The sequence below is a fragment of the Agrobacterium sp. CNPSo 3708 genome (assembly GCF_028674915.1).
Taxonomy (GTDB): domain Bacteria; phylum Pseudomonadota; class Alphaproteobacteria; order Rhizobiales; family Rhizobiaceae; genus Agrobacterium; species Agrobacterium cavarae.
The window spans coordinates 230069-345411 of record NZ_JAQZSF010000004.1; the positions used below are offsets into that span (position 1 = coordinate 230069).

General features: G+C 56.7%; 100 protein-coding genes, 1 tRNA gene and 1 pseudogene (2 of these 102 running past the window's edge). 51 read left to right on the forward strand and 51 right to left on the reverse strand.

The features are described from left to right. Positions 1-768: the 3' end of an ATP-dependent DNA helicase RecG gene (gene recG, locus PVA19_RS11070; RefSeq protein ID WP_274102449.1), read on the forward strand. It extends 1338 nt beyond the left edge of the window; the window shows 768 of its 2106 coding nt (coding positions 1339-2106); the start codon falls outside the window, past its left edge; the stop codon is at positions 766-768. Positions 769-775: 7 nt separating this feature from the next. Continuing rightward, positions 776-1042, forward strand: a complete 267-nt coding sequence (locus PVA19_RS11075; protein ID WP_113265740.1) for a hypothetical protein — start codon at positions 776-778, stop codon at positions 1040-1042. A gap of 105 nt (positions 1043-1147) precedes the next feature. On the opposite strand, the gene PVA19_RS11080 is transcribed toward PVA19_RS11075, so the two are convergent. From PVA19_RS11080 to coaD, 7 genes are all read right to left on the reverse strand, one after another. Continuing rightward, positions 1148-2635 carry an esterase-like activity of phytase family protein gene (locus tag PVA19_RS11080; RefSeq protein WP_274102450.1) on the reverse strand — a complete coding sequence of 496 codons (1488 nt, stop codon included), beginning with the start codon at positions 2633-2635 and terminating at the stop codon, positions 1148-1150. Positions 2636-2799: 164 nt separating this feature from the next. Then, the gene (locus PVA19_RS11085) at positions 2800-3954 is read right to left on the reverse strand and encodes an aminodeoxychorismate synthase component I (protein ID WP_274102451.1); all 1155 of its coding nucleotides are present in this window, start codon (positions 3952-3954) and stop codon (positions 2800-2802) included. A 21-nt stretch (positions 3955-3975) separates the two neighbouring features. Next, entirely contained in the window at positions 3976-5106 is a 1131-nt protein-coding gene (gene tgt / locus PVA19_RS11090; RefSeq protein WP_112358293.1) for a tRNA guanosine(34) transglycosylase Tgt, read from the reverse strand. Next, the gene (gene queA / locus PVA19_RS11095; protein WP_274102452.1) at positions 5106-6188 is read right to left on the reverse strand and encodes a tRNA preQ1(34) S-adenosylmethionine ribosyltransferase-isomerase QueA; all 1083 of its coding nucleotides are present in this window, start codon (positions 6186-6188) and stop codon (positions 5106-5108) included. Before queA ends, tgt begins: the two co-directional genes overlap by 1 nt. Positions 6189-6377: 189 nt before the next feature. Further along, a complete protein-coding gene (locus PVA19_RS11100) occupies positions 6378-6887 on the reverse strand; it encodes a peptidylprolyl isomerase (protein ID WP_062427414.1) in 510 nt (169 codons plus the stop codon). Positions 6888-6953: 66 nt separating this feature from the next. Then, the gene (locus PVA19_RS11105; protein ID WP_111850684.1) at positions 6954-7523 is read right to left on the reverse strand and encodes a peptidylprolyl isomerase; all 570 of its coding nucleotides are present in this window, start codon (positions 7521-7523) and stop codon (positions 6954-6956) included. A 28-nt stretch (positions 7524-7551) separates the two neighbouring features. Further along, on the reverse strand, positions 7552-8046 hold the full coding sequence (gene coaD / locus PVA19_RS11110; protein ID WP_062427416.1) for a pantetheine-phosphate adenylyltransferase: 495 nt from the start codon (positions 8044-8046) through the stop codon (positions 7552-7554). Positions 8047-8440: 394 nt separating this feature from the next. Between coaD and PVA19_RS11115 the strand changes: the two genes are divergently transcribed. The 7 genes from PVA19_RS11115 to PVA19_RS11145 all read left to right on the forward strand — a co-directional run bounded on the left by PVA19_RS11115 (position 8441) and on the right by PVA19_RS11145 (position 14734). Beyond that, positions 8441-8620, forward strand: coding sequence for a hypothetical protein (locus tag PVA19_RS11115; protein WP_062427417.1), 180 nt, complete (start codon positions 8441-8443; stop codon positions 8618-8620). 35 nt (positions 8621-8655) lie between these two features. Further along, on the forward strand, positions 8656-8793 hold the full coding sequence (locus tag PVA19_RS11120; RefSeq protein WP_153311501.1) for a hypothetical protein: 138 nt from the start codon (positions 8656-8658) through the stop codon (positions 8791-8793). Positions 8794-9214: 421 nt separating this feature from the next. Continuing rightward, positions 9215-11107, forward strand: coding sequence for a peptidylprolyl isomerase (locus tag PVA19_RS11125; protein WP_274102453.1), 1893 nt, complete (start codon positions 9215-9217; stop codon positions 11105-11107). 20 nt (positions 11108-11127) lie between these two features. Next, positions 11128-12141, forward strand: a complete 1014-nt coding sequence (trpD, locus tag PVA19_RS11130; protein WP_274102454.1) for an anthranilate phosphoribosyltransferase — start codon at positions 11128-11130, stop codon at positions 12139-12141. A gap of 7 nt (positions 12142-12148) precedes the next feature. After that, positions 12149-12964, forward strand: coding sequence for an indole-3-glycerol phosphate synthase TrpC (trpC, locus tag PVA19_RS11135; protein WP_274102455.1), 816 nt, complete (start codon positions 12149-12151; stop codon positions 12962-12964). After that, on the forward strand, positions 12961-13440 hold the full coding sequence (gene moaC / locus PVA19_RS11140) for a cyclic pyranopterin monophosphate synthase MoaC (RefSeq protein ID WP_274102456.1): 480 nt from the start codon (positions 12961-12963) through the stop codon (positions 13438-13440). The genes trpC and moaC overlap by 4 nt, the downstream gene beginning before the upstream one ends. 76 nt (positions 13441-13516) lie before the next feature. Beyond that, positions 13517-14734, forward strand: coding sequence for a molybdopterin molybdotransferase MoeA (locus tag PVA19_RS11145; protein ID WP_274102457.1), 1218 nt, complete (start codon positions 13517-13519; stop codon positions 14732-14734). 141 nt (positions 14735-14875) lie between these two features. Here PVA19_RS11145 and PVA19_RS11150 read toward each other — a convergent pair whose 3' ends face one another. Together PVA19_RS11150 and PVA19_RS11155 are read right to left on the reverse strand one after the other, a co-directional pair. Then, a complete protein-coding gene (locus PVA19_RS11150; RefSeq protein WP_274102600.1) occupies positions 14876-17389 on the reverse strand; it encodes a GcvT family protein in 2514 nt (837 codons plus the stop codon). A 165-nt stretch (positions 17390-17554) separates the two neighbouring features. Next, positions 17555-20134, reverse strand: a complete 2580-nt coding sequence (locus PVA19_RS11155) for a mechanosensitive ion channel family protein (protein WP_440598656.1) — start codon at positions 20132-20134, stop codon at positions 17555-17557. Positions 20135-20302: 168 nt separating this feature from the next. Between PVA19_RS11155 and PVA19_RS11160 the strand changes: the two genes are divergently transcribed. The 11 genes from PVA19_RS11160 to PVA19_RS11210 all read left to right on the forward strand — a co-directional run bounded on the left by PVA19_RS11160 (position 20303) and on the right by PVA19_RS11210 (position 30234). Beyond that, positions 20303-20554, forward strand: a complete 252-nt coding sequence (locus PVA19_RS11160; RefSeq protein WP_062427424.1) for a GlsB/YeaQ/YmgE family stress response membrane protein — start codon at positions 20303-20305, stop codon at positions 20552-20554. A 161-nt stretch (positions 20555-20715) separates the two neighbouring features. Beyond that, a tRNA-Lys gene (locus PVA19_RS11165) sits at positions 20716-20791 on the forward strand. Positions 20792-20877: 86 nt separating this feature from the next. Next, on the forward strand, positions 20878-22044 hold the full coding sequence (locus tag PVA19_RS11170) for a tyrosine-type recombinase/integrase (protein ID WP_274102458.1): 1167 nt from the start codon (positions 20878-20880) through the stop codon (positions 22042-22044). Between the two features lie 77 nt (positions 22045-22121). Beyond that, complete coding sequence (locus tag PVA19_RS11175) at positions 22122-22397, forward strand: type II toxin-antitoxin system ParD family antitoxin (RefSeq protein ID WP_274102459.1); 276 nt, start codon at positions 22122-22124, stop codon at positions 22395-22397. A gap of 2 nt (positions 22398-22399) precedes the next feature. Continuing rightward, positions 22400-22735 carry a type II toxin-antitoxin system RelE/ParE family toxin gene (locus tag PVA19_RS11180; protein WP_274102460.1) on the forward strand — a complete coding sequence of 112 codons (336 nt, stop codon included), beginning with the start codon at positions 22400-22402 and terminating at the stop codon, positions 22733-22735. Positions 22736-23022: 287 nt separating this feature from the next. After that, positions 23023-24084: a MobQ family relaxase gene (gene mobQ, locus PVA19_RS11185; RefSeq protein WP_274102461.1), complete on the forward strand. Its 1062-nt coding sequence runs from the start codon at positions 23023-23025 to the stop codon at positions 24082-24084. Between the two features lie 118 nt (positions 24085-24202). Beyond that, entirely contained in the window at positions 24203-25042 is an 840-nt protein-coding gene (locus PVA19_RS11190; protein WP_274102462.1) for a hypothetical protein, read from the forward strand. An 80-nt stretch (positions 25043-25122) separates the two neighbouring features. Then, a complete protein-coding gene (locus PVA19_RS11195; protein WP_274102463.1) occupies positions 25123-25395 on the forward strand; it encodes a hypothetical protein in 273 nt (90 codons plus the stop codon). 21 nt (positions 25396-25416) lie between these two features. After that, positions 25417-25872 (forward strand): hypothetical protein, encoded by a 456-nt coding sequence (locus PVA19_RS11200; RefSeq protein ID WP_274102464.1) that lies wholly within the window; start codon positions 25417-25419, stop codon positions 25870-25872. Positions 25873-26023: 151 nt separating this feature from the next. After that, complete coding sequence (locus PVA19_RS11205; protein WP_274102465.1) at positions 26024-28354, forward strand: AAA family ATPase; 2331 nt, start codon at positions 26024-26026, stop codon at positions 28352-28354. Next, positions 28351-30234 carry a UvrD-helicase domain-containing protein gene (locus PVA19_RS11210; protein WP_274102466.1) on the forward strand — a complete coding sequence of 628 codons (1884 nt, stop codon included), beginning with the start codon at positions 28351-28353 and terminating at the stop codon, positions 30232-30234. Before PVA19_RS11205 ends, PVA19_RS11210 begins: the two co-directional genes overlap by 4 nt. 69 nt (positions 30235-30303) lie before the next feature. On the opposite strand, the gene PVA19_RS11215 is transcribed toward PVA19_RS11210, so the two are convergent. The 6 genes from PVA19_RS11215 to PVA19_RS11240 form a co-directional block, all read right to left on the reverse strand. Beyond that, positions 30304-31218, reverse strand: a complete 915-nt coding sequence (locus tag PVA19_RS11215; protein ID WP_274102467.1) for a M48 family metalloprotease — start codon at positions 31216-31218, stop codon at positions 30304-30306. Then, the gene (locus tag PVA19_RS11220; RefSeq protein WP_274102468.1) at positions 31190-32908 is read right to left on the reverse strand and encodes a type IV secretory system conjugative DNA transfer family protein; all 1719 of its coding nucleotides are present in this window, start codon (positions 32906-32908) and stop codon (positions 31190-31192) included. Before PVA19_RS11220 ends, PVA19_RS11215 begins: the two co-directional genes overlap by 29 nt. Before the next feature lie 114 nt (positions 32909-33022). Then, positions 33023-33550 carry a peptide deformylase gene (gene def / locus PVA19_RS11225; protein ID WP_274102469.1) on the reverse strand — a complete coding sequence of 176 codons (528 nt, stop codon included), beginning with the start codon at positions 33548-33550 and terminating at the stop codon, positions 33023-33025. Positions 33551-33566: 16 nt separating this feature from the next. Beyond that, positions 33567-34826 (reverse strand): nucleotidyl transferase AbiEii/AbiGii toxin family protein, encoded by a 1260-nt coding sequence (locus tag PVA19_RS11230; protein ID WP_274102470.1) that lies wholly within the window; start codon positions 34824-34826, stop codon positions 33567-33569. Positions 34827-34990: 164 nt separating this feature from the next. Beyond that, on the reverse strand, positions 34991-35293 hold the full coding sequence (locus PVA19_RS11235) for a hypothetical protein (protein WP_274102471.1): 303 nt from the start codon (positions 35291-35293) through the stop codon (positions 34991-34993). Further along, the gene (locus tag PVA19_RS11240; protein ID WP_274102472.1) at positions 35290-36165 is read right to left on the reverse strand and encodes a phage integrase N-terminal domain-containing protein; all 876 of its coding nucleotides are present in this window, start codon (positions 36163-36165) and stop codon (positions 35290-35292) included. Before PVA19_RS11240 ends, PVA19_RS11235 begins: the two co-directional genes overlap by 4 nt. 1028 nt (positions 36166-37193) lie before the next feature. Here PVA19_RS11240 and PVA19_RS11245 point away from each other — a divergent pair. The 3 genes from PVA19_RS11245 to PVA19_RS11255 all read left to right on the forward strand — a co-directional run bounded on the left by PVA19_RS11245 (position 37194) and on the right by PVA19_RS11255 (position 39104). Next, a complete protein-coding gene (locus PVA19_RS11245) occupies positions 37194-37409 on the forward strand; it encodes a hypothetical protein (RefSeq protein WP_274102473.1) in 216 nt (71 codons plus the stop codon). A 333-nt stretch (positions 37410-37742) separates the two neighbouring features. Continuing rightward, on the forward strand, positions 37743-38453 hold the full coding sequence (locus PVA19_RS11250) for a hypothetical protein (RefSeq protein ID WP_274102474.1): 711 nt from the start codon (positions 37743-37745) through the stop codon (positions 38451-38453). Positions 38454-38564: 111 nt separating this feature from the next. Further along, entirely contained in the window at positions 38565-39104 is a 540-nt protein-coding gene (locus PVA19_RS11255; protein ID WP_274102475.1) for a hypothetical protein, read from the forward strand. A 322-nt stretch (positions 39105-39426) separates the two neighbouring features. On the opposite strand, the gene PVA19_RS11260 is transcribed toward PVA19_RS11255, so the two are convergent. After that, positions 39427-39993 carry a recombinase family protein gene (locus PVA19_RS11260; protein WP_274102476.1) on the reverse strand — a complete coding sequence of 189 codons (567 nt, stop codon included), beginning with the start codon at positions 39991-39993 and terminating at the stop codon, positions 39427-39429. 322 nt (positions 39994-40315) lie between these two features. Between PVA19_RS11260 and PVA19_RS11265 the strand changes: the two genes are divergently transcribed. From PVA19_RS11265 to PVA19_RS11275, 3 genes are read left to right on the forward strand one after another with little or no spacing between them, the layout of a single operon-like run. Further along, positions 40316-40708 carry a hypothetical protein gene (locus tag PVA19_RS11265; RefSeq protein ID WP_274102477.1) on the forward strand — a complete coding sequence of 131 codons (393 nt, stop codon included), beginning with the start codon at positions 40316-40318 and terminating at the stop codon, positions 40706-40708. Further along, positions 40708-40950, forward strand: coding sequence for a hypothetical protein (locus tag PVA19_RS11270; protein WP_274102478.1), 243 nt, complete (start codon positions 40708-40710; stop codon positions 40948-40950). Before PVA19_RS11265 ends, PVA19_RS11270 begins: the two co-directional genes overlap by 1 nt. Continuing rightward, a complete protein-coding gene (locus tag PVA19_RS11275) occupies positions 40947-41225 on the forward strand; it encodes a hypothetical protein (RefSeq protein WP_274102479.1) in 279 nt (92 codons plus the stop codon). The genes PVA19_RS11270 and PVA19_RS11275 overlap by 4 nt, the downstream gene beginning before the upstream one ends. A gap of 34 nt (positions 41226-41259) precedes the next feature. Here PVA19_RS11275 and PVA19_RS11280 read toward each other — a convergent pair whose 3' ends face one another. Together PVA19_RS11280 and PVA19_RS11285 are read right to left on the reverse strand one after the other, a co-directional pair. After that, positions 41260-41655 (reverse strand): hypothetical protein, encoded by a 396-nt coding sequence (locus PVA19_RS11280; RefSeq protein WP_274102480.1) that lies wholly within the window; start codon positions 41653-41655, stop codon positions 41260-41262. Positions 41656-41730: 75 nt separating this feature from the next. Further along, a complete protein-coding gene (locus PVA19_RS11285) occupies positions 41731-43101 on the reverse strand; it encodes a tyrosine-type recombinase/integrase (protein ID WP_274102481.1) in 1371 nt (456 codons plus the stop codon). Between the two features lie 315 nt (positions 43102-43416). On the opposite strand from PVA19_RS11285, the gene PVA19_RS11290 reads away from it, so the two are divergent. The 7 genes from PVA19_RS11290 (at position 43417) to PVA19_RS11320 (ending at position 57743) form a co-directional block, all read left to right on the forward strand. After that, positions 43417-44337 carry an ornithine cyclodeaminase family protein gene (locus PVA19_RS11290; RefSeq protein ID WP_274102482.1) on the forward strand — a complete coding sequence of 307 codons (921 nt, stop codon included), beginning with the start codon at positions 43417-43419 and terminating at the stop codon, positions 44335-44337. A 107-nt stretch (positions 44338-44444) separates the two neighbouring features. Next, positions 44445-44945, forward strand: a complete 501-nt coding sequence (locus tag PVA19_RS11295; protein WP_274102483.1) for a GNAT family N-acetyltransferase — start codon at positions 44445-44447, stop codon at positions 44943-44945. A gap of 500 nt (positions 44946-45445) precedes the next feature. Beyond that, the gene (locus PVA19_RS11300; protein ID WP_274102484.1) at positions 45446-52024 is read left to right on the forward strand and encodes a hypothetical protein; all 6579 of its coding nucleotides are present in this window, start codon (positions 45446-45448) and stop codon (positions 52022-52024) included. Positions 52025-52467: 443 nt separating this feature from the next. Next, positions 52468-53166 carry an NlpC/P60 family protein gene (locus tag PVA19_RS11305; protein ID WP_274102485.1) on the forward strand — a complete coding sequence of 233 codons (699 nt, stop codon included), beginning with the start codon at positions 52468-52470 and terminating at the stop codon, positions 53164-53166. Between the two features lie 2 nt (positions 53167-53168). Then, on the forward strand, positions 53169-54041 hold the full coding sequence (locus PVA19_RS11310; RefSeq protein ID WP_274102486.1) for a hypothetical protein: 873 nt from the start codon (positions 53169-53171) through the stop codon (positions 54039-54041). A 747-nt stretch (positions 54042-54788) separates the two neighbouring features. Beyond that, entirely contained in the window at positions 54789-55121 is a 333-nt protein-coding gene (locus PVA19_RS11315; protein ID WP_274102487.1) for a DUF3768 domain-containing protein, read from the forward strand. A gap of 672 nt (positions 55122-55793) precedes the next feature. Further along, the gene (locus tag PVA19_RS11320) at positions 55794-57743 is read left to right on the forward strand and encodes a ParB/RepB/Spo0J family partition protein (RefSeq protein ID WP_274102488.1); all 1950 of its coding nucleotides are present in this window, start codon (positions 55794-55796) and stop codon (positions 57741-57743) included. Between the two features lie 727 nt (positions 57744-58470). Here PVA19_RS11320 and PVA19_RS11325 read toward each other — a convergent pair. Both PVA19_RS11325 and PVA19_RS11330 read right to left on the reverse strand, forming a co-directional pair. After that, on the reverse strand, positions 58471-59274 hold the full coding sequence (locus tag PVA19_RS11325) for an FkbM family methyltransferase (RefSeq protein ID WP_274102490.1): 804 nt from the start codon (positions 59272-59274) through the stop codon (positions 58471-58473). A gap of 229 nt (positions 59275-59503) precedes the next feature. Further along, positions 59504-60019, reverse strand: coding sequence for a hypothetical protein (locus tag PVA19_RS11330; RefSeq protein WP_162741844.1), 516 nt, complete (start codon positions 60017-60019; stop codon positions 59504-59506). 66 nt (positions 60020-60085) lie between these two features. On the opposite strand from PVA19_RS11330, the gene PVA19_RS11335 reads away from it, so the two are divergent. Both PVA19_RS11335 and PVA19_RS11340 read left to right on the forward strand, forming a co-directional pair. Beyond that, the gene (locus PVA19_RS11335; RefSeq protein ID WP_062427426.1) at positions 60086-60298 is read left to right on the forward strand and encodes a hypothetical protein; all 213 of its coding nucleotides are present in this window, start codon (positions 60086-60088) and stop codon (positions 60296-60298) included. Positions 60299-60536: 238 nt separating this feature from the next. Beyond that, the gene (locus PVA19_RS11340; protein WP_062427428.1) at positions 60537-60719 is read left to right on the forward strand and encodes a hypothetical protein; all 183 of its coding nucleotides are present in this window, start codon (positions 60537-60539) and stop codon (positions 60717-60719) included. Positions 60720-60975: 256 nt separating this feature from the next. Here PVA19_RS11340 and PVA19_RS11345 read toward each other — a convergent pair whose 3' ends face one another. Then, complete coding sequence (locus PVA19_RS11345) at positions 60976-61230, reverse strand: hypothetical protein (RefSeq protein WP_274102491.1); 255 nt, start codon at positions 61228-61230, stop codon at positions 60976-60978. Between the two features lie 420 nt (positions 61231-61650). Here PVA19_RS11345 and PVA19_RS11350 point away from each other — a divergent pair. Both PVA19_RS11350 and PVA19_RS11355 read left to right on the forward strand, forming a co-directional pair. Then, a pseudogene (locus tag PVA19_RS11350) lies at positions 61651-62469 on the forward strand (NAD kinase); the annotation flags it as partial. Positions 62470-62483: 14 nt separating this feature from the next. Next, complete coding sequence (locus PVA19_RS11355) at positions 62484-62984, forward strand: hypothetical protein (protein WP_440598700.1); 501 nt, start codon at positions 62484-62486, stop codon at positions 62982-62984. A gap of 101 nt (positions 62985-63085) precedes the next feature. Here PVA19_RS11355 and PVA19_RS11360 read toward each other — a convergent pair whose 3' ends face one another. The 4 genes from PVA19_RS11360 to PVA19_RS11375 form a co-directional block, all read right to left on the reverse strand. Beyond that, complete coding sequence (locus PVA19_RS11360) at positions 63086-63550, reverse strand: isochorismatase family protein (RefSeq protein ID WP_113179720.1); 465 nt, start codon at positions 63548-63550, stop codon at positions 63086-63088. Between the two features lie 159 nt (positions 63551-63709). Further along, positions 63710-64841 (reverse strand): peptide chain release factor 2 gene (gene prfB, locus PVA19_RS11365; RefSeq protein WP_194286714.1). Its coding sequence is split into 2 segments (ribosomal slippage): positions 63710-64771 and positions 64773-64841, totalling 1131 coding nucleotides; the frame shifts between segments, so codons are not numbered across the junction. 98 nt (positions 64842-64939) lie between these two features. Next, a complete protein-coding gene (locus PVA19_RS11370; protein ID WP_062440904.1) occupies positions 64940-67375 on the reverse strand; it encodes a penicillin-binding protein 1A in 2436 nt (811 codons plus the stop codon). Between the two features lie 305 nt (positions 67376-67680). Next, complete coding sequence (locus tag PVA19_RS11375) at positions 67681-68946, reverse strand: N-acetylmuramoyl-L-alanine amidase (protein WP_274102493.1); 1266 nt, start codon at positions 68944-68946, stop codon at positions 67681-67683. 650 nt (positions 68947-69596) lie between these two features. On the opposite strand from PVA19_RS11375, the gene PVA19_RS11380 reads away from it, so the two are divergent. Continuing rightward, positions 69597-72527, forward strand: a complete 2931-nt coding sequence (locus tag PVA19_RS11380) for an Rne/Rng family ribonuclease (RefSeq protein ID WP_274102494.1) — start codon at positions 69597-69599, stop codon at positions 72525-72527. A gap of 190 nt (positions 72528-72717) precedes the next feature. Then, positions 72718-73629 carry an agmatinase gene (locus PVA19_RS11385; protein WP_274102495.1) on the forward strand — a complete coding sequence of 304 codons (912 nt, stop codon included), beginning with the start codon at positions 72718-72720 and terminating at the stop codon, positions 73627-73629. A 110-nt stretch (positions 73630-73739) separates the two neighbouring features. On the opposite strand, the gene PVA19_RS11390 is transcribed toward PVA19_RS11385, so the two are convergent. Continuing rightward, complete coding sequence (locus tag PVA19_RS11390; RefSeq protein ID WP_274102496.1) at positions 73740-74777, reverse strand: aldo/keto reductase; 1038 nt, start codon at positions 74775-74777, stop codon at positions 73740-73742. A gap of 98 nt (positions 74778-74875) precedes the next feature. On the opposite strand from PVA19_RS11390, the gene PVA19_RS11395 reads away from it, so the two are divergent. After that, a complete protein-coding gene (locus tag PVA19_RS11395; RefSeq protein ID WP_274102498.1) occupies positions 74876-75781 on the forward strand; it encodes a LysR family transcriptional regulator in 906 nt (301 codons plus the stop codon). Between the two features lie 54 nt (positions 75782-75835). Here the strand turns inward: PVA19_RS11395 and lpxB are convergent, their stop codons facing one another. From lpxB to PVA19_RS11465, 14 genes are all read right to left on the reverse strand, one after another. Next, entirely contained in the window at positions 75836-77020 is a 1185-nt protein-coding gene (lpxB, locus tag PVA19_RS11400) for a lipid-A-disaccharide synthase (protein WP_274102499.1), read from the reverse strand. Beyond that, positions 77017-77925: an LpxI family protein gene (locus tag PVA19_RS11405; protein ID WP_274102501.1), complete on the reverse strand. Its 909-nt coding sequence runs from the start codon at positions 77923-77925 to the stop codon at positions 77017-77019. Before PVA19_RS11405 ends, lpxB begins: the two co-directional genes overlap by 4 nt. Next, positions 77888-78700, reverse strand: coding sequence for an acyl-ACP--UDP-N-acetylglucosamine O-acyltransferase (lpxA, locus tag PVA19_RS11410; protein WP_274102502.1), 813 nt, complete (start codon positions 78698-78700; stop codon positions 77888-77890). Before lpxA ends, PVA19_RS11405 begins: the two co-directional genes overlap by 38 nt. Then, positions 78697-79164 (reverse strand): 3-hydroxyacyl-ACP dehydratase FabZ, encoded by a 468-nt coding sequence (gene fabZ, locus PVA19_RS11415; RefSeq protein ID WP_062427442.1) that lies wholly within the window; start codon positions 79162-79164, stop codon positions 78697-78699. Before fabZ ends, lpxA begins: the two co-directional genes overlap by 4 nt. Further along, positions 79157-80221, reverse strand: coding sequence for a UDP-3-O-(3-hydroxymyristoyl)glucosamine N-acyltransferase (lpxD, locus tag PVA19_RS11420; RefSeq protein WP_274102503.1), 1065 nt, complete (start codon positions 80219-80221; stop codon positions 79157-79159). Before lpxD ends, fabZ begins: the two co-directional genes overlap by 8 nt. A gap of 49 nt (positions 80222-80270) precedes the next feature. Next, positions 80271-82595, reverse strand: a complete 2325-nt coding sequence (gene bamA / locus PVA19_RS11425) for an outer membrane protein assembly factor BamA (protein ID WP_130979501.1) — start codon at positions 82593-82595, stop codon at positions 80271-80273. A gap of 199 nt (positions 82596-82794) precedes the next feature. Then, complete coding sequence (gene rseP, locus PVA19_RS11430) at positions 82795-83916, reverse strand: RIP metalloprotease RseP (RefSeq protein WP_162236286.1); 1122 nt, start codon at positions 83914-83916, stop codon at positions 82795-82797. A 61-nt stretch (positions 83917-83977) separates the two neighbouring features. After that, the gene (locus tag PVA19_RS11435) at positions 83978-84811 is read right to left on the reverse strand and encodes a phosphatidate cytidylyltransferase (protein WP_274102505.1); all 834 of its coding nucleotides are present in this window, start codon (positions 84809-84811) and stop codon (positions 83978-83980) included. After that, a complete protein-coding gene (locus tag PVA19_RS11440) occupies positions 84811-85554 on the reverse strand; it encodes an isoprenyl transferase (protein ID WP_062427447.1) in 744 nt (247 codons plus the stop codon). Before PVA19_RS11440 ends, PVA19_RS11435 begins: the two co-directional genes overlap by 1 nt. A 66-nt stretch (positions 85555-85620) precedes the next feature. Then, entirely contained in the window at positions 85621-86178 is a 558-nt protein-coding gene (gene frr, locus PVA19_RS11445) for a ribosome recycling factor (RefSeq protein WP_062427448.1), read from the reverse strand. 70 nt (positions 86179-86248) lie between these two features. Next, entirely contained in the window at positions 86249-86971 is a 723-nt protein-coding gene (gene pyrH, locus PVA19_RS11450; RefSeq protein WP_274102507.1) for a UMP kinase, read from the reverse strand. Positions 86972-87171: 200 nt separating this feature from the next. After that, the gene (gene tsf / locus PVA19_RS11455; protein ID WP_062440869.1) at positions 87172-88098 is read right to left on the reverse strand and encodes a translation elongation factor Ts; all 927 of its coding nucleotides are present in this window, start codon (positions 88096-88098) and stop codon (positions 87172-87174) included. 269 nt (positions 88099-88367) lie between these two features. Continuing rightward, positions 88368-89135: a 30S ribosomal protein S2 gene (rpsB, locus tag PVA19_RS11460; protein WP_062427450.1), complete on the reverse strand. Its 768-nt coding sequence runs from the start codon at positions 89133-89135 to the stop codon at positions 88368-88370. A gap of 190 nt (positions 89136-89325) precedes the next feature. Next, positions 89326-90165 carry a cell envelope integrity EipB family protein gene (locus tag PVA19_RS11465; RefSeq protein ID WP_274102508.1) on the reverse strand — a complete coding sequence of 280 codons (840 nt, stop codon included), beginning with the start codon at positions 90163-90165 and terminating at the stop codon, positions 89326-89328. 117 nt (positions 90166-90282) lie between these two features. Here PVA19_RS11465 and PVA19_RS11470 point away from each other — a divergent pair, with 117 nt between their 5' ends. From PVA19_RS11470 to PVA19_RS11485, 4 genes are read left to right on the forward strand one after another with little or no spacing between them, the layout of a single operon-like run. Beyond that, positions 90283-90753: a RidA family protein gene (locus tag PVA19_RS11470; protein WP_062440866.1), complete on the forward strand. Its 471-nt coding sequence runs from the start codon at positions 90283-90285 to the stop codon at positions 90751-90753. Continuing rightward, positions 90750-91493, forward strand: coding sequence for a glycerophosphodiester phosphodiesterase (locus PVA19_RS11475; RefSeq protein WP_274102509.1), 744 nt, complete (start codon positions 90750-90752; stop codon positions 91491-91493). Before PVA19_RS11470 ends, PVA19_RS11475 begins: the two co-directional genes overlap by 4 nt. Continuing rightward, a complete protein-coding gene (locus PVA19_RS11480) occupies positions 91490-92680 on the forward strand; it encodes a GNAT family N-acetyltransferase (RefSeq protein ID WP_274102510.1) in 1191 nt (396 codons plus the stop codon). The genes PVA19_RS11475 and PVA19_RS11480 overlap by 4 nt, the downstream gene beginning before the upstream one ends. Before the next feature lie 19 nt (positions 92681-92699). Next, on the forward strand, positions 92700-93119 hold the full coding sequence (locus PVA19_RS11485; RefSeq protein ID WP_062440858.1) for an HIT family protein: 420 nt from the start codon (positions 92700-92702) through the stop codon (positions 93117-93119). 136 nt (positions 93120-93255) lie between these two features. On the opposite strand, the gene eno is transcribed toward PVA19_RS11485, so the two are convergent. The 3 genes from eno to PVA19_RS11500 form a co-directional block, all read right to left on the reverse strand. Continuing rightward, positions 93256-94530 carry a phosphopyruvate hydratase gene (eno, locus tag PVA19_RS11490; protein WP_062427456.1) on the reverse strand — a complete coding sequence of 425 codons (1275 nt, stop codon included), beginning with the start codon at positions 94528-94530 and terminating at the stop codon, positions 93256-93258. Positions 94531-94747: 217 nt separating this feature from the next. Then, complete coding sequence (kdsA, locus tag PVA19_RS11495; protein WP_274102511.1) at positions 94748-95596, reverse strand: 3-deoxy-8-phosphooctulonate synthase; 849 nt, start codon at positions 95594-95596, stop codon at positions 94748-94750. 135 nt (positions 95597-95731) lie between these two features. Further along, positions 95732-96295, reverse strand: a complete 564-nt coding sequence (locus PVA19_RS11500) for a hypothetical protein (protein ID WP_162739608.1) — start codon at positions 96293-96295, stop codon at positions 95732-95734. A 356-nt stretch (positions 96296-96651) separates the two neighbouring features. On the opposite strand from PVA19_RS11500, the gene lexA reads away from it, so the two are divergent. After that, on the forward strand, positions 96652-97377 hold the full coding sequence (gene lexA / locus PVA19_RS11505) for a transcriptional repressor LexA (protein WP_062427550.1): 726 nt from the start codon (positions 96652-96654) through the stop codon (positions 97375-97377). Between the two features lie 339 nt (positions 97378-97716). Here the strand turns inward: lexA and PVA19_RS11510 are convergent, their stop codons facing one another. After that, the gene (locus tag PVA19_RS11510; RefSeq protein ID WP_062427460.1) at positions 97717-98115 is read right to left on the reverse strand and encodes a GFA family protein; all 399 of its coding nucleotides are present in this window, start codon (positions 98113-98115) and stop codon (positions 97717-97719) included. 255 nt (positions 98116-98370) lie between these two features. Here PVA19_RS11510 and PVA19_RS11515 point away from each other — a divergent pair, with 255 nt between their 5' ends. After that, entirely contained in the window at positions 98371-99060 is a 690-nt protein-coding gene (locus tag PVA19_RS11515) for a glutathione S-transferase family protein (protein ID WP_274102512.1), read from the forward strand. A 10-nt stretch (positions 99061-99070) separates the two neighbouring features. Here the strand turns inward: PVA19_RS11515 and PVA19_RS11520 are convergent, their stop codons facing one another. Continuing rightward, positions 99071-101497 carry a ComEC/Rec2 family competence protein gene (locus tag PVA19_RS11520; RefSeq protein ID WP_443111634.1) on the reverse strand — a complete coding sequence of 809 codons (2427 nt, stop codon included), beginning with the start codon at positions 101495-101497 and terminating at the stop codon, positions 99071-99073. A gap of 312 nt (positions 101498-101809) precedes the next feature. Here PVA19_RS11520 and gltA point away from each other — a divergent pair, with 312 nt between their 5' ends. Then, entirely contained in the window at positions 101810-103099 is a 1290-nt protein-coding gene (gltA, locus tag PVA19_RS11525; protein WP_062440847.1) for a citrate synthase, read from the forward strand. Positions 103100-103302: 203 nt separating this feature from the next. After that, positions 103303-103740 (forward strand): PACE efflux transporter, encoded by a 438-nt coding sequence (locus tag PVA19_RS11530; RefSeq protein WP_062440844.1) that lies wholly within the window; start codon positions 103303-103305, stop codon positions 103738-103740. A gap of 91 nt (positions 103741-103831) precedes the next feature. On the opposite strand, the gene PVA19_RS11535 is transcribed toward PVA19_RS11530, so the two are convergent. The 4 genes from PVA19_RS11535 to PVA19_RS11550 all read right to left on the reverse strand — a co-directional run bounded on the left by PVA19_RS11535 (position 103832) and on the right by PVA19_RS11550 (position 107853). Continuing rightward, entirely contained in the window at positions 103832-104395 is a 564-nt protein-coding gene (locus tag PVA19_RS11535) for an ABC-type transport auxiliary lipoprotein family protein (protein WP_112358474.1), read from the reverse strand. Positions 104396-104469: 74 nt separating this feature from the next. After that, positions 104470-105840 (reverse strand): MlaD family protein, encoded by a 1371-nt coding sequence (locus tag PVA19_RS11540; protein ID WP_062427463.1) that lies wholly within the window; start codon positions 105838-105840, stop codon positions 104470-104472. 2 nt (positions 105841-105842) lie between these two features. Then, the gene (locus tag PVA19_RS11545) at positions 105843-106682 is read right to left on the reverse strand and encodes an ABC transporter ATP-binding protein (RefSeq protein ID WP_236760330.1); all 840 of its coding nucleotides are present in this window, start codon (positions 106680-106682) and stop codon (positions 105843-105845) included. Between the two features lie 10 nt (positions 106683-106692). Further along, positions 106693-107853, reverse strand: a complete 1161-nt coding sequence (locus tag PVA19_RS11550) for an ABC transporter permease (RefSeq protein WP_274102514.1) — start codon at positions 107851-107853, stop codon at positions 106693-106695. 145 nt (positions 107854-107998) lie between these two features. Between PVA19_RS11550 and dgcA the strand changes: the two genes are divergently transcribed. Further along, positions 107999-108982: an N-acetyl-D-Glu racemase DgcA gene (gene dgcA / locus PVA19_RS11555; RefSeq protein ID WP_274102515.1), complete on the forward strand. Its 984-nt coding sequence runs from the start codon at positions 107999-108001 to the stop codon at positions 108980-108982. Positions 108983-108990: 8 nt separating this feature from the next. Here the strand turns inward: dgcA and PVA19_RS11560 are convergent, their stop codons facing one another. Further along, positions 108991-109821, reverse strand: coding sequence for a UDP-2,3-diacylglucosamine diphosphatase (locus PVA19_RS11560; protein ID WP_062427467.1), 831 nt, complete (start codon positions 109819-109821; stop codon positions 108991-108993). A gap of 233 nt (positions 109822-110054) precedes the next feature. On the opposite strand from PVA19_RS11560, the gene PVA19_RS11565 reads away from it, so the two are divergent. Continuing rightward, on the forward strand, positions 110055-112370 hold the full coding sequence (locus PVA19_RS11565) for an NADP-dependent malic enzyme (RefSeq protein ID WP_062427468.1): 2316 nt from the start codon (positions 110055-110057) through the stop codon (positions 112368-112370). A 257-nt stretch (positions 112371-112627) separates the two neighbouring features. Further along, complete coding sequence (locus PVA19_RS11570; protein ID WP_274102517.1) at positions 112628-113797, forward strand: DUF2865 domain-containing protein; 1170 nt, start codon at positions 112628-112630, stop codon at positions 113795-113797. A gap of 812 nt (positions 113798-114609) precedes the next feature. Here the strand turns inward: PVA19_RS11570 and murI are convergent. After that, positions 114610-115343: the 3' portion of a glutamate racemase gene (murI, locus tag PVA19_RS11575; RefSeq protein ID WP_274102518.1), read on the reverse strand. 88 nt of this gene lie beyond the right edge of the window; 734 of the gene's 822 nt are visible here — the last part of the coding sequence; its start codon lies beyond the right edge, outside the window — the gene reads right to left on this strand; the stop codon is at positions 114610-114612.

The window sequence follows — 115343 nt, forward strand, 5'->3', positions numbered from 1 at the left end:
TCCAAGCTGACTGAAAAGCCCGCAGGCCGAAAGCCGATCCAGACGGTGACCATTCCCAATGAGCGGATCGGGGACATCGTCGACCGGCTGCGCAGCGCTTTGGCAGAGGGCAAGAAGGCCTACTGGATTTGCCCTCTGGTCGAGGAATCGGAGGAATCGGATCTCATGTCGGCAGAGGAACGACATGCGGTGCTCTCGCAGTCCTTGCGCGCCAATATCGGCCTCATCCATGGGCGGATGAGCGGGCCTGAGAAAGATGCTGCGATGCTTGCCTTCAAAAGCGGCGAAACGCGCCTGCTTGTGGCAACCACTGTCGTCGAAGTGGGCGTGGATGTGCCGGATGCCACGATCATGGTCATCGAGCACGCCGAGCGTTTCGGCCTTGCCCAACTTCACCAGCTGCGCGGTCGTGTCGGACGTGGCGACGAGGCCTCCACCTGCATATTGCTGTACAAGGGTCCGCTCAGCGAGAACGGCAAGGCGCGGCTCTCTATCCTGCGCGATAGCGAGGACGGCTTCCTGATTGCCGAAGAGGATCTGAAGCTGCGCGGCGAAGGAGAACTCCTCGGCACCCGCCAATCCGGCACGCCGGGCTTTCGCATAGCGAGCCTCGAGGCGCATGCCGATTTGCTGGAGATCGCCCGCAAGGATGCAGCCTATATGATAGAAAAAGACGCCGAGCTTGTGAGCGAGCGCGGCAAGAACCTCAGAACCCTGCTTTATCTCCATCGCAGGGACGAAGCCATCCGCTTCCTCCACGCAGGCTGATACACTCATGACAATCACACCCAACCCGCCACCGGCCTTCCAGAAGGGCTTTGCCCTGTGTTCGCCTGAAAACATTCTTCAACCGAAGACCTTCGCCAAGAGCGAGAAGAAGGCGATCGCAAAAGGCTTTAAGAAGCCCGGCCGCAAGCAAGCCTGGGCAGACGCTCTGGAACAGGGCTGGAGCGTCAGGCTCGTCTATATGCGCCTCTTCGTGCCCGTGTTTCATTCCACCACGTCCGGCGCGCAGGAATTCGAAGAGATCGACGACGATTGATATGCGTAAAAGAGCCGCGCCGAATGTTTTCGGCGCGGCTCTTTTTATGCGTAGATTCAAAAAGGTAAAGCGTTCTTTGTGCGTCCAATTAGGACGCACGGCGCTTTAGCGCTTGGCAACGCCCGGCAGCGTCACGCGGAACACCTGGAACATGGTGTCCACATCCGCATCACCTTCCGCCTTGTAAGACTTCCCAACCTGGAAACCGTCTTGCGTCAGGAAGTCGTTGTCATTGGCGACGAAGAGGAAATAATCATCCGGTGCGGAAGCATCGAGGACGCTTGCAATCGACATGGCCTCCCACTTCTCCGACAGGTTGTTCTTGTCGTTCGCGGCGCCATTGTGCAGGCCGAAGCGGGCAAGGTCCTTGGCGTCGTTGAGATCGATGAAGTCATGCAGAGCGGCTGGCTTGATGGCGCTATCCAGTACACCCTTGGGCGCAACCGGCTTCACATCGTCGAATTCGCCACCGGCGATGTCCGTCGCGCCGGAGAGATCCACGAGTTCTATTCTGCGGTAGACCGATGTATCGCCCTTCATGCCCTGACCATTGTTGCTGTCACGCGCCAGCATCAGGAATGCCTTGTCCGACAAAGCCAGGATTTCGCTCTGTGCTGCGACAAGCTTCTTATCCTTGCCCTCGAACTTCGGCAGCGGCACGACATATTCATGCACGAGCTTCAGGTGATCGACATCGCTCGCATCATAGACAAGTGCGCGGGTGTGATCGCGGGTCGATGAGGAATCGCCGCCATCCTGACGGGTTGCCGATTGCAAAACGGCGATGAGGTATTTGCCATCCGGGGTCAGCGACATGCCTTCCAGACCCTGATTGTTCTGGCGCCCAGTTTCGGGGTCCTTCGGATCGGGCTTCTTACCGCCTTCGCCAACGTTGTTGGAAGAGAAGTTGATCTCACCCTTGCGCATCGGCAGCAGCGCCTTGGGCGGTTGCGTGGCCGAGATCATCTTACCGTCGGCAGAGAAGTGATAGATATACGGGCCGTACTCGTCGCTGATGAGGAACGAGCCGTCGGCCAGACGCACCACCGCCTCGGCATCGAGAGAGACTTTGCCTGTAGACGCGAAAGGCAGCACAGGTGTGGCGCCGCTCGCCGGACGGGTACCGGCCTCAGGATCGAGGCCCGTCATGTTCTTGCCCTGCTCATCGGTCAAAAGCAGCGTATCGGCAAGCGTTGCCTGAACACCCGTCTGCTGCTTGTCCGCAGCCACATCACCGCCCGTTGCGGGCATCAGCGTCACATCGATCTTGTTGATACGGGCATTGTAGTCCGTCGTTCCTTCGACATTGTAGCCACGGTCCGGCAGCAGCCAGAGGGAACCGCGATAGCCATCGCCTTCCTTCTTCCAGCTGGTGACATCGATCGCCATGCCCGAGCCGGAGCCAAAGGTTTCGCCGAACTTGTCGCGCTGGCTGGCGGGGATACGACCAACGGCGACCAAGCCCTTGCTCGCGTAGCTGACGCCGTTTGCAGCAGCGGTGGTTTCAGCCATCACGGCAGCAGGAAACATGAAAATCGATGCCGCCAAGGCGGCAGCAAGCCGGCGAGAGGCAGAAGAACGGAATGATGTCATGGAACGGTATCCTTGAGAAAACAAAGAAAGACGAAGTCTTCGACACAGCATGTAGCGCGGGCGCACCGTGTTCCGGTTCGTGAAGAAGCCTGCTCCCTGGTACCTGTCTCTAAGATCGATCCATGACACTTGCATGACGGCTGAGGTTTATGGCGTTAGCGAGCTTAGACGAGCTTTCGGTCGCCGGCCGCAAACTTTGCCTTGAGAAGGCATTCGTCATATTCGGACTGCGCGGTGGAATCGAAGACAATCCCGCCACCGACATTGAAGGTCGCGCGCCCATCGTCGAAAAGGGTGATGGTGCGGATCGCGACCGAAAACCGCATGTCACCCTTTGGTGAAATCATGCCGATCGCGCCGCAATAGACGTCGCGAGGCCCGACCTCCAGGTCATGCAATATCTCCATCGCCCGCATCTTCGGTGCTCCTGTTACCGAGCCGCAGGGAAAGAGTGCTGCAAAAATGTCGGCGATCGTCATGTCCGGCAGGAGCTTTGCGCGCACATGGCTGACCATCTGGTGCACGGTCGGATAGGTCTCGATTTCGAAGAGCTTTGGCACATCCAGAGTACCGACTTCTGTGATCCGCGAAATGTCGTTGCGCAGCAGATCGACGATCATGCGGTTTTCTGCGAGCGTCTTCTCGTCCTTGCCCATAGCGGAAATGATTGCTGCATCCTCATCAGCCGACGCTCCGCGCTTGACCGTACCCTTCATCGGATGGGTCTCGATCCAGCTGTCCGCATTGACGGAGAAGAAGAGTTCCGGCGAACGTGAAAGGATGACGGGTCCGTCCAGGTGAACCAGCGCACCGTATTTGACTGGCTGTCGCTCGATCAGAGACCAGAAGGCGAGAAGCGGATCTCCATGCCACCGACCAGTGACAGGCATGGTAAGGTTAGCCTGGTAACAATCTCCTTGGCGGAGATGCTGATGCAGTCGATTGAACTGTTTCTCGTAGTCAGCAAAGGTCCATGACGCCGTGAGATCGCTCAAAAAATCGTCAGGCGCCATAAGTTTCAATGGCTTGGATGCCGCACTTGTATCACCGGATGGTGACGAAAACACACCAAAGCACAATAGCGGGCAAGCCCGATCTTGCTCTGCGAGAGGCCTCAGCTTGGGCTCGAAAAGGTATCCTGCCTCATAGGACATATAGCCGGCTAAATATTTTCCGCTTGTTCTGGCGGCCTGCATTCTTTCAAGCGCGGGAAAGACGTCGCTGGCCTCATGCGCAACGATAATCTCCTCCGGCTCCGTAAACAGCGTCACGGTGCCGGTCGTATCGTCACGAAAAAGAACGTAAGGCGCATCTAGCATTCAGCTATCCGATGATGGTTGTCACACCGGATCGATATCGCCTTTCGCCCACATTTCAATGGTCTCCGCATAGAAATCCGGAAAGCGACCTTCTTCGATCGATTTGCGAATCCCCTGCATCAACTCCTGATAATAGGCGAGATTGTGCCAGGATAGAAGCATGCCGCCCAGCGCTTCGTTGGACCGAACCAGGTGGTGCAGATAGGCGCGCGAATAATCGCGCGATGCCGGGCAGTTGGACTGCTCGTCCAACGGACGCATGTCTTCCGCGTGACGGGCGTTGCGGATATTCACCCTGCCTCGGCGGGTAAAGGCAAGGCCATGACGACCGGAGCGGGTCGGCATCACGCAATCGAACATGTCGATGCCGCGTGCCACGGATTTCAAGATATCGTCCGGCGTGCCGACGCCCATCAGGTAGCGCGGCTTTTCGGTCGGCAGAACCGGCAGCGTCGTATCGAGCATGGCAAGCATCACATCCTGTGGCTCGCCCACCGCAAGACCACCCACGGCATAGCCCTTGAGATCAAGCTGCTTCAGCCCTTCGGCGGAACGAATACGCAGGTCCGGCTGGTCGCCACCTTGAACGATGCCAAACATCGCCTTACCCGGCTGCTCGCCAAAGGCGACCCGGCAGCGTTCCGCCCAGCGCAAAGACATTTCCATCGCGCGTTCGATTTCCTTGCGCTCGGCAGGAAGCGCCACGCATTCATCGAGCTGCATTTGGATATCCGAATCGAGCAACCCCTGAATCTCGATGGAGCGCTCCGGCGACATGTGATGAAGTGAGCCATCGACATGGCTCTTGAAGGTCACGCCCTTCTCATCCAGCTTGCGCAGGCCAGACAGCGACATCACCTGGAAGCCGCCACTGTCTGTCAGGATCGGATGCGGCCAGCGGATCAGCTCATGCAGGCCGCCGAGACGTGCCACGCGCTCCGCGCCGGGCCGCAGCATCAGGTGATAGGTGTTGCCGAGAATGATATCGGCGCCAAGCTCGCGGACCTGATCGAGATACATGGCCTTGACGGTGCCGACGGTGCCAACCGGCATGAAGGCGGGCGTGCGGATGACGCCGCGCGGCATCGCAACTTCGCCAAGACGCGCGCCGCCGCTGGTTGCTTTAAGGGTGAAGGTGAAATTCTCGTGCATCAGACTTTCCGGAACAGCAGGCTGGAATCGCCATAGGAATAGAAGCGGTAGCCGGTTTCGATGGCGTGAGCATAGGCAGCCCTCATCGTCTCCAGCCCGCAGAAAGCCGAAACCAGCATGAAGAGCGTGGATTTCGGCAGGTGAAAATTGGTCATCAGAATATCGACCGCTTTGAAGCGGTAGCCGGGCGTGATGAAGATACCGGTGGCGCCGGACCATGGACGTATCTGCCCGTCATCACCAGCCGCACTCTCGATCAGCCGCAGCGATGTGGTGCCGACACAGACGATGCGCCCGCCCCTTGCCTTCACCGCGTTCAGCTTCTGCGCGGTCTCATCCGAGACACAACCGATCTCCAGATGCATCTTGTGATCATTGGTATCATCTGCCTTGACCGGCAAGAACGTCCCCGCTCCGACATGCAGTGTGACGAAATGGCGCTCGACCCCAGCCTTATCCAGCGCGTCGAAGAGTGCCGGGGTGAAATGCAGACCCGCGGTCGGTGCGGCAACGGCGCCTTTTTCGCGGGCATAGATGGTCTGGTAATCCGTCTGGTCCTGCGCATCTTCGGCGCGTTTCGCGGCGATGTAGGGCGGCAGCGGGATATGGCCGACAGAAGCAATGGCCTCATCCAGCACCGGTCCGGAGACGTCGAAGAGCAGCGTGATTTCGCCCTCGTCGCCCTTTTCCTCGACCGTCGCTTCCAGGAAAGCGAGACCGCAGGCATTGTCGCGCTCATAACCGAAGCGGATGCGATCGCCTGCCTTGATGCGCTTGCCCGGCCGCGCAAAGGCCTTCCATCGGCTGGCACCGGCACGCATGTGAAGCGTTGCCGAAACCGGTGTCTCCTGCGCGCCATCGCGCAACCGCACACCTTCGAGTTGGGCAGGAATGACCCGCGTATCGTTGAAGACCAAGGCATCGCCGGGCTTCAGGAAGCTCGGAAGATCGAAAACCTGATGATCGGTCATACGATCCGTATTGGGATCCACGACAAGCAGGCGCGCGCTATCGCGCGGATTGGCTGGGCGCAGCGCAATATTCTCCTCGGGGAGATCAAAATCGAACAGGTCAACGCGCATGAAGGGCTCTTATCAAGTGTCTCGATCGGCTCGCATTGCCCTGCCAGATCGGCAGCGAAACGAGCAGAATATCAAAACCCGCCTCGCAGAGACTGCCGGCGGGTTATGGTTGGCAAAAAGGTAGCCGTGCTGCACTCGGCAAACGTCATCCCGCCCTGCCAGTCAGCAAGGCGGGAGACTTCACTTTGATCAGGCGGCAGATGCCAGACGGATCGACACGATCGAATCGGGGTCCTTGACGGGCTCGCCCTTCTTGATCTTGTCGATGGCGTCCATACCCTCGATAACCTGGCCCCAGACGGTGTACTGCTTGTTGAGCCAAGGAGAATCCGTAAAGCAGATGAAGAACTGCGAGTTGGCGGAATTCGGGCTCTGCGAGCGCGCCATGGAGCAGGTGCCGCGGACATGCGGAATGGCAGAGAATTCAGCCTTCAGGTCTGGCTTCTCGGAGCCGCCCATGCCGGCACGCGCCGGGTTGAAATCGGCAGAACTCTTCTTGCCGAACTTCACGTCACCGGTCTGCGCCATGAAGTCGGCGATCACGCGGTGAAAAACAACGCCGTCATAAGCCTGCTCGGACACCAGTTCCTTGATGCGAGCCACGTGGCCAGGAGCGACGTCCGGCAGAAGCTGGATGACAACCTTACCGGTCGTCGTTTCCATGATGAGGGTGTTTTCCGGATCCTTGATCTCGGCCATGTTATCTCTCCTTGCTAGGGTAGGTTTGAGGGGGCAGAACGCCCGTTTGACGTGATCTTCCTGACGTTACTTCTTCGTCACCGTCACCTTGACCATACGGTCAGGCTCGGAGACTTCACCGTTTCCGCCGGCGCCACGCTTGATCTTGTCGACGAATTCCATGCCCGAGACGACCTTGCCGACCACAGTGTACTGGCCGTTGAGGAAGGGTCCCTGATCGAACATGATGAAGAACTGCGAATTTGCGGAGTTGGGATTTTGCGAACGGGCCATGCCGACCGTGCCACGCTCGAAGGGAACCTTCGAAAATTCGGCTGGGATATCCGGCAGGTCGGAACCGCCGGTGCCTGCGCGGCGCGCATCGAAGCCCCTGTTCATGTTGCCATACTGCACGTCACCGGTCTGCGCCATGAAGCCATCGATAACGCGGTGGAAAGCAACGCCATCATAGGCGCCCTTCTTGGCAAGAGCCTCGATCTGCGCCACATGCTTCGGCGCGACGTCCGGCATAAGCTGGATGACGACCGGGCCGTCTTTCAGCTGGATGGTCAGAAGATCGGCAGCAGATGCGATCGTGCTTGCGGCAATCGCGCTGACGAACATGGCGCCTGCAAAGGCAAACTTCAGCAATTTCATTCGGACTGGCTCCACCTATGTGCCGAAACTAGCGTTTCAGCTTTGTGTTAAGGGCTTCAAGCACGGCTTTGGGCACGAAGGCCTCGACATTGCCGCCCATGGCTGCGATCTGACGGACCAATGTGGCGGTAATGGGCCGGGACGCGGTTCCCGCGGGTAAGAACACCGTCTGGATATCCGACGCCATTTGCCGGTTCATGCCTGCCATCTGCATTTCATAATCGAGATCGGTTCCGTCTCTCAGGCCTCGAACGAGAAGTGTCGCGCCGTGCTCTCTGGCCGCATCGACAACGAGATTGCTGAAGGAAACGACCTTCAGCCGGTCTTTCGCTGCAGGCAGCACATTGTTCAGGGATTGGCGGATCAGATCGGCCCGTTCATCAAAGCTGAACATCGGCACCTTGCCCGGATGAACGCCGATGGCGACGATCACGTCAGACGCAACATTCAATGACTGGATGAGAACATCCAGATGTCCGTTGGTCATCGGATCGAAAGATCCGGGATAAAAGGCAATCGTCATACCGCTCTCGATACTTCCGTCTTTGTGGGCCTTTTGTCACGTCAGCATCGCATCTGCAAGACTGATGCAGTCAAACGTCAGGTGAATAGCGGATGAATACAGCATTCAGCGCAGCTTCAAAGCGATGCTCTATAACGTCAAGCATCGATAGCGCACCGGGCCCGACGCCCAAGTGGAGATGGAAATGCTGGCATTCATGGTGATCCTCACAGTCGCCACGTCCTTTGTGGTCGAGCAGGTCTTTATGGATTGACGTGGACTGCCAATTTTCTGAACGCCAGATGAACGCGACATTCAAGGAAGCTTCAGAGGCGCAATGCTAATCGATTTTTAACAGTATTTCGGAACCCGACTCGATGTCAGGCGTTCAGTTCGCAGGCAAAGGAACAATCACATGTTTGCAAAAGAAAATCGGTCTACCTCAGCGAAGATCGGCGTCATCAGCACTGCCTGGACAATGCTTCTCATCGCGATGGTTGCAACAACGTTCAGCCTCTATGCGCAGAAGCCACAGCAGCAGGAAGCAAGCTTCCCTCAGCTGACATCTCGCTACCAGTACACGAACTACTATTGATCCATCGGGGAAACTCGAACAGACCGGAGTAAGAAATGATGATCACCGTTTTGACAGTCCTATCCGCTTTGATAAGCGTCATGTTCGTCGCATCGGTGGTCTCGGTTGTTTCCGAACTTCGGAAAGAGGACGAGGAGTTCAAGGAAGTGATGGAACGCAGCAAGGCGTTCTGATCGGCGACCAATCACTTGTAACTGTCATGGAAAGCCGTCTCATACGAGGCGGCTTTTTTTAATGTCTGCACGCAAGCGCACCGTGATCGAATCGGTAGTGACAGCGTGACTATCGGCGCCTGTCTGCAGCCCAAACCACGTGGCGATCTCAGATTCGCTCATACGCTTTGGGTCCTTGTTTTATCGCATGTCGCTATCACAAAACCACTGCACACTTTTGCTTGGACCAAGCTTTAACGGCGAAAGCGCCCCGTCCTAGTCAAGAGGCAGTCAGGCTGAAGCCTTTGGGTGGCATCGTTCAATTCGCACAATCAGTTGACTCGTCCGCACCAACAGAATTGCTTCCATTTACCAATAAAACGCTCTAAGGAACCCCGATAGACCCGGCATAACGGGCGCATAGTGTGAGGTTTGCATAACGATGCTCGATTCCCTGAGAAACGCTTCCAGAACCCTGGCGGCAAAGCTGCTCCTTCTTCTTCTTGTCGTTTCGTTCGGCATCTGGGGTGTGTCGGCATCACTCGTCTCGAGCAATTCTCACGCCGTGATGACCGTGGGCGATCAGACGGTGACGCCCAACCAGTTTCGCTTCGCCTATCAGCGTCAGATGGCGCTACTCAGCCAGCAATTCGGCACGCGCCTGACAACGGAACAGGCCAAGGCATTCGGCATTGACCGCCAGGTCTTGGGCGAGCTTGCAGCCCAGGCATCACTGAACCAATTGGCTGACGATATGAAACTCGGCCTCTCAGAGGATCGCCTGGTCAATCTCATTGCCGAAGATCCCGCTTTCAAATCGCCAGGAGGTCAGTTCGACCGCCAGGTGTTCAGAGAGCGCCTTCGCAGTGCTGGCTATACAGAGGACGATTACATCAAGGATCGCAGCAATCTTGCGGTTCGCAACCAGATCCTGGAGGCCATCCAGGATGGTTTCGCGCCGCCGCAGGTTCTGGTCGATGCCTTGAAGCAACATGAAAACGAGCAGCGCTCCATCGATTATATATTGCTCTCAAACGCCAATATCGATCCGATCAAGGCACCGGCCGAAGATGTGCTGGCCGCCTGGTTCGAAAGCCACAAGGCGCAATATCGCGCTCCGGAGTACCGCAAGTTTACCTATGTCAAGCTTGAGCCTTCCGATATCGCCAACCAGAGCGCCATCACCGATGCCCAGGTTGCCGAGTATTACGAGAAGAACAAGGACAAGTTCCGCACTGCCGGCCGTCGCACCGTCGAGCAACTGGTCTTCCCGAACAAGGAAATGGCCGAAGCCGCCGCAACGCAGATCCGCGCCGGCACGACTACCTACGATCAGGTCGTCAAGGACCAGGGCAAGCAGCCAGCCGACGTGCTTCTCGGTGAGTTCACCAAGGAAACCATGCCCGATCCATCCATCGCTGATGCCGTGTTTGCCGTTCAGAAAGACGGTGGCATTTCACCAGTGATCGATGGCGCCTTCGGCCCTGTCATCCTGCGCGTCACCGGCATCAAGGGCGACAGCATGAAGACCCTGGACGAGGCCAAGGAGGAGATTCGCACGGAACTCGCCACCGCCAATGCTGCGGAACAATTGAACAGCGTGCACGACCGCTATGAAGATCTGCGTGGCGGTGGCTCATCGCTTGCCGATGCAGCAACCCAGCTGAACCTGAAACCAGTGACGATCAACGCCGTCGATGCCAATGGTGAAGACGAGAAGGGCAACCCAGTCGAAGGCCTGCCGACCCCTGCTCTGTTGACGGAAGTTTTCAGGACGGAGCCCGGCACCGAAGCACCGGCCGTCAATATCGGTCGTGAAGGCTATGTCTGGTTCGACGTCGACCAGATCATTCCGCCACGCGACCGCACCTTGGACGAAGTTCGCGACCGCGTGGTAGCCGACTGGACAGCGGAGCAGCAGAGCAATGCTTTGACCGCCAAGGCAGAGGAGCTGAAGAACCGTCTTGAGAAGGGCGAAACCTTGCAGACGATTGCTGGCGAAATGGGACTCGCTGTCGAAACGAAATTGGGCCTGCGCCGCAACAGCAATGACGCTCTATTCGGTCGGCAGGCGGTTTCGGCAATCTTTGCCGGCGCCAACGGACTGGCCGGAACCGCGATCAACGAAGATGGCTCCGGCCGCATCTTGTTCAAGGTCACGGAAGTCAACACCAACGCTCCTGCCGATGCGTTGAACAACGCCGATCGCGAGATTGCCGCCATTGCGCAGTCGGCAAGCGAAGACATGGTCAACCAGATGCTCACACGTCTTCAGAATGACTATGGTGTCAGCATCAACCAGGCCCTCGCAGACCAGGCGATGACCGCATACTGATAAGCCGGGGGACGGGGAACATGGCCGAACTGAAGCCGCTGATTGCCAAGGTGGCGAATGGCGAAAGTCTGAACCGGGAGGAGGCCCGCCAGGCCTTCGACATTCTGATGTCCGGCGAGGCCACGCCGTCCCAGATCGGCGGTTTTCTCATAGCGTTGCGCGTGCGTGGCGAAACGGTCGATGAAATCGTCGGCGCCGTCTCTTCGATGCGCGCGCGCATGCTGCCCGTATCCGCTCCTGAGCATGCCGTGGATATCGTCGGAACAGGCGGCGATGGTCTTGGCACCTATAACATCTCGACTCTCGCCGCGATCATCGTTGCAGGCACAGGCCTTCCGGTGGCAAAGCATGGCAACAAGGCGCTCAGCTCGAAATCCGGTACCGCAGACGCCCTTTCAGCCCTCGGTGTGAAACTCGACATCGGTCCTGAGCTGATCAGCCGCTGCATCAATGAAGCCGGGCTTGGCTTCATGTTCGCGCAACTGCACCACTCCGCTATGCGCCATGTCGGTCCGACACGGGTAGAACTCGGTACTCGGACGATTTTCAACCTGCTTGGCCCTCTCTCGAACCCCGCAGGCGCGAAACGTCAGTTGCTCGGCGTCTTCTCACCGCGCTGGCTCCAGCCGATTGCCGAAGTACTGCGCGATCTCGGCTCGGAATCGATCTGGGTCGTCCACGGCGACGGCATGGATGAGATCACCACGACGGGTGTCACCCATGTCGCGGCGCTCGAAAATGGCAAGATCCGCACATTCGACCTGACGCCAAAGGATTTTGGAGTTTCTTCCGCGACCATTGACGACTTGAAGGGCGGAGACGGCATCTTCAATGCCAAGGCGCTTCGCGGTGTTCTCTCCGGTCATAAAAATGCCTATCGCGATGTTTCTCTTTGCAATGCGGCAGCAGCACTCGTCGTTGCCGGCAAAGCTGAAACGCTGAGCGAGGGCATGAAGATTGCCAGCGCCTCGCTGGATGAAGGCAAGGCTGCGGCAGCGCTCGACAGGCTGGTTGCAGTCTCCAACGAAGAGTAAGGCGAAGATGAGCGATATTCTCAGAAAGATCGAAGCCTATAAGCGTGAGGAAATCGCAGCCGCAAAGGCAAAGGTTTCACTTGCCGATCTGAAGGCCATGGCGGCAGATCAGACCGCCCCTCGCGGCTTCTATAACGCGCTGAAGCGCAAGCAATCCGAAGGAGTCTTTGGCCTGATCGCCGAGATCAAGAAGGCAAGCCCCTCCAAGGGTCTCATCCGTCCTGATTTCGATCCACCGGCGCTGGCGAAAGCCTATGAAGCCGGCGGTGCGGCCTGCCTGTCAGTCCTGACAGATACGCCGAGTTTCCAGGGCGCGCCTGAATTCCTGACCGCCGCCCGCAATGCCTGCGCCCTGCCCGCTCTGCGCAAGGATTTCATGTTTGAAACCTATCAGGTGCATGAAGCGCGCGCCTGGGGCGCAGACTGCATCCTGCTGATCATGGCATCCCTTTCCGACGACGAGGCAAAACGTCTTGAGGACGAAGCCTTTGCTCTCGGTATGGACGTGCTGGTCGAAGTGCATGACGAAGAGGAAACAGAGCGCGCGCTGAAGCTCGCCTCACCCATGCTCGGCGTAAACAACCGCAACCTGCGCACCTTCGAGGTCAGTCTCGAAAACAGTGAGCGCTTGGCAAAGCTCGTCCCATCCGACAGGCTACTGGTCGGCGAAAGCGGCATCTTCACCCATGAGGATTGCCTGCGGCTGAAGACATGCAACATCAGCACCTTCCTGGTGGGCGAAAGCCTGATGCGCAAAGACGATGTCACGGCTGCGACGCGCGCACTTCTCACAGGCCAGAGCGGCGTTCTAGCCGCGGAATGAGCACGCAGAAACTCACCCATATCGGTGCCTCCGGGGAAGCCCACATGGTCGATGTCGGCGACAAGCTCGACACGGTCAGGACCGCGATTGCCGAAGGCTTCGTGAGAATGAAGCCGGAAACGCTGACGTTGATCCGCGAGGGCAACGCCAAAAAGGGTGACGTGATCGGCACCGCACGTCTCGCCGGCATCATGGCGGCGAAGCAGACGTCCAACCTCATCCCGCTTTGCCACCCGCTGATGCTGACCAAAGTGTCGGTCGATATCTCCGAGGATGTCGCCCTGCCCGGCTTGAGAGTTCAGGCAACCGTAAAGCTTTCCGGCAAGACCGGCGTTGAGATGGAAGCGCTGACCGCCGTCTCGATTGCTTGCCTGACGATCTACGACATGGCGAAGGCCGCCGACAAGGGCATGGAAATCGGCTCGATAAGGCTCTTGGAAAAAAGCGGCGGCAAATCTGGCGACTACAGGGCGTGAGGCCGCAGGCGGCTTTCTCCATAATTGTCATGGATAAGCAGCACGGTCTTTATCCGAGCCACCGAAGAGGACACGCATGAAACCCCTTCTCCCCGTCGCAGAAGCCCTTCAACGCTTGCTGGATGCCGCACAGCCCGTTTCTACGGTCGAACGCATTGGTCTTGCCGCCGCTGCTGACAGGGTGCTCGCCTCCGACCTTAAGGCGCAGATCACACAGCCACCGTTCAACGCCTCGGCCATGGACGGCTACGCGCTACGCGCCGCTGACGCCACAGCAATCGGCTCCGAATTGACGGTGATCGGCACAGCCTCTGCCGGACATGCCTTCGAGGGCAAGATCGGAGCGCGTGAGACAGTCCGCATCTTCACCGGGGCGCCCGTGCCGGAAGGCGCAGATAGCGTGCTTATCCAGGAAGACGCAGAGGTTCTGGACGACAACCGCATCCGCACCGCCTTCAATGTCACTCAGTGGCGACACATTCGACACCTCGGGCAAGATTTCATGCGCGATGAAACCGTGCTCGATGCCGGTACACGCTTGAGTTTCGCCGATCTGACCGTCGCGGCCGCGATGAATCATGCCGAGCTTGCGGTCTATCGCAAGCCGCTGGTCGCGATCCTGGCCACCGGCGATGAACTCGTCCCACCCGGCGGAGAACCGCAGGTCGCGCAAATCATCGCGTCGAACACGTTCGGTGTCGCCGCCCTCGCGCGCCAGGCTGGCGCGGATATTCTGGATCTCGGTATCGTTCAGGATAACGATAGACTGATCCGTGCGGCAATCGGCAAGGCCATCGCTGCCAAAGCCGATGTTCTCGTGACACTTGGCGGGGCGTCGGTCGGCGATCACGACCTCGTCCAGGCGGCACTGAAGGCAGAGGGCATGGCGCTGGACTTCTGGCGCATTGCCATGCGACCCGGCAAGCCGTTGATGGTTGGGAATATCGGTCCGATGCAGGTGCTGGGCCTGCCTGGAAACCCGGTCGCGAGCCTTGTCTGCAGCCTGCTGTTCCTGGAACCCCTGATCCACAAGCTTGGCCACCAAGCGCCGCGTGCCCGCGAGATCACCGTCAGGACGGCCACAGCCCTCAAAGCCAATGATGTGCGCCAGGATTATCTCCGCGCCCGCTTTGTCGGTGAGGAAGATGGCAAGCCGATTGCGGAGGCCTTCACGAAGCAGGACTCGTCGATGATGAAGATCATGGCAAAATCCGACTGCCTCATCATCCGCCCTCCCCATGCGCCTGAACTGCCCGCTGGCGCAGAGTGCAAGGCCATCCGATTGAGAGACTGACCACCGGCTTGACCAGAAGCGTGAGCGCTCCGCGTCGTTCTCGATGAGTAGTCACCAATCGAGAAGTCCAGAAGTAGCCTAAACGTCAAGGGGCTCCGCACGAACAGAGCCCCTCGTTTTATTTTACATCGGCACCACGCCTTAGGCGCGCAGCACCGCATTGTCCGCATCAAACGGGCTTTCGCCGACGACTTCCGCATCATAGAGATCGCCAAGGATCTTGATTTTCAGCTTGGTGCCGATCGTCGCATAGTCAGGCGCAAGCATCGCAAGTGCTACGGACTTGCCGATACGCCAGCCGAAGCCGCCGCTCGTTGCGCGGCCAGCGACTTCACCTGCGTCGTTCAGAATAGCTTCCGAACCACGTGCGTCGACGGTGGTGTTACCGCTGACGATCAGCGTAGAGAAGATCCAGGGCAGACCCTTCTCCTTGCCAGCTACAACCGCATCGCGGCCGATGAACTGCTTCTCTGGTTTGATGAAGCGATCGAGACCCGACGAATAGGCGTTGTACTCGACGGAGAGTTCACGGCCCATGTTGCGGTAGGATTTCTCAAGAGACATGGACACCATGGCGCGAATGCCGAATGGCTTGATCCCGAATTCGGCACCGGCTTCCATCAGACGATCGAAGATGTAGTTCTGCATTTCGATCGGGTGATGCAGTTCCCATCCGAGTTCGCCGACGAAGTTGACGCGAAGTGCGTGCGCGGTCGCCACGCCGACCGAGATTTCCTTGGCGGTCAGCCATGGGAAGTCCTTGTTTTCGAGGCTGGTGCGCGTCAGCTTTTTCAGCACGTCACGCGACTTCGGACCGGCCAGAGCCAGAACGCCGTATTTCTGCGTGATCGGCTGGAGAGTGACGGAGCCATCCGTTGGCGCAAGGCGGCGAAGCGTGTCGTGATCGACAGATTCCAGGCCACCGGCAGACACCAGGTAGAACCGGCCCGGTGCCCATTCATAGACGGTGAACTCGGCCTTCACACCGCCATTCGGCGTCAGAAGATGCGTCAGCGCAATACGGCCACGCTTCTTTGGAATGGCATTGGCGAGGATGGATTCGAGCCAGGCGCGCGCACCAGGACCGGAGACTTCCATCTTGGCGAAAGCCGACATATCGAGAACGCCGACATTCTGGTTGACGTTCTTCACCTCGTTGCCGACATGCTCGAAATAGTTGGAGCGGCGGAACGACCACTTCTCGACAATACGGCCGTCTTCCAGCGCCGGCGCATGATTGTGGTTGGTGATGACGTCGGCACCAACGCCGAGTTCTTCTTCCTTCAGCGCATAGCCTTCCGGCGCATACCAGTTGGCACGCTCCCAGCCATAGACGGAGCCGAAGACACCGCCGAGCTTCTTCAGGCGGTCGTAAATCGGCGTCGTCTTCAGCGGACGAGCAGCGGAGCGCTCCTCATCCGGGTAGTGCATAGTGAAGACGTTGGCATAGGCTTCTTCGTTCTTGGCAATCAGATAGCCTTCGGTCGCGTAAGGGCCGAAGCGGCGCGGATCGACGCCGGTGAGGTCGAGCGTGGGCTCGCCGTCGACGATCCATTCCGCCAGCTGCCAGCCGGCACCGCCGGCCGCGGTGATGCCGAAGGAGTGACCTTCGTTCAGCCAGAAATTCTTGAGGCCTGGAGCCGGTCCAACGATCGGGTTGCCATCCGGCGTGTAGGCGATCGCGCCATTATAGACCTTCTTGATGCCGACTTCGCCGAAGGCCGGAACGCGCGCGATGGCGCTTTCGATATGCGGCATCAGACGGTCGAGCTCTTCCTGGAAGAGTTCATATTCGCTGTCGGCCGAAGGACCGTCGACATAACAGACAGGCGCACCGACCTCATAGGGCCCGAGGATCAGACCACCGGCCTCCTCGCGCATATACCATGCGCTGTCCGACTCACGCAGAACGCCCATTTCAGGCAGGCCCTGCTTGCGGCGCTCCAGAATGTCCGGATGCGGCTCGGTCACGATATACTGGTGCTCGACAGGAATGACCGGAATATTAATGCCGACCATTTCGCCCGTCTTGCGCGCAAACGAGCCCGTACAGGAGATGACGTGTTCGGCGATGATTTCGCCCTTGTCGGTCATCACCTTCCAGTGACCGTCTTCCGTCTGCTCGATCGCGGTGACGGTGGTGTTTCTGTAGATTGTCGCACCCTTGTCGCGCGCACCCTTTGCCAGTGCCTGGGTCAGGTCCGCCGGCTGGATATAGCCATCGTCCGGATGCTGGATTGCGCCGAGCAGACCGTCGGTCTCGCAGAGCGGCCAGACTTCCTTTACCTCTTCCGGCGTCAGAAGCTTGACGTTGACACCGATGGTTTCAGCAATGCCGGTATAATACATGTATTCGTCCCAGCGATCCTTCGTGCGGGCGAGACGAATATTGGAAACCTTGGAGAAGCCGACATTCATGCCGGTCTCCTGCTGCAGCTCTTCGTAGAACTTGACCGAGTATTTGTGGATCTGACCAACCGAATAGCTCATGTTGAACAGCGGAAGCAGGCCAGCGGCATGCCACGTGGAGCCGGATGTCAGCTCCTTGCGCTCGATCAGAACAGAATCGGTCCAGCCCTTCTTGGCGAGATGGTAGAGCGTCGAAACGCCGACAACGCCACCACCGATAACCACTGCCCGCGCATTTGTCTTCATAGTCATAGTTCCCCTTGAGGCATGTCATCCGCATGAACGCGGCTTTTTCCGAACCTATGGCGCAGACTATGCAATGTCGCATCGTCGCCCAAACGCCTGATTACGACATGCAAAAGGCTCGCCGCGACGGCAAGCCTTTTGACGATTTTCATGTAACGCGAATGCTCATTTTCGCTGCTTCGCGGCTGGTGCTTTCGGCTCCTCCGCCTTTACCTCTGAGAGTTTTTCTTCCTCGCCTTGCGGCTTGGAAACCTCGGACTTCGCCGCCTCTTGCTTTGGCGCAGCCGCGGCGCCGGTATGGGAGACGACGGCCTTGTCGCCCTCCTCCGAAAGAAGTGCCGCGAGGATTTGCGGGTTTGTCTCGCCTTCCATGTGAATGTTCAGATTGCGCTGCGGCATCGGGATGCTGATGCCTTCTTCACGGAAACGCTTCAGAATCTCCATCCGCAGATTGTTCTTGACGGTCAGCCCATGGGAGAGATCGGCAAGGTGGAAGCGGAGTTCGAAGTCGAGCGAGAAATCACCGAAGCGCAGGAATTCCACGTGCGGCTCGGGGTTTCTCAACACCGGCGTCTGCTTCTTCACCAGTTCCAGCAGGATATCCATGACCTTCTGCGGATCGGTTTCATAGGCAACCGACACCGGAATTTCGGCACGCTGGATGCGGTTTCGGTGCGTCCAGTTACCGACGGACGAGTTGATGAATTCCGAATTCGGCACGATGATTGATTGCCCCCGGAAGGTCTCGATCTCGGTCGCGCGCACCGACAGCCGCTTGACGGTGCCCTCGACTGCGCCAGTCACCACCCAGTCACCCACCTTGAACGGGCGCTCGACCAGCAGGATCAGACCGGACACAAAGTTCGAGACGATGTTCTGCAGGCCAAAACCGATACCAACCGAGAGGGCTGAAGCCACGAGTGCCAGGCTGGAAAGATCAAGACCGGCCGAGGAGATGCCGAAGATCGCCGCAACGACGATGCCGAGATAGCCGATACCAGTGCCGACCGAGTTTCGAACGCCGGCATCCACCTGACCGCGCGCCATGACGTTGCGATCGAGCCATTTCTGAAACCAGCGCGTCACCGCGTAACCGACGATGAAGACCAGAATGCCGCTAAAGATGCTGATGAGCGAAATCGACGTATTGCCGACCTTGAAACCCGTCAGCAGGCTATATGCCCAATTCTCGATGTCGCCGGGCTGAAAGCCCCAGGAGAAGAGAACCAGCGGTATGCCGAAGGCAAGCGCGATGGCGTAGATGCCGAGACCAGCGGCGAGGCCGGCCTGGTCGAGCGCCACCGGTCCAAGCCCAAAGCGCCGTCCGAGATAACGACCGGCCAGCGTTTCGCCGAAAGCGCCCTGACGCGAGATCGCTTTGCCGGACAGAATACCGATATAGACGGTGGCCACCACAGCGCCTGTTGCAATGACCTGTGTCGCGAGGAAGCGCGCAAGCCCCACATAGCCTGTCAGGCAAGCACCGATGAGCAACAGGCCACCCACACGCAGCAGAATGGCAAGCCAGCGCGGCATGCGCTTGTGGCCGCTCTCGGCGTCCTCGCCCTCGCCTATGACCGGCTTGAGGAACGAAAGGGCAAGTAAGATGACCCCGATGATGATCGAGGCCACGAAGCTCTTTGCCACGGTCAAGATCAGAGGGGAATTCAGCGTCTCGCTGATGGTGCTGAACAGGTAATCCAGACCATTGACGATCGCCATGATCAACATGGCGGACGAGATGGTATGCGCGCCGCTATTGGAGACATGCAGGAGGCGCCATTCCGGCTGCGTCGGCGCAAAGATCGCATAGGTCAGGCGCGAGACGAAATACACAAACGCGATGACCGACATCGCGACATAGACGATCGGCGCAATATCCGGCCGCAAGACGCCGAAATTATCCAGAAAGAAGCCCGAGGTGACCATGAACAGGAAGACCGACATGGATTGCACGGTCGTTGACCAGAAGGCGACGGACAAGCGACGCAGATAGGATGGCTCACCTGAAAAGGCCCGCCGCTCCATGCGGTGTCCGAGAAGGCGGTACCCGCCGACCAGGAACAGAAGAGCTGCCAGAACCGAAAGCGAGACGGCACCGAACATGGAAAGCCGTTTGTAATTCCAGACGAAGACCGACCAGCCAGTCAGCGAGCTGCTGAGCGTCGAGACCTCGTCGATGAACTCCCGGCCCGCTTCGGCCAGCACGGGCAGAGAAATCTCCGTGCGCTTGAACAGCGTGGCGGCAAACAGCGCGCGGCGAATGGAGGTGATGTTGTTCGACAGGGATGTGGCGCGCCCGGCAACAGCCTCGGCATCGCCCAGCACAGCGTTAATCTGCGACTTCTCCGAGTTCAGCCTGTTGCGCTCGTCGGTCACAACGCTGGCTTCCGGCGGCGCGCCCTCCTTGGGCGGCTCGCCGAGGGAGGTGATGCGACCGTTGATCTCATCCAGCCGCGCACGCAGAGTGGAGACGACGCTGTTGACGGAGGTCGACAGATCATCCGCCTTACCCTTGAGATCGACGAGCCGGGTATCGTCTCTGCCTCCATCCTCCAATTGACGGGTGATATCGGAAAGTGTGGCCTTGTACTTATCGAGTTCCTTCGTCGACCGCTCCACGACCGGCATGGTTGCAGCAGCCGGTGCCTGGGCAGGGTCTTGCTGCGCAAAAGCGAAGGAGGACAGCAGCATGCAGATCAGCGGAAGCAGAAGCAGAGAACGCAGCCATTTGTTCTCACTCATAGAAAACGTCATCAAACCTACCCTTTTGCTTCTGCCGAATCTTCTGGCCTTCATAATCGCCGTATAAGGCAATTCAACAGCAGCATCATACTCAAGCCGTGGAACTTCTTTTCGTCTCAACCATTAAAGTGCGCACAAGCAAATAGTGTCCATAGATGGAGGGTAATCATGGAATCAGCAGGTATCGGTTGGCTCGCAGCAATCATTATCGGTGGCATCGCCGGTTGGCTCGCAGAGCAGTTCATGAAGAGCAATATGGGTGTTTTGATGAACATCATTCTCGGGATCGTCGGCGCAGTGATCGCCAACGCCATCCTGTCGGTGTTCGGAATCGTTTTGGGCGGCTGGATTGGATACTTGATCGCTGGCTTCATCGGCGCCTGCATCCTGATCGCCGTGGCGCGAGCAATAAGACGCTAGGTCGCCAAAAAAATCTCTGATGAAAGAAGCCCGGATTTCCGGGCTTTTTTCTGAAAATGATATGCCACTCAAAAGAAAAATCGGAATATTTCATCATTGGCGCTAGACAAGGGAAATGAACCCCTTTATACGCCCCCTCACACCGCCACACGGTGCCGGTCGGGTGATTAGCTCAGTTGGTAGAGCAGCTGACTCTTAATCAGCGGGTCGTAGGTTCGAGCCCTACATCACCCACCAATCTTTCCAAGCACTTAGCATTGAATTTAGCCGCAAAGCGGCTAGAATCACTCTCACACATGTCTCGCACAGTCTGAGAGGATGAAATGACCTCACATTCCGTTCTGGGTGACAAGGTTCGCGTCTACCGCCGCGCCAATAGTTCCCTTTGGCAATGCTCCACTTATCTCGACGGCAAGGAATGGCGCGTCAGCTCCAAGACCGACAGTCTGGCGCTGGCGAAAGAATTTGCCGAGGACTGGTATCTGGAGCTGCGCGGCAAAAGCCGCATCGGCCAATTAAAAATGGAACGAACGTTTGCGGACGCCGCCAAACAGTTCCTGAAGGAATACGTCGCCCTCACCAACGGTGAGCGAAATCCCAAATACGTCAAAGACCACGAATCGCGGCTGGATAACCACCTCCTGCCCTATTTCGGCAAGATGGGCCTCAGCGCGGTCACGGCGGGCAAGGTGCAGGAGTTCCGCGTCACGCGCCTCCAACCCCATCCTGAGACCGGCAAGGTGCCTTCACGCAGCACCCTGCACCACGAGACCGTAACCCTGCGGCAGGTCATGAAAACCGCCCTGCGTCACGGCTGGATCAGCCACCTTCCTGATTTCTCGGCACCGTACAAGGCGTCCAGCAAGGTCACGCACCGGGGCTGGTTCTCTCCCGAGGAATACAAGAAGCTCTACACGTACACCCGAGAGCGTGCCAAAGCCGCAAAGGGCTTGCCGTGGGAGTATCCACTGGAGCAGATGCATGACTATATCCTCTTCATGGCCAACACCGGCCTCCGGCCCGACGAGGCCAATCGCCTGCAATACCGTGATGTGACCATAGAAAAGGACGACGAGAGCGACGAGCGCATTCTGCTGATCGAGGTGCGGGGCAAGCGCGGCTTTGGCTACTGCAAGAGCACCACGGGTGCCGTGTACCCGTTTGAGCGGCTGGTGAAGCGCAATAGCCCCAAGCCAACCGATCTCGTCTTCCCCCAGGATCACAAGAAGCAGTTCAACCGTGTCCTCAGCGACTGCGACCTGAAACTTGATCGTGAGGGCAACCGGCGTTCCGCCTACAGCCTGCGCCACACCTATATCTGCCTGCGGCTGCTGGAAGGCGCGGATATTTACCAGATTGCCAAGAACTGCCGGACGAGCGTTGAAATGATCGAGAAGCATTATGCGGTGCATCTTAAAAACACGCTGGATGCCAAGGCTATCAACGTGAGACGGGTAAAGAAGACGCTTCAACCTGCCGCACAGGATTAGCCAAATCAAAATCCTTTTGGTGTCAGGTAGGATTTTATGCTACCATCTATAAGAAGGAACAATGAAAGGGTCGAGCCATGCAATCCGCCGAGAAAATTAGTATCACGATGACGCCGGAGATGCTGCGCATGATCCGCGAAACCGTGGATGCCGGCGAATATGCCTCCACCAGCGAAGTGGTGCGTGACGCCATGCGGGTATGGCAGCGGGAGCGGCAGGAACATGCCGAACGGCTCAACGCCATTCGCGCACGCATTCGCCGCTCATTCGAAGACCCACGCCCAAGCTTGAGTGCCGACGAGGCAGAAGCTGAACTGCGCCGCTTCATGAATGAGCAGGTCAACGCAGTCTGACAATGCGCCGCCTTACCGTTACATTCAGACCCGAAGCCATTAACGACCTCAAACAGATTAATACCGACATTGCCATTCTGAGCCAGAGCCGTGAGGTCGCCAATAAGTTTACCGAACGAATGATGACTCGCTGCCGCAAGATCGGGGATGCCCCGAACGGGGGGCGTGCCCGTGACGACCTGTATCCTGGCTTACGGACAGTGCCATTCGAACGGTCTGCCATCATCGCCTACCTCGTGACCGAGGTGGTGGAGATCACAAATATCTTTCACAGCCGCGAAGACTATGAAGCTCTTTATCTGGGGGAGAGACCGCAATACGGGGAGAATGACCAGTAAGCGGCTCGACCAGCATTTTCTTCCCACCCGAATATAGTGCCACCAGTAAGGAACGGGATTAGCCCCTGCCACAGAGTTGGTGTCATCGTCTGAGAAACAGCCATCTTGAACATTCCGGGCTGCCGTGCATCAATGCGTAACAGCGCACCTACGCATCACCAATGTGTACGCATTGAAGAGGTGGTGATGCTTTGCTCGCTTTTCTAACCAGCCGCACGGCGTCTGGAGAAAACCGGCAAGTGCGTCAGGGGACACCCCTGAACCCCGTCCGTGCCGGAGCAAGGTGAATGGCTATCTATCACCTGAATGTCAAAAACATCAGCCGGGGCGACGGGCGCTCCGTTGTCGCCGCCGCTGCGTATCGGGCGGGTGAAGTTCTGCCGAACGACGCCGAGGAGAAGCTGTCGGATTTCGGTGGGCGACGGGACGTGATCGCAAACGGCATCCGTTTGCCGGTTGGCGCGCCAGAGTGGATGGCCGACCGCACCACATTGTGGAATGCGGTCGAATTGGCCGAACGGCGGCACGATGCCAGACTGGCCAAGGAAATCGAATTCGCCTTGCCCCGTGAACTGCCACACTCCACGTGGCTCACTGTGGCCCATGCTATGGCCGATGCATACACGGCGCAGGGGTTTGTTGCCGACTTTGCCATCCACGACGACGGCACCCAGCATAACCCCCATGTCCATATCCTATTGACTACCCGTGTGGTGACGTCCGAGGGGTTTGGCCCGAAGATCCGCAGCGCCGACGGACGCCAGTTCATCACCGACGCCCGTGCGACCTGGGAGCGGGTCGCGAACGCCGCCTTGAAAGCGGCGGGCGTGTCTGCCGTGATCGACAGCCGCAGCTACGCCAAGCGCAAGCTTGACCACACGCCGGGCCAGCATCGCGGCCCGGACAAACAGGAACGGCGCGCCAAGAGGCAGCGCCAGCGAGAGAGGGAACGCATGACATCCGAACATGATGACCGTGACCTACCGGTGCCCGATCCTGATGGCTCACCCATTCACCCCCGTGAGCTTGCAGCGGCCGAAGGGCGGATGCTAAGCGACCTTGAACGGGAGGAACCTCCCGTCTTTCAAGAGCCGAACGGCGATCCTACTGCTGCACAGCAGGTCATTGAGCGGCAGAACAGCCGCACTCTGACGGACGACGATGCCGCCGCCTACCGGCTTGCACCTGACGATACGCTGGACTGGCTTAATTCTCCCATTAGTTCCCAGGATGAGACCGTCTTGGAGCGCTGGGAAAACCATCTCGACTGGCTGGACGCGAGCGACCAAAGGCCTTCCGCACCTGCCGGAGATGGCTCCTGGCAGGAGCCGGACCGTAAGCACCGGTAGAGTGGGCCACACCTGAAGAAAGGCTTCAGGACGTCATTTCTTGCCACGTTCTAGCAAGAGACAATAGCCATACGTGCATACTCGGGAATGATAATCTCTTTCGACAAGGAGCATAACCATGGGTGTAGATGCGCAAGAACGCCGCCTGCATGAAGCGGATTTGGCTGCCGCACGTGCGCGCGAAGAAAAAAGCAGGGCGGCGCGCAACAACGCCCTGCATAAGGGCTACATGCGTCCTGACCTCGCCGGGCCGCGTATCGACAGATTCTATAAGAACAGGGGTGCTGACGAACTCCGAAACCGGTTCTACGAAGACACCGGACCGAGCGTGTTCGGCGTCAAACGCGGGAACCCGCTGACCCGCGAAGGCCGCGCCCAACGTGCCGAGGCCAACGAAGCCCGGCGCGACCTCCCCGACCTGTGGGACGCACATGCGCAGGACCGCAAGAACCTCGAAGCTGCCGAGCGTGCTTATGCAACGCGATATGGCCCCCAGCCCAACCCGACCCGGAATGACAGAGACGAGTATTTGGTGGTTGCCCCTGACATGCGCGACCAGTCAAAGGCGTCCTGCTCCGACTATGACGCACTCCGCTTCCTCCACGAGGAAACGGATCATCTGGAGGAAGTTCTTGGCAGCTTGGACAAGGACAGTGCATCCGCCATCGCGCGTCACAAGGACGGCACTCGCCTCAAGGACAATATCATTGAGTACCTTGAGGAGATTGCCGCCCGCAAACAGGAGTATGGGTTCAAGTTGGGCGAGTTGACCGCGCGTATTGAACAACTGGAAGAACGCGTCAACGAACGCGAGCGCCAAGAGATGGAAAATGACCGTAACCGGCAGACCCTTGCGGTTCTGGAGGACCACCTCGACTGGTTTGACATCGAGGTGCGGCCCCTGACCTCGCCTTCCGAAGAGGACCCTTCACACGAACAGGTACGTTCGCCCTGGTAGCACTTGCATAAGGGCAGAACCCGTCCCATCATGCTGACATGACAACGGTTTACACAGGATCAGTATTGGGCGTCCGCGTGATGTCCGATGAGCAACGGGAGAAAGCCCGCGCAGAATTGGCGTGGCTTGAAAACGACCTTATCCGGCGGCGCAAGCGCCTTGCCTATTGGACACGGCGCAAGCATCAGGCGGAAACCCTGCCCAATATCCTCGAGGATTTACGGGAAGGCGCGTTTTATTTCCATATGCGGGCGCAGGAGCTTGTCAACTCCGGCGAGCGGCTGCGTGCCTATCTCGTGATTGAACTGCAAGAACAACCCGACCACCAGCCTGCTTATCACTACGCCCACTAACGTCCGCCTGCGGAGGCATCCATGGACATGAAGGCCGAACTGGACCAGCTTCGCGAACATGCCATAACGCTCGAAGAGACCATTCGGGACATGGACTATCAGATTGAACGGGCCATGCATTCCGCCGCATCGCAGACACAGGATGTCGGGCGAGCCCTGTCGATGCTCAGCGAACGGCACAATGCCCAGTTGGGGCTTATGTTCGATCTCGGCAAAGTAACTGCACGGATTGAAGATCTGGAGAACCGTCTGCGTGAGCAGGACGAGCGTCCCCGTGAACAGATTGTCGCGGAGGGTTGGAACGACCGCGTGTCACCGGACGAAGACCGGCTGGACTGGCTGCACGCCCCACTCCCCGATAGCGGCGCGGATCATATTGAGCGGCATCCCCACCACGAAGCCGAACAACGCATGCTGGATGAGGTGCAGCGTGAAGGGCCGGAGCCCGAGGATTATCTGGATTGGTTAAAGCGGTAACTATGGTCCCGAGCTTATCTATCTGTCCGAAACAAAAACCGATCAGGGGTCTGCACTTCCGTGGTCGAGATATGCTTTAGTATAATCTAAATCCACTTGTAGTTGATCATGAAGCAAAACGGATTTATGTTTTCCTTCGGCGGGAGGAATCATGATCATTAGTCAGATTGAAGTCGGAAATTTCCGCAAACTGCATGCAGCTAGAATAGACTTATCGCAGGAAAAAACTGTGTTTGTCGGAGCAAACAACAGCGGCAAGACCTCGGCGATGACTGCATTACGACGTTTTCTTGTAGAGCCTCGAGAATTTTCCGTTACCGACTTTACACTATCAAACTGGTCAAGAATAAACGCCTTTGGTGATGCCTGGGAAAAAGGTGACGACCATCCCGCTCCCGCTCTGATTGTGGCGGAGGCGGAAGCAGCTAGTGAAATACAAGAGTTAAACGACGACGAACCGATTCCAAATTTCTTTGATTTTCTCCCTCATATTGATGTTTGGCTCGATGTCGCAGACGGTGAAATGCATTATGTCCGACCGCTTATCCCCACGTTGGATTGGGAAAGTGGGTTGCTAGGGGTGCGTCTGAGATTTGAACCGGATGATCTCCAAATTATCCGCAACGAGTACTGTGTTCTACGAAAAAGGAATAGCGAAACCATCGCTCAAGCTTCTTTTGGCGGGGAGCAGGTTGAGGTGGCTTTATGGCCGGAAACTCTAATGGATTTCCTCGAACGAAGAATCGGAAGATTCTTTCGAATAAAACCATATCTTCTGGACCCTAATAAACTAGTCGATCCAATAGAAGGAGTTGCACATCCGCAGGCTTTAAGCGCGGGGGCCGAGCATCTTGAAAAAAACCCGCTCGAAGGTCTCATTCGGGTAAACGAAATTAACGCTCAGCGTGGCCTTGGCCAGCAAGTTGCAAATCGTGTGGCAAACGGAGACGGCGCTGAAACATCGGAAACACGCGGAGGAAAGAAGCTATCAACACAACTTCGCAGCTATTACGATAAACATCTTGATCCCACCGACACGCCCGAACTTGATGATTTGAAAGCTCTCCAAGCTCTGAGTGGTGCCCGAAGGGCGTTTGATGACAGACTAACAGTATGTTTTGCCAACGCTTTGAAAGAGCTAGAGTTCCTTGGTTATCCGGGAGTGACGGACCCGAAGTTGAGGATAGCTACAAACATCCGCCTTCAAGACGGGCTTAATCACGCTTCAGCTGTTCAGTATCACATCCCATCCACAACAGTAGGTGCACCAGGAACACTGCCGGAAGATTCGAATGGGTTGGGTTACCAAAACCTCGTCTCTATGGTGTTCGCGTTGATGAGCTTTCGTGACGGCTGGATGAAGGTCGGAAAAGCTGGACTTGATCCGACAAGTGCCCACCGGTTTCCTCCGCCTCTCCATCTTGTGCTTATCGAGGAGCCAGAAGCCCATTTGCACGCTCAGGTTCAGCAGGTTTTCATGAAACATGCCTTCAAGGTCTTGAGGAACCATGATCAACTCATGGACTCCAAGCACCTGAGAACGCAATTAGTGGTCAGCACCCATTCAAGCCATATCGCTCACTCCAGCGATTTTGAATCACTTCGCTATTTCAGAAGATTGCCTGCATCTCGCTCACAAGAAGTACCGACAGCTTGTGTGATCAATCTCAAGAATATGTTTGGTCCGGACGACAAGACCGGGCGATTTGTGAAACGCTACCTCAAAGCCACACATTGCGATCTGTTTTTTGCCGACGGGGCGGTGTTAATTGAGGGATCGGCGGAACGCATCTTGGTCCCGCATTTCGTGGAAACGAGGAGAGAGTTCGAGTACCTTCGGCACTGCTATATCTCGTGGCTCGAGATTGGCGGTAGCCATGCCCATCGTCTAAGATCCCTTATCGAACATTTGGGTCTAATCACCCTCATCATCACTGATCTCGACGCCAAAGACCCCTCCACCGGAAAGGCCGTTGCGCCTCGGCTTGGAGACAGCCAGGAAGCCCGAAATGAGACGCTGCGAAACTGGATCCCCGCAATAACCGGTGTCGATGATCTGGTAGGCCTTTCCGAAGACGAGAAGGTAAAGACATATGCAAGTGGGTTCTCGGTTAGGTCGGCGTATCAGACACCAGTAACGGCCTCATTCAATGGAACAGAGGTAGAGGCTCTCTCCTACACTTTTGAAGACGCACTTTTCTTTAAAAACATTCCCTTCTTCAGATCTTACAACGGCACCGGATTGGGCGCGCGTTACAAAAAATCTTTGACTGAGGCACCCACTTTCGATGACTTGGTGTCGAGAATTCGGACCGATATCGCTAAGTCTGAGAAGGCTGAGTTCGCGCTGAATATATTATATGATGACGAAAAAAATGAGTTGCTTGTGCCTGATTACATCGCAAGCGGTCTCACTTGGTTGACAGATAAATTGCGAGTGACAGAGGAAAGTCTGGCCCCAAAAAGCAAGCAGGTTGCATGACTGACGTTGCTACCAAACACGACGACATAGACGAGCATGTCGAAGATGAGATCAAGGCCTGCCTTTCATTGACTGAACCACGCAGCTTTTTCCTATTCGCTGGCGCGGGCTCCGGCAAAACCAGGTCTCTCGTCAATGCACTTAAGCACATCCGTCTCAGGCATGGTAAGGAATTGACGCTTCGAAACAAACGCGTAGCCATCATTACCTACACCAAAAAAGCCCGTGATGAGATCATTGGCCGAACCGAGTATGACCCACTGTTTGAGGTGTCTACGATACATGCTTTCGCATGGTCCATTCTCAAGGGGTTTAACCACGATATTCGAGAATGGCTGCGCATAGCATTGAGCGACGATATCGAAGAGCTCAGAGAAAAGGAAGCCAAAGGGCGAAAAGGCACTAAAGCGTCTGCCGAACGCCTCGCCGACATCGCATCAAAGAGCAAGCGGCTAGAAACCTTAGATTCAGTTTCGTCATTCGTTTACAACCCCGACGGAGAAAATCGAGGAAAGGGCTCGCTAAATCATTCCGATGTTCTCAAGATGGCGGGGGCTTTACTTCGTGGGAAGAAGACCTTGCAGCGCGTTGTAAGGGATGGGTTTCCTTTTATCTTGATTGATGAGAGCCAAGATACCAACCGACATATTATTGGAGCTCTGTTTGCGTTCCAAGCCGAGAACAAGGGAGCTGTGGCGCTAGGCTTGTTTGGTGACATGATGCAACGCATTTACGCCGACGGCGTTGACGACCTAGGAGAGAACCTTCCTGCTGATTGGGCGACACCCGTAAAAGTACTAAACTTCCGGTGTCCCAAGCGGATTATCGGCCTTTTATCGAAGATTCGTGAAGCTACGGACGGGCAATCGCAGAAGCCTGCCGAAAACGCCCTAGATGGCGTTGTTAGGATGTACGTTCTACCCACAAATACTGAAGATAAAGCGGCCCGAGAGAAAGAGATCGCTGCCAAAATGGCTAACATAGCTGCCGATGAAGCTTGGACCGAGCCTGAGGCAATCAAAAGTCTGATACTTGAGCATAAGATGGCGGCGCGGCGGCTTGGTTTTATTGAGCTTTACGAACCCCTCTATGGATTCGAACCCTTCCGCACGGGCCTTCGTGACGGCACTCTACCGTGCCTAACTTTTTTTGCGACCCGTATTGCTCCACTTATTGAAGCGCAGCATGACAAATTTGCATTGATGCGCGTGATCACCAAGCATTCGCTTTTGATGCTACCTGAGAGGCTGAAAGCTGCCGAAAATCAGAAAGCCCATCTGAAAAAAGTCGATGAAGCTGTCAAATCACTCCTCGCACTTTTTTCTGAGAATGCATCTCCTACTTTCTTCGCCATATTGCAAAATGTAAAGAACAGCGGGCTTTTTGCTATCCCAGATGTATTGCGCCCAGCGCTCGCCGGAGCGGAGTTCGATATAAGCAATGAAACTGCAGAGGTAACACTCGACGGACAGCAAGTTTTCGATGAGGAAACGGATGATCAACGGGCCGAACGAGATATTGCTATCGGTAACTTTTTAAACGCGCCTTTCCATCAAATCCAACTTTACCAGAAATACGTGGCAGGCTTGGCTCAATTTGACACTCATCAAGGTGTGAAAGGCCTCGAATTTCCAAGAGTCATGGTGATTATGGACGATGCGGAGGCAGGTGGATTTGCATTCAAATACGAGAAACTGTTCTCTGCTGCGTCTGCTGAGGACAAAATTTTAGCGGCTACACGTCGTCTATTTTATGTGACATGTAGCCGAGCAGAACGTGCTTTGTGCCTTATTGCTTATTCCTCAAATCCGTCTGCCGTCAAAACTCACGTCGTCGATCGAGGCTGGTTTACTGATGACGAGGTTATACTTCTCGAATGAGCTCGCCCCTTAATTCGATCAGCTTTGACGTTATGTTTCTGGGATCATGTTGAGTTGGCCCTCAGATGGCTAGCTTTTAGCGTAAGCAATATTGTCCACCGTCGGCAAAATCTGTGGTGTCGCACCCCAGGCATCACGTCCTTTCAACTCCAGAATGCGCTCCAGATAGGTCTCGGCCTCCAGCGCTGCGCGCCGTTCTTCAAGAGTTGGATGGGTTGAGAGCCACGAGCCTTCCGCCACGCCCCGGAACATCAATCGCGCTTCCTTGCGCTCGAACTCGCTGAGGTCGGGTACATTGTGCAGCTTTTCAAGCGCTGCGATCATGTGCGCCTTGCTGGTCAGCGCCGCACCGAAGGCATCGGCCCAGTATTCCCGCTTGCGCGAGATGCTGAGCACGTACAGTTCCGATACCCATGTAAGGAACCAGCGGCCCCAGCGCTGCAATGTGTCCGAGAAACCCAAGTACCACACCAATGAGTTTTGGAACGAGCGTGCCAGCCCCATGCGACGCATGTCATTGTTGACGATGTGGCCTAGTTCGTGGCCGATAATGGCGTCCACCTCCGCTTCGCTCAAAGTGTCCAGCAGTGGCTGGCCCACGACCACCATGGCGCTGTTGGCACCGGAACCGATGGCATAGGCGTTGTTGTGCGGCATGGTACCGACCCACGGGCGGGTTTGCAGGCCCAGACGAGCCGCGAGCGCGTAAACCCGCTGCGCCAGCGGATCATCTTCTGGCAACAGGGTAATGCCGTGATCCTTGACCGCCAATTCGCGGTGGCGGCGCAAGCAGATTAAGCCCCAGACGGTGCCCCAGAGAGGCACGGCGAGAAATCCGCCCAACACGCTGCCTGCGGCCACGCCAACCCCGATCCCGATGGACGCCGAGATCAGGCTGCCCCAGGCCAGTCCCGCCCAGGTTCCCAGTACGAGGCCGAGCCATGTTGAAAACGTGCTATGCTTGAGAGGTGTCTGCTCTGCCATGCCATTCCCCCTTTGTCATCATGCCGACGCGCTGTCGGCAATTCTCGCTTTTCTCGTGAACCACGAGCTGCGTCTTGAACGGACGCACGCCTGGAATGTCGGTGATGCCGTAGCGCCAGCCGTCGCCCTGCCAACCGCTGAGCAATTCCTTGATCTCGTCGGACGTCATCAACGGACGCCCCAGAAACTGGATGCCCTCGGTCATTGAAAATCCGCTGTTGGTGGACCCCTCACCCATCCAGCCGCCCAGATGCGACGACACATTGGTGCTGGAACTGGTCGTGCGGATCGCATGGGTTTTATGACCGAGATAGTCTCCCACCATCTTGGCGGTCTCCGGGTCATTGATGCCGAAGAACTGCTTGACAGCGCAGTTAAGAAACGGACGCCAGCTATTGCCGGGGTAATATTGCTCAATTGAGTAGATATCTTGCAGGAAGAACCACAGGCGGACCCCTGCCCCGGCGTGGGTACGGATGGCGTCGCGATATTCCGGGAATGGGCCGATGTTGAGGAACTCATCCAGCACAAACAGCACCGGTATGTCGGGCACGCGCGGGTTGGCCAGCATGGCGTCGAGTGCAGCTTTGAGAACCACCCGCAGATAGCCTGAAAACGTCTGCATCATATGGAAGGGGATTTCGATATAGACCGTTGCGGTATGATCCTTGAGACTCTCGAAGTTGACATCGTTCCCGCTCAGGCTCCGCTGGATGTCGGGGTCACCCCATTCGTACAACTTGCTGGAGAGGCTTTCCTGCAAAACCTTCAGCCCGCGTTGCGCGTCTTTCGCTAAGATGATTGTGCCTGCCTTATGCGTTGCGGGAACGTTCACCATTGCTTGCGCGACCGACAACAGTTCCTGCTCTTTCAGCATCGCCATCTGGCTCGCCGTGGCCAGTGTGCGGCGGTGCGGCGGCGCCTCGATAAGTGTATAAACCATGAAACCGGTCATGATACCGACGGCGTCATCCATGAAGAAGGACGGCGAACGGGGATCATGCGGAAACATCATCTGCGCGATCGCCCTGGCGTCGGACTGTTTTTTGACACGGCTGAGAGGATCGAAGCGATGTACGGGCTTGCCCGAACCGTTATCCAACGGCGCGATCCGGTAGACCGGACCGAGTGTGCTGCGCCATTTCGAGGTCTCCTCGAACAGTTCGCCTTTGGGGTCGAGAACCACGCAGCTGCCCTGATAGCGCAGCAGGTTGGGGATGATTGTGGTGAGCGCTTTGCCGGAGCGGGTTGGCGCGATTGTCAGCAGATGGCCATCGCCATCCCAGTGCGCGAACCCGGCGGGTGTCGACTGATTTTCGTCAGTGAACGTGCCGAGAAGGATCGAGCGGGGATCGTCAAAGGCAGCGCGATCGCGGAGATAGAGTTTGAGGTCCTGTGAGGTAGGCCAGCGGGCCGAACCATAGATAGGTGGAGGGTCTGCCAGTTGGCGCTCGCGTTCCTCGCGGGCCATACGGTCGCGTTCGGCCCGCTCCAGTCTGGGTTTAGGATCACGTCCAGCACGAATGTCGGCTTCTACGGCGTCGGCCACTTCGGGGCCGTAACGCTCCTCGACCTCGTGTCGTGCGAGACGAGCTTTCAGATTGCGTCCGGCTTTGAAACCCCATGTGCCCCATTTCTTGGCGAGGCTGAAGTTGCGCTCCAGATCGCCTAATGGATCGAATTTGCTCATGTGACTGCCCCCAGCCTATTAAATGGAGGGTAGCAACTAAGGAAGGAAATTCAATCTCAAATTTCTTGCGTCTACGGGAGCACGCGCCGCCTGCTACCACATGGACGTTACTGTTTAAATGCCGTGCGTACGAAATAGATCAGTATCTTCCAGAGTCGCGCCTTCTTCCATTCTATCGACGAACAACACGCCGTTTAGATGGTCGATTTCATGCAGAATGACCCTCGCTTCAAAACCTGATGAAATTAATTCTCGTTCTTTTCCATCAACATCCATATAGATCAAGGCTATTTTTTTTCTGCGTTTAACTTTCCCCTTTTTATGTGGAATGGACATGCAAGACTCATATTTAACGTCCAACTGTCCGCTTTCAGATTTTACTACAGGATTTATGAGAACAATATCTTCAGAATTATTCATTTTATCAAGATTTATAACGGCTATTGATAGGTTGTAACCTATTTGAGGCGCAGCCAGCCCAACGGACAATGTATCCGACCTCAGGGTATCTTTGAGGTCCTGTATAACCGTTTTAACATATTCGTCTATTGCTCCGACGTGTAAGCATCGAGTTCTCAGAATGCTGTCATTACTTCCCAAAATTGCGGCTTCATCTGCCACTTCAATCTTTCTGACACTCATATTTCTTCCCTATTCTCTATTTCATTATATTCCATCTCATTTCATAAGTATGCAACAGGCGAGGATTTGCGCAGGTGTATTCAAAAACACTTCCTTTGCTCTCAATGTTTATTAATTCTAGCGGCTCCCCGGATCCTTGCATTGGAAGTACTTCAACCTGAACATTGCCTACCCTCTCCGGAATCAATCGAGTGTCTAGCCGTAACGCCAAAAACTCCGTGTGGCAGTCGATTGTCGCTGAAATAAAGGGCACAAACTGCCCAGCTTTATCGGTGAGGTGCCATGTAAGTGCGACTTCTTCCTCGTCACCTTCATTCAATATCCTCTGGAAATCGATTTCATACCGCCGCCAAACGTTCTTTCTTGAACGTTCAGTAAACACATGCCTCGGGTTTTTTGACGTCACAGTAACCGCTTGATCGCCGGTCCAGTGATAGCGGTCGTAAAAAGTGCCAACCTTATTTTTGTTAGAAACTATGCTTTTGAGCTTGGTGTACTCGAAAGAAATCGAGTCAATATATTTCATTTCAACATCAAAACGCCGTAGTCGAAAGTTGGGGTCCATTGGGCTGAACGTTGGTATTATCCTCCTACCCCTTTCAGCGATAAACAGAACCATTTCCATAGGAAATATTGACTGGAATCGGATTGGGCTGGAGTTAGCCAATAATAGAATCTCCGCTTCTTTAAGCTTCGCAGATCGGAAAAAATCTTCGAGAAACTCTCGTGCGTTAAGACGCTGAATAAGCGCAATTAAGCTGTTCAATGAAAAGTGCTTATTGTTAGTGAGCTTGCAAAAATCCTCCAAGTCTTGGAGACCCTTCGCGCTTTCACGTCGTGCGATATAGGAAACCAGCTTTGAGAAGGCTAACGCATGCGGCGGCGGTACGCGAATATTCATTGCCTCGCTGTCGTTGTATCGGAAAGGTACAGAATCTTCAGATAAGATGTCGTAGTTTATGAACGGATAGCTTTGCCTCTCTAAAATTTTCGATCCTAAGTATACCCTGCCGCCAGTCTCAAGATTACGTATCTCATAGACGGGACGTAAATCAGTTTGCTTCTGTTCTTTTTCGTAACGTGGATGCCCATAAGCGCTACGCAAGAGCGCCTTTTGTACAGCAATACTACAAACAATGTCTATATCCTTGGAGGCTCTCTCCAAGACGTACTGCTGGACTGCAAGCCCACCTATCAAAAGTATGGGCTCTGCGATAAAACTATTAAGACGAAGAATTTCTTCTTTAGCTATATGTTCGTCTAGATCTTCGCTCATGAAAGATGCCATCCAACCGGATAATAATATCAACCGCCCATGTTATACCTTCTTTTAATTAGTTTTACCATACGTATAACTACTTCCATTTTATGAGATTGCCAACAAAATACGGCGTTTTTGCACCACATTCATGATTATAGCTGGACTATGTGTCTTGGAATTCACCATACTATACACATCTCAGGAAATTCTGCAGTGATCGACGGTCGAGATGCGTCTTGCTCAAGATGACAAGGCCGCCAAGTGTAGATGAATTTCTGTTCTTTAAGCCATTCCTCCAGTGAATGCGCCGCTTCTGTTTCAGAAAGGTCGAATGGTAGCTCCTGCACCACGCGATACTGCCGATGGCCTTCCATCGCCACGGCATCGATAGCCGTGGCGATGGTGGCGGGGTTGAACAGCTTCTTGGCGTAGCGATTGCGGTAGTTTTCAGCCATCAACCGGTTGCCATCAGCGCGTTTCATTGGAAAGCGCTCCCCAGATAGATGTCGGTGATCTTGAGGCGTCCATGGCCGAGTTCAGCAGAGATCTGTCGCCGTGCGGCGCGGTCCGCTTCACGATCTTTTGGAGTCATGGTCACCCAGTCCTTGCCGCCTGCCAGCGGGCACGGCTGGCCGGTCAGGGCCTTGTAGCGGTTCTGGGCATAGGCATGCCGGAATCCGTGGGTGTTGCGCAGGTTGACCTTGAGGGTCTGGTACTCGAACCGTTTGAGATGTTCGACGTAACTGAGGTGAGCTGGGATGAGGCTCCCCTGTCCGGGGACAAGTTTGATGACGTGCTCCAGCACCCGCCGCTGTTCCAGCGTGGTAATCGGGATTGTGCGCGCCCTGCCTCCCTTGGTCCAGCTGGACTTCAGGGAGATATGGTCGCCTCGGATCGCGGCCAGCGGCTGGAATTTCATCGCCTCTTCACGACGCAGGCCGAAAGCGGCCTGCAGCAGGAGCGATGCCTGGATGTAAGGGCATTCAATGGCCTTGAACTTGGCGGGATCGAGCGTCTGTGCGCGGTTGCGTGTGATCTCGCCGCGCTCGGCTACGCCATAGCTGGCGTTGTCGCGGTTGACCACATTCGGCTTGTTGATCTTTTCAGCCCACCAGCGGAGCCAGGTCAGCCGGTTGCGGATACTGGCGTCGGTGGTGTCCGCATCGAGCCAGCGCTCGACCAGGGCTTCAATATGTTTGGGTTTGAGGGATGCGGCAGACGGCAGTTTATAGCCGAGGTCGCTGAGGTCGTTTGCCATTGCGGTCAGGCCGCGTCGGCGGTTGGTCTGGGTGCCAAACGAACCGTCGCGGTTACGTTGGGTCAGGCGGACGAGGTCCATGGTCAGGTTATCCATCTAGCTTCCTTCCTTTTTAGGGTCGGTGAGTGTTGATGGCTGATGGCCTGTCCTTGGATCAGGTCACCCCGCGAAGGTCATTCGCGGCGAGCGCCGGAATGCGTCAGTCAGTGGTCCTTTCGTGGTAAAAGCCTCCCGAGCCAGCCGGGTAGCTGGCCTGTATGGTGTGCCCTGTTGGGCACCGGCACCTGTCCGGGTGAGGAACAGGCATCGGGGACGGATGCCGCTGCGGCGGCGCGCGGATATATGAAGCAGGCATGAGAGCCCTCCTTTTGCTGGGGAAACGGTGAGGTGAGATGGATCAGTGGTAGTCCTGATCTGCGCTCATCCTTGCGGGCTGCGGCACGTGATTGCCAGCGACCTGCGCTGAAAATGATCAGCGAAACGGAGCGGTATCCGCCCGTCATTCCGCGGTCATGCGGAATCCTTTGTGTCCAGATAGCGGTCATGCTGGGTTTGGCGGAGGTCCGTCACTCCCTGATAAATAAGGGAGTGACGGACCTCCCTCGCCCGCACGGTCGGATGTGCGACATCCAACCTGTCCCGCTTATCGCTCCGCGGGACGGGATCGTGCCGTGGAAGGATCGGCAGCACGATGGCACCCTGCCCTGTCTCCGCCAACCCGCAAGCCGTGTGCCGCCGCAAGCGGTCTCCCGAGCACAGGCTGGCGGAACGCCGGATACGACAGGGCTTGTCGGGGCCATCTGCCACCCCTTCCACGGCACATCCCACCCCTGCTCCGCTCACGCGGGAGCGCGGGCGACGGGTGTCCGGAGCGGAGCCTTCGGCACATTGCTATCGGCTGGCGCGTGTTGTCGTTGATGTGCCTGGGCATCCCGTTGGCACGGTCACGCCCGCGACCGGCAGTGGTCGTGGTTAGTCCCTGCGGGTCGCGCCGCAAGGCATCCAGCCGTATCCCAAGGGAGCCTCAGCCGGACCCTCCTTGCGCCCCGTCCCTCTCCAGTGACTTGGGCACCCCGACCGGTCGCGAAGGGCGTGACCGGAGGAAACCAACGGGAGAACCCGACATGAGCACATCAACCACCACTACCCGCCCCACCCACCACGTCTTCGTCGTGGAAGGCGAAGGCAAGGATGCCTTCTGGAACCGCATCGGGGCCGCATGGCAGCATACCGATGGCCAAGGCTTCAACATGACGCTGAACGCCGTGCCGTTGAACGGCCGCATCGTGGTCCGCAGCGTCAAGGCTGCAGGCGACCGTACCGGCAAGGGGCGCAAGTAATGCGCCCCGCCTATTCCATCCGTGATGGCCATCTCGTCTTCGACGGACCGATTGTTCCTGAAAACACGGTCATCCATGGCGACTGGCATCGCCGTCATCGCGGGAGTGCCCATAAGAGTGACGTCTTGCATAAGACGCGCCTGCCGTAGTTCCAGCATTCCGACCCGTTAGAGGTAGGCATGAACCAGCAACGCAACTCGTACTTGATTAATACTTACCCACGCAAAGATTCGTTGACGATATTTCAGTGGATAACCCCTCGGCGAGAGTTGAAGGGCTATCGCTCGGTATCTTCCGGTTGCATTATTCTCGTCATTAGATCAGGGGGCGATTATGAAAACTGCATTCATCTTCAATACTTGCATGATCATTTCGGCGATGACTTTGACTTCTTGCGTGACTGAGACAGGCGGTGCCAGCCTACCTCCAGGCCCGTACTCCGGGGTAGACATTTCACCCACCAGTTCCATAAAGATTGGGGAAGTATATCGAAGCTCTATACCACTCAATCAACAACATCAGCCAGAACTCAGTGAGCTTTGTCCAGACGATTATTCAGACACGAAGGCACTCGCCGCCATTCGCAAGAAATACTCGGCAGCTGAGCCAACGGGAAAACCGGACGACATTCGCTCCGCGACCAACTCTCGTTCACTAGGGGTAACGGGTGTAAATTTAGCTTTTTTAAAAGCGGGTGCGACATACAAGCCGCAAACAACGACAACCGCAGAGTTCAAAGGCGTAAAGTATTATGCGTTGAATGGCGATGATGAAAACGTAGTACTTCAAAAACTAGGTAAAAGATGTAAGGCGGCGATCGCTCAGTGGCGCCACCGCGGTCATGGCGTGTACATCCCAGTCGGCGCATATAGGGCTGATACAGTCAACATAACAACTAAAATCGACACCACGTATGATGCCGATATCGCAGTCGATATCAAAAAAGTTAAACCCGGATTTAAAATCTCCCAAACCGATTCTTCATCTGTAACTGTTTCGGGCAAAAACTATTTCTACAAAGTACTACCCTCGTCCAACAATTGATGTTGCACGCAACAGGGATAAACTTGATTCAACTCCGCGTTATTACCGTTCGGGCGAGTCCCCGGACGGTCGCCGCAACAACATGTAGCTACGAATAGAACTGAGGAATACATGCGCATTGCACGGAGACTCTTTGTTGTACCACTGGCCAATGACCGCCACGGCAAGTCGACCATGATCAGAGGTCTTGTGTCGCAAGGGCTGGGCGAGAATGTAGCGCTTCAAAAAAAGGGAAAGCGTAGCCTTACCAGTCCGTGGGGAAGGCCCATCGATGCATACATATTTGGTCGATCCTATCAGGAAAAAGAAAAGGCAAAATACGGCACGGTCGAAAATACGCTCCGCGCCAACGACTCAGAATGGCATAAAAGAGAGCTAATTATCATGCCCAGTCATGTTGCAGCTTATGACCACCCTGACATTGAGGAAATGATCGTCGCAGGCCACCGGGCAGGATTTGATATGATAGCAGCCTCAGTAATCCTCTTCGGACCAAATGGCGATAATCGCGCTGCGTTCCCTGACATATGGGAGATGAACTGGGATGAGCGGTGGACGATCCCTAACCCGCATATTGCCAAACCCGAAGGTCAGCTTGAGGCTCTAGGCCGTGACTTATGGACATGGATTTGCCAAGCGCTAGCCTCGTGACTATGCGCTTGATAGACGAAGATCTAAACGTTTACCAAAGCGCGTGTAGAATAGGATACCTGATGAAATGATCACGGGCAGAACAAGAGCTCTGCCCGCGGAATGCTCAAAGGATTAGAATGTAATGGTACCGTGTATCCGACCTTAAGAGTATAGCAGCATTGCTGATTCGAAAACTTAGGCCGAAGTGTTCGATCGTCAGCTGCAATTTTGATCGCATCGCATTTTCTCCTTACGGGACAACTCCCTATAGTATTTATCGGGTGCTCCGGAATATCGGTGTTTAATGGTCCCGAAAGTCAATTTTTGCTAGCATCCGCCATTAAACTCGATTCACTGTGCTCTGGCTAACCCCCAACGCCTTCGCGATGTGCTTGGAAGTCACACCTTTCGCCCTCCACAAAGCGATCTTGTCCCGTTCCTTCGGTCCGAGTTTACACGGTCTGCCAAACTTCACCCCCCGTTGCTTGGCCCTCTCCCTCCCGACAGCCGTGTTGTGCAGAATTCTAAGGCGATGCTGACGCGCCGCCCAGCCGTTCAGGTACGTGATAAGGTCATCCATCTCCGAAGACGTATCTACGAACGCTTCATCCAAAAGATGGAGGGTTGCCCCGGCCTTCCGCACCGCATGCAGGATCAGCAGCATGTCGAGCGGGTCTCGGGCCACACGGTCGCTCACAGTGGCGAACAACGTATCTCCTTTTCGAAGCGCCGCCAGCAGCCGGTGCAGTTCGGGGCGGTCATCGGTGTTCTTGCCGCTACGCTTCTCATGGAAAATCTGGGTGCATCCCGCCTTCGTCAATCTGTCGATCTGGTAGGCGAGGTCTTGGCCTTCGGTACTAACACGGGCATAGCCGATGAACCGTGCAGGCGGGTGAATGTGCGTCATGGGAAGGTCTCCAGGTTAAATCCCTTGAAGACCACGAACATTCGAAAGGTTGCTTAAGGGATGCTTGATATTTACTACCCGTCAAAAGTCACGACTTTTGCAAGTAGGCCCAGTTCACAAATTGTGACGGCGGATAAACTTTAGCAATACTGAAAATACTTGGATTTTTTATTTTGGTTGCCTCAAGCCCTTGCTTGAGCATGACGGGGCGGGTCCCCGTCAAAAGTCGTGAGTTTTGCTAGCCATGGGAAGCCGGTGTGATGCCACCCATCCTTGGTGTCGCCGGGTCTCCCTGTTGTCTCTCTCCTGAAAGGCCAGCCTCATGACCGCTACTCTCAGACCCACCTCGGTAGATGCCCGCATGGGCTTCTTCTGGGGCATTGTTGTGCTTTTCCTGCTTCTCGGCGCGCTGTTACGCCCCACTCTCGCGTCGCTCGATCCCGAGAAATTTCCGATGACCAGCCCAGTGGTCATGGAAAGTCTCGCCTCCGGTTCCACACTGGAAGACATGGTGATGGGCAAGACCAGCCTGCCGTTCAGCGTCCTGTTCGCCGCCCCGCGCCCCAACGCTACGGCGGAGGAGTTGCAGGTGTTTACGAAGTACGTCTTGCCCTTCCGCAACCACATGGGTGGTCATCTTGCCCTGTTCGGGTTTATCGGCATGGTCGTGGCCGGTGCGGCACTGACGGCGCTGGTGAAGGCCCGCAAAATCTGATGGCCGACACGTTCAAGTTCTCGACCTTCCTGTGGTTCGTAGCGGGATTACTCATCCCGCTATGGCCGCTCAGTCTGCCGGTATGCTGGTACATGGCCTATCGCTCCTACAAGGGCGGGACGCCGCAGGCGGGCAACCTCTCCGAACTGCAAGCCGCCATCGAGCTGCACAAGTCCGGCAACCTGTCGGATGACGAACTCGCAACGATCCGGTCCCGGGTGTTGGGGAAGGTCGCTGGATGATACAACGCCCACTCCTGATCGCATTTCTTGCGCCCGTCGTCATCGTCACAAGCGGCTGGTCGCTCTTCGGCGGGTCAGCGCCCTCCGGCCCGCCGACCGAAGACGATATTAAAGCCCGTCTGGGCGTTGAACGGGTGGAGCGCCTGACCTGCGTCACCGCTGACGATGAACGTGGCGGCTATATCTGCCACTTCATCACCGAAAACAGCGGGATTTTTGGGGCGATGGCCCGGTTTACGTTCAACGGTGGCACGTGGGAAGCCTCCAAGGATTGAAGGCGAGATAGCGTAGAGCGGCTCCCACATTAGTTCAGCGGCTGCGGTAATACGTCTCCCACGCCAGCCGGATATCCGAAAACGACCATTCGCGTCGGCGACCATAGGCGGGGCTTGGGCGCGTGTAGCAATCCACGAGCCCGGTTTCGCGCTGGAACTTCATGAACCACGCCGAGGACTTGGGCTTGCCACGTGGAGTAAGCTCGATCTGCCGGATAATGCCGCTGTGCGCCCAGCAGTCGTTTGGGTTCGGAATCGACGCGGGATTTGTGAGGTAGGTCCGCAGTCTCTGCAAGGTGACATCGTCTGGCGACTGATGAATCTCCTTCCTCAATTCCGCAACGGCTAGGGCTGCGCCTTGGCGCGCGGCCTCTCGCAGCAGCTCATCCAGTTGGTGATCCGTCAGCACCAACGCTTGCATCGCTTCCATGGGTAACCCTTTCATTACGGGAGCATGGTGCAAGCGATCCCGGCGGTAGTCGAGGGCGACACTCGTGGAAATGACTTAAAGGCCCGCCAGTTCACCTAAACGCTGGGTGACCGGACGCAATGGATCGACGAGACCAAGATCGTAGATCATCGTCGTTTCAAGATTCCCCTTGTGGTCCACGTAGTGCGAGACGGCCTCTCGCGACACCCCCTGCCCGGTCAGCATGAGCGAGATCGCAATCCGTTTGAGGTCATAAAGCTGGAAATAGTCGGGAACACCGGGCAAGGTTTTGAACCGCGCTAACCCTTTGCGGAAATTGTCGCGGGGCTGCGACGGATCGGTATGGGACGGGAATACGAGTTTGCTTTCAGGCCATCTGTCGCGCTGTGCGCGGACCATGGAAGCCACCTTGCTATGGATCGGCACGGTCCGGTAAGCGTACTCATAAAGTGAGCGCGACAGCTTGATACCCTTGGTGTTGTGCTTGTTCCAGATAAGCTTATCGAGTTCAAAATGCCCAAATTCGGCACTCGCGAGATCGCTAGGCCGTGCCATCGTCAGGAATAAGATGCCCATGTAATTACAGAGCTCGGCCATCTGGTCGTTTGCCGTCACGATATGGGCTTTAACGAGCGCCTCATTGCGTTTCGCGATGCCGCTCAAGTCGTCGATTTCGGGAATGGCATCAAAGACAGGGTAAAAAATGTGGGAGGTGATCTGGCGGATCTGTTCCATGGAGTAGTCCCGCCGCTGGCGGATGACCTTGCGTTTCTTCAAAGGGTGCGCAGGATTGCGCATGTCCACGAGCTGCATACGGATGGCCCAATTGAAAAGAGCAAGGACGTGCCGTAGCGCAGTATTATAAACGTAGGGTGAGGCAAACTGCTTCTGATAACGCTCAATATCCAGCGGCTTAATAGAAGACAGCGGTCTGTCCATGAACACCGTGCCGAGATCGGTGTAGTTACGAGCGTTTTTGCCACGCTTGGTCACCATGGCAGGAGTACGTCGGAGCCACTTCGCCATCAACATAACGAACGAATGCTTGTAGCCCTCGGACAAGCCGGAGACATGGCTCTCCCAATAGCGGTCGATTGCTTCACGGACGGTCATTAGATGAATACGGCGGGGGTCATTTTCATCAAGGTCGGGGTTCTCCCCTGCTCTCAGTCGCTGCTCACGGTCGATCACTGCCAGTCTGGCAGACGCGACATTCAGGAGAATGGTTGATCCCAACGCTTTTCGATGTCGCTTCTGGTTGAAGACATAGGCGTGAACAAAAGTTTTGTTGCCCAATGCTGTGACGCGCAAACCCAGTCCCGCCACCGATCCATTTCGGACCGCGCCTCCCTCCCCGATAGGATAATCCCAATAGATTTCCTGATCCTTTTTGGCAGGACATGATGCCCCGGAAACAAGTTCATCTGTTAGGTAGATATTCGGCATTTCATGTAACTTCCATGTAACGGATTTATACCAAATGTTACATGAAAAGTGCCATAATGACCAAATATCAATTTCATAAAATGATTATATTACAGTCATTTGTACGTACTTCATGATTCCAGAAATTAGCCTGGAGCCGCTACGAATCTGAGGGTCAGGAGTTCGAATCTCTTCGGGCGCGCCAATTTTTCCAAATAGTTACGTGATTTTGACCCGGCAATGCCGGGTTCATGTAACTTTGGTGTAACAGAGTAAAGCTGTTGACCTCAACAATACTTCAGGTGGTAAGCTGCAGTTCCAACTGGAGGTTTTGCCGTGACGATAATATTAAACGATGACCATCTGAAAGATCGCTCTTTCATGAGCATAGCGATCAATGCGCTAGAACGAGCTTTCATTTTACATACTGCGGGCGAGACAGTATCTCCGCCCCGACACCACGTATCCTTCGGCCCACACGGCGATTTGGTGTTCACGGTTGGCGGCACCCTCGGTGAGACGCCACTTGCAGGTTTCCGGGTCTATGACACATTCGCAGGAAGCGAGCACACGCAGATCGTTGCGGTATGGTCTGCCAATGACGCGAAACTTAAAGGGCTGATCCTCGGTGAGCGCTTGGGGGCAATTCGAACAGGAGCAATCGGCGGTGTCGCCATCAAACATCTCAGTGCGCCTGAAGCACGGACCGTTGGTGTCATAGGAAGCGGGCTACAGGCGAGAACTCAACTCGCGGCAGCCGCCTCGGTTCGCGATATCACCTTGGCAAAGGTTTACAGCCGTGATGAAACGAACCGATCTGCGTTCGCGCAGGACATGCAAGCGGATCTTGGGATTGAAGTTCAAGCGGTCGCGAGCGTCCAAGACGCCGTGAGTGACGCCGACATCGTTATTTGTGCGACATCCAGTTCCCGACCTGTTATTTCGGCTACCGTCCTGAAGCCTGGTGCGCATATCAACACGGTGGGCCCCAAAACTCTTGAAGCCCACGAGCTGGGGCATGATGTTGCAGACTTAGCCAACACCATAGCAACTGATTCCATTGCTCAGACGCAGGCATATGCTTCGCCATTCTTCCTGCATGGATCGCGAAATGAGCAACGTGTTCTGGAGCTTTCAGCCATCGTTGCGGGACTTTCGCCAGGTAGAACATCCGCAGAGGATATTACACTCTTTTGTTCAGTTGGGCTGGCGGGGACAGAGGTTGCCGTAGCCTCGGCGATCTTCGACAGTCTATAAAGACAGGCATCGCGCCGGGCCGGGCAAGCGTCAAGGGAATTGCATGAAATGTTGACTTAGACAAAAGCGCGTCAGATTCTTTGATACATTTTGAACTGGAGCTCATTGTGGAACAAATTGTACTTTGCCGCCTGAATGCAAATGACGCGGCGGTGTTCAAGAAGATTCGCCTTCAGGCACTTCTTGAACACGCTGAGGCTTTTGGAGCGTCCTGGGAGGACGAGAATGGTCAGCCTGAATCTGTTGTAGCTGAACGCCTTGAGAGCGGACATGTCATTGCAGGCATATGCGAAGATGGGACGATGGTCGGGACTATAGGCATTCGGCATTCCAAAGGGCAGAAAACCCTCCACATCGCCTCTATATGGGGAATGTATGTGAGCCCCTTTGCGCGGGGAATGGGTTTAGGCCGTCGGCTACTCGATGCCGCACTAGCTGAGGCTGGCCCGTTAGTAAAGTCCGTTCGGCTTTGCGTGGAGGCCAATAACACGGCTGCTATCAAGCTATACGAAGCTGCGGGGTTCAAACGCTGGGCGCTGGAAGTGGAGGCGCTCAAGGTTGGAGACGTATTTTACGATGAAATATTGATGCGGCTGGATATTAAATAGACGGTCACCTGCAGAAACCGTTTTACAGTTCTGGAGTTTCATTTTGATCATAAGGCGGTGCGAGGTAGCAAACTCCTGCCATAGCCGCTCATATGGAACGCCCTGGCGGGTGCCCCGCATGCAGCGGCACGATGCTGATTTCTGCGATGCTCTTCATTTTGGGTCGCTTGCTGCGCAGCGCGGGCCGCCCTGCCCGCTTAACGGCCTCCGGGCCGCTGCATATCTAGCGTCCCGACGAGCGAACATAGCGCCCACCACTCGAAGGGAGCCCGCCTGGTCATACAGGTGTTCCGCCCAGCTTCCTCCACTGCGGTCCGTGCAGCAGGTTCCCCGCGAACACTGTGGTCCCTTTCGTGCCCCATCACACTGTGGGACTGGCAGGTAGAAGGCAAACGCAGAAGCCAAACCAATTTCTTACCTATCTGAGGCCAAGATTATGCTGGTTCAGCAGCATAAATTAGGGGAAAATAGCCTCGTCCAACAACCTATAAGAAGCAAACATGAGTGATGCCCAAGGTCTGAACGCAGCTCCAATAGTCATCGACAAGGTGCGGGCGTCCAAAGCCGGCCATGCTTTTCACGAGGCATGGGCGGCACGTACAGCTCTCGAACTCCTTCCGCCGACCACGGACCTGACGGCGATCACGCTTGAAGGTTTCGGTGAAGATGACGAACAAGGGCTGGGATCCGGCGCGGTCGAGATTGCTGACCTTGTCCGCTATTACGGAAGCACGGATGTCGCTCGATCGCATCGGGTAGCCATTGTCCAATTTAAGTACTCAATCGCGAGTGCCGGTACAGCAGTGCGTGCCGCAGATCTTGCTTCTACCCTTGCCAAGTTTGCCACGACAGACGCGGAACTCCGAGCAACGCATGGGTACGCTCATGTCGCAAGAGTAGTGAGGTACGAATTTGCGACAAACCGGCCCATCCACAGAAATCTAAGTCTGGCGATCGCCGCGGTGATCGATCAAATCGCACAAGACGGGGACTTAGCACGCCAAGCTGGTCAGATCACCCAAGCGCTAAAGGACTATCCTTACCCTGCTGGCGAGCTGTTGCATCGACTGGCATTGGTGGGCAGCAAAGGTAGCCTGGTCGATGCAGAGCGCGCGATTTCCGCTACACTCGCGGCATGGGGCGAGCCCAGTGACCCAGACGCCGAAAAACGTCTGCTCAAACTTCAAAATCTTATCAGGATCAAGGCAGGCCCTGGTAGCGAAACGGATAAGCGTGTTGATCGGGTAGCGGTACTGGCTGAGTTGGAGGTGGAGCACGAGGATAGGCTGTATCCGACGCCAGATGCATTTCCTGATTTGGAAGTACTGGTCCAGCGCGACGTTATCGGTGATATAATAAACTTGGCCCGTGAACCTGGCGCCCCTCTCGTCGTACATGCAGCAGGCGGGATGGGTAAAACCGTTTTGATGCAAGGGATTGCTGAACAATTGCGAGCTGATGGGCCTGTCGTGCTCTTTGACGGGTTCGGTGCAGGACGTTGGCGGGATCCTTCTGACGGGCGACACCTTCCGGAGAGGACACTGGTCCATCTTGCCAACCTACTTTCAGGTCAGGGACTTTGCGATATTCTTCTTCCCGTCGCGGACATCACCGGTTTGCTCCGAGCATTTCGCAGGCGTCTCGCCCAGGCGGTAGGTTCTGCAAGGAACGTCCAAAGTGAAGCATGTGTCTCGCTCGTTCTGGATGCGATTGACCATGCCGGTCTCGCTGCCAAGGAAACAGGAACGTCTTCTTTCGCTCACCTCCTCTTGCGCAGCCTCAGTGTCGACCCGATAGAGGGTGTACGTATTGTCGCCTCATGCCGCACCGAACGCTTGGCATTGGCAACCGGCGAGAGCGCCTACCGAGCATTTCCAGTGCCGCTCTTCACAGATACAGAAGCGCGAACACTGATCGCGCGTCGTGTCCCGGACGTTTCGGCAGATGAAGCCGCGGCCTTGCTCATGCGATCTGGTCGCAACCCCCGCTGCCTTGATAGTCTCATTGCGGCCGGACGGCCTTTTGATCCGGTCTTTTTTCCGGACGCCCTTCCCGAGTCCGACGACCTGCTTGACGCGCTTCTACTGAGGAGACTTCAAGAAGCTCGCGCTTCTGCATGCGCACGAGGCGCCAGAGACAGCGACATCGATCTTTTGCTTACCGGTATCGCTTTACTCGCCCCGCCGGTACCGGTTGATGAACTCGCTGCCGCACATGGCCTCATCGCGGAGGAGGTGGAAAGCTTTGCCGCAGACCTCGCGCCATTGCTGGAACGTACCCCCCACGGCCTAATGTTTCGAGACGAGCCAACCGAGACGTTGATCCGAGCCACCTATGGCACAAGCCAGGCCGGCCGTGACCGGGTCATTACAGCGTTACAAGAACGGCAACTTAGCTCAAGTTATGCAGCCAGGGCCTTGCCGGCGTTACTGACATCGCTGCGCTATGCTGACCAACTTATTGAGCTGGCCTACGATCGGCGTGTTCCTGCCGGTGCCTCTCAAGTCAGCATACGCGATATTCGATTAGCTCGAATCACGGCTGCTATCGCGCTCACGAGTGAACTAAAGCGCAACGATGATCTTCTCCGCCTTCTCTTAGAAGCTTCGGTGGTCGCCGCAGGTCATGAACGGTCCGAGAGGTTCCTATACGAACATCCTGATCTCGTTGCCGTCGTCGGTGATTCTGAGGCATCGCGTCGGCTTGCTGCAACCAATGCAGGCTGGCCAGGAGGCAAGCACGCCAGATTGGCTTTATTAAATGCATTTGCTGACGACCGAGACGAGGCTCGCCGGCATGCCCGGCGGTCGATAGATTGGTATAACTGGGCAGCCCGATCCAAACGGCCCGCGCAGCTAGATGAAGCGAACATTTCACGCCGGTGGGATGATGTAGGATTCGCTTACGTTGAGATGCTTGCTGGAAACGACGTACGGGTCGCAGAATTTTTGTCCAGACAGGGTGAGGGCCAAGCATACGACAAATTCTACGACATGTTTGACCTTTTAGAGCGCCATAGATGTTCTGCTCATCCTCCAGCAACGCGCGTTGCAACGCGTCTTTCCAGATGTCGGCTTCGCTCGTGGTCACTCTTTGCGGCTGCTTTACAGTTTTCCGACGATGAACCTTCACAAGCTAGGCGTTTGATTACCGCTCTGGCAAAAGCCTTGCCTGTAGCTGAAAGTGCTGGCCCAGCGATAGCCGGTGTACTTGCATCAGCACGGGCGACAGCGCTTAGCATGAAGCATGAGGCAAGCGCCATCCTAGAAAGCACCGCGATCAAGATCCAAAGCGTCCACGACTATACTAGCTTTTATCCTACTGCGCGTTCAGTTGATGTGACCATCATTGCAGCTGGCGTGCGCGCGAGCTTACGGGGGAAGCCGGTTGCCTTGATGGATATTGCACCGACTGAGCTTGTGGAATTGGTACCTATTAGTGCCCGCTCGCGAAGCGCGGCGGCGTTCGTTCGAGCGCTCGATAACAAACTGGCCTCACCAAAACACGATGGGGGGTGGCGTCGGCGAAAAAAACGCGGGTACTTGGATGACCAAACGCGATCGGAATATTCACGCGCACTTAGCAACCGCATCACTCCCTTGCTCAAGTACGCTCAGTATGCCGCCAACATCATTCTTCCCCCACGGGGATCAATGCGCGAAACGTTGGTGAATGAGGCTTTTGAAGAGCTTACCAGCGATGTCGACAAAGCAGGTAGTTATCCATACCGGGATGGCAAGGCTCACCTTGCTCGTATCGGTTTCCGCGTCATTTTCTCTCTTGCAGACACCTTGGGGGTGCTAGAATCAGGCCTATCCAGTCGTATGGTTGAATGGCTGACAAGTGCCCCAGGCTTCTCTACCCAAGAGCTTACCGATATTGTCACTCGACTTTCCCGCGTTCAGAGCTGCCACAATGCCGCATTACTGCTAGCAACACATGTAGAGAGCAGAATCCAGCTCGATACGGACGTGGGAACTAGGGTGGCGGCCTACGGTAGGCTCGCACGCGCAGTATGGCGAGTGGACACCGAAGAGTCTGCGGCATATTTCCGACGCGCGCTAGACCTTGCAGAGGCGATTGGCTCCGACGATTTCGATCGAACTAACCATCTTCTCGAGCTTACCGCACACTATTCCGGCTCGGAGTTGAAACCGGAAGCATCTCACACGCTCGCGCGGATTCTTGAACTCAACCAGAACGAGGATTCCAAGTTCCCCTGGATCGAGTATGCCCAAACCATGGTGCCGACAGCCGGACGGGGCATACTGGCCATTCTTGCGCGTCTGGATGATCGCAATGCGGCTCGGCTTGGCCTCTCGCTAGGGCCCGCCCTTACAATCCTTTTGCGTAAGTCCAAAATATCGGCTGAAACAGCAGTTGCATTATTCGGTCTGGCTGCTCCAATCGAAACTTGGACTTGGCACATCTCGGACTTCGCACAGCAAGTAGCGGAGCTGCTGCCTGATGAACGACGGGAATGGTTCTTCAGTCTCCTGCTCATCGAGATTGATCGCACCGATCAGTTGTCTCCTACTCGCACGACGATCGAGAACTTGCATCGCCTTGCTAATATCTATCTACCCGCTAACTCTCCCGCTCGCATACGGATCACTGAGCTAGTTAGCCGGCTTAAGCCAGAAACCGAATATCGGCCATCGCTTGTGGCCGCAATGGATTCTAAGCCATCAGTTATTTTCCCGGTTGACGTCACTAGTCCGGACGAGATTGACCGTCACATATTGAGCAATGAGATTGACCATACAGGACGACCATGGCCGGTTCGGACGCTCTTGGATCTCGCCAAACGGGTAATGACTCCCGCAGATCGTCTCGGTTTTGTCCGCGCGGTCGTCGAAGCGACAGCTGCGACGCTTGCTGATAAGCTCCATGCGCTGGATGAGTATCTTGAGGATTGGAGCAAGTCCTCAGCAGCTATGCGTGACGCGTTACCTTTACTCGGATTACGTTTGGCAACGAAACATGCCAACGAGCTCGCAAGCTCAAATACCGACGCATGGGGTGCGTGGCGGGATCTTGAGAAATATTTTGGGGTTGACCGGGATGCGCTCGTTGAACATGTAGTTGGAGGCTTACGTGGTAGTGCGGATCACCTTGGCGGTGACGCATGGCTGGCGTTGGCCGCCAAATTGGCCGCCAACGCGAGTGACAGCGCTATTTCGGAAGGAATTGAACGATTCCTCGCAACAACCGGTGAGAAGCTACCTGCGGAAGTTGGCGACGGTCCGTGGCATATGCGGTTCAACGTCCCGGAAGATGACGCAACAGTTGTGGCTGGACTCGTCTGGGCAAGGCTTGGGCATCCTGACGCAGCAATACGTTGGCGCGCTGCCCATGCTGTGCGGCGCCTGGTTGAGGCCGGGCGTTCGGACGTAATCAACCTGCTGGTTGACCAATTTTACGAGGATGCCCACATCCCGTTCAGTGACGCAAAGCTACCGTTCTACACGATGCACGCGCAACTCTGGCTAATGATCGCGCTCGCGAGAGTCGCGAAGGACTCTACTGAGTTGCTTATTTCTCGGAGAGCGTTTTTCGAACAGATCGCCACGTCAAACGCGTTTCCGCACGTAGTAATGCGTGCCTTTGCGATTGACATTCTGCATGAGATCGCTGCTGCTTGTGCTCCTGACGAGTGCGACACACTCTTGGCGAAACTTGAAGTCGCGAATGTGTCGCCTTATCCTCATACTCCTCAGGCAAATCACGCGCAGTTCCGCTATGCTGAGCGGCCTGATAGCGCGCCGCAGCCAGATGATGCCTTCCACCTTGATCATGATTTCAGCAAATACCAAGTGGAGGGACTATGTCGGGTCTTCGGTTGCGCCGGCTGGGAAATTGAGGACCGGATCACTGTTTGGGTAAGGCGATGGAACTCGACCGTACGCTCCATGCATGAATGTTCTCGAATTAAGGGGTATGATGAAAGCTGGTCATCAGGCTACCTTCCCGGAAGCGATCGATATGGAGGATATCTCGCCTGGCATGCGCTCATGCTCGTCGCTGGTGAGTTGTTAGCGGAACGCCCAGTGGTCGGCGAGGACTGGGACGGAGATGCTTGGGTGGGGTTTCTCAAGGATTATCGGTTGTCGCGTGCCGATAATATTTGGCTTGCCGATCTCACTGATCTTTTCCCCCTTGATCTACCTCAGGACCCGGAGTTACCCATGCCGGAGAGTGCTAAGTTCAGTAGTGCTCGAGAAGACATTAGACTACTTGAGCCATTGCTTGGCTTTGACGGCAACAGCATCATCACCGATTACATCCCAGTCTCTGGGCATTGGTCGATTGGTCACGACACCACGGTTACAGTCAGCAGTCTGTTAGCGAATGCCAGTGATGCTTTATCGACAGCCATGGCCTGGTATGCGGAAGAGCCCTTTTTCCGCTGGTTGCCCGATGATGAGGAAGAAATTGCAAGGCAGTTCGGCGACGACGGGCACACGGTTAAGGCATGGATCGCTGAGATTAGGAATACAGAGCGCCGGCTGGATCGCTTCGACCCATATGCGGCCTCCACCGCCCTCAACAGACCATTCCCTTCACAGTTCACGCAGAATACGATGCAGGCAACAGCAGCAGATCCTGTTGTGCGTTTGTGGCTCAAGGGCACTGCGATGGCGTTTCGAGCCGAAGCATGGGGTGCCGAAGGCGGAAAAGGTGAGTATGCATGGAGCGAAACTGGCTACCGGTTGTTCGCTAGCAGCAACTCATTGAAGTCGCTGTTAAGCACAACCGGTTTAAGCTTGGTGGTGGCCCTCAAGCTCCAAAAGTATCATAAGGGGAAGTCCAACGGGCGCGCCGGGGATACGAGTGGATTTAGTAATCGATCCCTCATCGCGATAATCAATGGTGAAGGCGATGTTCGGGCTCTACAGCGCTTCTCAAAACAAGCCAAGCACGCTGTGGGGGCGCTTGATCGCGATAGACGGCGGGACTTTTACGCTCGGTTCCGAGCTATCGCAGGATTGCCAGATGAGCGGCTCACTCGGCAAAATCACCTATCACTGGATACCGAGCAAATGAGGATTTTTCTGCAGGGCTTCGAGGATGACTAGCGAAAGGGTGCACTCCGATTGGGTTTTGCCATTCCATTGGTCGAGTACTCTTCGTAATGCGTAGGTCGTTGGTTCGAATCCGATCTCCAGCACCATGTTTTTCAATTACTTGAATAAAATTCGCGTATCTCACCTGTATTCATGTAACTTTCATGTAACAAGAGCACAATTTGGTTATCTAATAACCAAAACAACATAAAAAAATCAAATACTTAATACAAATTCACAGTATTTTATTTTTAATTTTGACTGAATGACAAAATTTATTATCTCCAAACAAACTGCGCTTACACCAAAAAAATCCATTGACTCAACTTAAAATAATAACTCTAACTAACTGAGTTGTAACTTTCAAAATCTTCGTAAATTACCGCCTTATCACGCGAAGCAAAGCATCCAGTTTTACTAGTAAACACCTTCATTTACTCCGAGGGGGAAGCTTCATGTCTAAAATCATTGAAATCCAAAAAGCCCTAGCAGCACGTGGCCTAAAGCCCGGACCACTTGATGGGATATGGGGAAGACAGACAATCTCAGCAATTAAAATTTTTCAAGCAACCGTTGGCTTAAAGGCAGACGGGATACTGGGGCCACTTACGATAAAAGCACTACTTCCAGACGCCAAGCCTAGCAAAGGATTGGACCGGACTGAGCTCGTTTGGCTCAAGGAAGCGCAAAGGCTTTTGGGTACCAGAGAGCAGCCAGGTAGTGGTTCCAACCCTGAAATTCTAGATTGGGCTACCGATGTAAACACCATGTATAAAAGCGATGACATTCCGTGGTGTGGCCTGTTCGTAGGCCACTGCATTGGATCAACGCTGCCCGATGAACCCTTACCGTCAGGTTTATTGAGAGCTAGATCATGGAGCCGATTCGGTATTCCGACCCTTCCAACCCCTGGGGCGGTAATGGTATTTTGGCGAAAATCTAAACAAAGCGATCTTGGCCATGTCGGCTTTTATGCAGGAGAGGACGATTCTGCCTACAGAATCCTCGGCGGCAACCAAAGTGATAAGGTATCCTATACGTGGGTGGCTAGAGACCGATTTTTATCGGCACGCTGGCCAGCAACAGTTCCACCAGCGGCTCCTGAAGTAGTTGAAATCGGGCGCAAAGAAAACATGTCTTGGGATGAGGCCTGATCATGGCAGACCCGCACAATAATCCTCCGGATCCCTCTCCCAACGACACCCGTATAGAAAAGGCTCATTGGCTTGAACGCGCTGTGTCACTCGGTGTCGCGGTTTGGATTGTTGCTCTTGTCTCATTTCTCATTCTTTCGCAACGTGAATACGATGATACCAGCGTATACTTCCTTAAAATTTTGCTTTCATTTTCGATGGCAGTCCTCGTGGCGACGTCAGCGGGTTTCATTAATCTCGCATTTAACGTACCCGGTATGGCGATACGCGCAGGTGGCGCCATTGCTGTGTTCATATTTGTATTTACTCAGTCTCCGGCAGTACCAGCTTTGAAGCTAAATCCGAAAATTGAGATGAATAACATTACTGGAATGGACTTCAGATCACTAGAAGCCCCTGACAATCCAAAATTTGGGACGTCACCCGTGGCAGTAACTGTGCCCCTGGGTTTTAAAAACGTCGCTGATAAATCACGCAATGGCACTTGGAAGAGGAGTACCGTCAAAATCCAAATGTATGGCAAAGACGTGACCTTCGATTCCTTTTATTTCGTTAAGCTCTTGCCCGGCGTGGGAGGAACTTGGCTGTCCAGTGGCCAACTAAGCGAAGCAAAAGCTACGGACCTGATAGAAGGACAAAGTTTCACTCAAGAAATTATGCACCTATCTCAAAGTGGCCCAACCTGGGGTTCTTTTTTAAGTTATCTTGCAGAGCAAAAAGACCCAATTACGGTTTCCGTTTCAGCGGAAGTTGATGGGGGTTGGCAGAGTAGAGCATGCAAATTCGATCCAACTAAATACGCGCCTGCTCTTGCGAAGACTGTGGCAGAATATAAGAGACTTGCTGGGTATGTGAGTGTGATATGCGAGGTCTGAAGACATGTATTGCACTTGGTCTCCTGAACTGCTCGAATATTGCAAATGCACAAGATTCCGGGCACACAGCTCCGCCATTCATATATGAGATAACTAAGAATGGCAGTCTCCTAGGAGGATATGGCCTCACTTCAGAAGGCACGATCACCGGGGGGGTTCAGAACCCTTGTGCTTATACTCAAGTATTGCGCTTGAATACGAGGCAAATGTGCCCGCCGACTGGTGCGCCTCAGGAGCCTCCGCAGGTTGATCCATCGACAAATCCGTGTGCCACCGGTTTATGCCCACCGACCGTTGGTATCGGCGGGACCACAGACCCTTCCAACAATCGTGCATTGAGTGAGGTCCTACCAAACTTCGAAAAATTCGGAATAAAAACCTTCGACCTAAAACCGAACGGGGCCAACTTCTAGGGTGTAAACAGCTACCTGTCTCCGTCTCTCTTGAACATAAGAATTATATCAAAGTAGCGACAGCTCTCCCCGTTCGACGTCGTTCAGTTTGTCTGCGAAAGTTTAGCTCCACTCGAATGGTTGCTCGGCTCACCTTATTACGAATGGGGGCCGAGGTGCTTCGCCCCTTCTCTCCCCCAAACAGGGGTTCCGCCCAGCTTCCTCCACTGCATTCCGTGCAGCCGGTTCCCCGCGAACCTCTGTTGTCCCCTTCCAGCCCCACCGCTCACGCGGCCCCGGGAAGCAGGACGGGGTCCTCTTCCCTGTCCATTTCAATCAAGGAAGGGATAACCCCATGACAACCTCACAAACCGACCACATCCGGGAACTGAACGATATCTTTCGGACGACGTGGCTCACGGGAAAGGTGCTTATGACGTGCGGCGTCCAAAGTCTTGCTGAGACAACCCTGTCGCGGGTGGTGGAAGCTGTGCAGAGTTTCACGGCGTTCACAGCCGACAACGATCCCCACGGCGAGCATGATTTCGGGGCGGTGACGGTCGACGGCTGCAAGGTGTTCTGGAAAATCGACTACTACGACCTGACCCTGCAATACGGATCGGAAGACCCGGCCAATCCCGCGGTCACCAAGCGGGTGCTAACCATCATGTTGGCCGAGGAATATTAGAGCGATCAGAATGAGCAGAAGAAGGCGTTAACCGACGCCTTCCATCGCTGGTGCCTGCCTCGCGCCGCCGCGAGCGGCACGGGACAGGTACGAGGGGCACCCTTGAACCCTGCCCCTCGCGCTCCCTGCCCACCCTCTCATATGGAACGCACGGGCGGGTGCAGTCGGTCCCGCCTCTCCTTCGGACCACTTCGTTGAGGCTCCTGCGGCTGCACTCATTCCGCTCTTAGCGTGACGAGAATGCCCGAAATCCCACCTGCGGCGGCGCGATGCTGATTTCTCCGATGCTCTTCATTGTTTTGCCCAGGGCCTTCGCTTGCTGTGCAGCGCGGGCGGCCCTGCTCGCTGAGCGGCCGTTTCGGCCGCTGCATGTCGAGCGTCCGGGCGGGCGAACGTAGCGCCCATCACTCGAAGAGAGCTTGCCGGATCCGAGACAGGCACAAGGACGCGGTATCCGCGTCATCTGTTCTTTTGTTGGGGGCCGAGGTGCTTCGCCCCTTCTCTCCCCCAAACAGGTGTTCCGCCCAGCTTCCTCCACTTCGTTCCGTGCAGCCGGTTCCCCGCGAACCCCTGTTGTCCCCTTCCAGCCCCACCACTCGCGCGGCCCCGGGAAGCAGGACGGGGTCCTGTTTCCCTGTCCTAACAAAGCAACCCAGACAAAGGACAAAGACCATGAACATGACCGTTCAGCCGCAAGACGCCACCACCATCCTCACCATGCCGGAACCCACCGTCAGTATTCAGTATGAAGTTCAGGGCGTCACCCTCAGCCGACTGGTGCCAAGTCCGGCCAACGTCCGGCGCGTCAACTCTATCGTGGGTATATCGGAACTGGCAGACAGCATCGAGGCCGTGGGGCTTCTCCATAATCTCACCGTGCGCAAGGGCAAGAAAGGCAAGTACGAAGTGGTGGCCGGTTCGCGCCGTCTGGCTGCATTGCGGCTGCTGGCCAAAGAGGGACGCTTAGCGGAGGATGCCGAAATCCCCTGCAATGTGCGCGGCGCTGACAACCCCACCGAATTATCACTGGTCGAAAACGTGCAGCGGGAAGCCATGCATGTCGTCGATGAAATCCTCTCCTACCGCCAGCTCGTCGAAAGCGGGATGGCACCGGAGACCATCGCCGCAAGGTTCGGGCAGTCCGTCATCACCGTGCGTCAACGGTTGAAGCTGGCGAACCTCTCCCCCAAGGTGCTGGACGTGATGCGCGAGGACGGCATGAGCATCGAGCAGGCCCGCGCGCTGGCGATCAGCGACAGCCACGAGGAACAGGAGCGGGCATGGTTCGACAGCCCCGCCTATAACCGTGATGCCCGCACCCTTCGTGCAATGCTGACGAGCGACCATGTGCGCAGCACCGACCGGCTTGCGCGTTTCGTAGGGCTGGACGCCTATGAAACGGCAGGGGGGAACATCCTGCGTGACCTGTTCAACGCGGACAGCAGTACCTTCCTCACCGACCAGCCGTTGCTAACCAGACTCGCTATGGACGGCTTGGAGGATGTGGCAGAACCCATCAAAGCCGAGGGGTGGGGTTGGGTGGAAACCACCCTTGATGCCTCCGCCATCTATCAAGGCGGCTACGGGCGGATTTACGCGCAGACCCGTACACTGACCGAAGAGGAGCAGGCCGAGCTTTCGGCTCTGGGGGAAAGCTTCGACGCATTGCAGGCGCAGATCGAAGCCTATGCAGAAGGTGACGCCGGCATTGAGGCAGACGAGGAACGGCTTGTCGATCTTGAACGGCGCATTGCCACTCTCCAGAATGCCGCCAAGGTGTATGAGCCGCGAGAAATGGCACTGGCAGGGTGCCTTGTCTACCTTGACCATTTCGGAACGGCGCAGGTCGCCAGAGGGTATGTCAAAGCCGAGGACAAAGCCGCGCTTGACCAGTTGCAACGAGGCGCACCGGACGATCGCGCCGACGAAGTGGAAGCCCCTACCCCGTCAATTTCGGACGCACAGACGTGTTATTCCGCTGCGCTGGTGGAGGAACTGACTGCCATCCGTACAGCTGCGATGCGGGTGGAGCTTGCCAACCGCCCCGCCATTGCCCTTGCCGCATTGCTGTATCCGTTGGTGGGCCGCATCTTCCATACCGGCTACATGCACTTCGAAACAGCGGTTGAGGTCAGCGGTCAGCGCCGGGAGCTTGCTCCGTCCATCAAGGAGCCGGAGGACGCCCGCGCCCTTGGGGCATGGATGGCGATGAAGGAGGCATGGGGTGACACCCTGCCCGGCCAACCCACCGACCTTTGGGCATGGCTGCTTGACCAGTCTACCGACAAACTGCTGGAGCTTCTGGCCTTTGTGACCGCCGCCAACCTGAATGCGGTGAACGCGAAGCATGACCATAGCAAGCAACGTCTGGCGAACGCCGAGCAGATTGCCGAGGCGGTGGGCCTCGACATGCGGAACCACTGGACGCCGACTGCGACGTTCCTCAGCCGGTTGAGCAAGACGGGGATTGCTGAGGTGCTGGACGAAGCCGGATGCGAGCCTCAGCTTGTGCGGGTCATCGAGAAATCTTCGAAAGCCGATGCGGTGACCGAAGCCGAAAAGCAGCTTGCGGGCAAGGAATGGCTTCCGCCCGTGTTTCGCAGACATGGCGGCGCCGAATAATCTCGGCTCTCCATCATCCAACGAAAGGCCCGGGCCGTGTGTCCGAGCCTTCTGCGTTCCGGCGATTGCTGTCGCAACACGGCTACCAGTCAACAAGCCCAGAAGTGGTGGTCACATGTTCGTGATTTCCGACCGCAAAAACATCTGCTATTAGGGCGCCTCACACGCACATTTCTACGCACACTCAAAATCACAATCGAAATAAAATAATGAAAACAATATATTAGAAATGGACCACCCTGACTCTTAATCAGCGGGTCGTAGGTTCGAGCCCTACATCACCCACCATTTTCTCTTCGCAAGTGTCTGACGTTTCAGACAATTTTGCAAAACCTTTCGATAAATAAGACGAAGTTTCAGGCGCGTTGCAGACAGTTTCTGTTCGCGCTGTTCGTTCTTGCACTCTTCCTCCCCCACGCATCGTGAGAACGACAACTGTCGGCCCAATGCAACGTCACACGGCGGATCATCCGCACGCCGCCAACATCGTCACCGTACGATAGAGGAAGTCAGAACTTGCTCGAAGGCAGGCAGCGTTCGGTTCGATATGATGACCCAACGACCCAATGTCTAACTGCCAGCGGCTTTCGATGTCCGTGATGAAATGAGAGCCGTTCAAGGCGCTGCGCCTTAAACATCGGCGAAGAACCGCCGTGACTCAACGCAAGTCGCGCTCGCGAACATGGACCTAAGCGCAAGGAGCGAATCTGAAAGATCGCGACAGGCTTCACATCTCGACCGTGTTGGAGATGGAAAAGACATTGGCACTTCTATGCACGAAATCCCGTCCCGTTGCGCTGATGACTTTGAGAAAGTTGCTGGAATTTGCCTGGCGCGGGAGCAACCAGTCATGCGTTTCTATGATCATCAGGGGAAATTTTTGGAGCCAACCGGTATTTGCCGAAAACAGGTCATCTTCGAAACCTTCAATGTCGATTTTGATGATGAAGGGCACATACTGATCGTAATCGGATAGGAGGCTCCCTATTGATGTAACGGGGATGTCACCCGTGCCATCCGGCTCGCGAGTCATCCTGAAGGCGTTGTTATCGCAATGCGGATCAGCAATCGTCACGAGGCCATCTACCGAGCCAACCGCCTTGTTGACCGCGATGACGTTGTTCAGCGAGGCGCAGTTTTTTCTAATCATCTCGACATTATTACGCTCGGGCTCAACAGCCACGAGCTTTGCGGCTGGAAACTCTCGAGCAAAAAATAAGGCGGAACAGCCAATATTGGCGCCGCAGTCGATGATCAAAGGAGTTTTATTTTGGGAGAGGGTTCGCTCATAAAACGCCACCAACTCGTCGTAGCGGCTCAGAAAGCGCAATTCGTAATCACTGTCGGTAAAAACCTGATCCGCGGTGATCGAATCGATGTGATCTCGAACCGACACGTACAAAAACCGCTTGGTTTGCTTATCGTAGAACGGGATCTTTCCCCGTTCAAAAGGTGATAGGCGAACAAATCTTCTATTCGCTATAACAAAGTTTCTGACAACATAGATCAGAAATCGAATATATCTCTTCAAAATTGCCCCCTGAGAAACCGCTTGCTGACCTGAACAAGACAATTGCTCCTTAAACTTCTTCTGGAAATTGACTTAACGACCCACCTATAGCCTAAGCTGACAACGAATATTCGAATAACAGGATTTAAGGTTACCACGGCTGGGCACGTGTCCCGCCGCTCCAAAAATTGCTGTCCGTAAAGGTCAAAAGACTGCAGTCGCCGACCGACCGATAACTAGTAGCTATTCTTCAGCCAGTGAAGGCTGCCACTTTCACCGTCAGCGCGTTATTTAAGGCTGGCGTCTGCCACTGCGCCGAGAAATAAGACGCACTCAGCAAGAAAATATCCGAGCCACACCAGCTTCTTGTCTGATGTCCGCAAAGACGTCTTATTCTTATCCATACTCCGCCAACATGAGACTGTTTACCAATATCGTGTTGTTGCTTGCGGGCGTTGCGGGAACCGGCTTCGTCTCCTTCTTTGTGGCAAGGACCGTCGTGCAGACTGCCACCTTCGGCACCTGCTTTGATGGCGGATGTGGATATGCCGCTGTATTTCTTGCTTTTCCGCTCGTCTGGTTCGTCACCTTCGCGCTCTATGTGATGGCCCTTCTCATTTGGCGAAAGCGCCCCTTTCGACAAAGCAGGGGCGACGCATAACCTGCTGCTCGAGGTTGACAGAATCTCTAATATAAAAGACTCTCCGTCGCGCTGGGGGATTCGTGGCTTGATATCGCTTGACGTCGTTACGACGTTGGGCTTCAAAAGCTTGTGAATTTCACGTATGTCCCTACATCGGGGAGTGGGATATGCGCCAGAATGGAGTGCTGAATGCGCGCTTTGATCAATCCACCGTCGCTCAAGATCGACACTATGGATTACCAGGCTGAATGCCAGTTCGCTCTCGAGCCTTCCATCAATGGACTGCTTGAGGTTGCCGAAAGTGCGGGCTGGGATCGTCAACACGCAGCTCTTGCTATTGTTGCGCTGGCAAGCGGTCGCCTGTCCGAAGACAGTTTCTTGGAAGACCGCGCCCTCTCCTGAAAATGGAAAGTTGCAGTGTGAAAGATGAAAGGTCCGGCCACGCCGGGCCTTTTTCTTTTTCACCTTGAACGGTCCGTTTCGAAGTCGCGACCTTTACTTGTGGTCGCCGCTTCGCAAACGATATCCTAATTCTCACATTGATCCCGACCTCAACATAGGCCTACGCGTCCACGAATCGCAATCCCTTGACAATCCTGGCTCAAAATGAGAACATAGAGAGAACAAACAGGAGTTCACGATGACGACGTCAGAGAGATCCATTGAGCAGGCACTCGCTCTTGTTGCTCAATCCCGAGATTTGAGAGAACGCGCTGAAGCGCGTCGCCGCGATTTGCGCCGCAAGACGGAGATGATCGCAAAGCCACTTTACATTCTGAAAAAGAATGGCGGTCGGCAGCTTTCTCTCAAGCTCGACTCCTAGGAGACGCTCAGAGACGCGTGGGTCGTCAAAGGTTGTGCGTGGGATAGGCAGCGATATCTTGTCTTGAGAGAGACGCAAGCGATCGCAGTTTGATGTGGTGTCCGCGGAGAGCTGGAGCCAATTAATAGCCCCACACATAAAAATCCCGCGCCAAATGTCTTTGGACGCGGGATGTATCAAGCACGATGCGTAGATCAAAGAAGACACAGCGTCATTGTGGCGTCCTACAGGACGCATTGCGCTCTCATCAGGTGTATCACTGCATCCGCGCCAATGCGCTCTCAGGAGAGGCAACAACCGCGGTTTCCACATTGCCTGGCAGCCTTTCCATTTTTCTCAAAACCAGAACCGGTTTCTGAGCGGGCTCGGTTGGCGGCGCGATGCTTGCCGTCTTGAACTCCCGATCGACGCCTGGGGCGGCGGCCGTTGTTTCGATGCCCTTTACACATTCTGCGAACGCTGCGCCTGCGGAAAGGACCATGGCAGCGGCGATGATGAGAACTTTCTTCATGTCATTCCCCTTCGCTATCTCTATGGCGTTCCGGCTACCGGTCATCGGCAGCGTTAAGTCACGCCAGGTTTCGACTAAGTCTTTGCCAGTTTAGACGCACTCTTAAGACCCCTGCGGAAGATCATTGCCACATAGGTACCTGTAAGAGGGACGATAATGGGTTTGTATGTGGTAATGGAGGCCTTGTTCGCGGCCTCAAGAATTCTTCGGCGACCAGAAGTACCTTGCGAGGTCATGTTACAATCTCCATTGTGCTGAAAGAACGGGGAGAGTTTGCTTTTGTTCCGGCCTTCGCGGGTCGGTTGTTAATAATTATGGCGCGAATGCGAATCGGGCTGCCTCTGGCGGCCTGGGCAGTGGCGCGAAGGGCACCGTGGAAAGCGGCAGGTAACCGCTTGCGCCTCGAAAGAGCTTGTCCATCAGGTGTCTCTTCATGTACCAGAGATCATCAATCGGGATGGCCGCATGTCGCGTTCAGTGCATAAAATTTCCTTCGTCGCTTCGTCCGCAGACCACGCGCAGGCCGCGAGAGAAGAACTGATCCGCGAATATGGCAATGCCTCGTTCGACGAAGCGGATGTGATCGTCGCGCTCGGCGGCGATGGTTTCATGCTCCAGGTCTTGAATGAGACGATGAATCTCGGAAAGCGTGTCTACGGCATGAACCGCGGCTCCGTCGGTTTCCTGATGAACGATTACAGGCTGGGGCGGCTGCATGAACGCATTGCCGTGGCGACCGGCAATGATTTCCATCCGCTCAGAATGACGACGGTAGACGAGGACGGCAACGAGGTGTCCGCCCTGGCGATGAACGAGGTCAGCCTCTTCCGCCAGTCTCACCAGGCAGCAAAGCTTCGCGTCGACATCGACGGCAAGACGCGTCTGGAGGAGCTGATCTGCGACGGCGTGATGGTCGCGACGCCCGCTGGCTCCACGGCTTACAACTTTTCAGCCCATGGCCCGATCCTGCCGCTGGAATCCCCGCTTCTTGCGCTGACACCTGTCAGCCCGTTCCGCCCGCGGCGCTGGCGCGGCGCACTCCTGCCCAATAAGGTGACCGTCGACATCCACGTTCAAGAAGGCGAAAAGCGTCCGGTAAACGCCGTTGCCGATCACCGCGAGGTGAAATCGGTGCGCAGCGTCAAGATCGCGCTTTCTCAGGATCGGACGGCCAGAATTCTCTCTGATCCGGATCGCTCCTGGTCGGACCGAATTCTCGCCGAACAGTTCACCAACTGATGAAGGACATGACCATGAAAGCCCTCCTTGCCGCAGCCCTATTGCTTGGTAGCGTCAGTCAGGCCTTCTCGCAGATGCCGGGCATAGATGCGCTGCCCGTGTCGACCATATTTGTTACCAGCAACGGCATGTGGGAACGCGAGGCCGTGGAGGACACAGCAAAGTCCTCACAGACGACAGATAAGAGCGCGTCGACGCGTCCAGAGCCCACGCGCGGCTACTACAAGGTCGTCGCCATGCGCCAGCCAGATGGTACCGCGAAGATCTATCTCCAGCAGATCGCCTACACCGCGAATGGCCCTTCCCTCGTCGAGACCCTCGAGCTTGAAGAATTCACGCAGATGAAGGCCTATGTGACGGATATCCGCCCTGAAAGCTCGGCCGGCGCGTCCAGTCTTCCCGGTCTGTTCGTCACCGTCCATCTGAAGACCGACCCGGCTCAAAAGGAGCCGGACGCATGGACCATTATCATCGATGAGTTGGGCGACATGAAAATCGAGAAAGCGTCGAACTAGACCTAAGGCGCCGTGGCTCGGCGTATCTTCCTCAAACGGGCTGGCAAGAGCATCAGCACAACGCCGTCTCTCTATCTCGCACCTACCCTCTCCTGAGTGCCTCAAATCTCGTCTGGCCCACTCAGCACCGCGCCAAAGTGATGCTTCCAGAGACGAGCACCGAGCGCGCCCGTTCGGTCGAGACTGGATCCCACCGTCAGCCAGGGCAGCAGCGTGGGAGAGAGCCCCGCATCGAAGAAGGCAAAGCCGGCCGCCAGCACACAGGTATCCGCCTGTATCCCACAAACGAGAACCCGATCAAGCTGCAGCGACAGAAGATAATCGACAGCTTCCCTTGGCGGTGCATAGCCATATTTGATGAAGACGCGGTCCGCGACCACAAGCGACTCGTCGTTTTGGCCGGGCGTCCAGCCCAGTTGCCGCTGAAAAGGCGTGATGCTCTCATCGTGCCGCTCGACGCTCGCTATGCTCGGCATCCTGATAGCGAGTGTTGCGATCTCCTCGACAAGGCGTGACGGCGGATTGAAGCTTGGTTGCACATCAACAATATAGAGAGCCTGTTTCACTGCAATCTCCTCAAGCCTCGAATAGCACTAAAGCTTTTTGAATCGACACATCGTGCTTTCCGAAAATCGAGTCTGATTTTCGGGCCGATGCTGTAAATGAAAAACCTCCCGCAGCAAGCGCCACGGGAGGTTCTGGTATCGAAATTGATGCTGCCGCCATCAATCGATGTCGGAGACTTCCACACCGGCCCCGCCACTGATGCGGTGAGCAAGGGCTGCCTCCATGAATTCGTTCAGATCGCCATCCAGGACGCTGCTTGGCGACGTGCTTTCCACGCCCGTGCGCAGGTCCTTGACCAGCTGATAGGGCTGCAAAACGTAAGAGCGGATCTGATGACCCCAGCCGATATCCGTCTTCGATGCAGCCTGCGCATTGGCAGCCTCTTCGCGCTTCTGCAACTCTACCTCATAGAGGCGCGAGCGTAGCATTTCCCACGCCTTGGCGCGGTTCTTGTGCTGCGAGCGCTCCTGCTGGCAGGCAACCGCAATACCGGTCGGAATATGCGTGATACGCACAGCGGAGTCGGTGGTGTTGACGTGCTGACCGCCGGCACCGGACGAGCGATAGGTATCGATGCGGCAATCGCTTTCGTTGATGTCGATCTGGATCGAGTCGTCCACGACGGGATAAACCCAGATGGACGAGAACGACGTATGACGACGCGCATTGCTGTCATAGGGCGAGATGCGCACCAGGCGGTGAACACCGGATTCGGTCTTCATCCAGCCGAAGGCATTGTGGCCCTTCACCAGAATGGTCGCAGATTTGATGCCGGCCTCTTCGCCGTCATGCACTTCAAGAACTTCCACCTTGAAGCCCTGACGCTCGGCCCAGCGGGTATACATGCGCAAAAGCATGCTCGCCCAGTCCTGGCTTTCCGTACCGCCGGCGCCTGAATGCACTTCGACATAGGTGTCGTTGGAATCGGCTTCGCCCGAAAGCATCGCTTCCACCTGACGGCGGTTTGCTTCGCTGCGCAGCGCCTTCAGCGCCTCTTCGGCCTCGCGCACGATGTCCTCGTCGCCCTCGGCCTCACCCATCTCGATCAATTCGATATTGTCGTTGACCTGCTGCTCGAGCGATCGGACACCATTGATGGATTCATCCAGCTGCTGGCGTTCGCGCATCAGCTTCTGCGCTTCGCCGGCATCGTTCCAGAGGTTCGGATCCTCTGCCTTGTTGTTCAACCAGTCCAGTCGTCTTATCGCCTGGTCCCAGTCAAAGATGCCTCCTCAGCAGGCTTATGGCCTGCTTGATTTCGTCGACTACGTTTACGATTTCATTGCGCATTTCGCAGATTCTTCGCCTTCTTGAAAAACTGCTTGGGTGAATAAATGCGAGGGGCGCGGATGTAAAGACCCGCGCCCCTCGCCTTGTGTTGATTTGATTTAGTAGAGGCCGCCGCCGCCGCCAGTGATGGCCTGCTGCGCCTGCGGGGACTCCCGCAAAATGTCTTCCTGAGACATGTTGCCATCCATACCGATGACATTGAAGCTAGATGCAGGACCGGTACCAGGCTTGAAGGCTTCCATGATCGTGTCAGGCTCGCCCTCCATCGCCGCCATGCCCGTCTTGCGGTTGACAGCGACGAAATTCATGCCGTTCGGTACGATGAACTTGCTGTGCGGCAGATGCTTTGCTGCCTGGGAAATGAACTCGCCGAAGATCGGTGCTGCGAGCGAACCGCCGGTGCCGCCACGGCCGAGAGGTGCCGGGCTATCGAAACCGATGTAAAGCCCTGCCACGAGATCCGGTGTGTAACCGACGAACCAGGCATCCTTTTCATCATTGGTGGTGCCGGTCTTGCCCGCAACAGGCAGATCAACCTTGATCTTGCCGGCAGCCGTACCACGCTGGACGACGCCTTCCATCATGGACGTGACCTGATAAGCCGTCATCGGGTCGAGAACCTGCTCGCGCTTGTCGACGATGGTCGGCTCGTTCTGATTCTGCCACACCGTCGCATTACAGCCTTCGCAGGCGCGGTCCTCATGACGGAAGATGGTCTTGCCGTAGCGGTCCTGAATACGGTCGATCACGGTCGGCTTGATCTGCTTGCCGCCATTGGCGATCACGGAATAGGCCGAGACCATGCGCATGACAGTGGTTTCGCCCGAACCGAGCGACATGGCAAGCAGCGGCGGCATCTTGTCGTAGATGCCAAAGCTGTCGGCATATTCCGCCACCAGGTTCATGCCCATGTCCTGTGCCAGACGCACCGTCATCAGGTTGCGAGACTTTTCGATGCCAAGACGAAGCGTGGACGGACCTGCGACCTCGCCACCGTAGTTCTGCGGCCGCCAGACTTCACCACCGGAAACAACCTCAAGCGGTGCATCCATGACGACCGAAGCCGGCGTATAGCCATTGTCGAGTGCTGCTGCGTAGATGAACGGCTTGAAGGACGAACCGGGCTGACGCATGGCCTGTGTCGCGCGGTTGAATTCCGACTGCGCGTAGGAGAAGCCGCCGACAATCGCAAGAACACGACCGGTATGCGGATCCATCACCACCATGCCGCCCTGCACTTTCGGCGGCTGGCGAAGGCGATAGGAATTGCCCTGGCCAGAGATTTGCTCGACATAGACGACATCGCCGGCCTTCAGCACGCCAGCCGGAGACTTGGCCGTGCTGCGCTGCCCCTTGGAGTCGCGATAAGCCCATTTCATATCGTCCGGCTTGATCCGGCCGCGCGCATTCTTATCGGCAGCATCGCTATCCGCGTCCGGACGGAGACCGACATCGACGCCATCTGCCGTTGCGGCCAGCACCACGGCCATGCGCCACTCGGGCACATCGCGCAAAGGCTTCAACTTGGAAAGCGCCGCTGCCCAGTCGCCATTGATGTCGATCTGATCGATTGGGCCATGGAAACCGCGGCGCTCATCATAATCGATGAGACCATCCTGTAGCGCCTTGCGCGCTTCCATCTGGATTTCCGGATCGAACGACGTGCGCACCGAAAGACCGCCCTTGAGCAGCTTGTCTGCACCGAACTGATCGACGATCTGGCGGCGCACTTCTTCGGCGAAATAATCCGAACCGGCAAGCTGCGGGCCACCACGACGAACGTTCACACCCAGCGGCTGCTGCTTGGCCTCTTCAGCATCCGCCTTGGTGATATAGCCGTTCTCGGCCATGCGATCGATCACCCAGTTGCGGCGTTCGACAGCGGCCTTCTCGCGACGGAACGGATGGTAGTTCGCCGGACCCTTCGGCAGCGCTGCGAGATAGGCCGTCTCGGCAATAGTCAGTTCGGTAACGGACTTGTTGAAATAGGTCAGCGAGGCGCTGGCAATACCGTAGGAATTCAGCCCGAAGAAGATTTCGTTGAGGTAAAGCTCTAGAATCTTGTCCTTGCTGTATGCCTGCTCGATGCGGAATGAAAGAATGGCTTCCTTCGCCTTGCGCTCCATCGTCTGCTCGTTCGTCAGCAGGAAGTTCTTCGCCACCTGCTGGGTGATGGTCGAGCCGCCCTGCGTCGGGCCGCCCGTCACATAGGCAAGGGCCGCACGCGCAAAGCCGGTCACGTCGATGCCGGGATGCTGATAGAAATTCTTGTCTTCCGCCGAAAGGAATGCGGCCTTGACGCGATCCGGGATAGCCTGGATCGGCAGGAACAGGCGTCGCTGTTCGGCATATTCCGTCATCAGCGCGCCATTGCCCGCGTGAACGCGGGTCGTCACTGGCGGCTCGTAGCTGTTCAGAACCGCATAGTCAGGCAGATCCTTCGTGATCGTTACCAGGTAAAGGGCAACGCCAGCCGCGACCACGAGAAAAAGCGTGCTCGCCAAGCCGAAGAAATATCCAATCAGTCTGATCATATGAGGCTACCGATACTTCGAATCGCACTTTGCGCCTGCCCGTAGGCGCGCAATTTTACATGTAGCGTGCCGTTTTGCACACCGCTTAACCGATGACAAGTCGGGGATTAAGCATTCCCGCTCATGTTATCGAGAGATAGTGTCCGCGCAATCGCAAGCGAGTCCCGCTCTGCTGCCGAATCCTGATGCCGAGTAACGCGTTGAATGTGAGTAAAATAGGGCTTTGCCCATCAAATGCGAATGCGGAGCGATCAAGTTGCTCCGCTTTTTGACGACCGTCGCAAAAGCATCACAGCACTTATAGCTCAGCCGCCATTGGCTAGAGCCTGGGCGCGATACTTGGTCACCGCCTCGGCCAGACGTTCAGCCACCTTGTCGCGCCAACTTTCATCGAGAAGCAGCTTTTCATCCTCCGGATTAGAGAGAAAACCGAGTTCCAAGAGCACCGACGGCACATCATGGGCGCGCAGCACCTGGAAACCGGCATAACGATGCGGATTGTTGATCAGCCCCACCTGCCCCTCGAAGGAGGAAACGATGTTTTCCGCAAGCGTCACGGAGAAGGCCTGCGTCTCCCGTCGCGTCAAATCGAGCAGGATATCGGCCACTTCCGGCTGCGCATTGGAGACCGTCACACCTGCGATCTGGTCGGAGAGGTTTTCACGCTCCGCAAGATTCTGCGCCATGCGGTCCGATGCGCGGTCTGAGATCGTATAAACCGTCGCGCCCCGGATGCCTTTCTGGCTCAGCGTGTCCGCATGAACGGAAATGAAAAGATTGGCGCTGTGCTGGCGCGCAATCGTTACGCGTTCGGAAAGCGCCAGGAACGTGTCGTCATCGCGCGTCAGAAAGGCCTTGATTCCAGGCAGACGGTTGAGACGATCTGTCAGTTGCTTGGCGAAAGAAAGCGTGATGACCTTTTCATCCGTGCCGCTGACGCCGCCCTTCGCGCCCGCATCGATACCGCCATGGCCGGCATCCACGGCAATGACGAAATCGGACTGGCGCGGCGAGGTCTGGATGATATCGGGTGTAACCGATGCGGTGGTCGCCGGTGCGAGCGCCTGCCAATCCTGGTTCTTCAAAAGATCGGCGAATTTCTGTTTGGACGCGATTTCGGTGTCGAGAACGAAGCGGAAGATTTTGCCGCCTTCTTCGGGCTGAACCTTGGCGATGGCCACCTGAACAGGTTTCTTTGCGGTCAACACCAGACGCGCGCTCCCCTCGCCCATGCTACCGAAGCGGATGTCGCTGAAAAGCCCGGTCGCCTTCAGATCGTTTGTGGGAAAGGCAAAGCTGACAGCGGGCAAGTCCACCACGATCCGCGCTGGCGAATCGAGATAGTGCACCTCGAATTCAGGCTCAGCGTTGAAATCGAGCACGACGCGTGTACGCGCCTCGTCGCCGATGATGCGAGCGGCGTTCGCAACGAGCTGAGGCGCCGCATGAGCCTGTTCGCCTGCGACAAAAGCAAGGAACAGGACGGGGAAAGCTGCTCGCGCATAACGAGTGATTCGCGAAAACAAAGCTCGCCTAGTTGATGTCCCTGCCGCCCGCGCCTGAGTTTTCATGGTCGCCAATATCTTTTAAGTTTTATGTCGTTTATGCGAAAATCATCGGCTTCTCAGCCGAAATTGCCGTCTTCCCCTGATGAAGATGGCCTTATTCGCGCTTGGCTGCAACATTCGCAAGCCTTGATGAAGCATTTCTTAACCGCGAAATTCCATCAATGATATGACATATTTAGCCTGCCTATTGCTATTATGACGGAGAAACCATACAACACGATTGAGGGTTAAAAATGTTGACGGGATAGATTCCCGCCGGCTGCCAATCGAGAATGACTCTGGCGCTGAATTTCGGGCAATCATCTGCCGTCGCTTCATTTTTATCCTGAAACTGGATCAATCCGGCTGTGGCCGGAGACATACCCGGTGGCATGCCACCGCTCGCTCTGAGGAGAGCATTTTCATCGGACTCTCAGGAGTCTATTTATTATAGTCGTTCTCGCTTGGCCAATGATGTCGTTGCAGCAGCTTTCATACGAACCGGATACAGGGAGCAGGCAAGTTGCCTTGCACGTTGTCCGGATGCTGCCAGTTTACATGCGTCGGGCGGAACACTTCATTTCCGGCACACCCTTGGAAAAAGATAAAAGGCCTGTCCCTGCGGCGGGCCTATTCTCGTATATGACAAGGCTGCGCCGAGGAGCACAGCTTACATGGCAGACAAAATGCTTATCGACGCCTCCCACGAAGAGGAGACGCGCGTAGTCGTTGTTCGTGGAAATCGCATTGAAGAATTCGATTTCGAGTCCGAACATAAAAAACAGATACGCGGCAATATCTATCTGGCGAAGGTGACACGCGTCGAACCGTCGCTTCAGGCAGCCTTCGTGGATTACGGCGGCAACCGCCATGGATTTTTGGCCTTTGCCGAAATTCACCCCGACTATTACCAGATTCCGCTGGCCGATCGGCAGGCGCTTCTAAAGGCGGAAGCCGAAGAGCATCGCCGTGGCGATGACTTCGAACCGGCTGACGCCCCTAACGAACCCGCAGTCGATCTTTCCAAGGCCGACCAGCCGGATATCGGCATTGTGCCGACATCTGAGGAGAAGGCTGAAGACACAGCTGCTTCCGAACAGGTCGTAGCCTCCGAGGAAACCGTCGCTATTACGGAAGAAGCGGTTGCCGAAGAGCAGCCTGCGGAAGAAGAAAAGCCGAAGAAGCGCACGCGCCGTCCCCGCGCAAAGAAGAAAACCGAGGCTGAAGAGGCTACGGCCGAAGCGTCTGCCGATGAAGCCGCCGACGAGGATGGCTCCAAGGGCGGCGAAATGGCAGCCATGGTCGACACCGACTCGATTTCCGAAGACGTTGAGCGTGTCGGCGATGACGATGATGATGACGACGACGATCATCACGAGAAGGAAGTCATCGAGTCGGTCGGCGCCGAAGACGCGATGGAAGAAGTTCCAGACCGCGCCATGCGCAAGCCGCGCAAGCAGTACCGCATTCAGGAAGTCATCAAGCGTCGCCAGATCCTGCTCGTTCAGGTTGCCAAGGAAGAGCGTGGTAACAAGGGCGCAGCACTGACGACCTATCTGTCACTCGCCGGACGTTACTCCGTTCTGATGCCGAACACGGCACGTGGCGGCGGTATTTCCCGCAAGATCACCCAGCCAGCCGACCGCAAGCGCCTGAAGGAGATTGCCCGCGATCTCGAAGTGCCGAACGGCATGGGCGTTATTCTGCGCACCGCCGGTGCCAACCGCACCCGCGTCGAAATCAAGCGCGACTTCGAATATCTGATGCGTCTGTGGGAGAACGTTCGCACGCTGACGCTGAACTCCACAGCACCTTGCCTCGTGTACGAGGAAGGCTCGCTGATCAAGCGTTCGATCCGCGATCTCTACAACAAGGACATCAGCGAGATCATCGTGTCCGGTGAAGAAGGTTATCGTGAAGCGAAAGACTTCATGAAGATGCTGATGCCGAGCCACGCCAAGGTGGTTCAGCCCTACCGCGACATTCATCCGATCTTCTCGCGCTCCGGCATCGAAGCGCAGCTCGACCGCATGCTTCAGCCGCAGGTTACGCTGAAATCCGGTGGCTATCTGATCATCAATCAGACCGAAGCCCTGGTTTCGATCGACGTGAACTCCGGTCGCTCGACCCGCGAACATTCGATCGAAGAGACGGCACTCGCAACCAATCTCGAGGCTGCGGAAGAAGTCGCCCGTCAGCTTCGCCTGCGTGACCTTGCTGGTCTGGTCGTCATCGACTTCATCGACATGGAAGAAAAGCGGAACAACCGCTCTGTCGAAAAGAAGCTGAAGGATTGCCTCAAGAACGACCGCGCTCGCATTCAGGTTGGCCGTATTTCGCATTTCGGCCTTCTGGAAATGTCGCGCCAGCGCATCCGCGCTTCGGTTCTCGAATCCACCACTCAGATCTGCTCGCATTGCGGTGGCACGGGCCATGTGCGCTCGGAATCCTCCATCGCGCTGCACGTGCTGCGTGGTGTCGAAGAATACCTGCTGCGCAACACGACGCACAACATCACGGTGCGCACGACGCCTGAAACGGCGCTCTACCTGCTCAACCACAAGCGTGGCACCATTGTTGATTATGAAGAACGCTTCGGCGTTTCGATCATCATCGCGGCGGACGCCAGCGTCGGTGCTCAGCACTTCGCCATCGACCGTGGTGAAGCCGTCGAAAATCCGGTGAAAATCGAAAACCTTCTGCAGGCTCTCCCGACCTTCGAGGAAGACGAAGACGATATCGTCATCGAAGCCGAGGAGGACGAAGAAGACGAAGAAGAAGTCGTAGCGAAGGCGCAGACTAGCGAGCCACGCCAGCCCCAGGCTGAAAATGGTGAAGACGGCAAGCGCAAGCGCAAGCGTCGTCGTCGCCGTCGTGGCAAGGGCAACGGCCAGAACGGCGACGTTCAGGCAGATGCCAATGACGACGCATCCGGCGAAGGCGATGAGGAAGATGGCGACGACGCCACCGAAGATCAGGCTGACGCCACAGAGCCACGCGCTGAAGGCGACAATGCCGGTCAGGACGAAGGCAAGCGCAAGCGCCGTCGTCGTGGCAAGCGTGGCGGCCGTCGCAACCGTGACGAAAATGGCAACCTGCTGGACGCCGAAAATGGCGACGGTGATCAGGGCGATGCCGATGACGGCGTTGACGATGGCGACGTAGCGGATGCAGCCGAAGGCGTAGAGCCGGCGGCCGCTGTCGAGGCTGAAACGCCGCAGGTTGAAGAGGCCGAAAAGCCGAAGAAGCCCCGTCGCACCCGCAAGGCCAAGGAGAAGGCTGAAACGGTTGTCGAGGCAACGGTTGAAGCGGAAGCACCGGTCGTTGCGGCACCAGTGGCGGACGCCGCCCCTGCTCCGCAGGAAGAAGCGCCCGCTGACGTAGCGCCTGCTGCGCCAACCCCTGCTCCGCAGGCTGCTGAAGCTGCCGTTGAGGCGACGCAAGAGGAAGGGGACGATGCTGCAAAGCCGACCCGCGCCAACCGCGGCGATAACGTTTCATCGTCCGAACCGGTCGTTACCTCCTCCGGCAAGAACGACAGCCCCGATGGCGAAGAGCCAAAGCCCCGCAAGGGCGGCTGGTGGCAGCGCAAGGGTTTCTTCTAAGCCCTGAACTACAGCTATGAGAATCAAGACCCCGAGATTGGATTTCCAGTCTCGGGGTTTTCGTTTTCTGTTTGAAGAGATGGTGGGCGCGTGTCGCGATCATCCAGATTGGCTCCCACGCTTTGACACCGTATTCGTCGCGAGACATCATCGCCGCATTGGCGACAGCTTGAGCAGGATTGGTCACAGAATGAGCGCTGCAAATTCGTTTCTTGGGCTCCCTTCAGAGCTCGCTGACGGCAATCCCGCACGCATGGTGATCTTCGGCGTGGAACATGGCAGTGCCTATCCGGATCAAGACAGCGGTGGCCATGAAACAGCGGCCGATCAGATCAGAGCGGCAAGCCAGGAAGATGCGCCGTTGATCGCCCACTGGGATTTCGATCTCGGTGGCCCACTCTTCAAAGGCGGTCCGATAAACTGCATCGATGTTGGCAACATTAAAACTGTGATGCGTGACAATGAAGGCAATCGACAGCGCATAGAAGCGAAGACGCGAGAAGTCCTAGCCTCCAGTGCTGTTCCCATCCTCATCGGCGGCGACTGCTCCGTCACCTTTCCGTTTCTTGCTGCGTTCGAGACATCCGGACCTGTCTGGATCTTGCAGATCGACGCGCATATCGACTGGCGTGACGAGGTTCAGGGAGAACGCTACGGATATTCAAGCTCCATGCACCGAGCGAGCGAGATGGCGCATGTGGTCGGCATGGTGCAGGTCGGACTTCGAAGTGTCGGTAGCGCGAGGAAAGCCGATGTCGAAGCGGCACAAGGCTACGGAAGCCACTTTGTGACGGCGAGAGAAATTCACGCAGGCGGAGTGGCTGCGGCTCTTCGTGCTATTCCAAAGGATGCTCAAGTCGTCATCACGCTTGACTGCGACAGCCTCGATCCGAGTATCATGCCGGGCGTCGCCGCAAGAACGCCGGGCGGTCTCACCTACACCCAGATTATCGATCTGATTTCTGGTGTTGCCGGCAAAGCGAAAATCGCCGGGTTTAACCTCGTCGAGTTTTATCCGCCCGCCGACATTGACGGCCTATCGGCCCTCACAGCGTCCCGCGTTCTCGTCAACGCGATCGGAGCGGTGATCCGCCAGATCTGAGGCACTATCATCGTAGCGGTAAAATCCCGGGCCTTTGGAATTCTACCGAACGCTTGAAAACTCAGTCCTCTGTTTTTCAAAAAGACTCAAGGCCGGCACACCTTGATCCTTCAGCCGACAAGAGGTGGATCAAGCCGCGCAAAGCCTGCCTGCTGCCGATAGGGAAAATGGGGATAGGGAGCGGACACGGCACTGGCTTGATCGAGAGCTGCAATCTGCTCACGTGTCAGGCTCCAATCGAGAGCGCTGAGATTGTCCTTGAGTTGAGCTTCGTTTCTAGCACCAATGATCACAGACGATACGGTGGGGCGACTGAGCAGCCAATTGAGCGCGACTTGCGGCACGGTCTTCGCCGTCTCGTTCGAGATGGTTTCAAGCGCATCAATAACACGATACATATAATTGTCCTCAACCGGTGGACCGAAACTTGCCGTGGCATGCAAACGACTTGTTTCAGGCAACGGCACGCCCCGCCTTATTTTCCCGGTCAAACGACCCCATCCGAGTGGGCTCCAGACAATTGCGCCCAGGCCCTGATCTTGTCCCAGCGGCATGAGATCCCACTCGTAATCCCGACCGATAAGCGAGTAATAGACCTGATTGGCGACGTATCTCGGCCATCCATAACGGTCGGCCACTGCAAGCGACTTCATGATTTGCCAGCCAGAAAAATTCGAGACACCGACGTATCGAACCTTTCCCGAGCGAACCAGCATGTCCAGCGTTGACAGGACCTCCTCTATCGGTGTCGCAGCATCGAAGGCATGAAGTTGGAGCAAGTCGATGTAGTCCGTTTGAAGCCGTTTCAGCGCATCATCGACCGAGCGCAACAATCTGAAGCGGGACGATCCGGCCTCATTCGGGCCATCTCCCATTGGAAGGCTGGTTTTGGTCGAGATAAGCACCTCGTCCCTGCGTCCTTTGATCGCCTCACCGAGGATCTCCTCCGATGCGCCGTTGGAGTAAACATCAGCCGTATAGAAAAGATTGACACCTGCATCAAGACAAATATCGACAAGACGTCGAGCCTCGATTGCGTCCGAGTTGCCCCAGTTGCTAAACAGCGACCCAGACCCACCAAACGTGCCTGCGCCAAAGCTCAAAGCAGGCACTTTGAGCCCGGACCTTCCAAGTGATCGATAGTCCATATTTGTCTTCCTTTTTGAGAACTACCGCAATTCATAGACAGTCCTCATAAAATGAAATAGAGCACCAAAAGGAACCTCACTTGTGACGTGAATTCATCATGGCCAGACACGAGATCAATCGCTTTACGGAGATGGAAGTTTTCGTAACCGTCATTGAGACGGGCGGTTTTTCTGCTGCAGCGAGGCAGGTACGTCTAACGCCCTCCGCCATTAGCAAATTGATCGCACGCCTTGAGGCGAGGCTGGGAACCAGGCTATTCAATCGCTCTACCCGACAATTTCAGCTGACGCCTGAAGGATGCACGTTCTACGAGGCGGCAAAGCGTATACTCGCGGACCTCAGCGAAGCGGAGCAGAGAGCAAGCCAGGGTGAGAGACCGGCAGGGCGTGTTCGCATCAGCACCAGCGCCTCATACTTGAACCACGTGCTGGCACCCATCGTGCCACAATTCATGGTGCTCTATCCTGCTGTTACTCTGGACATCTCACTCACCGATGCATTGGTTGATCTATTGGCCGAGCGCACCGACATAGCCATTCGAACCGGGCCTTTGAAAACATCCAGCTTGATTGCTCGCAAGCTCGGAGAAACGGCTCGGACAATTGTGGCCGCGCCATCCTATCTCGAACAATATGGCCAACCACGTCATGTCGCGGACCTGAAAAGCCACAACCTGCTGGGTTTCAGCTATGTACGATCAGAGCCGGGCTGGACGCTCAGCGAAGATAATCACTCCGTCGTGGTGCCCGTCGCCGGACGTGTCCAGATCAGCGATGGAGAAGGCGTTCGAAGGCTCGCTGTCGCAGGTGCAGGCCTGGCTATGCTGGCTGACTTCACCGTCCGCGACGACGTCACTGCCGGACGACTTGCGCCGGTCCTGTCTCACTGCAACACGGGAGACACAGAGGTCTTTTACGCCGTCTATATTGGAGAAGGGGGCCCGCTCCCTGCGCGCATCAGGGTCGTCTTGGATTTTCTGTCCGAACATGGAAAAGTTCGATAATCACCAACAAGCTGGATGATGAAAACCGCGCGAAGCTGTGGCAAAGCACCCGGCCTATCGTTTGCCCGTCTTCATCCTGATCGTCTGCAGCAAGATCGCAGCACCCTGCTCCCCTGGCGGGATGTCCGTCTGTAGCCTTTTCTGCACCAGCTCAAACCCCTCCAGCATGGCGCAACGCTGAATGGTATCGGACGACAATCTCTCCGCCCAGCGCAACATCGAGCCTGAACGGACCACTTCATTGAAGTATTCCGGTACCAAGGCGTAGTCTGCGATCAGATTGGGGAGCGCGCCGGTCCACGTCTTCACCCGCTTGCTGAGCATCGTGAAAATCCAGTCGGTCTTATAAACAGAAACCACCGGAACATGGCAAAGCGCGAGTTCCAGGATGACTGTGCCGGAAGCCGCGATCGCCGCATCCGCCTCGGCAAAACAACGCCACTTGAACGCCGTGTCGGTGCCAATCTCCGGTCGGATCGCCTCAAGCCAGGAGGCGGCAAGTTCCCTTATTCGCTGCTCCTGTCGCGGAACAGTCGGCAGCACGAACCGCGTCGGCCCGTTCCTCTCCACGAATGCACTTGCAGCCTGCTGGAACGGCTCCATCAAACGCGTGGTTTCTGTCGAGCGCGAGCCCGGCAGAAGAAGGATTGTCCGTGTGTCACCGGCAGCTGGCACGGGACGCAAAGCACGTTGTGCGCGCACCGCCAGAACGTCCGGATCGACACTGAGGCGGTGTCCGACAAATGTTGTTGCTGGACCGCCAAGGCGCTGCATGGCCTCCGGTTCGAAAGGCAACAGTGCCAGCACATGATCGACATAGGAAAGCATCGCCGTCGCACGGTACTCTTTCCAGGCCCAGACGCTGGGGCAAACGTAGTTCACCACCGGCAGGTCTGGCAGCGCCTTTCGCACGCGCTTTGCAACACGGTGGGTGAAATCGGGACTGTCGATGATCAGAAGTGCATCCGGCTTGTAGGCGATAATGGCATTCGCCGTTTCCTTGATGCGGGAAATCAGTTGCGGCAGTTTCTTCAGAACCTGGGTGAAGCCCATGATCGACAATTCGGAGTAGTCGAACAGAGAGTTCAGGCCCTCAGCCGTCAGTTGTTCACCGCCAATACCAAAGAGCTCCACCTGCCCCGGATATTGTGTCTTCAGCGCGCGAACAAGGTCGGCGCCCAAGAGATCGCCGGAGACTTCGCCTGCCACCACCGCAAGTTTCAGCACGCCTTCCGTCACATCATGTCTCCCTCAAGCGCGGTGTCGATGCCGCAAACGAACAGGCCTGCCGCATCGGCAGCTCTCAACATCGCGTCACGATCGAGAACAAACGCCCTGCCCGCCTCAATGGCTATTCCGGCAAGACCGGCCTTCGCCGCGTTCTCGACGGTGGAAGGGCCTATGGTGGGAAGATCGGCGCGAATATCCTGTTGCGGTTTGCAGAGCTTGACGAGAACGCCCCTGCGGCGCTGCGAGATGCGTCCGGCAGCACGAAGTGCGGCGACCCGCTCCAGCATGCCATCAGTCCCCTCAACGCCTTCCAGGGCAACGATGCGTCCACCAACGGAAACTGCACCCTGCCCGACATCCAGCACGCCGAGCGCCAACGCCGCTTGAGCCGCTTTTGCGATGTCTCTACGATCCTCGTCACTGGGCTTGATCTTGCCGAGCGGGCCGGTGGTTGCAAGAAGTCCAGGCGCAATCTCATGCGCGCCGATGACGCGAGCGCCCTGCGCTTCGATCAGGCCAATCACCATTTGCAGTACGGTGTCGTCACCGCCCGACAAAAGCGTGCGGATGATCGACAGCATTTTGGCGATCATCTTCAGGTTCGGGCGGATTTCCCGCCATTCGGGACGGCGTGCCACGCCGCCGGAAAGAACCACGCGGTCGATGCCATGCGTGCTTAGAAGCAGGCCCAGGCCTTTGACATCGCCAACACTGATCGAGGCATTTTCGAACTCTGACCAGTCGAGATCGGCTTCGTTCTTCAGGCGGATGATCAGCGGGTCCTCTCCCGCCGATCGTGCGGCAAGCGCCACATAAAGGGGAAGAGAACCACTGCCGGCGATGATCGCCAGACGCTGGTCGCCCATCGCCACCGCGTTACTTGCCGCGGTTCGGCGAAGAGATCGCCCGGTCATTGGCGGCCGCGATGAAATCGATGATCTCAAGCGCTTGTGGGCAATCCAGATACTCCTCACGAATGGCAGCCGCATTGGCGCGCACATTGCCTTCGCTCTCGAAGATCTGCTTGTAGGCCCGGCGAACGGTGTGGATATCGGCCCGCTCGATGCCCGCACGCGTCATGCCGACTACGTTAAGCCCACTCAAGATGCCGGGATTGCCATTCAGCATTCCATAGGGAATGACATCGTAGCTGACAGCCGAAAGGCCGCCGATGAAGGCCTGGCGACCGATGCGGGTGAACTGGTGCACCGCGCAGCCGCCGCCGAGAATAGCCTTGTCCTCGATACGCACATGGCCGGCAAGCATCACATTGTTCGACAGGATGATCTCGCTGCCAAGAATGCAATCATGCGCCACATGCGAATTGGCGAGAAAGAGGTTGTCATCGCCAACAACCGTTCTGCCGCCGCCATCCGAGCTGCCCGTATTGATCGTCACGCCTTCACGGATCGTGCAGCGCGCGCCGATATCGAGTGTCGTTTCGGAACCGTCGTGACGGATCGCCTGCGGCTGACCACCGATGACGGCCATGGGGTGGATGACGGTTCCCTCACCCACCACAGTGCGACCGGTCACCACTGCATGGTTCAACAGCTTGACGCCATCGCGCAAACTCACCTTCGCGCCGACATGAGCGAACGCGCCGATCTCGACATTCTCGCCGATAATCGCGCCATCCTCCACGACGGCCATGGGATGGATCTTGGCTGAGGCCGCAACCGCGCTCATTGCTGATCCTCTGGGATCATCATCGCGCCGACATCCGCCTCGGCAACGAGAGAGCCATCGACCTTGGCCTCGCAGTGGAACTTCCAGACATTGCCGCGCTGACGCTGCTTGACGACGTGGATTTCCAGTCGGTCACCAGGCACGACAGGCTTGCGGAAGCGCGCATTGTCGATCGTCATGAAATAGACGAGATATCCACCGCCATCCTTGTTGCGAGCGCAGATCGCACCTGCCGTCTGCGCCATCGCCTCTACGATCAAAACGCCAGGCATGATCGGACGGTCAGGAAAATGACCGGTGAAATGCGGCTCGTTGACCGTCACATTCTTGATGCCGATCGCAGAATTATCGCCGTCAATGTCGATGATCTTGTCGATCAGCAAAAAGGGATAACGATGCGGCAGCAGCTTCATCACCTCAAGGATGTCAGCCGCGCCAAGCGTCGTTTTCGTCTCTTCAGACATTCTTGTCTCCTGTTTTCCTATCGCGTTCTTCTGCGCGGGCGAGAATATCGGCCATATCACGCAGGAAATGTTTTATCGGGCGCGCCGGCGTTCCACCGACCTTTGCGCCTGCCGGCACGTCTGACACCACGCCGCTCATGGCCGCGATCTGTGCACCGTCACCAATGGTGATATGGCCGTTGATCCCAGCCGCGCCGCCAATCATCACGCCGTCGCCAATGCGCGTGCTTCCGGCGATGCCGACCTTGCTGACGATACCGCAATGACGACCGATGCGAACATTATGGCCGATCTGGACCTGGTTATCGATCTTCGTGCCTTCACCGATCACCGTATCATCCATCGTACCGCGATCGACCGTGGTATTCGCGCCGATCTCGACGTGGTCTTGAATGATCACACGACCGATCTGCACGATCTTGATCATGCCGCGCGGTCCAGGAGCATAGCCGAAACCATCCTGGCCGATACGCACGCCGTTGTGGATAATGACGCCATTTCCGATAAGAGCCGAGAGAACGCTCGCGCCGCCGGCAATCGTACAGTCACGCCCGATCTGAACCTCAGCGCCAATGATAGCGCCGGGGCCGATCCGCGTGCCGGAACCGATGTGAACATTCGCTCCGATAACGGCGAATGGCTCAACGATGACGCCGGATTCGAGCTTTGCGGTGGGATCGACATGCGCCGAAGTCGATACCCCCGTCTCTTCAGGCGTGACGGCGGAAGGCCGCATGGCTGAAGGGTGCAGAAGCTCACCGGCCTGCGCAAAGATCGTGTGCGGGTTCTTGCAGATGAGAGCAGGAATATGATCAGGCACGATGCTTTTCAGCGACTCGTCACAGATAACGGCGGCCGCATCGCATGTCAGCAACTCATCCCGGTTCTTGCGAGACAGGATATAGCAGAGCTGGTCCTGCTTGGCGCGCGACACGGGCGCAATCGACCTCACGAGTCGATCGCCAAAGGCCTCATCAGACAGTTCCGCCCCAAGACGGACCGCGATTTCTTTCAATCGCAGGCCTTCGTGGGGCGGAAAAAAAGCATTGTAGTCCATCAAACGGATACTCCAGAACATTCAAACTCGCAGTTCTGGACTGCCGATATCAGAAAGTGTTGGACATGCCAAACCGGAAACGCTGTTCCTCGTCGTAGCTTTCCTTGGCAATCGGAACAGCGTAGTCGACGCGCAGCGGACCGAACGGAGACGCCCACATGATGCCGATACCGGCAGATGCACGGATCGAGCTATCGTCCTGAACGCCAGCCGAATTCGCAACCTTGTTGCCATAGAGCGTGCCGGCATCGACGAAGCCAGCAAGACGCAGGCCGACGTCTTCCGGAACGAGCGGCATAGGTGCGGTGACTTCAGCCGAAGCCGCAAAGTAAGTCGTGCCGCCGATCGCGTCGGAGCCGATGCGCGGACCGATACCATCGTTCTTGAAGCCACGGATCACACGGCCACCGATCTTGAACTGATCGAAGACGTAGAGATTGTCACCGGTTGGAACGACGTAACCGGCCTGGCCTGTCAGCGAGCCGATGATGTCATATTCATCCGACAGCGAATGGTAGTAACGAACCTTACCGTAAATCTTGTAGTATTCGGAATCGCCGCCGAGACCTGCAAACTCGTTGGTCAATGCAGCCTGCCAGCCTTCGCGTGGCATGTTGCGGTCGTCCAGCGTGTTGTAGTTCAGCGTGTTCGAAATAATCGACTGACTCCAATCACCACCTGCAATCAGGTCACGATAAGGAGCGGCAAGATTTGCTGGATTGTTCCAGTCGCCCTTACCGTCGTAGCTGAACTGCTTATAGGTGTACTTGAACGTCGTACCGAGGTTTTCCGTAATCGGCGCGGTCACGCGGAGCGAGAAACCCTGTTCGTCGTAATTGTAGAACTCTTCCTTGCTGCTCTGGCTCTTGAAGATGTCAAAACCAGCCGCAAGACGATAGCCGAGGAAGTATGGCTCGGTGAAGGACAGCGTGTAGCTGCGCGCATCATCCTGACCCGCACCAGCAGCAACGCGGATGTACTGACCGCGACCGAGGAAGTTCTTTTCTTCGATCGAGGCTTCCAGCAGCGCGCCGTCGTTCTGCGAGTAACCCGCACCGATACCGAAGGAGCCTGTCGGCTGATCTTCGACATCCACAACGATCACGACGCGGTCAGGAGCGCTGCCCTGCGAGGTGCTGATATTGACCTTGGAGAAGTATCCAAGCGCTTCGAGACGACGCTTAGCAGCGCTGATCACCGTTTGGTTGAACGCGTCGCCTTCGCTGATGTCGAACTCGCGACGAATGACGTAGTCACGTGTGCGCGTGTTGCCACGGATTTCGATGCGTTCGACGTAAGCGCGCTCGCCCTGATCGACGATGTAGGTCAAGCCAATCGTGTTGCCAGCCAGGTCGCGGTCACCGCGCGGCGTCACACGGGCAAAAGGATAGCCTTCCGCCGCAACGCGCTTGGAAATCGCTTCCATGCTCTGCTGCACTTCCTTGGCGCTGTAGTAAGAGCCGGACTTCGTGTAGACAAGGCCCTGGAGCTGCGAACCATCAATGCCAGGCACCGTGGATTCAACGGCCACATTGCCGAAGTCGTAACGCTGGCCTTCGTCCACCGTAATGGTGACAGTGTACTCGTTGGTCGCCTCGTCGAGGACGGCATTCGAGGACACGACGCGGAAATCGGCGTAGCCACGGTTGTAGTAGAACTGGCGCAGCGATTCTTCGTCGGCGCGCAGCTTGTCTTCATTGTAGACGTCCTTGCGTGTCAGGAACGACAGCATGTTGGACTTCTTGGTGTTGATGACGGCAGCCAGACGCCCATCGCTATAGGCATTGTTGCCGACGAAGTCGATGCGCGCGATCTTGGTACGCTCACCTTCATTGATCTGGAAAGCAAGGTTGACGCGACCCTGACCAACCGGCACGACCTGGGTCGTAACCTGCACGTCGCTGCGGCCGATATTCGCGTAGGCTTCCTTGATGCGAGCGATATCCGCCGTCACGATCGTCTGATCATATGGACCAAGAGACTGCGTCTGGACGACAGCCTGAAGCTTGTCGTCCTTGATCTTGCGGTTGCCGTTGAAGACCACCTGGTTGACGAGGTTGTTCTCGCTCACCGTCACCACGAGGGCATTGCCTGCCACGCGCATGCTGACGTTGGAGAAATAGCCCGTTGCGTAAAGACGCTTTACCGATTCATCGATATCGGAATTGGAAAAATTGCGACCGGGAGCGATCGTAATGTTGGAACGAACAGCATCCGCACCGGAGCGTTCAGCACCGCGAACATCGATTCTGCTGACGACAGCTGCATTGGCAACACCGGCAGAAGCAAGCACCCCCAAAGCTGCAATCGAAGAAACACCAGCAGACAGCGCAACCGCCGATACCGCGTTCAAAAACTTTGAACCAGCCTTCATTTCAAATCTTACCTTTTCCCGTTGTCCCTCAGCGGGCGGAACCCGACTCCGGCCATCTGCGTCGTTTTACCTGCTTTTCCTCTACAAGCAAGCCCGACCGTTAATTTCTGTTTACTTCGCAAGCCACCGTGGCCCAATCGCCACTTTGGCTTCAAAACAAGGTAAACACCCTCTTAAAAAAACAGCTCGAAACGCCCCTTTAGCCGATCAAGCTGCTGATATCGTTCCAAGTCGCAAAAACCATCAGACTGAAAATCATGGCCAGACCGATGCGGAATGCAACCTCTTGCGCGCCCGACCCGACCGGTCTGCCGCGCACCGCCTCTATCGCATAAAACACCAGATGGCCGCCGTCCAGAATGGGAACGGGCATGAGGTTCAGTAGTCCAATGGAAATTGAAAGAACAGCGGCAAGCTGGATCAGCGCACCGACGCCAAGTGTCGCCACCTGTCCAGATGCCTGCGCCACACGCACCGGTCCGCCCAGCTGATCGGCATTCATCCGTCCCGTGACGAGGTTGCCGATATAGTTGAAGGTGCCCGTAATGACATGGCCGGTTTCTCGCACACCCTCAACCAGCGCCTCCACCGGCGTGTAGCTCACATGGCGGAAATTGCCGCGCGTCTGGTCGGTGGTGATGCCGATGATTCCAAGCTCGATCTTGTTGCCGAACTGGTCCGTCGTTTCCGTGCGTGTCGGCACCATGGGCAGCGACAGATCGCGGCCATCTCTCTCCACGGTAACATTGATTTGTGTGCCCGGACGGATGGAGACATAGCGACGGACGTCCTCAAACGTCTGCACCTTTTCCCCGTCGATCGCGATCAGCCGGTCACCCGGCAGAATACCAGCAGTCTGGGCAGCGCTGTCAGGACGCACCTCAGACACGACAGGATCGGAAATCATCCGGCCATAGATCGTGAAGAGCACCGTGAAGATCAGGATCGCGAGAATGAAGTTGGCAATGGGGCCTGCAGCGACGGTCGCCGCCCGTTTCCAGAGCTTGGCACCAGCGAGCGTGTGCGACCTCTCTTCCAGCGTCAGCCCGGAAAGGCCATCGCTGTCGGGCTTGCTGGAGACATCCTCATCGCCGAAGAATTTGACGTAGCCGCCAAGTGGCACGGCCGAGATCTTCCAGCGCGTCCCACGTTTGTCGGTAAAACCGATTAGTTCCGGGCCGAAGCCGACGGAAAATGCAGTGGAGCGAATGCCACACCAGCGCCCGACGAGGTAGTGCCCCATCTCATGGACGAAGACGAGCAGCGAAATCACGAGGATAAATGGCACCATATAACCGGTCAGAAAATTAACCGCAGCCATCACAGTGTCCATATTATTCCCGATTCCCTATGTCGCGTCTCTCGTCATCTATCTGCTCAGATCAGAAGCCGAGCAAGATACCATCGCCTGATCCTGGCACATCGCCGGTTACTGCCGCGTGAACCACTGCAATCAGGAATACGGTAAAGCAGGCGAAAACAAGACCGTCAACCCGGTCCATGAACCCGCCATGGCCTGGGATAAGATTACTGGAATCCTTCACTCCGAACCTGCGCTTGATGAAGGATTCGAACAGGTCGCCGATCTGGCTGAAAATGGAGAGCGCCAGCGCCAGCAACAATACCGTCAGCGAGATGCTTCCATGATAGGCAAGAGTAACGGCGCCACCCGCTACCAGGCCGAAAAACGTACCCCCGGCAGCGCCGGACCACGTCTTGCCTGGCGAGATCGAAGGCGCAAGCTTTGGACCGCCGATCGCGCGGCCGACGAAATAAGCCAGAATGTCCGTCGCCCAGACGATCGCGAAGACAAAGAGCATGGCCACAAGGCCGGTTGATTCTTCGCCGCGAATGGCCGCAAGCGAAATGCCGCTCAGCGCCGAATAGACGATCCCGCCAACGAGCCACCGGTTTGGACCGCGAAGAATCGGAAACAGCGCTGCGGTGATGGCAAAACCGGAAAGCAGCGGGAGATCGAGAGAGCTCTCACCAAAGATCGTGTTGCCGCTCATGACGGCAACTGAGAACCAGCCCCAGGCATAACCCGTCGGATTGGTGTCAGAGAGCTTTGTGATCGTGCTCCACTCATAATAAATGAGGAGCGACAGAAGGCCGGCGATGGCGCGGAACATGATCCCGCCATACCAGGTCGCGGTCAGAATGACTGCGGCCATCACGATGCCCGAAATGATCCGCAGCTTTAATTCGCGGCTCATCAGGCGCCTGCCATCGCAACTTGAGTGGACAGGCCACCAAAGCGACGATCTCTCGTCATATACTGATCGATCGCAGCCACAAGCGTCTGACGATTGAAATCAGGCCAGTAGTCGGGAATGAACAGGAATTCGGAATAGGCCGCTTGCCACAACAGGAAGTTCGACAAACGCTCCTCACCGCTTGTGCGGATAATGAGGTCAGGATCAGGAATGCCCGCCGTGTCCAGACGCGCGGAAATCGCGTCTGGCGTGATCGCAGAGGCATCGATCCGACCTTCGGCGACATCGCGGGCCAGCGACGCCGCTGCGCGCGCAATTTCATCCCGCGCACCGTAGTTGAACGCTATGATGAGTGTGAGCGCGGTGTTGTCGCGTGTGGTCTGCTCTGCCTCTTCCAGCAGAGCGCGGATATCATCCTTGAGCCCGACCCTGTCGCCAATCACGCGAACGCGCACATTCTCCTTGTGAAGCTCTGCTAGGTCGCGGCGAATGAATGCCTTGAGGAGACCGAGAAGATCTGAAACCTCCGATTGAGGCCGGCGCCAGTTTTCCGAAGAAAACGCAAAGAGTGTCAGATATTTCAAGCCGCATTCGCCCGCAGTTCGAACGGTCTCACGCACGGCCTCCACGCCCCGCCGATGGCCCATGATGCGCGGCAAGCCGCGCTGCTTGGCCCAGCGACCGTTACCATCCATGATGATGGCGACATGTTCAGGCAACAGGGAAGGTGCGGTTTCCGACATCTCAATCCATTCAGGCAGTGCGGAGTTCAACAAGCTAAATCAATGCGAGGCTTGGCGATACGCCAATTATACCTGCATGATTTCCTTTTCTTTCTCAGCGAGCAAGCGATCAATTTCAGAAATCGTGTCATCCGTCATCTTCTGAACTTTATCAGACTTGCCACGGCTTTCGTCCTGGCCGATGTCACCGTCCTTTTCGGCCTTTTTTAGACCTTCCATGCCGTCACGACGAACATGGCGAATGGCAACCTTGGACTTTTCGGCATAATCGTGAGCAACCTTGACGAGCGACTTTCGGCGCTCTTCGTTGAGCTCAGGCAGTGGAATACGCAGGTTCTGGCCATCCACGATCGGGTTGAGACCGAGATTGGACTCGCGAATAGCGCGGTCCACAGCGCCCACCATGGATTTGTCCCAGATGTTCACACCAAGCATGCGCGGCTCGGGAACGGTGATGTTGGCAACCTGCGAAAGCGGCACGCGAGAACCGTAGGCGTCGACCGTGACGGGATCGAGAATGTTGGCAGAGGCGCGTCCGGTCCGCAGCGATGCAATGTCGCTCTTGAACGCGTTGATGGCACCGTCCATGCGGCGCTTGATGTCATTGAGGTCAACACCACTCATCTTGATACTCCATTTCGTTCTGGCCTTGGCGGCCCATTATCTTGACCGACGCCTTTAGAGCCGCCGGTGATTATGCGTCGTGCACGATGGTCTTGAGACCGCCACCCGTCAATATTTGGGCGAATCCGCCCTTCTCATGGATCGAGAACACAATGATCGGAATGTGGTTTTCGCGCGCAAGCGCAACCGCTGCCACATCCATCACGGCAAGCCCCTTGGCTAGCACTTCGGAATGCGTCAATTCGTCGAAGCGGGTTGCGGTCGGATCCTTCTTCGGATCGGCCGAATAGATGCCATCGACCTGCGTTCCCTTGAAGATGGCTTCCGCACCCATTTCGGCGGCGCGAAGGGCTGCGGCGGAATCGGTGGTGAAGAACGGGTTGCCGGTACCACCAGCGAAGATCACCACCCTGCCCTGCGACAAATGATGGATGGCAGCGCGCTGCGAGAAGCTCTCACAGATTTCCGGCATGGCGATGGCAGAGAGAACAACCGTATCGATCTCCAGCTTGCGCAGAGAGGTTGCAAGCGCCAGCGCATTGATGACGGTCGCCAGCATGCCCATGTGGTCGCCGGTCACGCGGTCGCCACCCTTGGAAGCAACGGCCACGCCGCGGAAGATATTCCCGCCGCCGACAACGACACCAACTTCGACGCCCATGGCCCGCGCTTCGGCAATATCGGAGGCGATACGGTCAGCGACGGCCACATCGATGCCGAACCCCTGATCGCCCATAAGGGCTTCGCCGGACGCCTTGAGCAGAACACGTTTATAGAGCGGCTTGGAAGACATCATGACTCCTTTAAGCAGGTCGCGCAAAGATCCGGGATCGGCTTTGCAGCAATGGCAGGCGAAACATAAAAAGTCCGGAGCTGCAAGAACATCTGCAAACTTTTTCCGGGCAATGCGAATTGTAACCGGAACGCGGATACACGAAGGGCACCGCGTTGTCACGCGATGCCCCGGAGTTTTCCAATATTTGGGTAAAGGGATCAGCCCTTTGCGACAGCTGCAACTTCCGCAGCGAAATCGCTTTCTTCCTTCTCGATGCCTTCGCCGAGAAGCAGGCGAGCCATGCCGACAACTTCGATCTTGGCGCCGGCTTCCTTTTCAGCTTCCTTGATAGCAGCCTCAACCGTCAGGTCGGGGTTGATAACGAAAGCCTGGGACAGAAGAGCAACTTCTTCAAAGAACTTGCGCATGCGGCCATCAACCATCTTTTCGATGATGGCTTCCGGCTTGCCGGATTCGCGAGCCTGTTCGATGAAGACGTTGCGTTCGCGTTCTGCAACAGCAGCGTCGACTTCTTCGGCACGGATAGCAAGCGGGTTGGTCGCAGCAACGTGCATGGCAACCTGGCGGCCGATCGAGGTCAGAACGGCCTTGTCGCCTACGGACTTCAGGGCAACCAGAACGCCGAGCTTGCCGATGCCGTCGCCAGCTGCGTTGTGGACGTAGGTCGCAACAACGCCGTGCTCGACTTCGAGGAGAGCTGCGCGACGCAGAGCCATGTTTTCACCGATCGTAGCGATCGCGTCCTTGATGGTGTCGGCAACCGACTTGCCTGTTGCCGGATAGGTGGCAGCAGCGATCGCGTCGACAGAACCATTAGTCGTCAGCGCAACGGAAGCAACGCCACGGACGATGTCCTGGAAGGCGTCGTTACGGGCAACGAAGTCGGTCTCCGAGTTGATTTCGACGACGACAGCCTTGTGGCCGGCAGACGCGATACCGATGAGACCTTCAGCAGCGGTACGGCCCGACTTCTTGTCAGCCTTGGCGATACCCTTGGCGCGCAGCCAGTCGATTGCCGCTTCCATGTCGCCGTTGGTTTCAGCCAGCGCCTTTTTGCAATCCATCATGCCTGCGCCAGACTTTTCGCGCAGTTCCTTTACCATTGCGGCGGTGATTTCGCTCATTGTGTGCCTCTTGTCGGTTCGGTCGGTCACGGCAGTCTTGCCAGGCCGAAATCGGATTGTGGGAACGAATGTACCCGGAACTGTGACAGGCTGATGAAACAGCCGCCACGAAACTTGAGAAACCAGCCGCTGTTCCCTTTGGCGCCGATCGCTGGATCGACGGGGTGCTGCGGCTTGAAACGAACAAGGCCGTCGAACGTGTAGTCCAGAACGGCCTTGTCTTATCCTGATGGAAAAGGCGGCGCGATCGCGCCGCCAAAAGGCCAATATCAGGCGTTGGCTTCGTCTTCGAGAGCAGGCTCTACCGGAGCTTCTTCGGAAGCGCCGAGGTCACGGCCGGAAGCGCCCTGCTGACGTGCGATACCGTCGATGGCAGCGCGGGCAATCAGATCGCAGTAAAGCGAAATGGCGCGCGAAGCGTCGTCGTTACCCGGGATCGGGAAATCGATGTGGTCCGGATCGCAGTTGGAGTCGATGATGGCGACAACCGGAATGCCAAGACGCTTGGCTTCTTCGATCGCGATCTTTTCCTTGTTGGTGTCGATGATGAACATCAGGTCCGGAACGCCACCCATATCGCGGATACCGCCGAGAGCCTTTTCAAGCTTCTCGCGTTCGCGCTCAAGGTTCAGACGCTCCTTCTTGGAGTAGCCGGAAGCATCCGAGTTCAGGATTTCGTCAACCTTGCGAAGACGCTGGATCGAGTTCGAAATCGTCTTCCAGTTGGTCATCATGCCGCCGAGCCAACGCGAGTTGACGTAGTACTGAGCGGAGCGCTTTGCGCTGTCTGCGATGATTTCGGAAGCCTGACGCTTCGTGCCAACGAACAGAACGCGGCCACCACGAGCAACGGTGTCGGAAACGACCTGAAGCGCGCGCGACAGCATCGGAACGGTCTGAGCCAGGTCGATGATGTGGATATTGTTACGATCGCCGAAAATGTACGGCTTCATCTTCGGGTTCCAGCGATGTGTCTGGTGGCCGAAGTGAACACCAGCTTCCAGAAGCTGGCGCATAGAAAAATCGGGCAATGCCATGCCTTGTTACTCCTTTTCCGGTTGAACCCCCGCGAAGCGAACAGCACCGTTTGACCGGTACCACCGGGCGGAATGAACCGGATTTCTCCCGGAACACCCCAAGCTTCGCGTGTGGAATGGTGTGCCGCATACAGCGGCCTTCGCCAAATTGCAAGCATGCGGCGTCAAAAAACGCCAGTATCGTCACATTTCAGCGTACAGGCGGCGCTTCACACGTCTCAGGCGTGAGAACATCGAGCTTGGCCAGCTTGCCTGTCAGAACGAAGTCACCGTAATCCATCGTCAGATCTCGGGTGATTCCGTTCTCGTAAAGCTTGAACGACATGCGATAGATCGGCAGCGAATCCGTCCCGGTCTTGTCGTTGTAATAGGCGATGGTCACCGGCCAGAATGGCGCCTTGGCGAAATCGCCGGCAACACTCGCTTCGGCGTCGCCATCCTTCGGTGCCTGCTGCTTGCCGACCAGCGTCGATGTGATCAGGCTCTCATCGCCGTCATCCGAGCCGTCGAAGACGCGCGACTCAAAGATACGCTTGCCGAGCTTGGCGTTCTCGATGACCTGATACATATGCTCGGTCGGAAATTCGCCAGGAACGAGATCGATTTCGCGCGAGTCCGGCTTGGTCAGATCCACCTTCATCTTGCCATCGACGTCTGCGGCCGAGCCGATGACTTCCTTGTCGAGCTTGTCGTCGGTAAAGGATTTGGTCTCGAAGGTGAATTTCTTCGAGACGGCATCTTCGAATGTCGTGGTCTGCTGGTCGGTCATCCGCACCGCATCGCCGGTATTGATCTGGGTGACGAAGCGGAAATCGGTCTTGTAACCCTTGCAGGACGAGCCGGTGAATTCATAGACCATGCGTCCGGTCATGCCTTCGATGCCGGAGCGATCCGACGCATCCTTGAGTTCGAGATCGTAGACGGCGCGGTGGGAGATCAGATTGGGAACGCTGGCAGGCACGGCACTTGCGATGCACGGCATGAGGCCCACGCCAGCGGCAAGAACGAGAGCGAGGTTCCTGACGATCATTCAATAACTCCTGTTGGACTCATCGCTCATACTGTACAAGCAACCGTCCGGCTTTTCGACATCATGACCTGAATGCCGGATTTTTGAAAGATTTACAACCAAAGCGGAAACGGAAAAATGTCAGACGCCATCGAAGCTCGCCTCAAGGAACTCGGATACACTCTTCCCGCCGCAGCAGCCCCTGCTGCCAACTATGTTCCCTTCACGATCAGCGGCAATCTGCTTTATATTTCCGGACAACTGCCGATGGAATCCGGCAAGATTGCGGTGACGGGCCATGTCGGTCGCGATGTCGATGTCGCAACCGCGCAAAAGGCGGCCGAGCTTTGCGCCGTCAACATTCTGGCGCAGGTCAAGGCAGCCTTGAACGGCGATCTCTCCAAGGTGCGCCGCGTGCTAAAGCTCAACGGCTTCGTCGCCTCCGTCCCGGAATTCACCGAGCAGCACCTCGTCATCAACGGTGCATCGAACCTCATTGCCAATGTCCTGGGTGATGCCGGAAAGCATGCACGTGCCGCCGTCGGCATGGCGTCGCTTCCGTTCAACGCCGCCGTCGAAATCGATGCCATCGTGGAAATCGACGCATGACATTGAAACTATCCTGGCTGACGGCCCAACCCGTCGCCCATCGTGGCTATCACGATCTCAACAAGGTGGTTTGGGAAAACACGCTCTCGGCTTTTACCCGCGCCATCGAAGCCGGCTACGCCATCGAATGCGATGTGCAGCTGGCGGCCGATAGCGTTCCCGTGGTCTTTCACGACGACGAGATGACCCGCCTCACCGGCATCAAAGGCGATGTGCGTGAGCGCACATCTGCCGAACTTGGGATGCTGTCGATCGGGCAGACCAGGGATCGCGTTCCCACACTGAAGCAACTGTTGAAGCTTTGCGCCGGTAAGGTGCCGCTCGTTATCGAGCTCAAGGGTCGTGAGGGCGAAGGCGTCGATGACGGCTTTGCCGAAGCGGTTCTGGAAGAGCTAGAGGGCTATCAGGGTCATGTGGCACTGATGAGCTTCGATCATCATCTCCTAAAGGATTTGAAGGCGGCACGCTCTCCCTGGCCGTTGGGTCTGACCGCAGAAGGCGCCAATCCGGAAGATTTCTTCAAGCATGATGAAGCGATGCAGATCGGGCTCGATTTCATCTCCTACTTCTGGGGTCACCTGCCCAACAGCTTCATCGAAGCGCAGAGAAAACTTGGCTTCCCGGTGATTACCTGGACCGTGCGGGATGAAAATGCCTTGGAGAAGTCCTATACATATGCTGACCAGATAACGTTCGAGGGGTTTGTCCCCAACAGCAAGGACCAGTCAGCCACCGCATGAGCGACGAATACACCATTCGCGTTGCACAGTCCTTCAAGGACATCGCTCCGGAAAGCTGGAACAGCCTTTCCGGAGCATCCAGGCTACCGTCGGCCACGCCGTACAATCCCTTCATTTCGCACGCCTTTCTGTCCGCGCTGGAAGAATCCGGATCGGCCACGGCAAAGACCGGCTGGCTCGGCCAGCATCTCTTGCTGGAGCGCAGCGACGGGAGATTGATGGGGGCGGTTCCCGGCTACCTCAAGAACCACAGCCGCGGCGAATATGTCTTCGACCAGGGATGGGCAGACGCGTTCGAACGCGCAGGCGGCCGCTATTATCCCAAGCTCCAATGCTCGGTCCCATTCACGCCTGCAACCGGTCCACGCCTGTTGACGACGGGGCTGGACGTTGCAGCCTTCCAGCAGGTCCTCGCCTCAGGTCTCCAGCAGGTGACAGAGAAGCTCGGCATCTCTTCGGCACATGTGACCTTTGCAAATGAAGATGAGATCGAAGCCCTGGAGGATGAGGGTTTTCTGCATCGCACCGATCAGCAGTTTCATTTCATCAATGAAGGCTATCGTGATCACAGCGATTTCCTCGACGCGCTGTCATCGCGCAAGCGCAAGACCCTGAAGAAAGAGCGGCGCTCGGCGCTGGAAAACGGCATCGAGATCGACTGGCTGACCGGCAGCGATCTGACCGAAGATATCTGGGATCAGTTCTTCACCTTCTACATGGATACCGGCAGCCGCAAATGGGGCAAGCCTTACCTCACCCGCGCCTTCTATTCCCTGATCGGCGAGCGCATGGCAGATGACATCCTGCTGGTAATGGCCAAGCGTGAGGGTAAATATGTTGCCGGCGCCATCAACTTCATCGGCGGCGACGCATTGTACGGCCGCCACTGGGGCTGCATCGAGGACCATCCCTTTCTGCATTTCGAAGTCTGCTACCATCAGGCGATCGATTTTGCGCTTTCCAAGGGTTTGAAGCGTGTGGAAGCCGGCGCTCAGGGCGAGCATAAGCTGGCACGCGGCTATACGCCGGTGACCACCCATTCCGCCCACTACATTGCCCATCCCGGCCTTCGCCACGCCATCGCCGATTATCTGGAGCGGGAACGCAGCGAAGTCGAACAGATTAACGACTATCTTGAAGACCATAGCCCGTTTCGCAAAGGCGAACGGCAGGAAGACGACGACTAAAGTTTTGAGGGAGCAGCCCGTGACAGCCTACGATGACAACAACATCTTCGCAAAAATCCTCCGGGGTGAAATCCCCTGCGTAAAGGTCTACGAAGACGACCATACACTGGCCTTCATGGACGTGATGCCCCAGGCCCCGGGTCACCTACTGGTGATCCCGAAAACCGGCTCGCGCAACATTCTCGATGCCGATCCAGACGTGCTGACAAAGACAATCCCCGTCGTCCAGAAGCTCGCCGTCGCCGCCAAGGAAGCCTTCGATGCTGATGGCATCTACGTAGCGCAGTTCAACGAGCCAGCCGCTGGCCAGACGGTGTTCCACCTGCATTTCCACATCGTACCGCGCAAGGACGGAGAGCCATTGAAGCCGCATAGCGGCGCGATGGCGGATGTGGAGATGCTGAAGGCTCACGCAGAGAAGATCAAACAGGCGCTGTAAAACCCGCTCCCGACCCGTCGACCGTCGACCGTCGAGAACAAATACCGCATCGCTGACACAAAAAACCCGCCGAGGCCATCGGCGGGTTTTCTATTATTAGGGCCTATGGAAAGCCCCAAAAATATCACAGTTCAAATCAGCTGCGAAGAATGGAGCGGCCAGCGTAAGCAGCCTGCGGACCCAGCATCTCTTCGATACGGATCAGCTGGTTGTACTTCGCCAGACGGTCGGAGCGCGACAGCGAGCCGGTCTTGATCTGACCGCAGTTGGTGGCAACCGCGAGATCGGCAATCGTGGAGTCTTCCGTTTCACCCGAACGGTGAGACATGACCGCTGTGTAACGTGCCTTGTGGGCTGTTTCGACAGCGTCGAGCGTCTCGGTCAGAGAACCGATCTGGTTGACTTTGACGAGGATGGAGTTGGCAACGCCCATCTTGATGCCGTCACGAAGGCGCGCGGAGTTGGTAACGAAGAGGTCGTCACCGACGAGCTGTACCTTGGAGCCGATCTTGTCGGTCAGGTACTTCCAGCCTTCCCAATCGTCTTCGGCCATGCCGTCTTCGATGGAAATGATCGGATACTTGCCTGCGAGTTCTGCGAGGTAATCGGCCATGGCTTCCGGCTCGAGCGTGCGGCCTTCGCCTTCCATCTCGTATTTGCCGTTCTTGAAGAACTCGGTCGAGGCGCAGTCGAGAGCAAGAGCGACGTCGTCGCCCGGCTTGTAACCGGCCTTTTCAACCGACTTCATGATGAAGTCCAGCGCTTCCGGCGCGCTCTTCAGGCCAGGGGCAAAACCGCCTTCGTCGCCGACATTGGTGTTATGGCCCTGCGCTGCCAGTTCCTTTTTCAGAACATGGAAGATTTCCGCGCCGATGCGCACCGCGTCACGGATGCTTTCCGCGCCGACCGGCATGATCATGAATTCCTGGAAGTCGATCGGGTTGTCGGCATGTGCACCGCCATTGATGATGTTCATCATCGGAACGGGCAGCAGGTGGGCGTTCGGGCCGCCAACGTAGCGATAGAGCGGCAGGCCGGTTGTTTCGGCAGCGGCCTTGGCAACGGCGAGCGATACGCCGAGGATGGCGTTTGCGCCGAGGCGAGACTTGTTCGGCGTACCATCGAGCGCAATCAGCGTCTGGTCGATGTGGATCTGGCTTTCGGCATCGAAGCCGCCAAGCGCATCAAAGATCTCAGTGTTGACGGCCTCGACGGCCTTTTCAACACCCTTGCCGCCATAGCGCTGTCCGCCATCGCGCAGCTCGACTGCCTCGTGAGCGCCGGTGGATGCGCCCGATGGAACGGCAGCGCGACCGAAGGAGCCGTCTTCGAGGTACACGTCGACCTCGACCGTGGGGTTGCCACGGCTATCGAGGATTTCGCGTGCGATGATGTCGGTAATGGCTGTCATGGTCTCTCCCTTGGGACTGGAACAGATGAATTTCAGTCGCTTGTCTTAGAGCGCATCGGCAAAACTGTGAAGCCGTTTTCGAGCCGGACGGCGGATAAGCGATTCTGAAAAGTGTGAAAGGTCATTGCCACTTCGCTGTAGACGAAGCGTGAGAAATTACAATGACGACGCCCAGCATCAGGCGTCGCCCAACCTATAAAAATCGATTAGGCCAAAATCAGGCAGCCTTGGCGATGGCATCAAAAGCCAGAAGCTTCTCCAGAAGCTTCGGCATATCCTTCAGATGAACCATGTTGGGTCCGTCGGAAGGGGCATTGTCCGGGTCTTCATGGGTCTCGACAAACAGGCCTGCAATGCCGACGGCCACGGCTGCGCGCGACAATGTCTCGACGAATTCGCGCTGACCACCGGTCGACCCACCCTGCCCGCCTGGCTGCTGCACGGAATGCGTCGCATCGAAAACCACCGGCGCACCGAGCGAGGCCATGATCGGCAGCGAGCGCATGTCGGAGACAAGCGTGTTATAGCCGAACGATGCGCCGCGTTCGCAGAGGAGAACATTCGGATTGCCGCTCTCATTCAACTTCGCCAGCACATTCTTCATGTCCCAGGGCGCCAGGAACTGCCCCTTCTTCACGTTGATCACGCGACCGGTCTTCGCGGCGGCGATCAGAAGATCGGTCTGGCGACTGAGGAAGGCCGGGATTTGCAGGACATCGACGGTTTCGGCGACAATGGCGCACTGCTCTTCCGTATGGATGTCAGTCAGGACCGGAAAGCCATATTCCTTCTTAAGATCGGCAAATATCTCCATGGCCTTGTCGAGACCGATGCCACGCTGTCCGGAGAGCGATGTGCGGTTGGCCTTGTCGAAGGATGACTTATAGACAAGCCCGATGCCGAGCCTGCCGCAAAGCTCATGCAGCGTGCCGGCAATCATGAAAGCGTGGTCGCGGCTTTCCATCTGGCACGGGCCGGCGATCAGCGAAAACCGCTCCGTGTTGGAGAAGGCGACAGCGCCTTTGCCTTCGCCAGCGACCACTTTCAAATTGTTCTTCACAGTCATCTTATTCCTCACGACACATGCGCCGGACATCGCCGGCAACCGCTTAACTTGCGATGTTGCACAGGCATTAGCAGCAAGCGCGCCATGTGTCACGAGATGAGGCAGGCTGCGGCCAGAGCACCGACCGCTTGCCATTTAGCCGGCATTCGCCTTCCGCACGACATCGGGATTGGCCTCGGAAAATTGCACGAACGGCCCGACTGCGCGCACGGCGTCGGAAAATCCAGCACTTCCCTTCAGCCCCTCCAACTCCTCAGGTTTGAAACCTTGAGCCAGCAACATGCGATAGACGTTCTCGCTGTTCTCACCACCGGAGGACACCCAAGCCGGTAGCGATGCCTCCCAGGCCTTCTTCTCGCGCTGGTTTCGGTCGGCAACGATGGCAAGCTTGATCAGTCCGCCGATCGGAATGGGAATGCCGTTCACCGCAAGATCGGGGATGAAACTCGCCGGATGAACGCCGCCAAGCGCGTGGTTCTTCAGGATCCGTGCGCAGTTGTTGTCGCGCGTCGGCTCCTTGTTCTGCGAAACGCGCTTCTGATTGAGCTGAACGATGAGCTTGCAATTGGCCATCGTCGTGTTCAGGAGCAGCCGGTCATACTCCTTGCGCTTCAAAGCTTCCGGTGAATTGGGATCGAGGGTCTGGCAACCGGCCAACGCAATCAGCATTCCGATAAGGGTAAATCTAACGAGCTTCATAAAAATGTCCCTGCCCCATACAGGCGCTAAGAAGCGGCGCCGTAGAGCTATGATAACTTTGTTGATAATGCTTCGAATGGCTTGGCCTTCATCCCACAGGATGACCGGATCGTGTGATCCTCGGAGCAGCTTGTAGATACCCGCAAAAATGAAATCATCAACCTGGAGAGGAAAAAGACGCGCAACACCGTAAAGAAGCTATAAACTTCTACCATTGCGCGGATAACAGGACTGCAAATTGATGAGGCGGAGACGGTTGCGGAATTTTAAGGGATTGCAGAACACATATGGAACATATAGTGTTCGTTCTGTATTTGTTTCGCGAATCTTCGCCACGTATTCCAAGGGTTTTCTTCATGCTCACGCGCAAACAGCAGGAACTGCTTCTTTTCATTCATGAGCGAATGAAAGAGTCCGGCGTGCCGCCATCTTTCGATGAGATGAAAGATGCCCTCGACCTTGCCTCGAAATCCGGCATCCATCGGCTGATTACCGCTTTGGAAGAACGCGGCTTCATCCGCCGCTTGCCGAACAGGGCAAGAGCCCTGGAAGTCATCAAGCTTCCGGAGGCCTATTCGGCACCAGCACAGAAGCCGCCGCGCGGTTTCTCGCCAAGCGTGATCGAGGGCAGCCTCGGAAAAGCCAAACCGCCTGAGCCGGCTCCCGCGCCGAAGCCAGCAAACGATCAGATCTCCTCCGCTGTCACCGTTCCTGTGATGGGACGCATCGCCGCCGGTGTACCGATCTCCGCTATCCAGAACAACACCCATGATGTTGCCGTCCCCGTCGATATGCTGGGCACGGGCGAGCATTACGCGCTTGAGGTCAAGGGTGACTCGATGATCGAGGCTGGCATCTTCGACGGCGATACTGTCATCATTCGCAACGGCAGCACCGCCAACCCCGGCGATATCATCGTTGCACTGGTGGATGATGAAGAAGCCACTTTGAAGCGTTTCCGCCGCAAGGGTGCTTCCATCGCCCTGGAGGCCGCGAACCCAGCCTATGAGACCCGCATCTTCGGACCGGATCGGGTCAAGATCCAGGGCAAGCTGGTCGGCCTCATTCGTCGCTATCACTGAGCGGACGATAGTCGGCTCAGACTGGCTGCCCGTGCTCTTGCTGAGGCAAGACGCACTGACCTCGTTGGCAGATGCGGCGATGTGGGGCTGCCTCTGATCGCGCCGAGGTCTCGACGCTGGTTCTCTTCGTCTTCGTCTTCGTCTTTCTCGTTATCCTCATTCTCGATCCGAGGATGAGGAAAAGATTGGCGGATGGTCGGGTGCATGCCGATCATGGCCTTCGAACGGCGGCAATCTTTCAGTGCCACCGACAAGCGCCCTCGCGCGTCGCTTCTAAGTGCAGAACTCACAGACGCAGCTAATCGACCTCGCGGCTACCATCCGACAAGGTGGACAGTCTCACCGCCCCTTTTCCGTTCTGCCTGTCGATTCCCGGTCCCGCTCATATTGGCGCAATGCCGGGAAGTCCGGCAGCCACGCCTCACGGCGGATCGTCCAAAGCTCGTAGGTCGGCTCGAACTGATCTGGTGAATCCAGGGAACCGAGATTGACCTCGATTTCGTCGTCGCTTTTTCCGAAGACCGGCGATCCGCAGTTGGGACAGAAGAAGCGGCCATTATAGCTGCGTGTTTCTCCTTCGATGGTAACGGCATCCTGCGGGAAGATGGCGGATGCGTGGAAGAGCGCGCCGTGGTGTTTGCGACAATCCATGCAGTGACAAATCCCGATACGATAGGGCTCGCCGACTATCGAAAGCCTCACGCTGCCGCAGGCACAACCGCCAGATTTCATGTTCATCTTGATCGCTCCATTTGCTTGATGCGTTCCCACCAAACCGCGATGAACCGGTGAAGTTCATTCTGCTTCTGCTTTCGGAAAGGTGAGAACGGCGAACGCATCAATTCATATGATAGCTGACATGACAGACTCGGCCTGTATGTCCTCTCGGTCATGCGTTAGGACGATGGACAGAGAAACATCCGCACTTACACGCATGGACGCTTTTGCTGATTGCATGCGATTCAAGCAGCCGTATCACCAGAAGGAGACAATATGTACGATCTCTACATCGCCAACAAGAACTACTCTTCCTGGTCCCTCCGGCCGTGGGTTCTGATGCGGACATTGGAGATTCCCTTCAAAGAGCATCTCGTCCCCTTCAATGATCCCGATCCCAAGAACGGCTTCACGCACTTTTCGCCCACCGGCAAGGTGCCCTGCCTCGTGGATGGCGATGTCACCATCTGGGACTCGCTTGCGATTGTCGAGTACCTGGCGGAACGGCATGATGGTGTTTGGGCTGAGGATGCCAAAGCGCGGGCTTGGTCGCGCTCGGCATCCGCGGAGATGCATTCCGGCTTCCAGTCGCTGCGCAATCTGCACCCGATGAGCGTAGGCTTGCGGATCCGGCCAGTTCCTGCAACCGAGGCGCTCCGTAAGGATATCGCGCGTATCGACGCACTCTGGCAACAGGGCATCGACATCTTCGGCGGGCCGTTTCTGGCCGGCACCAACTTCACCACCGTCGACGCCTTCTTCTGCCCCGTCGCGTTTCGCTTCCAGACCTACGGCACAGCACTCTCGCCAGCGGCGGAGGCTTACAAGACCCGCCTCTTGAGCTCGCCGGCGATGAAGGAGTGGGAGGAGGCAGCAATCCTAGAACCGTGGCGTGACGCCGAGCACGAAGAGGAAGCGCGGGCGTCTGGCGAGATTATCGAAGACCGCCGCTCCGCAGCAGATTGAAGCAAAAGACTTACTGCCCGGTCGCCAGCATCGCCTCGATATGCGGCGGCACCGCGCCGTCAGAGGTCTTGCTGCGCCAGTCATAGGCGCGGTGGATCGACCAGGGTCTGGCAACGTCTTGCATCGCCGCGCGCGCCGTTGCAACGGTCTCTCCGGCCTCATTCAGCCAGAGTTCCAGCGAGCCCGTCTTTCGCAATGTTGTCGGACTGATCAATAGCGCGCCCGAGCGACAATTTGAAAACGGCACGAAACGCGACGTCACGACGATGTCCGCCACATCACAGGCTGTTCCGGTCAACGCCGTGTTCGAAATAACCGCGACTTTGACGCCGCTCTCATGACGTCCAGCGCACCAGGCGTTTTTCTGACACGAGAAGCCATTCGTCCGCTCGAAAGCCGCAAGCATCTTGTCGCGAGCTTCTTGCTTCTGCTGATCGGTGAGAACAGCCGGGCGGCGAGGCGTTGGCTTTGCCGTGTCCTCTCGCTCACCCGACTTGTCGTCATCCAGCATGACAGGGGCAACATGCTTATCCGGCAGCGGCACCGCCCTTGCCCACTGATCAAAGACGAACCCCTTCGCCTGGCGCTTGGTCGTCGCAACGAATTGATCCGTGCGAAACGCGACCAGAACGCCATCCTCGTAGATCAATAAATCCGGCTTTGCTTTGTTCTGCTCAAGCGGCACCAGAACGAGACCAGCTAGAATCAGGGGAAGCCCCAAGAGCGCGAGGTGGGTCCGCAGCAAGGTCAGAAGAAGAAATCCGACCGTCGAGACGGTCAGAAACCATGGGTGCTGCCGCCCGATCGTGGCATCTCCGCCCCAACTGGAGACGGTGTTGGCAATGTCGATCACCATGGCCATGCCGTAACCCATCAGCTTCAGGAAGGGTGCATCCAGACCAAAGGGCATGAGCAGCATGGCGATCAGCGCAGACGGCATGACGATGATCGACATGACCGGCATGGCGGCAAGGTTGGCGGCCAGTCCGTAGGTGGTGATACGGTGGAAATGCTCGATGGAGTAGATCGCTGTCGAGACACCCCCAATTAACGAGGTGATGACGACACCGCCGATCACGGCACTCGCTTTGGACGAGGCCACCATCCACAAGGGGGGGCGCGCGATAAAAAGGCGTTCGCGATTGCCCCGCCATCTGCTCCAGAAGGAATAGGCCGCAACCAGTGCCAGCGTTGCGGCAAAGGACATCTGGAAACTGGGACCCATGATTTCATGTGGCGAAACCGCGATGATGACGATTGCGGCAAGGGCGACATTGCGAAGGCTGATGGACGGCCGGTTGACGAGAACCGCCGCCAGCATGATCGACATCATCAACCATGCCCGCTCGGCAGAGACGGCAAAGCCTGAAATCAGATAATAGGCGAATGTCATCAACAGCGCGGCAAAGGCGGAAATCTTCTTGACGGGATAGCGCTGCGAAAACCCTGGAAACACGCTGAACACCATACGCATACCAACGAAGAAGATGCCCGATGCCAGTGCCATGTTGAGCCCGGAAATGGCAACGATATGGGCGAGCCCCGACACGCGCAAAGCTTCCATCGTCTCGCTGGAGATCGCGCGCCGTTCATCCGTTATGATCGAAGCCGCAAAAGCACCTGCATCGCCGCCGATGACGCTGCGGATTCGTTCGGCAATAGTGGAACGCAGCGCGTAGAGCCACGAACCCGCTGTTTCCAGCCAGCCCACGTCGTCCATCGTTGCGGCCTGCGTCGGTAGAGCCTTTGGCACGCTATAGAAAAAGCCTGTCGCACCGATCCCGTCGAAATACGCCGAGAAGGCAAAGTCGTTGAGGCCCGGCAGTGCCGGCCCGGATGGTGGCGAAAGGCGCGCCTTGCCGGTGATGCCCGCACCGACAGCTATCGGTTGTTCGCGACTGCGCGAGAGAACGGATATCCGATTTGGCAGACGTGTCAGCGAAGGTCCACGCGTTGAAGTCAGGGCGATCGTATAGCGCCAGTAGCCCTTGGCATCCACCTCCCGCCGCTCCACCTTGCCGGTGATCGTCGTCGTCACGGCACTGTCGAGGACTGTGGTCCCAACGCGGTGCGTCTCCCAGTTTGCCAGCAGCATGCCAAGCAGCAGAAGTGCAAGCGTTGCCAACACAAAGGACAGTGCGTTCTGCCGGTGCCGCGTGATGATGGCGATCGGGATGATGCAAAGACCACTCACAATCAAAACGACGTCGGATGGCGGAGAAGAGAGCGAAAACCATAGTGCCGCGCCCGCGCCAACCAGCACGGGGATGAAAAGGAAGTCTTGCCGGTACTGAAGCTCCTCGGTGACGCAGCGCGATAAGGTCGATTGCAATCGCTGCGCAAAGCCTTGAGGCACAGGATGCGGTGGGGCAAAAAGTACGATATCCGTATTCGTAAGAGTGGCGGGCGCATTGATGCCGTCGAGCTCCACCCTCATAGGCGTGCCCGTCTCCAGCAAGCGGAACTGCTGCCGTTCCCCGTAGTCGTTCAAGTGCCGCCCCTCGGTCCCTCAGGACCAATTTGCAGCCTTGCGATTCGGATTGCAATCCAGTGTGCAGATTAAGGAAGCATTGACTTAAAACGAAACAGTAAAGTGGCAAAACCGATCAGAACGGCTTATTCCAATTCTGCGATGCACAATTTGCCTTTTGGATAGCTTGGCATCGTCGCGCGGATCATATAGCTAAATCCGTGACGCTTAATTGGCCGATGCGTCAACCCGCATCGCCTGCATATTCGGAGGTATGGTATGACGGAAAAAAGCGCTACAGTGACCCTCGGCGACAAGACGGTCGATCTTCCTGTACGAGAAGGTACGATTGGCCCGCGCGTCGTCGATATCGGCACCCTGTACAAACACACCGGCTCCTTCACCTACGACCCCGGTTTCACCTCGACCGCTTCGTGCGAATCCAAGATCACCTATATCGATGGTGACGAAGGCGTTCTGCTGCACCGCGGTTATCCGATCGAGCAGCTTGCCGAACAGGGCGACTTCCTCGAGACCTGCTACCTGCTGCTTTACGGCGAACTGCCGACGACCGCGCAGAAGAAGGACTTCGACACCCGTGTGACGCGTCACACCATGGTGCATGAACAGATGAGCCGCTTCTTCACCGGCTATCGTCGCGACGCCCACCCAATGGCCGTCATGTGCGGTACGGTCGGCGCCCTCTCCGCCTTCTACCACGACTCGACAGACATCACCGATCCGCACCAGCGCATGGTCGCGTCTCTGCGCATGATCGCCAAGATGCCGACGATCGCGGCCATGGCCTACAAGTACCATATCGGCCAGCCCTTCGTTTATCCGAAGAACGATCTCGATTACGCATCGAACTTCCTGCACATGTGCTTTGCCGTTCCGTGCGAAGAGTACAAGGTGGACCCGGTTCTGGCCCGCGCCATGGATCGCATCTTCATCCTTCACGCCGACCATGAGCAGAATGCGTCCACCTCGACCGTTCGTCTGGCCGGTTCCTCGGGCGCAAACCCGTTCGCATGTATCGCAGCCGGCATCGCCTGCCTGTGGGGCCCCGCTCACGGCGGCGCGAACGAAGCAGCGCTCAACATGCTGAACGAGATCGGCACCGTCGATCGTATTCCTGAATACATCGCGCGCGCCAAGGACAAGAACGATCCGTTCCGCCTGATGGGCTTTGGTCACCGCGTCTACAAGAACTACGATCCGCGCGCCAAGATCATGCAGAAGACGATGTACGAAGTGCTGGAAGCCACCGGCAACTCCGACGATCCGATCATGCAGGTTGCGCTCGAACTGGAAAAGATCGCCCTTTCGGATCCTTACTTCGTCGAGAAGAAGCTCTACCCGAATGTCGACTTCTACTCCGGCATCACGCTGAAGGCGCTTGGCTTCCCAACGACCATGTTCACCGTTCTCTTCGCTCTAGCCCGCACCGTCGGCTGGATCGCCCAGTGGAACGAAATGATCGAAGATCCGCAGCAGCGTATCGGTCGTCCGCGCCAGCTCTACACCGGCGCTGCAAAGCGCGATTACGTTCCAGTTTCCAAGCGCTGATCCGCAGTCGAGACACCCAGACAAAAAAGCGTCTCTTTCGAGGCGCTTTTTTTATGCTCGGTCTTTTCGGCGATCCATCCTCGCGATACCCGAAGACTTGAAGAAAAAGCCGCTTCCGCTTATATCGTCCTTGCGAGGACGACCTCGGCCATGGCGGCGACAGCATTCGGGACGGCCCGATTTGGTTATCTCGGGAGTTTCCCATGCGCAGCATCGGCGATCGTATCCGCCACGCTCTGAGCTTTGAAATTATTGGCCTCGCTTTGGTCATTCCACTCGGCACCGTCGTCTTCGCCATGCCGATGAGCGACATCGGCATTGTCGGCGTCGTCAGCGCCACCGTCGCGACGGCGTGGAATTATCTCTACAATCTTGGCTTTGACCACACCCTGCAGCGTCTGCGGGGCACCACGCTCAAGACACCGGCGATCCGCGTGGCGCACGCGGTTCTGTTCGAGCTTGGACTTCTGATCGTCCTGATGCCGTTCATTGCATGGTATCTCGGCATCGGCCTGATCCACGCACTGATCATGGATATCTCGTTCGCGCTGTTCTACGTCGTCTACGCCTTTGTCTTCAATTGGGCCTATGACGCGATCTTCCCGCTGCCGGAATGGCAGAAGGAAGCAGCAGCCGAGTAAGGCTACCAGATTCAACCCACAGGTGATCGCAAAGAAAAACGCCGCGCATCGAATGATGTCGCGGCGTTTGATTTTACATCGTGGATTGTGATCAGAGTGCCTTCAACGTCCAGGCCACAATCTCGCGAGAGGCAGCGGCAAACGCCGAGTCGAGCGCTTTGACAAAGTTCGCGTTGCCCGTACCGCTGACTCGCGCGCTTGCACGGAACACGTCCTGTGCCCGAACGGTGCCGTTGCGATCGTTCAGCAACTGTACCGAAATCTCGATGTTGGCGACATTGTTCTTGGTGTCGACCTCGAAGGCGCGAATATCGGTGACGACCTGATAGTCGATCGCCAGACCCTGCCCTGGACGTCCAACACCGCCGAGGCGGCCTGTATCCTGGAAGGCTTCGACCAGCTTCGACTGCACCATGCGCGGCAGGCGATCGCTCCATTGCGAGTTTGCAAGATACTGCACTTCCGAGTTGGAAAGCCGTACCACGATGTTCTCGCTATCGAGCGCCTTCAGCGCGGTCGGTTCTGCAACCAGAAGCTGGCGTCCCTTGAGGGATCGCGCCTGCGTCACCGGCGCGGGTGAGACGGAAAGATCGAACGTATCGTTCTTAGCGCCACCGCCGCAGCCTGCCAGGATGGCACCAAGCAAGGGCAGCATCACAGCAAACTTCGTGGAGACCGCGGATATTTTCCGCCGTGGTATCTGCAAAATCATGAAACCAGGAACCTCCATCAACGCCGTGTCCGGCCATCATATTGTTTTACATTTTCGCCACCGAAGATCAGGCGCTGCGGATCGCGATCGAAATTGGTGATCGTATTGTTGAGATTGTTGACCGTATCACGGGTGCTGCTGATCAGCGCCTGAAGGTCCCTCAGGCCCGAATTCGAGAAGCGAGTGAGGTTGTCGGCAATCGGGCCAATACGTCCGTTGAGATTGTCAGCAACCGCCTTGAAGGAGTTAAGAGTCTCACGTGCCTTGGCAAAAAGCGAATCCGCGTCATCGGTTCCCAGCATGCCGTCCACTTTCGCGAGAATGCCGTCGACGCGGCTCGATGCCATGTTCAGCTTGCGAGACATGTCGGTGAAGTCGGCAATTGCTTGATCGATATCCTGACGGCGCGTTCCAACGTCATCGGCGATCTGGCGGAAGGTGGAGATCGCCTGGCGAGCGTCGGCGGTCGCAGCCGACACATCCTCAACCGTATTGCTCACCTTCGCGGTATCGACCGAAGCCAGAAGCTCATCGGCGCGCTTCAACACGTTCTGAGCGTCCGAACTTGCCTGTTCGAAGTTACGTGAAGTGCGTTGTACGTTCTCCATAACCGCTTGAATGCCGCTGGAAGAGGCCGCCACGTCGGACGTGACCTTGTCAACATTGGTGAGAATCGAGTCGATCTTCTGTGAATCCACCGCCTTGACCAGATCTTCAACGGCCGTCAGCGTTCCATCGAGACGAACCGAGACCGACTGAACGGTCGTCGACAATGAGCTCAGGCTCTCGAGGAAGTTTTCGATGCCATCGGAGTTGGAGGCAAGCGCTGCAGAGAATTTCTCGGCATTGCGAACGGTTTCCGTCAGCGGTCCGCGCGCATCCTGCACGAAGCCCTGAAGCTCTCCGATCGCACCATCCGCACGCTTCAGAATCTTGTCGGCGGTCGCAAGCAGGTTCGTCACACTGGACAGATCAGCCGTCAGCTCTGCTGGCACGCCGGTTTCGAAGGACTTCTGGAGAATGCGTTCCTCATTGCTGCGCCCACCCGAAAGCTCGACATAGGCAGCGCCCGTCAGGCCCTGGATTTCCAGAACCGCGCGAGTGGACGGAAAGACCGGCGCATCCGCCTGCACTTCCGTATAGGCAATCGAGTAAGCAGGATCCTGCTGGTCGATCGAAAGACCACGAACCGTACCGACAGGTATGCCGTTGAACCGCACCGGCGAACCGACGGACAGACCATTGGCCGATCCCGGAATACGGATCGTCAGCTGCGCCACTGGCCCGCCGCGTCCGAATTCGGCCATCCAGTAAACGAAGCCGAATGCCGCCGCGACCACGATGAGCGTAAAAATACCGACAATGGTGTAATTCGCCTTGGTTTCCATGCCTATCCGTTACTCCCCGGAATCTGTTGCGTGCCATCCGGAAGGACGACGGCGCGAGCCCGCTTTCCGCGGAAATATGATTGGACCCAGGGATCGTCGTTATTGAACATATCCTCGAGTGTACCTTCGACTGCCACTTTCTTGTTGCCGAGAACGGCAATGCGGTCGCAGACTGAAAACAGGCTGTCGAGATCGTGGGTCACCATGTAAACCGTCAGACCCATCGAATCGCGCAAGCGCGCAATCAGCATATCAAACTCTGCAGCCCCGATCGGATCGAGACCCGATGTCGGCTCGTCCAGGAAGACGAGGTCCGGATCGAGCGCCAGAGCGCGCGCCAATGCTGCGCGCTTGATCATGCCGCCTGAAAGTTCGGATGGGAACTTGTCGCCGGCATCCGGCTTCAAACCCACCATTTCGATTTTCAGGGCCGCAAGCTCATCCATCAGCTTTTGCGGCAGATCGAGATATTCGCGCATCGGCAGCTGAATATTCTCTTTCACAGTCAGACCGGAGAAGAGCGCGCCCTGCTGGAAGAGGACACCAAGACGCGTGTCGAGCGCCATGCGTTCTTCGTCCGAGGCCTTGTCATAGTCAGTCCCAAGGATCTTGATCGAACCGCCCTGGCGCGGCAAGAGCCGCAGCACCGTGCGCATCAGCACCGATTTACCGGCACCGGACGGACCGATAAAGCCCAGAATTTCACCGCGATAGACATCGAGGTCGAGATTGTCGAGCACGAGCTTGTCGCCAAAGCCGACGGTCACGCCCTCCACCGAAAGCACGACTTCGCGATCGGTCTTGCTGTCTTTCCTGTCCTCGACTGCTTGTCCTTGATCCACAGCCCTCTCCTTAAAAATCGATGGCTGAATAGAAGATGGCGAAAAGCGCATCGACGAGGATCACGACAAAGATCGATTTGACCACCGAGGCCGTGACGTGTTGACCGAGCGATTCCGCGCTCCCGCCAACCTTCATTCCTTCCACGGATGCCACAATGCCGATGATCAGGGCCATGAATGGCGCCTTGATCATGCCGGACGCGATCGTCGAACCCTCAACGGCGCTATGAAGACGCGAAAGAAACACTTCAAACGTGATACCCGAATAAATAAGCGAGACGATTGCAGCGCCGAACAATGCCGAGAAATTGGCGATGATGGTGAGAAGCGGCAAGGCGATCGTGAGCGCCACCAGACGCGGGAAGACCAGGACGCCGACGGGGTTGAGGCCGATGACCTTCAGCGCGTCGATCTCCTCGCGCATCTTCATCGAACCGATTTCAGCGGTAATCGCGCTGCCGGACCGGCCGGCGATCATGATAGCGGTAAGAAGAACGCCGATCTCACGCAATTGGAGAATGCCGACGAGGTCGACCACAAAAACTTCCGCGCCGAAATATCTGAGCTGGAACGCGCCCTGCTGGGCGATGATCGCACCGATCAGGAACGACATCAGCGTTATGATGGGCACCGCACGCACGCCCATGTGATCGACCTGGTTGACGATGGCAGCAGGCGACACGCCGCGCCCTCGACCGAGCTTCATCTGCGCGCCACGAACGGCTGAGCCCAGAATAAACATGCCGGCCATAAAGTCGGACCCTGCCTGGACGACATTGCGTCCCACGGGCTCGAAGATGCGGCTTAAAATACCCTGCTTTTGCGTATCCTTCGGCGGCAGCGGCGCTTCATCGGGAAGCGAGGTGATGATCTCCTCGACCTTCTCATTGCCCTCGAAGCTGACATTCGAGCCGGACTTCTCCAGACGGCTCCGCAGGCTATGGAGGATCCATGCACCGGTCGTATCGATATGGTCGATACCCGACAGGTCGATCGTGATGGGCCCGGATGCACCTGATTTTTCGATCTTGTCGAGTTCGGGCAGAACGGGAGAGATGTTCGCGTTGCGCCAGGAACCGGAGAGCACGTAGCGCGCGCCGCCGCGCCCCGCGTTCTCATCCGCCGAGATTGCAGCCTGTTCCACCCGCTTGCCTGGTTCCTGTTCTTGCATATTTCTCCGCGTGAATGCAGCTTACTGAAAGATTCTCTTAACGATTCATATCTTTTGCCGGACCAGCAAGCCACAGCGGTGCACCGTAAATGGATACATATTTTGCAGGTTCCATGGTTTTACCCCCAACTATAAGGCAATTTTGATGAGCCGTTACCTCGAAGCCACAGCGCAAATCTTCCCGGTTGCAGGAAGCTTCACCATTTCGCGGGGAAGCCGCACGGAAATCCATGTGGTCACCTGCACCATTTCCGACAACGGCGTCCAAGGTCAGGGAGAGTGCGTCCCCTACGCGCGCTATGGCGAAACGATCGAAGGCGTCCTGGCAGATATTGACGCAGCCGCGAAGGCAATCGCTTCGGGGCTCGACCGGGAGCATCTTCAGCAGGCCATGAAGCCGGGTGCTGCGCGCAACGCCGTCGACTGCGCTTTGTGGGATCTGGAAGCGAAGCTCTCAGGGAGACCCGCCTTTGCTCATTTTCTGCCGTCTGCTCCCAAACCCTTGATGACGGCCTATACGATTTCGCTCGCCGACGCGCAGACGATGGCGGCGAAGACAAAAGAAAACGCCCATCGTCCGCTCTTGAAGATAAAGACGGGAACAGAGGACGACGAAGAGCGCCTACGCGCCGTTCGTGCGGCAGCACCAGATGCCGCAATCATCGTCGATGCCAACGAGGGATGGCGTGAAGACAATATAGAGCACCACATGGCCGTTGCCGCGGAGCTCGGGATTTCCTTGATCGAGCAACCTCTCCCAGCCGGCAACGATGCGTTTCTGGCGACGATAAAGCGACCCGTGGCAATCTGCGCGGATGAGAGCGTCCACCTGACGAGAGACCTCGCATCCCTTCGCGATCGTTACGATGCGATCAACATCAAGCTCGACAAGACAGGCGGTCTTACTGAAGCTCTGGTGATGAAGCAGGAGGCCGAGCGTCTCGGCTATCAGATCATGGTGGGCTGCATGCTGGGAACGTCGCTTGCCATGGCACCCGCTGTGCTACTGGCGCAAGACGTGGCCTTTGCCGATCTTGACGGCCCTCTGCTTTTGGCGCGCGATAGAGAGCCTGGTCTTGTCTATGATGGTTCTCTCGTTCATCCGCCACAGCCGGAGCTGTGGGGATAAAGACATCCTCAGGCCGCTTTTGTATCAACGAGCTTGGGAAACATCACCGGCTCCAGCTGGCGCACCGTTGGCTCTTCCGCGCTGTCGCTGGTCTGCATCCAGGTGATCAGCTCGAACGAGCCGTCAAGGTTCTCGACAATGGCCGTGCAGCTTTCCACCCAGTCGCCGGTATTGATGTAGCGAATACCGTCGATATCCTCCATCACCGCATGGTGAATATGGCCGCAGATGACCCCATCCACCTTGTTGCGCCGGGCCTCATCGGCCACCACACGCTGGAACTCGCCAATAAAGTTGACGGCGTGCTTCACCTGGAGTTTCGCCCAGGCGGAGAAAGACCAGTAAGGCAGGCCGATACGGCGGCGAACCGCCGCGATCGCGACGTTGACGGCAATCGCCGCATCGTAGGCCCAGTCACCAAGGTAGGCGAGAAGGCGGGCATTGCGCACGACGACGTCAAACTCGTCGCCATGCAGCACGAGATATTTCTTGCCGTCCGCCGCCTCGTGTATCATGCGCTCTGCCACTTCGATGCCGCCGAAATGGGTGCCGGGGAATTCGCGTAAGAATTCGTCGTGATTTCCAGGGATGTAGACGATGCGCGCGCCCTTGCGTGCCTTGCGTAAAAGCTTCTGCACCACGTCGTTACAGCCCTGCGGCCAGTACCAGCTGCGGCGAAGGCGCCAACCGTCGATGATATCACCAACGAGCACGATCGTGTCCGCTTCGTGATACTTCAGAAAGTCCAGCAGAAAATCCGTCTTGGCCGCTTTCGAGCCAAGATGCACGTCGGAAATGAAAAGCGTCCTGAAGTGTCTGGTTTCGGTCTGCGTGGCCATGGTCTCGTCCCCTCGTCTCATGAAAGGCGTTTGGAAATCTTTCACTCTTGGGAAAACCAGACTCGTGTTTCAGCAAGATGACAACGCGGCACTTCCATGGTGTGACGCTGGTCTTTTTGCGAATATCGTCTTTCTCGCTTTTGCATGCCACCCGCCAAATAAACGGCTGTACGGTCGAACTGTTTGCTGTATGCAAAGACCTTCGTGACAATTGAAATAAAGCGGTGAAAAAGATGAGTTCTCAGGACAAGGGCACGACGCAAAACAAGAGCAGCAATGCGGATCTGGATGAGCAGGCGCTCTTCTACCATCGCTATCCTCGCCCGGGTAAACTTGAGATCCAGGCGTCCAAGCCGCTCGGCAACCAGCGCGACCTGGCGCTCGCCTATTCACCGGGCGTCGCCGCCCCCTGCCTTGCCATTCATGAAAATCCGGAAACGGCGGCGCAATATACTGCACGCGCCAACCTTGTGGCGGTGATTTCAAACGGCACCGCCGTTCTCGGTCTCGGCAACATCGGCCCGCTGGCGTCGAAGCCGGTGATGGAAGGCAAGGCCGTCCTCTTCAAGAAATTCGCCAATATCGACGTCTTCGATATCGAAATCGACGCGCCCGGCATCAACGATATGGTCTCCACCATCTCGGCACTTGAGCCCACCTTCGGCGGCATCAATCTCGAAGACATCAAGGCGCCTGAATGTTTTGAAGTCGAGCGCCAGCTGCGCGCCAAGATGAACATCCCGGTCTTCCACGACGACCAGCACGGAACAGCAATCATCGTCGCGGCAGCCGTCACCAATGCGTTGGAACTCGCCGGCAAGGCCTTGTCGGACGTCAAGATCGTCGCATCAGGTGCCGGTGCAGCGGCTCTCGCCTGCCTCAACCTGCTGGTGGAGATGGGCGCCAAGCGCGAAAACATCTGGGTCCACGACATTGAAGGCCTCGTCTATGACGGCCGCAACACGTTGATGGACGAATGGAAGGAAATCTACGCGCAGAAGACCGACAAACGCGTCCTGGCCGAATCCATTGAGGGCGCAGACGTGTTCCTCGGTCTCTCGGCCGCAGGCGTTCTGAAGCCCGAGCTTCTGGCAAAGATGGCAGAAAAGCCATTGATCCTGGCATTGGCGAACCCCAAGCCTGAAATCATGCCAGAAGAAGCACGCGCTGCACGCCCGGATGCAATGATTTGCACCGGTCGCTCGGACTTCCCGAACCAGGTCAACAACGTTCTCTGCTTCCCTTACATCTTCCGCGGCGCGCTCGATTGCGGCGCAACCAGCATCAATGAAGAGATGAAGATGGCGGCGGTCCGCGCGATTGCCGAACTGGCCCGCGAGGAAGTCTCCGAAGTCGCTGCCAAGGCCTATAGCGAAGAGACGCCGGTCTTTGGCCCGAACTACCTGATCCCCTCGCCTTTCGACCCACGCCTCATTCTGCGCATCGCGCCCGCCGTCGCGCGTGCCGCTGCCGCAAGTGGCGTCGCATCGCGACCCATCACCGATTTCGATGCCTATCTCGATCAGTTGAACCGCTTCGTCTGGCGTTCCGGCTTCATCATGAAGCCGATCTTCAACAGTGCCAAGAGCGCGGAAAAGAAGCGTATCATCTTTGCCGAAGGCGAAGACGAGCGCGTGCTGCGCGCCGCTCAGGTACTTTTGGAAGAAGGGACTGGCATCCCGATCCTGATCGGTCGTCCGCAGATCATCGAAACGCGCCTGAAGCGCTTCGGCCTGCGCATTCGCCCGAACACCGATTTCGCCGTGGTCAACCCGGAAGACGATCCACGCTACCGCGACTATGTCGATGACTATTTCGCGCTGGTCGGCCGTGCCGGCATCAACCCGGAAGCCGCACGCACCATCGTTCGTACCAACACCACCGTCATTGGCGCTCTCTCCGTCAAGCGCGGTGAGGCCGATGCCCTGATCTGCGGTCTGGAAGGCCGGTTTGACCGTCACCTGCGCGATGTCAATCAGATCATCGGCAAGCGCGAAGGCGTTCAGTCTTTTGGCGGCCTCAGCCTGCTGATCACCCAGCGTGGCGCGCTCTTCATGACCGATACCTTCGTCAATTACGACCCGAGCTCTGAAGACGTCGCAGAAATGGCGATCCTGGCCGCCAAGGAAATCAAGCGCTTCGGCATCACCCCGAAGATCGCGCTCGCAAGCCATTCGAACTTCGGTTCGCGTGATTCCGTCAGTGCCCGAAAGATGCGCGCAGCGCTTCAACTCGTTCGCGACAGGGCGCCGCATTTGGAAATCGACGGCGAAATGCAGGGTGGTTCGGCGCTCTCGGAAATGTTGCGCAAGCGCGCCATGCCCAACAGCGCTTTGTCCGGTGAGGCGAACCTCCTGGTCTTCCCGAACCTGGACTCGGCCAATATTTCGCTTGGCGTCGTGCGCACCATGACGGAAGGTCTGCATGTCGGGCCGATCCTGCTTGGCACGGCCCTGCCCGCACATATCCTCTCGCCCACCGTCACCTCGCGCGGCGTGGTCAACATGGCAGCGCTTGCCGCCGTCCAGGCATCGCATCCTTCGATGTGATGGACTGGGTTTAAAGCATGGTTCAAGCAGAATTGTGCAGCGGTTTTGCGATGACACCATGCGACGAAACAAGGACCTAAAGCGTAAGGAGCGAATCTGAATGATCGCGACACGCTTCAGGCCTGACGTTATTGCGTCACTTCGAATTAACGCAATTTTGAAACTGCTGTTGCCGCATTGCGGCACAGCCCTATGCTATCCTGAACTTAATCCTGCCGCGAGCGTTGGTGATTGATGTTGAAAGGGATGCCGACTGAATGCTGACGGGCCTGCTAAAATCAAACGGGCGCCCGGCGCCGCGCCGCAACCGTCTCATCGGTTCCCTGTTGGCCGCCCTCCTCGTCGCACCCGTTGCCGTGCAGGCGCAGGACATCTGCGAAACGCTCGAAGCACAGCTGAGACAACCGGCAGAGTCCACGCAAGTTATCGGCACCACAGCGCAGGTCCGGCAATTTGCCAATGCGCTGGCACAGCAGAACCTCGTGATCCGCCGTATCAAGAACGATCTGCGGAGCTACGGCTGTTCATCCGGTAGCGTGATTGTCTATGGAAACCCAAATGCGCAAATCTGCGGTGATATTGCGGATGCACTGGCCCAAGCGGAAGCCGAACGGGACATGATCGCTCAAGACCGCAATCGTATGCTTGCGAGCCGTCGCACCGAAGCCGCCGACCGGTGGGATCGTATCATGGCAGCGCTCGATGCAGAGGGCTGCCTGGATCGTCGGCCACCCGATTACGCATCGACGGACCCAGGCCTGGATGCCCACCCCCGCGGCTATACCGACCCCTTCAATGACGACCAAAGGGACATTGGCAATTACGGCCCGACGCCAGACATGCCGACCGAGGGCGGCTTGAGGACGCTTTGCGTGCGCACCTGCGACGGAGCCTTCTTCCCCATATCCTCCAACGCGACGCCAATGGATTTCAGTGCTCAGGCTGCCCAGTGCGAGCGGATGTGCCCTGGCACCGAGACGGAACTCTTCTACCATTCCATGGTGGGGCAAGAGAGTTCCGATATGGTCTCAGCCAAGACCGGTCAGCCTTACAAGTCGATGCCAACGGCTTTTGCCTATCGCAACGGCTCACCCTCGACGCGCTCTCCATCATGTTCCTGCAACATGGCGGCCTATCATCAGGAGATGAGGAAGCAGGAAGAGCAAGCGAGCGCGCCACAATCCTCTCCTGATCAGTCCTATTCCGGCATCACCCGGATCCCTGCCCCGAAGACGGAAAGCCCCACACCGGCGTCGCCCGAACCCGCACCGCAGGTCGAGGCCAAGGCATCCCCCGTCCCAGAAAGGGACTATGATCCGAAGAACAGCAGGGTGCGCATCGTCGGCCCGCAGTTTCTGCCGGAAGAGACAAGCCGCATCGACCTGAAAAATCCTGCCCTGAAAGGGGCACAGCCTCAGCAGGAATAAGACCGCTGCGGCACACCGATGAGGCGTGTCGCAGCGGTGGATGCGCTTAGTCTCGAAAGCGTGTCATCATCGCAAACCGCTGCACGTTTTTGCGCGGACCATGCTTTAGAACCGAGGGAACCAGGGCGGCACCAGCGGCTGGCCAGGCATCGGTTCGCGCACCGGAAGGCCGGCATCCCGCCGAAGCCGATCGCTAAGATGCGTGGCATGATTTCTCGTCTGCCGATGCTTCATTGCACCCAGAACTGCCGCCTTCAGCGTGGCCCAGGCACCAAAGCGGCGAACCAATTCTTCGACGGTTCTGGAAAGATCGCTTACACTCAAAGATTGTTGTTTAGACATAGGTCATCCGTCCCGGCGCAAGATAGCAACCAGGTCCTCTTGTGATGGAAAAAGGCGTGCGGAAACGTTCTGCGCAGCAACAGACTGCGAGGTCAAAAGACTATCGACACACCGTGATGTATAGTGAAAACGCCTGCAAAGGCATGGAAAAGCTTAGATAGCGATTCCACGTCGGTATGCGCGAAGCATCATTCCGGACAGCGCCGGAGCTACGGACATAACCATACCAGAGAGGCAAAAATGCTTAAATGTAGTCATCTAACGCCTCCTGTTTCTTGAGTTGCGGGCCCGATTTTTTTGACACATCTTCGATTCGCCTGCAAGAGGTTCAATCTCGAATTGTATCAATGAGCTTTCTTCAGTGCAAAAATGTCACAATGGACTTAGAACGTCGTGCGTTTAACCGGGCGCACAAGGACGCGTTATCTTCTTTGATCGACGCGTCCTACTTCCCCACAAGCGCTCGGCGCTCAGTGTTTCTCGATCTTCAAACCGAAGCCCTGCATCAGTCTTCTCGTGGTGAAATCCGGCTGACCTGATGTGAAGATAGCAAAGTCAAAACCCTCAGGATGCTCGGCACCCTGTAGCACCTCGACCTTGCGGCGTGCCTGCCGGGCAATCGCTTCTGCCGGATCGAGCCAGTCTACCGGCCAGGGCGCAAGCCTGCGGAACACATTCGCCATGAACGGATAATGCGTACAGGCAAGCACCACGATGTCGGTGCGCCGGCCCTGATCCTCAATGAAGCACGGCGAAATTTCGGCCAGCACGGCATCATCCGAGACGCTCTCTCCTCTGATCCAGCTTTCCGCCATGCGTGCCAGATTTTCCGAGCCGACGAGGCGCACGTGACATTGCGAGGCGAACGACTGGATGAGGTCACGCGTGTAGGCGCGCTTCACCGTACCGGGCGTCGCCAGCACAGACACGAGGCCTGAACGGGTGCGTTCCGCCGCGGGCTTGATGGCCGGCACCGTTCCGACGAAGGTCATGTCGGGAAAAGCGGCCCGCAGGTCTGCACCGGCAAGCGTGAAAGCCGTATTGCAGGCAATGATGCAGATTTCTGGCTGATAGGTGTCGAGCAATCGGGCAAACAGCGACAGTATGCGCTGACGTAACCCATCTTCTTCCCATCCGCCATAAGGGAAACCCGCATCGTCTGCGACATAGATGAAGCCACGCTCGGGCATCAAAACCCGCGCCT

What these genes read in the sequence shown, in the direction of transcription:
- PVA19_RS11195 (WP_274102463.1), top strand. Translation starts at nt 25,123, where the DNA reads ATGTCCGATGAGCAACGGGAGAAAGCCCGCGCAGAATTGGCGTGGCTT.
- lpxD (WP_274102503.1), bottom strand. Translation starts at nt 80,221, where the DNA reads ATGGACTACAATGCTTTTTTTCCGCCCCACGAAGGCCTGCGATTGAAA.
- PVA19_RS11470 (WP_062440866.1), top strand. Translation starts at nt 90,283, where the DNA reads ATGTCAGACGCCATCGAAGCTCGCCTCAAGGAACTCGGATACACTCTT.
- PVA19_RS11535 (WP_112358474.1), bottom strand. Translation starts at nt 104,395, where the DNA reads ATGCTGCCCTTGCTTGGTGCCATCCTGGCAGGCTGCGGCGGTGGCGCT.
- PVA19_RS11335 (WP_062427426.1), top strand. Translation starts at nt 60,086, where the DNA reads ATGCGCGCTTTGATCAATCCACCGTCGCTCAAGATCGACACTATGGAT.
- PVA19_RS11265 (WP_274102477.1), top strand. Translation starts at nt 40,316, where the DNA reads ATGACCGCTACTCTCAGACCCACCTCGGTAGATGCCCGCATGGGCTTC.
- PVA19_RS11480 (WP_274102510.1), top strand. Translation starts at nt 91,490, where the DNA reads ATGAGCGACGAATACACCATTCGCGTTGCACAGTCCTTCAAGGACATC.
- moaC (WP_274102456.1), top strand. Translation starts at nt 12,961, where the DNA reads ATGAGCACGCAGAAACTCACCCATATCGGTGCCTCCGGGGAAGCCCAC.
- PVA19_RS11515 (WP_274102512.1), top strand. Translation starts at nt 98,371, where the DNA reads ATGTACGATCTCTACATCGCCAACAAGAACTACTCTTCCTGGTCCCTC.
- PVA19_RS11385 (WP_274102495.1), top strand. Translation starts at nt 72,718, where the DNA reads ATGAGCGCTGCAAATTCGTTTCTTGGGCTCCCTTCAGAGCTCGCTGAC.
- PVA19_RS11245 (WP_274102473.1), top strand. Translation starts at nt 37,194, where the DNA reads ATGAGCACATCAACCACCACTACCCGCCCCACCCACCACGTCTTCGTC.
- queA (WP_274102452.1), bottom strand. Translation starts at nt 6,188, where the DNA reads ATGCGCGTTGACCTGTTCGATTTTGATCTCCCCGAGGAGAATATTGCG.
- PVA19_RS11375 (WP_274102493.1), bottom strand. Translation starts at nt 68,946, where the DNA reads ATGAAAACTCAGGCGCGGGCGGCAGGGACATCAACTAGGCGAGCTTTG.
- PVA19_RS11215 (WP_274102467.1), bottom strand. Translation starts at nt 31,218, where the DNA reads ATGGCAGAGCAGACACCTCTCAAGCATAGCACGTTTTCAACATGGCTC.
- trpD (WP_274102454.1), top strand. Translation starts at nt 11,128, where the DNA reads ATGGCCGAACTGAAGCCGCTGATTGCCAAGGTGGCGAATGGCGAAAGT.
- PVA19_RS11550 (WP_274102514.1), bottom strand. Translation starts at nt 107,853, where the DNA reads ATGCAAGAACAGGAACCAGGCAAGCGGGTGGAACAGGCTGCAATCTCG.
- tsf (WP_062440869.1), bottom strand. Translation starts at nt 88,098, where the DNA reads ATGAGCGAAATCACCGCCGCAATGGTAAAGGAACTGCGCGAAAAGTCT.
- PVA19_RS11275 (WP_274102479.1), top strand. Translation starts at nt 40,947, where the DNA reads ATGATACAACGCCCACTCCTGATCGCATTTCTTGCGCCCGTCGTCATC.
- PVA19_RS11200 (WP_274102464.1), top strand. Translation starts at nt 25,417, where the DNA reads ATGGACATGAAGGCCGAACTGGACCAGCTTCGCGAACATGCCATAACG.
- PVA19_RS11465 (WP_274102508.1), bottom strand. Translation starts at nt 90,165, where the DNA reads ATGATCGTCAGGAACCTCGCTCTCGTTCTTGCCGCTGGCGTGGGCCTC.
- PVA19_RS11390 (WP_274102496.1), bottom strand. Translation starts at nt 74,777, where the DNA reads ATGGACTATCGATCACTTGGAAGGTCCGGGCTCAAAGTGCCTGCTTTG.
- PVA19_RS11170 (WP_274102458.1), top strand. Translation starts at nt 20,878, where the DNA reads ATGACCTCACATTCCGTTCTGGGTGACAAGGTTCGCGTCTACCGCCGC.
- PVA19_RS11190 (WP_274102462.1), top strand. Translation starts at nt 24,203, where the DNA reads ATGGGTGTAGATGCGCAAGAACGCCGCCTGCATGAAGCGGATTTGGCT.
- PVA19_RS11120 (WP_153311501.1), top strand. Translation starts at nt 8,656, where the DNA reads ATGATGATCACCGTTTTGACAGTCCTATCCGCTTTGATAAGCGTCATG.
- PVA19_RS11125 (WP_274102453.1), top strand. Translation starts at nt 9,215, where the DNA reads ATGCTCGATTCCCTGAGAAACGCTTCCAGAACCCTGGCGGCAAAGCTG.
- PVA19_RS11160 (WP_062427424.1), top strand. Translation starts at nt 20,303, where the DNA reads ATGGAATCAGCAGGTATCGGTTGGCTCGCAGCAATCATTATCGGTGGC.
- def (WP_274102469.1), bottom strand. Translation starts at nt 33,550, where the DNA reads ATGAGTGTCAGAAAGATTGAAGTGGCAGATGAAGCCGCAATTTTGGGA.
- PVA19_RS11230 (WP_274102470.1), bottom strand. Translation starts at nt 34,826, where the DNA reads ATGAGCGAAGATCTAGACGAACATATAGCTAAAGAAGAAATTCTTCGT.
- PVA19_RS11105 (WP_111850684.1), bottom strand. Translation starts at nt 7,523, where the DNA reads ATGAAATTGCTGAAGTTTGCCTTTGCAGGCGCCATGTTCGTCAGCGCG.
- PVA19_RS11075 (WP_113265740.1), top strand. Translation starts at nt 776, where the DNA reads ATGACAATCACACCCAACCCGCCACCGGCCTTCCAGAAGGGCTTTGCC.
- PVA19_RS11355 (WP_440598700.1), top strand. Translation starts at nt 62,484, where the DNA reads ATGAAAGCCCTCCTTGCCGCAGCCCTATTGCTTGGTAGCGTCAGTCAG.
- PVA19_RS11345 (WP_274102491.1), bottom strand. Translation starts at nt 61,230, where the DNA reads ATGAAGAAAGTTCTCATCATCGCCGCTGCCATGGTCCTTTCCGCAGGC.
- pyrH (WP_274102507.1), bottom strand. Translation starts at nt 86,971, where the DNA reads ATGTCTTCCAAGCCGCTCTATAAACGTGTTCTGCTCAAGGCGTCCGGC.
- PVA19_RS11565 (WP_062427468.1), top strand. Translation starts at nt 110,055, where the DNA reads ATGAGTTCTCAGGACAAGGGCACGACGCAAAACAAGAGCAGCAATGCG.
- dgcA (WP_274102515.1), top strand. Translation starts at nt 107,999, where the DNA reads ATGAGCCGTTACCTCGAAGCCACAGCGCAAATCTTCCCGGTTGCAGGA.
- PVA19_RS11395 (WP_274102498.1), top strand. Translation starts at nt 74,876, where the DNA reads ATGGCCAGACACGAGATCAATCGCTTTACGGAGATGGAAGTTTTCGTA.
- trpC (WP_274102455.1), top strand. Translation starts at nt 12,149, where the DNA reads ATGAGCGATATTCTCAGAAAGATCGAAGCCTATAAGCGTGAGGAAATC.
- eno (WP_062427456.1), bottom strand. Translation starts at nt 94,530, where the DNA reads ATGACAGCCATTACCGACATCATCGCACGCGAAATCCTCGATAGCCGT.
- PVA19_RS11220 (WP_274102468.1), bottom strand. Translation starts at nt 32,908, where the DNA reads ATGAGCAAATTCGATCCATTAGGCGATCTGGAGCGCAACTTCAGCCTC.
- PVA19_RS11500 (WP_162739608.1), bottom strand. Translation starts at nt 96,295, where the DNA reads ATGAAGCTCGTTAGATTTACCCTTATCGGAATGCTGATTGCGTTGGCC.
- PVA19_RS11210 (WP_274102466.1), top strand. Translation starts at nt 28,351, where the DNA reads ATGACTGACGTTGCTACCAAACACGACGACATAGACGAGCATGTCGAA.
- PVA19_RS11260 (WP_274102476.1), bottom strand. Translation starts at nt 39,993, where the DNA reads ATGACGCACATTCACCCGCCTGCACGGTTCATCGGCTATGCCCGTGTT.
- PVA19_RS11315 (WP_274102487.1), top strand. Translation starts at nt 54,789, where the DNA reads ATGACAACCTCACAAACCGACCACATCCGGGAACTGAACGATATCTTT.
- PVA19_RS11435 (WP_274102505.1), bottom strand. Translation starts at nt 84,811, where the DNA reads ATGAGCCGCGAATTAAAGCTGCGGATCATTTCGGGCATCGTGATGGCC.
- bamA (WP_130979501.1), bottom strand. Translation starts at nt 82,595, where the DNA reads ATGAAGGCTGGTTCAAAGTTTTTGAACGCGGTATCGGCGGTTGCGCTG.
- rpsB (WP_062427450.1), bottom strand. Translation starts at nt 89,135, where the DNA reads ATGGCATTGCCCGATTTTTCTATGCGCCAGCTTCTGGAAGCTGGTGTT.
- PVA19_RS11240 (WP_274102472.1), bottom strand. Translation starts at nt 36,165, where the DNA reads ATGGATAACCTGACCATGGACCTCGTCCGCCTGACCCAACGTAACCGC.
- PVA19_RS11270 (WP_274102478.1), top strand. Translation starts at nt 40,708, where the DNA reads ATGGCCGACACGTTCAAGTTCTCGACCTTCCTGTGGTTCGTAGCGGGA.
- frr (WP_062427448.1), bottom strand. Translation starts at nt 86,178, where the DNA reads ATGAGTGGTGTTGACCTCAATGACATCAAGCGCCGCATGGACGGTGCC.
- PVA19_RS11440 (WP_062427447.1), bottom strand. Translation starts at nt 85,554, where the DNA reads ATGTCGGAAACCGCACCTTCCCTGTTGCCTGAACATGTCGCCATCATC.
- PVA19_RS11310 (WP_274102486.1), top strand. Translation starts at nt 53,169, where the DNA reads ATGGCAGACCCGCACAATAATCCTCCGGATCCCTCTCCCAACGACACC.
- PVA19_RS11100 (WP_062427414.1), bottom strand. Translation starts at nt 6,887, where the DNA reads ATGGCCGAGATCAAGGATCCGGAAAACACCCTCATCATGGAAACGACG.
- PVA19_RS11250 (WP_274102474.1), top strand. Translation starts at nt 37,743, where the DNA reads ATGAAAACTGCATTCATCTTCAATACTTGCATGATCATTTCGGCGATG.
- fabZ (WP_062427442.1), bottom strand. Translation starts at nt 79,164, where the DNA reads ATGTCTGAAGAGACGAAAACGACGCTTGGCGCGGCTGACATCCTTGAG.
- lpxA (WP_274102502.1), bottom strand. Translation starts at nt 78,700, where the DNA reads ATGAGCGCGGTTGCGGCCTCAGCCAAGATCCATCCCATGGCCGTCGTG.
- rseP (WP_162236286.1), bottom strand. Translation starts at nt 83,916, where the DNA reads ATGGCTGCGGTTAATTTTCTGACCGGTTATATGGTGCCATTTATCCTC.
- PVA19_RS11205 (WP_274102465.1), top strand. Translation starts at nt 26,024, where the DNA reads ATGATCATTAGTCAGATTGAAGTCGGAAATTTCCGCAAACTGCATGCA.
- PVA19_RS11150 (WP_274102600.1), bottom strand. Translation starts at nt 17,389, where the DNA reads ATGAAGACAAATGCGCGGGCAGTGGTTATCGGTGGTGGCGTTGTCGGC.
- PVA19_RS11300 (WP_274102484.1), top strand. Translation starts at nt 45,446, where the DNA reads ATGAGTGATGCCCAAGGTCTGAACGCAGCTCCAATAGTCATCGACAAG.
- PVA19_RS11235 (WP_274102471.1), bottom strand. Translation starts at nt 35,293, where the DNA reads ATGAAACGCGCTGATGGCAACCGGTTGATGGCTGAAAACTACCGCAAT.
- PVA19_RS11280 (WP_274102480.1), bottom strand. Translation starts at nt 41,655, where the DNA reads ATGGAAGCGATGCAAGCGTTGGTGCTGACGGATCACCAACTGGATGAG.
- PVA19_RS11405 (WP_274102501.1), bottom strand. Translation starts at nt 77,925, where the DNA reads ATGACCGGGCGATCTCTTCGCCGAACCGCGGCAAGTAACGCGGTGGCG.
- PVA19_RS11340 (WP_062427428.1), top strand. Translation starts at nt 60,537, where the DNA reads ATGACGACGTCAGAGAGATCCATTGAGCAGGCACTCGCTCTTGTTGCT.
- kdsA (WP_274102511.1), bottom strand. Translation starts at nt 95,596, where the DNA reads ATGACTGTGAAGAACAATTTGAAAGTGGTCGCTGGCGAAGGCAAAGGC.
- gltA (WP_062440847.1), top strand. Translation starts at nt 101,810, where the DNA reads ATGACGGAAAAAAGCGCTACAGTGACCCTCGGCGACAAGACGGTCGAT.
- PVA19_RS11305 (WP_274102485.1), top strand. Translation starts at nt 52,468, where the DNA reads ATGTCTAAAATCATTGAAATCCAAAAAGCCCTAGCAGCACGTGGCCTA.
- PVA19_RS11085 (WP_274102451.1), bottom strand. Translation starts at nt 3,954, where the DNA reads ATGCTAGATGCGCCTTACGTTCTTTTTCGTGACGATACGACCGGCACC.
- PVA19_RS11510 (WP_062427460.1), bottom strand. Translation starts at nt 98,115, where the DNA reads ATGAACATGAAATCTGGCGGTTGTGCCTGCGGCAGCGTGAGGCTTTCG.
- PVA19_RS11570 (WP_274102517.1), top strand. Translation starts at nt 112,628, where the DNA reads ATGCTGACGGGCCTGCTAAAATCAAACGGGCGCCCGGCGCCGCGCCGC.
- PVA19_RS11180 (WP_274102460.1), top strand. Translation starts at nt 22,400, where the DNA reads ATGCGCCGCCTTACCGTTACATTCAGACCCGAAGCCATTAACGACCTC.
- lexA (WP_062427550.1), top strand. Translation starts at nt 96,652, where the DNA reads ATGCTCACGCGCAAACAGCAGGAACTGCTTCTTTTCATTCATGAGCGA.
- PVA19_RS11175 (WP_274102459.1), top strand. Translation starts at nt 22,122, where the DNA reads ATGCAATCCGCCGAGAAAATTAGTATCACGATGACGCCGGAGATGCTG.
- PVA19_RS11540 (WP_062427463.1), bottom strand. Translation starts at nt 105,840, where the DNA reads ATGGAAACCAAGGCGAATTACACCATTGTCGGTATTTTTACGCTCATC.
- PVA19_RS11370 (WP_062440904.1), bottom strand. Translation starts at nt 67,375, where the DNA reads ATGATCAGACTGATTGGATATTTCTTCGGCTTGGCGAGCACGCTTTTT.
- PVA19_RS11320 (WP_274102488.1), top strand. Translation starts at nt 55,794, where the DNA reads ATGAACATGACCGTTCAGCCGCAAGACGCCACCACCATCCTCACCATG.
- mobQ (WP_274102461.1), top strand. Translation starts at nt 23,023, where the DNA reads ATGGCTATCTATCACCTGAATGTCAAAAACATCAGCCGGGGCGACGGG.
- PVA19_RS11115 (WP_062427417.1), top strand. Translation starts at nt 8,441, where the DNA reads ATGTTTGCAAAAGAAAATCGGTCTACCTCAGCGAAGATCGGCGTCATC.
- PVA19_RS11285 (WP_274102481.1), bottom strand. Translation starts at nt 43,101, where the DNA reads ATGCCGAATATCTACCTAACAGATGAACTTGTTTCCGGGGCATCATGT.
- PVA19_RS11475 (WP_274102509.1), top strand. Translation starts at nt 90,750, where the DNA reads ATGACATTGAAACTATCCTGGCTGACGGCCCAACCCGTCGCCCATCGT.
- PVA19_RS11145 (WP_274102457.1), top strand. Translation starts at nt 13,517, where the DNA reads ATGAAACCCCTTCTCCCCGTCGCAGAAGCCCTTCAACGCTTGCTGGAT.
- PVA19_RS11380 (WP_274102494.1), top strand. Translation starts at nt 69,597, where the DNA reads ATGGCAGACAAAATGCTTATCGACGCCTCCCACGAAGAGGAGACGCGC.
- PVA19_RS11155 (WP_440598656.1), bottom strand. Translation starts at nt 20,134, where the DNA reads ATGAGTGAGAACAAATGGCTGCGTTCTCTGCTTCTGCTTCCGCTGATC.
- coaD (WP_062427416.1), bottom strand. Translation starts at nt 8,046, where the DNA reads ATGACGATTGCCTTTTATCCCGGATCTTTCGATCCGATGACCAACGGA.
- PVA19_RS11560 (WP_062427467.1), bottom strand. Translation starts at nt 109,821, where the DNA reads ATGGCCACGCAGACCGAAACCAGACACTTCAGGACGCTTTTCATTTCC.
- tgt (WP_112358293.1), bottom strand. Translation starts at nt 5,106, where the DNA reads ATGCACGAGAATTTCACCTTCACCCTTAAAGCAACCAGCGGCGGCGCG.
- PVA19_RS11255 (WP_274102475.1), top strand. Translation starts at nt 38,565, where the DNA reads ATGCGCATTGCACGGAGACTCTTTGTTGTACCACTGGCCAATGACCGC.
- PVA19_RS11080 (WP_274102450.1), bottom strand. Translation starts at nt 2,635, where the DNA reads ATGACATCATTCCGTTCTTCTGCCTCTCGCCGGCTTGCTGCCGCCTTG.
- PVA19_RS11530 (WP_062440844.1), top strand. Translation starts at nt 103,303, where the DNA reads ATGCGCAGCATCGGCGATCGTATCCGCCACGCTCTGAGCTTTGAAATT.
- PVA19_RS11520 (WP_443111634.1), bottom strand. Translation starts at nt 101,497, where the DNA reads ATGAGGGTGGAGCTCGACGGCATCAATGCGCCCGCCACTCTTACGAAT.